Source organism: Pseudomonas lactucae (assembly GCF_036688725.1).
In the GTDB taxonomy this organism is placed as follows: Bacteria; Pseudomonadota; Gammaproteobacteria; order Pseudomonadales; family Pseudomonadaceae; genus Aquipseudomonas; species Aquipseudomonas lactucae.
In genome coordinates this window covers 1-89,464 of the sequence record NZ_JAQQPT010000030.1, presented here as the reverse complement: position 1 = coordinate 89,464, position 89,464 = coordinate 1, and the positions used below count along the sequence as shown (strand labels likewise).

Genomic DNA, 89,464 nt, shown 5'->3' with positions numbered 1-89,464 from the left:
GAAGCAGTTGAACACCTGGGTCAGTTTTCAGTCGGCGGAACAGCCTTTACTGGGTCAGTTTTCGGTCAGCGGCAACACTACCGCGACCACTTAATCTTCAAGGCACCATCGGCAAACCAGCGATACGCCAGGTTCAAACAGGCTTCTTCGCACAACCGCCGCTCGGAGCGAATGCCGTAGCAATAACCCACGATCAGCATGCGGATCATCAGCTCAGGATCATCGACGGACGTCCAATCGGGCTATAGAAGTCGGCGAGGTAATTCCGAAAGTCGCTCAGATCGAGACACGAATAAATGCTGCGCAGAAAATGATTGGTTGGGGTGTGATCTTCAAGGTTGAACGAGTAAAACAAGCGCCCCTGCCCACTCGATAACTGTGCCACGCTGTCTGGTCCCCCCGCCGACCAATGCTGAGATTCTGCCGAAGGTCAGAAAGGGGATCTACTTTTTCAACAGACTCGGCCAGTTTCTGCCAGTCACCACCTTCAGCCTCTTATTAAGCGTAACTCATAGATGAGAACCAAGGGCGTAAAATCGATTACAAGCGACGGGCCAGAGCATGGCTATCTCGTGAGGTATTCCAATCAAAATATAAAAATAAATTTAATGATAATAATCAATAAGATAGAACATCAATTCAGATTACCCTGGCACTTAAGCGCCGCAGTGGTCGCCCTTACCTTGTATCGGCCCGCGTAGTGCTTCAGCAGATCGATTGAAAATGGCTGCCCATCAAATATTCGTCAAACGTCATCGAGCGGCATAAGTGTTGATGAGGCAACTGATCAACCTCCATTTGTTTTTTGCGCTCCGCCGCCTCTAGCGTCTCTTTCGAAAAGTGCGTTGCATCAGGTAGTGCCCGAACTTGTGTGGCAGCGTGAACCTAATACGTTCCGGCGATGCCAGTCTGTCGTTGTAAGCAATCATCCATTAGGTGCCAGCATCATCGCAGGCGAGTGGATCCTCGAACCTGGAATGGCGTAGCCTTTGATCTGGGTACGTGAAGAGGATTGTGGAAATGCCGCGGTTCAAGTCCCGGAGCACTAACCAATGAGTAAACCAAACACAGATACGAAATAGATCCACACGATGGCTGGAGTTTGGATAACAGGGAGTATCTGGTGTTTTGCCCATAGCTTGCAATAGACAACGATTTTGTCAGCAAAAGCATGTAAAATTGTTCAATATTAGCTAATATCATATCACTCGTGAATTCTATAAAAAATTTCCAGAATGCGTCACGCAATATGCGAAAACATATTCAATGAGCTGACGTCAGGATGCGTAAGATTCTAATGGGTGGGGAATGTATGGATCAGATCAATTTCGGTATTGAATAGATCTTTATCCAGCTCCACCAGTGCGTCTATGCACTTTGCCAGGGTCGCTCTAAAGTCCATTTCTGCTTTTGAGCATGGAATGGTTTTCCATTCGGTAGCTCTCATGTCGTCTGCAATTTGAGTCAACGTTAAATTTGTCGTATGTATAACTGATGTTAAAGTTATCTTCACTATCTCCTTTAAACTTGCCAGCGCATCAATAAGTACCCTCAACTCACTGTGCACGAGTGCAGACGGGGATATTGTTGTATCGATAATCATACCTTCGGAGATTTTCGAAACCTTTATACCCATCTCTTGGAATGTATTTTCTAGTGAGCGGACAGAGAGTATTATTGAATCCACCTGCACGCTTAGTTTGACAGTCATATCCTCATACTCAAATGCAGCTTTAATGTAAAATACTTCTAAGTTTGTCAATTTTGGCCTCCGCCTGCTTGAGTTATATGTCGTGACGATATGCTATCACTCAACATAAATCCATACCGCCCAAAATATTTCTGCGTTTTAATTTATAATTGCGTTTTTTTATTAATGGTGATTTTGCTTATTGTTCGGATCGCTACATTCGACCACTTGCTTTAATAAATCTGTAATGAGCTTTGAGTACGATGCCCTACTTTGAGTTAAGGGTGGGATAAGGTGATGTTCTTTACCTCATAACTAAAAACTTCATACGATTCGCGTTTCGGATGTGCTAGCAAAGCAAGGATAAATTTTTTTGCTAAAGATTAGGTTGTCAAAAAAATGGCAATAAATTCTGCTCTACTTTCGCTGCTTTTGAGTGCCGAGATACGTGCGGAGACTGCTCTTCCCTTACCTCCGCTCAGCTGGAAGGTGCAAACACTCTGAATGGCACAACGGGATCGATTTCCTACCGTTACAAACCTATCAGCAAAGCTTACAAGTCACGATAGATTTCAATAACGGTGCGACTGCTGCGCGCTTTGATCAGATAGTCTTTGACGCTAGTAATTATGTATATGGAAGATTTGGATCCACTATCGATGTTAAGTTGCTAGAAATCTTTAAAAACACTTTAGCGCCTTCGCCGCTTTTGAGTTCACTGAAGTTCATCGACTTTTATGGCAATCAGAGAGTGGGCGCGGATAGCTCAAGGCTCAAGTTATATTTTGGTAAGATTACTGTAAGCGTCCGGCAAAGTCACCTACCCGATCCCAGCAATAAGGGCGATGTTCTCCACTTAAAAATACGTGGACACCATCACCCTTATCGTCAGGATTGCCATGCGCCAAAGAACCTCTTATCCCAAACCCCTCAAAGCCCAGGTCGTTCAGGAATGCCTACAGCCTGGCGTATCGTTGGCCAGCGTCGCTCTGCGCCACGGCATCAATGCCAATCTGGTGCGAAAGTGGATACCTATTTATCAAAATCTTCAGGCGCCGGCCTTGCCCGCCTTCGTTCCGATGAAACTTGAGTCCGTAGCCCGGCCAGATCAACCACGACCGATAAGCCTCGAAATCCCTCTCGGGCAGCAGACCATCATCGTGAAATGGCCCTCGGCAGATCCTGACGGCTGCGCCCGATTTATCCGTGGGCTGGCCCGGTGATCCGTATCGACGCCATCTGGCTCGCCACCGAGCCCTTGGACATGCGCGCGGGCACAGAGTCCGCGCTGGCCAGAGTGATCGCGGTGTTCGGTGCGGCGAAGCCGCACACTGCTTATCTTTTCGCCAATCGCCGCGCCAACCGAATAAAAGTCCTGGTGCATGACGGTGTCGGTGTCTGGCTCGCAGCACGGCGGCTCAATCAGGGGAAATTTCACTGGCCGGGTATTCGCCATGGCCTGGAAGTTGAACTTGATAACGAACAACTTCAAACCTTGGTATTGGGTCTGCCTTGGCAGCGTTTCGGCGCTGGCGGCGTCATCACCGTGCTTTAAAAAGCGGTAAATAGCGTCTAGGCCTGCAGTCGCCAGCGACCTGCTTTGGTAAAATCCAATGCATGACTTCCTTGCCCAACCTCGACCAAATGACTCCCGACCAACTGCGTGCGTTAGCGGCGCAGTTGATGTCGAAGGTCGACACCATGGGCAGAAAGATCCATCGCGATCAGACCATCATCGAGCAACTGACCCACGAGATCGCTATCCTCAAGCGGCACCGGTTTGCCAAGCGCAGCGAGCAGATCAGCCCGGAGCAAGGCAACTTGCTCGACGATCTGCTCAGCATCGACCTTGAGGCTATCGACGCCGAGTTGAGTGCGCTCCAGCCGGAGCCGGCTCCAGAGAAGACACGTCAGCAGCCCAAGCGAGCACCGTTGCCACCGCAGTTTCCCCGCACCGTGATCCGCCACGAACCGGAAAACACCGAGTGCTCTTGCGGCTGCCAACTTGAGCGCATCGGCGAGGACGTCAGCGAAAAGCTGGATTACACGCCGGGCGTGTTCACCGTCGAGCAGCATGTGCGTGGAAAGTGGGCCTGTCGTCAGTGCGAAACCCTAATCCAGGCGCCGGTACCGGCCCAGGTGATCGACAAGGGCATACCTACCGCAGGCCTCCTCGCTCACGTGATGGTGGCGAAGTTTGCTGACCACTTGCCGCTATACCGACAGGAAAGAATCTTCGGCCGCGCCGGTTTGGCGATTCCGCGCTCCACGCTGGCTCAATGGGTGGGGCAAACTGGCGTGCAGCTCCAGCCTTTGGTTGATGCCCTGCGAGAGGTCGTCCTGGCTCAGCGGGTTGTGCATGCTGATGAGACGCCGGTGCAGATGCTTGCACCCGGGCAGAAGAAAACTCACCGTGCGTATGTCTGGGCTTACTGCACTACGCCGTTCTCGGCACTTAAAGCAGTGGTCTACGACTTCAGCCCAAGCCGCGCCGGTGAGCATGCCCGCAACTTTCTCGGTTCCTGGAACGGCAAGCTGGTGTGCGACGACTTCGCGGGCTACAAAGCCGGGTTCGAAAAAGGCATGACCGAAATCGGCTGCATGGCTCACGCTCGCCGCAAGTTTTTCGATCTGCATGTGGCGAATAAAAGCCAATTAGCCGAACAGGCACTGCACTCGATTGGCGGCTTGTATGAGGTTGAGCGTCAGACGCGCGACATGAGTGATGAAGATCGATGGCGCATACGGCAAGAAAAAGCGGCGCCGTTGGCGAATGTACTGCACGACTGGATGTTGACCCAGCGCGATCTTGTGCCCAACGGATCAGCGACGGCCAAAGCCTTGGATTACAGCCTGAAACGCTGGGTAGCGCTGACGCGCTACCTGGAAGATGGGGCTGTGCCCATAGACAACAATGCGGTCGAGAATCAGATCCGACCGTGGGCACTTGGCCGTTCCAATTGGCTGTTTGCCGGGTCGCTTCGCAGCGGTAAACGAGCAGCAGCGATCATGAGTTTGATCCAGTCGGCACGCATGAATGGGCATGACCCGTATGCCTATCTCAAAGATGTACTGACGCGACTGCCGACGCAGCGTGCCAGTGAGATCGAGCAGTTGCTTCCACATCAGTGGATGCCTGCCTGATCTGTGCAAGGTGTATTCCCCGCTCGCTTACACCTATCGGACATCACTCAGATCATAACGGTAGAGAGTTTCACGTCGAACCCGATAAAAATCATTGAAAGGAACTACAGAATAGTCGATGGCAAGCCTGTGCAAGTCCCTAGCTAAACTTATGTTTCAGAGCGGCGCCGTGTAAATAAAGAGCGTAAATAGGCTACGTAAAGAAATAAAGAAGCGAAGCCAAATTAATGGTTTCGCTTCTAATGTTTACGATTCTGAAAAGCTGCGGTTCAGAACGGTATGTCATCGTCGAAGGTGACTGTAACTTTCGGGAGAGGCAAAGCGCTCTTTGGTAATGGTAGATTCGTAACAATGAAAAGATTGAGTATGTCGTCTCTGTCCATAAACATGATCTGAGAGCGCTTCGTGGCATCTAGCTTGTTGCCTATCCAGTTTCTTGCCTGTTTTGTTATCTCGCCGCCCGCGACGATGAATGCGTGGTCAACCAAGACTCGTCGATTCAGTTCCGAATCGAAAATCTCGTGGCCAAGCATCATGTTCACCTGATTGTGAATCTCGGCGACATTCGATGAACCAGGTCTTCCTGCGCCCGCTGAATCTAGCTTACCCTTTTTTGCTTGGATACCGAAGTAGAGGACATGGAGAGTCGGCAGGGTGTATTTCATCCACACGTCCTTGCCATATTCCAACGCCTTATCTTTGTGACCCGTTACGGTTACGCGATGAAACCCAAGCTGACGGAATAACGGCAGCAGCACCTCCTCGATCAGCTCATCTTCAGAACACTTGTCGAGGTATGTGGTGAGTAGCTCTCGGCGTTCCATCTCCGCTGGTGTAAGCGGCCGATGCGGGTTCGCCATCTGCGCAATGGTGTTAGTGGCATTGTGGCGCAACTGGCCGAGGCCGTGCTCGTCGAAGAACGCTTCCCAACCTTCTCGCACCAGAACAGCGTTAAGCGCGGCAAGCGCTCTGCTCCTGTCCGGATCTCCCTCCTGCGCGTCGCCCTTGTCGAGAGTTGCACGGATGATCCGAATGAAAGCATCAGGTGGAACCGAAGGACTGGCATGCGGGAGAGCCAACACCTCCTCCAGTCTGCTTGCAACCCATGCCCAGCGGGTTGAACCGTCGTGGGTGTAATCTAAGTCACAATCTTGAAAGAACATCAGTGATGTAACTGCTTGAACGATACCGAAAGTGCTCAGAGTCGCCACAAACAATGTGGGCGAGTTCTCTTAGATTCCTGCTCTTCCATTTCATTTGCGTTCCTAGATTAGGCGGAGTGAGGCTGAAGCACAGCAGACATAAGACAGTCAGCGGATAATGATCGCCAGATGTGGGTAGATAGCTGCCGCTGACAATATAGGGTCGTCAGCTTTTTCAGTGATCGATTGAGCATAGCTTCCCATCGGCCCCTCGCTTTGCTGGCACGAAAGGCTCCCCAGCATGGCCGTTATCGCAATTTCTAAGGCGCCACACCGTCTAGTGTAGTGCTTCTACCAACCTTCTCCGTGTGGACTCAGACGCGACTCCGGTTAAGGAGTCAGGACCACGCGCAGATCGGGTACCCGATACGATTCAGCCGTTTTGTGACTGACCGCTTATGGCCGTTTTCTGCCCGTCGCAGACCGAGGTCAGCCGGGGGAGGGCTGGTGTTCCGTTATGCCTTGAAATTTTGGATTGACCGTTAGCTTTGAAGCCTGCGAACGGCTACGGTAATCGAGGTTAAGACCCTCACTTCACACGAACTGATCGGCCGGGCGGGCCGCAGGGATGAAATGCGCTTTAATCGGACGTTAGCGTGCCCGCTTACATCGATTTGACCGAGATAACTTCCACAAATCTGAATTTTTTCTTGGCTAACTTTGTAGCTTCTTGCTCTGCAACTAGAGAACTGAGCGTATCGGCTTCATATACGATCTCGTGCATCTTGCCTTCGAATTCATTCCCCACCCTAAGTGTGACTTTCAATCTGGGAGTAAAGGATTTTGAAAGTTTCTTTTTCTTCACTACCTTTGTCTGCTCCGCGATCACGATTTCCGGTGCAGTGTCTTGCTCATGGGTGTCGACTACTGATGCAGGCGCCTCTGGCGCACCGAATAGCGCCCTACGCATTTCTTCTTCCGTCAGTTCTGTAGTCATAACATTTCTCGAGAGGGGGTCGTGTATAGAGTTTTCGATTCTATCACTGCGGACAGCGTCGGAAATAAGAAGGCTTGACGTGGTATCTGACTTGCCGTAGCCACTAAATCCGAACGTGCGTGAGTTTCTGCTCAGAGCGCTTGTTCGAATGCAGCCTTATTGACACTCATGCTTGTGTTGTCGCCGCTTCACATTTACCCTTTGCTCCGTCGTGGTCAATCCCGCGACCGGGTGTCGCAACCTGAATCGAAACCAAGGCGCGGTATGTGCCATATCGCACAGTCAGCACTTCAAGTGCTAGCTGCTGCTCTTCTATGGCGCACCGTGCAGGGCAGGCTTCGGCCTGGCCGGGTTCCTTGGTTTCCGGTTTGCGACCCCTGTACGGTGTGCCACCCATTCGTGTCGCAACGGCGGATGGCATTCCTTAATCAAACCAAGGAGATAAGGAAAATGGCATGTCCCCCTTTTAAGCTCGCGCGCCACCCCGGCCAAATGGTTCAGGCTGCAAACTATCTCGGAGGATTCCGTGATGTTTGATCTTTCGCTACTCATCGGACTCCCCAAACCCAACAGCATCGATACTTCAGTGCTTACCCCTGAAGATGCAGCGATTAAACTGCGACAGGCCGCCACGCTTCGGCTTAATGGCGCCCAGAGTGTTCTGCTTCATTTTCCGCAAGAGGTTGAGCTGGCAGTAGAGCTGTTGGATGACGCCGCGGTGTTGTACGACAGGGCGTTTCGGAATTTAACTGGCATCCCAGCTCAAAGCGTCCATCAACAGATCCATGAATATGTCTCTGTCCCGTCAGTTGAAGGGGCTCCCGCGATCCAAACTCCGTGGGGCGATGAGTTCGCTCCGGTAATCAAGGAGGGCGTTCGTTGCGCAGAGACTTGGCTTGAGGGCTCATCATTACCGTTATGGTGGGCGCTGTCTCAGAACCGAAAACGTCATCGTCCAGGTGATCCACAGGAGGCATTTGAAGCAGGTTTTTTGCTGCGGTTGCAGCAGACGCTGATCATGCGACGTGAGGCCGTCACTTCCCAATCAACCCGCTTCGAGCCTGAGTTTGTAATTGACGTTTGAGATTTGCTTTTCCCGCCAAACCCTCCGATCAAGCGATCTGTGATCGCGCCGATCGGAGGGTTCACTCGCTTTTTCTCGAAGCCGCCGCGTTCACCCTCCATGCTCAAATTTAATTCACACAACGCCTACTTTCACCATCAGTATTTCCCCACGATTTCCATCGAGCGCAGCGCCATTTCAGTGTGTGTGCGAATCTTTTCGTTGGGCATTGATGTAGGTGGGGCGACAGCGGCGACGCCGGCGACAACCCACGTAGAACGTGGCCTGGAGCATGGCGACAAAAGTGGCGACAGTCGCCACTTTCTGAGCACTTCGGCAGTGACGCTTGACCGCCTTTTCGAGTGGGTATAAAAATTGGCGCACGGATCGCTGTCGTTGACAGCACCTGCCCAGGTAGCCAGAACCTTCAAGGCTACGCCACTTGTGTGGTGGTTCTTCCCGAAGTGCGAATAGCGTCCGGCGGCTCGCACGGTCACTCCCCAGGAGTGATGGATGCCTACTCGACTGATCTACCCATTGCGGCAGACGATGGACCTTCCTCGCTGCATTGCAGCAATCTCACCTCTCGGCACATGTCGCTGCGCCAGACCGCGCCCGTCTCTTTCTACCGGAAAGAGACGGGCGCTCGTACCACTGCTGCAAGCCAGGTCGCACATGGCATTGCCGCAACTCTCCTCGTGACAATCGGCCTGACAAATCCGATTCGTCGCCATCCGCAACGACACAGGCGCCGGTGCCGCAGCCGATGGAAAGATTGCACCTGACTGACAGTCAGGCATGCCCCAGGTGTCGATGTTGTTGCCTTCTCCCGCTCAGGATCTCCAGGTGTCGAACTCGTCAGTCGGCACAGCCTCCACCCGCCCGCATCTTCGGATGCGTCTAAGGAGGTCAGATTCATGGGTTCATGCCCTTGCTCCCGGTCGTAAGGAGCCGTTCGTTCCACGTCAGTGAACACCTCACAGGCTGCAGGGGCCTTGATCCCTGAAAACACTCAACAGCCGTGGCGGGACTATGTGAGGACAACCAGTAATGATCGAGGAGAGGGGCCATGCAGCAGTTAGATCCGAAGCTTGAACTACCACGACCGCCTCGACCGCTGATTGAGTCGAATCCAGTGGCCCAGCCTTATCCGGTACAGGCACTGGGTGGGATTCTTGGGCCTGCGGTGCAGCGCATGGCCGAGGTCATCGGCGTGCCCCAGGCGCTGGCCGCGCAATCGGTGTTGGCCGCCTCGGCTCTGGCGACTCAAGGTCATGCGGGTTTGCAACTCGACGGGAGAAATTATCCCCTTTCGCTGTACCTGATCACGGTGGCCGCGTCCGGTGATCGCAAAACGGCGGCAGATCGATGTGCCTTGCTGCCAGCACGGCTATGGGAGCGTGAACAGTGGCAGCGCTACCGCGAACAACTTGCCCGCTACCGTGCCGCACAGCGACAAGCGCAGCGTATCAACCCTGCCGATCCCGCCCCCACAAGCAGCGTACCGCTCGAAGCGGAGCCTTCGGCCCCTCGGTTGATCACCACAGACCCGACGATCGAGGCCCTGGTCAAGGGGCTCTGCCATGACTTGCCGAGCATGGGGCTGTTCTGTGACGAAGGAGGACAGTTTCTCGGCAGCAGCACCATGAGTCGGGATAACCGTTTGAAAGCGGTCACGACCTTGTCGTCACTCTGGGACGGTAGCCCGATTGATCGTGCTCGCTCCATGGTCGGTGAAAGCTTGCGAGCTTATGACCGACGCCTGAGCCTGCACCTAATGCTGCAACCGTATTTAGTCATGCAGTTACTCAGTGATCCGTTGCTTCAGGGGCAAGGCATTCTCGGTCGCTGCCTTATGACCTGGCCCACGAGTCTTGCTGGACAACGTAGCTACCAGGCTGTCGACTTATCCAAAGACGCTGCCCTAAAGCGCTATCACCACCGCCTTTCGGCGCTGTTTCATCAGCCTTGGTCATTGTCTCCTGATGGTGCTCTACAGCTATCACTGCTGACGCTCAGTCCATTGGCCCGACGTCGCTGGATTGATCTGCATGATGCTATCGAAGCCCAATTGGGTGAGTTTGGGGAACTGGCTAGCGTGCGGCCCAGCGGATCGAAGGCCGCCGACAACCTGCTGCGCATCGCCGGCATCCTGGCAATGGTGGAGGAGAGCAGTGTCGTGGAAGTCGAGCATATCCAACGGGCCTCGGCCTTAGTCGGCTACTACCTCACCGAGATCCAGCGCCTGACCGAGCAGGAGCCGGTGTGCCGAGTAAAGGAAGAGGCTGATCGGCTGCTGCGCTGGCTGCAGGTCAAGGATTGGAAGCGCTTCAGTATTCGAGACCTGAACCGCAACGGTCCTCGCTTCGCCCGTAAGAGCAGTCGTCACACCGCCAAGCTGCTGGTCGAGTTACTTGATCATCAGTGGCTGATCACCGACGGCCACACCTTCGAGGTGCGCCATGTTCAATCTTGATGAAGCGCTGCGCAACCACTTGGCTACGCGCCAACAAAAGGAGCCGAAAGCGCGGTTTGTCGCCGCGAGTGTCGCCACCCTGTCGCCACGCTCAAAGCCAGGCAGGACAAGGGGTGTCGCCGCTGTCGCCGGTGTCGCCACCACCAGTAAAACTATAACCTCGACGACAGCCATTATTCAGTGGTTGAAAGAGGAGGGCGCGCATCTCTACGTCACTGACAGCATGCTGTGTTTTCGCCCGAATGATTGGGCTCAACTCGCCATCGTGAGCGCACACTGGCGAGCCCTTTTGCATGATCTCGCGACAGTCGATCAGGAACAGAAAAATGGCTCGGGTCGGTAAGCGAGCGGGGCGCAATTTCGGCTTCGGTCGCCAGCTCAGCTATGCCGGACCGCAAGCCCTGAAAGATCTGTTTGGCGACGGTCATTTCGCTACCGTCAAAGCCCATAGTGATCGTTGGCAGGCCTTCGTGAATTGGTGTCGATCCGAGGATGGGCCGAGGCTGAATGACGCGCGACAGATCGACCGCGAGATCCTCATGCGGTATGCCGTCCACGTGCGGGAGCAGGTTGATCAGGGCAACGTCGGCATTGCCACCGCGCAGAACCGACTGTCCAGCGTGAACCGAACGATGGCCGCGCTGCGCGGTGATCAGTACGTCAAAATCCCCAGTCCGAGCAAGGCGCTGGGCTTGCAGCGCTCAAGCGTGCGTAGTGAGGCTCCGCAAGGCCAAGACCGTGCGCAGGTTAAGTTGATCGCACGGGCGCTGTCAGATCGTCAGCAATCGAGGGTGAGTGCCATTGTGCTCCTAGCCCGGGAGACAGGCATGCGCCTGCGCGAAGCGATCTTGGCGGACTTGCCACGACTGCAAGGAGAGGCTCAGCGACTGGGAAAGATCAATATCCAGGACGGCACTAAGGGCGGCCGATCCGGCGCGTCCGCACCACGTTGGATTACTATCACGGATCAAATCCGTGTCGCCTTGGATAGGGCCTGGGAGGCTTCGCCCAGCGGCAGTCGGAACCTGTTGGCTCCCAACGAGAGCTACAAAGAGTTTATGCAATCAGTTGTGCGACCGGCACGGGACCTCCTGCATGAACATGGATTGAAAGGCTTTCATGAGCTGCGGGCGGCTTACGCCTGTGAGCGTTATGAGCAACTGACTGGCTTGAATACACCCGTCAATGGCGGTCGTGGTCATCGAGAGAGTCGAGAGCTCGATCAACGTGCACGCGAGCAGATCAGTCATGAGTTGGGACATAACCGCATCGATGTGGTGAGTGCCTACATCGGAGGCCGGCGATGACGGCCGAGTTCGACATAGCGTTGTTCCTGCACCCCGTGCTCAAAGGTGCACATGCCACGCAGCAGCGGCACATCAGGCAAGCAGAAAGGATGCACGAGGTGATTCGTGAACGCTGGGGTTGCGCGACTCCCTGGTCCTGGAGAAAAAAGCACGTGAGATGGTTTTTGGAGCACTATTTGCGATGCTCAGCTCCAGCTACCATCTACTACTACGAGTTAACAGCAGGGTTGATCCGCCGTAGAAAGGCAAAAATCGTGGTTGCCTGATAGACCTTTAAGCGTGAGCCCCTGAGTATGGGAATGCGGAGCCTTCCCATACTCAGGGGCTTGGCTTAAAGAAAGCGCTGGCAAGCTCCACTACACGGATGGCATGAACTGTCGCCGTGATGTCAGCGTATCGGCACCACCTTGCGGTCCCTGGTTTGATTGATGGCCGACGCTGACAGGCTGCCGGTAGCCGCTTTCTGGATATGTTCACTCCACCAGGCCATCATCGGGCGCCGACGCTCGATGTAATCCGCCCGGTTGTAGGCGCTCCGAACTTCGTCCTTGTCGACATGCGCCAGCGCGACTTCGATCAGTTCCGGATCCCATCCATGCTCGTTCAGGATTGTGCTGGCCATGGAGCGCATGCCGTGGCTGACCAAGCGGTCCTGGAAGCCCATCCGTTTCAACGCCATGTTGGCTGTTTGGCTATTCGCGTGGGTGCGCGGGTTTCTATCTGACGGGAACACATATTCCCTGTGGCCGCTATGGGGCTTAAGCGTATCCAATAACGAGAGTGCATGTTCGGTCAGCGGTATTGTGTGCGGACGACGCTTTTTCATTCGCTCCGGAGGGATGGTCCAAATGCGTTTGTCGAAGTCGATGTCTGCCCATCGGGTTGTCGCCGCTTCGACAGGGCGGGTCATAGTGTGTAGCTGCCATTCGATCAGGCAGCGTGTGGTCCGTTTGATGCTGGCGTTCGCGATTTCCATCATGAGCTCCGGAAGCTCGTCAGGTGGTAGCGCGGCCATATTCTCTTTCTTAGGTTTCTTGAACACCGCTCGAATGCCACTGAGAGGGTTGGCAAAGATCATTCCGGAGTTGACCCCGTAGGTCATGATTTCGTTAAGGCGCTGACTCACTCGCTTAACCGTCTCGAGGCTGCCCTTGGCCTCAATCGGCCGAAGGAGCTTGATGACCATCGGGGCATTCACTTCTGATAACGGCGTTGATTTCATGCTCGGAAATACATGCAGCGTGAGTGAGCGCCAGATGTCTTCGGCATACGCTGGGGTGACGGAATCTTTCTTCAATTCGAACCACGCGGTGGCTACGTTCTCGAACGTATGTTCCGTTTCCGCTCGTTTGGCTTCCTGCAGTTCATTACGCTGAGCTTTGGGGTCGATGCCCTGTGCAAGCAGCTCTCTTGCCTCAACGGTTTTCTTCCTGGCTTGCGCAAGAGAAACCTCGGGATAGGAGCCGAGAGCCATGTTGATTCGGTTCTTGGTTACTGGATGCCGGTAGTTGAAATTCCACTGCATCGAGCGATTGACCCTGACTCGCAGCTGGAGCCCGTCGCCATCCGTGAGGACGTAATCCTTGTCTTTCGGTTTGACCGCCTTGAGCTGGCGGTCGGAGAGGCGGGTGGTTTGAGCGCACATGAGAAGTACTCCATGACACCTTTTGGTATTCCCAAGATTAGCGCCGGGGAGTCGGGAATACCATTGGGAATACCAAATCGCCTGGAACTCTAAAAACCTAGAAAGCCCCCAATAGCCCTGAAAGCCCCGTATTTACTGGGTTTCAGGCACAAAAAAAGACGTCCGTGGACGTCTTTAGATGATCAAATGGTGGAGCCGGGGGGATTTGAACCCCCGTCCGCCAGTACTCCGCTGTCGGTACTACATGCTTAGCCGTTTCTATTAAGTTAACCCTCAGCGACCCGAAGGGCAGGGTGCTTTGGGCGAGTTGTGTAAGTTTTAGCCGCTTCGTCCACAACGTACTGCACGGCGATTCTGTTCTATATGACAATCACTTTGGGTTTACAGACATCCCCTGGTGATTGCTGGACCCGAAGGTACCAGAAGCTCAGGTCTAAGGCTGCTTACGCAGCGATAGCGAATTCCTGGCCGTAGTTTTCGTCATTGGCAACTATAAGTAGTTGCAACAGTGGATTTACGAGTTCTGTTACCAACTCGGCATGCACCTAAAGTTTCGCGACCGGCGTCGAATCCTAAACGGCCCCGTGCTTGTAACTCGTTGTTTCTTAGTGAGTGACAAGCCTGTGCAGTGTACGCCAAATGCTCACGGAAGGCCAACCCGTAGGTTGGCCCTGGCGTTTACTGGCCGCCTTTCTCGTTGTTCTGCAGGTCTTGCAGGGCCTTGGAGGTGATCTCGATGCACTTCTTGTCATCACCGGCGGCGTGGGCGGCCTTGGCCTGGGAGACTGCGGTGTCGATTTCGCCGCTTTTGCCACTGGTGTCGGTCGCGAGCAGTGCCTTGCCGTTGTTGATTTTGTCCAGGTTGATCTGGCACAGGTCTTTGTCGCCGGCCGCGAAAGCGGGGGAGGCCAACATCGCAGCGGTAATGAACAAGCCAGCAAAAGTGGAACGCTTCATAAGAATGTCTCCTTGCGAAAAAGGGCTCGACGTTGCTGGCGGTCATAAAGTTTGCCAGCGACATCACTGCTGAGCCCCGTTCGCCGGGGCCTATGCAAGTGACTGCGTTGGCGCGCAGGGGTTCTGTTTTTTTCCGGATTAATGGATGCGAGGCTGGGTGACGCGGTCCACGAGGTATACCAGGCCGTGATAATCAATGCCGCCATGCTGGCTCAGGCCTATTTCGCAGGTGCGGCTGGTCGAGATGCCTTCGCTGCAATATTGCACCGCATCCTTGAGGGAGCGCAGTGCGTGGGCGTTGAGTTGCGGCGTGGTAAAGCCTTTGTCGCCGGCAAACCCGCAGCAGTGGATGCCTTCCGGGATGACCACGGTTTTAGCGCAGCGTCGAGCCAGGTCGATCAATGCCTGGCTTTCGCCCAGGTGTTGGGTGCTGCAGGTGACGTGTACCGCGATCGGCGCTTCTTGAGGTGTGAAATCAAGACGGTCCATCAGGTGTGTGCGGATAAAGCGTACCGGGTCGTAGAGGTCCAGGCGCGTGTCGCCGAGGTCTTGCGCCAGGCGCAAGGTGCACGGGCTGGTGTCGCAATAGATGGGGTCCAGGCCGCCGCGGCTGGCGTGGAGCAGGGCGCCGATCAGTTCCTGGCGTTTGTGCTCAGCCTGTTCGGCGTAGCCCTTGGAAGCAAAAGGTTGGCCGCAACATAGGCTGTCCTGGTTGTCTGGAACGACAACCTGGTAACCGGCTTTTTCCAGCAGGCCGCGGGTTTTGTCGTACAGCGACATTTGCTCTTTATCACTGGCGGCCGGGCCCATTGCCCGCGACACACAGGCTGCCAGGTAAACCACTCGCGGACGTTCGTCGGTCATCGGCGGGCTGAAGCGGATGGCTTTTTCCGGTTGTGGCATGGCGTTGGTCCACTGCGGGATTTGTCCTTTGGACAGTCTGCTCACGGTGGCCGACAGCTTCGTCAGGCGAGGGGCGCCCAGCAGCATGCGCGCACCGTTGGCGACATGCAGGGTAAAGCGCGCACCTTGCAGGGCGGTGGCGAAATGGGTGGCGAGCCAATCGGCGGTTTTCGTACGGTTGGCGTCACGACTGCGTAGCTTTTTCACCAGGTCGCCGGTGTTGATGCCTACAGGACAGCGTTGGGCGCACAGACCGGTGGCCGCGCAGGTGTCGATGCCTTGATAGTGATAGGCCGCTTCCAGGTCCGTGGTGTCGACGCCCGCGCGTTTTTTCGCCTGGATATCGCGCCAGATCACGATGCGCTGGCGCGGGCTCAGGGTCAGTCCCTTGGACGGGCACACGGGCTCGCAGAAGCCGCACTCAATGCACTTATCCACCAGCTCATCGGCGGCAGGCAGTGGCTTGAGGTGCTTGAGGTGGATCTGCGGGTCTTCGCTGAGCACCACATCCGGATTGAGAATGCCGTTGGGGTCGAGCAGGCGCTTGAGCTGCCACATCAATTGGTAGGCATCGCTGCCCCACTCCAATTCCACGAAGGGCGCCATATTGCGGCCGGTGCCGTGTTCGGCTTTCAGTGAACCGCCGAACTCCACCGCCACCAGTTGCGCCACGTCGTCCATGAACGCCTGATAGCGTGCGACCTCCTGCGCGCTATTGAAGCCTTGGGTGAACACAAAGTGCAGATTGCCTTCCAGGGCGTGTCCGAAAAGGATGGCTTCGTCGTAGTGATGTTTGTCGAACAGTTCGATCAGGCGGTTCACGCCGATTGCCAGTTGCTCGACCGGGAAGGTCACGTCTTCGATGATCACCGTGGTACCGGTTTTGCGCACGGCGCCGACGGCGGGAAAGGTGTCTTTGCGAATTGCCCACAGCCGCGCGTTTTCTATCGGGTCTTCGGTGAAGTCGACCTGTTTTTCAACCGGGAAAGCGGCCAGGGACGCCATGATCAGCGCCAGTTGTTCATGCAGTAACGAGGGCGACGCAGCGCGGGATTCGATCAGTAATGCGCAGGCATTTTCCGACAGTTGCTGTACGAAAGCGGGCATGCCGGGTTTGTTCTGCACTGAGCGCATGCTGCGTCGATCCAGCAACTCCACGGCCGATACTGGCTGGGTTTTCAGCACCGTGACCGCGTTGCAGCAGGTCTCGACGTCCGGGAACACGATCAGCGCCGACGCTTTGTTTGGGTGATCGACCACCGTGTTGTAAGTGACTGCGCTGATGAATCCCAAGGTGCCTTCGGAGCCCACCAGCAGATGACTGAGGATATCCAGCGGTTCATCAAAATCCACCAAGGCATTGAGTGACAGGCCGGTGGTATTTTTCAGGCGGTATTTGTGGCGTATTTTCGCAGCCAGCTCGGCGTTTGCCCGCGTCTCGCGACCCAATGTCGCCAGGCGCTCAAGCAGTACGCCATGCTGCTCACGAAAGGCCCTGACGCTGGCCGCATCTTCGGTGTCCAGGCGGCTGCCGTCGGCCAGCACCAGACGAATGCCCGCCAGGGTGTGATAGGTGTTTTGCGCAGTACCGCAGCACATCCCGCTGGCATTGTTGGCGACAATACCGCCTATTTTGCAGGCATTGATCGATGCCGGGTCCGGTCCGATCTTGCGGCCGAACGGTGCCAGCCATGCGTTGGCCTGCGCGCCGATGACGCCTGGTTGCAGGCGGATCTGCGTGCCTTTCCCGCGAATTTCGCGGCCGTTCCAGTTATCCCCCAGCACGATCAGCACCGAGTCGCTGATCGCCTGTCCGGACAGGCTGGTGCCGGCCGCGCGAAAGGTCACCGGCACGTGGTCACGTTGGGCCAGTTGCAACAGTGCGACCACTTCGTCTTCCGACTCTACGCGGATAACCAGCTGTGGGATCAGTCGGTAAAAACTGGCGTCAGTGCCGAATGCGAGCGTGGAAAGCGGATCATCGAAGCGTCGATTGGTCGGGATCAGCTGTGCGACGTCAGTCAGGAAAGCGGCAGGCAGGCTCATGGGTCCTCCAGAAATAGCTGACGCCGGAATAAGGGTCCGGCGTCGGTTCTTACCCTATTACGTGCGGGGCTCAGTGCACCAGCATGCCGGTAAACCAGTAGGCCTGGGCCAGGGTGATCAGCCCAACAATGGTGGCAAAAAACAGGCTGTGCTTGAGGGTGAAGCGGAACAGGTCGGATTCCTTGCCCACCAAACCGGTGGCGGCGCAGGCCACGGCGATCGATTGCGGTGAGATCATCTTGCCGGTCACGCCGCCGCTGGTGTTGGCGGCCACCAGCAGGGTGTCGTTGACGCCGATCTGGTGTGCCGTGGTGGCTTGCAGCGAGCTGAACAGGGCGTTGGACGAAGTGTCGGAGCCTGTCAGGAAAACCCCCAGCCAACCAAGGAATGGCGAGAAGAACGGGAATGCCGCACCGGTGCCGGCCAATACCAACGCCATGGTCGAGGACATGCCGGAGTAGTTGGTGACAAAGGCGAATGCCAGCACCATGCCGATGGATAGGATCGGCCAGCGCAGCTCGTAAAGGGTCTCTTTAAAAGTGGTAAGACCAGTTTTTACGTTGATCTTCAGTACCAGCATCGAAATCACGGCAGAGAAGAAAATCGCGGTGCCGGTCGCTGAAATCGGGTCCAGCTTGAACACTGCCGGAATGGCGGTCGGGTTGGTGACGATGGGTGCGACCTTGACCACCAGTTGGTCCAGGTGCGGGATCGCGAAATTAAACACCCAGCTGTACATCGAACCGCCCGCGGCAAACATGGCCTTGAACGGTTTGAGTGTCCAAATGGTGACCAGTACGGTGAGGATCAGGAACGGCGACCAGGCTTTGAAAATCTGCCCCAGGCTGTAAGGCGATGCAACGGTGCTGCGTGGCAAGCCGAAGCCGCCGGCGCTGGCGGTGATCGCTACGCCGGAGGTGGCGCCGGCAATCTGTGCGCCGGCGGTGCGCTTGGGTTGCCAGACTTTCAGGAACAGGGTCAGGGAAATCAGGCTGGCCAGGGCCGAGGTGATGTCCGGCAGTTCCGGGCCGATGAAGTTGGATGTGAAGTACTGGGTGACGGCAAAGCTCAAGCCGGCCACCAGTGCTGCCGGCCAGGTTTCGCGCACGCCGCGCAGGCCGTCCATCATGAATACCAGCCAAAACGGTACGAACAGCGACAGCAGGGGCAGTTGACGGCCAGTCATGGCGCCGATCTTGAACGCATCGATGCCGGTCACCTGGCCTGCAACGATGATCGGGATGCCCAGGGCGCCGAAGGCAACGGGTGCGGTGTTGGCGATCAGGCACAGGCCGGCGGCATACAGTGGGTTGAAACCCAGGCCTACCAGCAGGGCGGCGGTGATCGCTACGGGGGCGCCGAAACCGGCGGCACCTTCAAGGAATGCACCGAAGCAGAAGCCGATCAGCAGCACTTGCAGGCGTTGGTCGTCAGTGATCGACAAAACCGAGCTGCGAATGATTTCGAACTGGCCGCTCTTGACGGTGAGTTTGTAGAGGAACACCGCCGCGACGATGATCCACGCGATGGGCCACAGGCCATAGGCAAAGCCGTAAGCCGCGGCGGCGAACGCCATGTCCACCGGCATCTGGAACGCAAAGATCGCCACCAGGATCGACAGCGCCAGCGTGATGCTGCCGGCCACATGACCTTTGAGGCGAAACACGGCCAGGGCCAGGAAGAAGAACACGATCGGAATGACGGCGGCCAGTGCGGAAAGGCCGAGGCTGCCGAGTGGGCTGTAAAGCTGTTGCCAGGTTTGCATATGGGGTGGCCCCTGATTGTTGTTGTTTGGTCAGCTTGGTTAATTGGTAATACCAATTTACAATCGCTGTGGGCTAGGTTAAAAGCCTTCTGGGGATGTGTCAATTTGCCGCCTGCGAAACTTTGGTCGTAACCCGGTGGCCGAAGGCATCTGATCGGGTAAAGCGAAGGCGTTCTGATAGGTGCTGTAAGGGCGGCGATAGGCCAGAATAGAGGCCCGGCGCGTGGTCGGGATGCGGGAGGGTGAGTGATGGGGTTTGATCTGGTGCGTCAGCGCCGTTTGTCTGACGATATTGTCGAGCAGCTTGAGGGCATGATCCTTGAGGGCACGCTGAAGTCGGGCGAGCGATTGCCGGCAGAGCGTGCGTTGGCTGAGCGGTTTGGCGTGTCGCGTCCGTCGTTGCGCGAGGCGATCCAGAAGTTGGCGGCCAAAGGGCTGCTGGTGAGTCGTCAAGGCGGTGGCAATTATGTTGCAGAGTCTTTGGGCTCGACGTTCAGCGATCCGCTGCTGCACCTGTTGGAAAACAATCCCGAGGCGCAGCGTGATCTGCTGGAGTTTCGGCAAACTCTTGAAGCGTCCTGCGCTTATTACGCAGCCTTGCGTGCGACCGAGGTCGATCGCGAGCGGCTGACCGCTGCGTTTGATGCGCTGCAGGATTGCTACACCCGCGTCGATGAGGTGAGCCGAGCGGAAGAGGGCGCGGCGGATGCGAGGTTTCACCTGGCCATTGCTGAAGCCAGTCATAACGCAGTGTTGCTGCACACCATTCGCGGCTTGTTCGACCTGCTCAAGCGTAACGTGGTGACCAACATTGGTGGCATGTACCAGCAACGTACGGAAACCCGCGACATGCTGATCAGTCAGCATCGGGATTTGTACCTGGCAATTATCGAGGGGCGGGCCGAGCAGGCGCGGGAGGTCTCAACACGTCACCTGGAATATGTGCAGGAAGTGTTGGAGGAAGTGCGTCAGGAGGTTCAGCGTGTGGCGCGTGCGGAGCGGCGCAAAGGGATGTAGCCGGGGAAGATTCCGAGGCTACACCGTTACAAGTACTACTCTTCCTTGCCTTTGTTGCGCACCGCGCGATGCAGTTCGCGGTTGGAATCACGCTCGCGCTCGGTATCACGCTTGTCGTATTCCTTCTTGCCCTTGCCCAGCGCAATCTCGCATTTAACCAGGTGCTTGCTCCAATACCAGGACAGGCAGATGCAGGCATAGCCCTTCTGCTGTACGGCGGCGGCGAGCTTTTCCAGTTCGCGTGCGTTGAGCAACAACTTGCGCGTGCGTACCGGGTCGGCAATTACGTGTGTGCTCGCGGTGGTCAGCGGGGTGATATGACTGCCGAGCAGCCATGCCTCGCCATCCTTGAGCAGCACGTAGCTGTCGACCAGTTGCAGCTTGCTGGCGCGCAGACTTTTTACTTCCCAGCCGGCCAGGACCAGACCAGCCTCGAACCGATGTTCGATGAAGTAATCGTGTCGCGCTTTTTTATTTTGCGCGATGGTCCCTGTGGGGTGTTTCTTTTGTTTAGCCATAGGGGCGGCATTATAGGGAGTTGCGAGCGAGTCGGCTACGGTCAACCTGCGTGCTTGAGCGTGTTGGACGAATCCCGGACAATGCGGGCAGTTCTTTGGTTTTTTTCTCTCGCGAATCGGTCTGTTCTTTCGCGATGTTTGCTGCTCAGCTGTGGAAATAACGCACACATGACGACGCATATTCAACGTTCGGCCCTGCTGCCTTATCCGGCGCAGGCGCTCTATGACCTGGTCAACGACGTGGCGCGTTACCCGGAATTCCTGCCGTGGTGTTCCACGGCTGAAGTGCTGGAGAGCGGTGATGAGCACATGCGTGCCCGTGTCGGCGTGGCCAAGGGCGGGCTCAGCCAGCATTTTGTAACGCGAAATGTGCTGATCCCCGGCAAGTCCATTGAAATGAATCTGGAAGAAGGGCCGTTTACCGAACTGCACGGTGTTTGGGCATTCAAGGCACTGACCGACAAGGCCTGCAAAATCAGCCTGGACCTGTCATTCGATTACGCAGGGCCGATTGTTCGGGCGACGTTGGGGCCCTTGTTCAATCAGGCGGCCAATACGCTGGTGGATGCGTTTTGTCAGCGGGCCAAGCAACTGCATGGTTGAGATTGAGGTGGTGTATGCGGCCGAGGATCGTCAGGTTTTACTGGCGGTGATGGTGGCGCAAGGGACTAGCCTGCGGATGGCGGTGCAGGCGTCGGGGATAGCCGAGCACTTCCCTGGGGTGGATCTGGCTGATTGCCCTTTGGGTATATTTGGCAAGGTGGTCGCGGACGCCGAGGTGCGTGCCGTGCAGGCAGGTGACCGTATCGAGATTTACCGGCCTCTGTTGGCCGATCCTAAAGAGGTGCGCCGACTGCGCGCGGCCAAGGCGGCCCTGGCCAAGCAACAGAATTCCTAGGCCAGCCAAAGGGCAGGCAACAAAAAGCCCGGCGTGCCGGGCTTTTTGTTGAGCGCCGCAAGTTTACTGCGGGCTGGTGTCCAGAGGCTGTGGCGTCGGGACGGGAACTGTTTCTACGCCGTCGACGTCTTTCTGGATCTTGTCCAGCAATGAGCCTGGCTTGGCCGGCACTTCAGACTTCGGCTTCTCGCTTTCCTGCGCTGGCGCAGTCACGTTGGTGCCGTTGTCCTTGCCGAGCAGGGCGTCATCACGGCTTACGCCAGGCATGAAGTCACCCGACAGGCTGACCAGCTGGTCATTGCCATTGAAGATGACGCTGACGCGTTCCTGCTGGCGCTCACCGCCGCCAGGCTGGAGGCTGTAGAGATAATCCCAACGATCGGCATGGAAAGTGTCGGTCAGCAGGGGGTTACCCATGATAAACCGTACTTGCCGTCGGGTCATTCCCGGGCGTAACTGGTCTATCATGTCCTGCGTGACGACATTGCCCTGCTGGATGTCGATTTTGTAAACCCCGGGGAATGAACAACCGGCGAGTGCGAGCAGTCCCACAAAGGTGAAACTGGTTAGCAAGAGCTTGGTGTTTTGCATCGGTGGGCGACTTCCACTATCTTGGCTGGGACAACGTAAACGCCGATCATACCCGTATTAAGAGAAGCTGCGAAGCAGCATCCGCGAGAAAGCTAACCATGGTTGAAAATAGCGAGCTACGCAAAGCCGGTCTCAAAGTGACTCTGCCACGAGTCAAGATTCTACAAATGCTCGATTCTGCTGAGCAGCGCCATATGAGTGCCGAGGATGTTTACAAGGCGCTGATGGAGTCTAACGAGGACGTCGGCCTGGCCACGGTTTACCGTGTGCTGACCCAGTTTGAAGCCGCAGGGCTGGTGGTTCGTCATAATTTCGACGGCGGTCATGCAGTGTTCGAATTAGCCGACGGTGGTCATCACGATCACATGGTTGACCTGGATACCAATGAGGTTATCGAGTTCACCAGCCCGGCAATCGAAAAGCTCCAGCACGAAATTGCCGAGGAGCATGGTTTCGATCTGATCGACCACAATCTCGTGTTGTACATCCGTAAGAAAAAGTAAAAAAACGCAGATTTGCGCTGCGAAACGATCGAAGGCGACCTCAGGGTCGCCTTCGTGCTTTCTAGCTAATGGGGAAAACTCGATTCAGGCCTTGGCAGCGACAACCATTTTCTTTGCGTGGGCCAAAGACTCCTTGGTTAAGTCAATGCCACCGAGCATGCGCGCCACTTCTTCCACGCGTTCCGACTTGTTCAGCTTGGATACCGCAGTGTGTGTTGCATCACTGCCTCTGACTTTATGTACAAACAAGTGTTGGTGCCCTTGGGCCGCCACTTGTGGCAGGTGAGTGACCGTGAGGACCTGGCCTCGGTCCCCCAGGCGGCGCAGTAGCTGGCCAACGATCTCTGCGGTCGGCCCGCCGATGCCGACGTCCACCTCGTCGAAGACCAGTGTCGGCACGCGGGAGGTTTGCGCGGTAATCACCTGGATTGCCAGGCTGATCCGCGACAGTTCGCCGCCGGACGCCACTTTAGCCAATGCCTTGAGCGGTTGCCCAGGGTTGGCGCTGACCAGTAGCTCGACCTGTTCCAGGCCGTGGGGCTGCAATTCATTGCTGGTGTTGGCGCGCAATTCAATGGTGAAGCGTCCACCCGGCATGCCCAGGCGTTGAATTTCCAGCTCAACGGCATTGGCCAGGCCAGTGGCGGCCTGTTGGCGCAAGTCGCTTAGCTCGCGGGCCTTCTCTTGATAGTGGCGGGCAAACGAGGCGAGTTCGTCGCCCAATCGCTCAATGGATTCGTCGTTGGCGTTCAGTGTCTCGATTTCATCCAGCAGTTTTTGCTGCATTGTTGCCACTTCGGTGGGCTGGATTCGATGTTTGCGCGCCAAGGTGTAGATGGTGTCCAGGCGCTCCTCGATTTCCTGCAGGCGTGCCGGGTCGGCATCGAAGTGGTCCAGGAAACGGTTCAGCTCACCGACGGCCTCCTCAACCTGAATCTGTGCGCTGGTCAGCAGCGTGGTGGCTTCACTCAGGGAGCCGGAGGCGTTGTTCACGCTGGACAGGCGATTGAGGCTGGCGGTGAGGGCGTTGAGCACATTACCGGAGTCGCTCTCGCTGCATTGTTCGACGACCTGGCGGCAGATGCCTAGGAGCGTCTCGGCATTGGTCAGGTTCTTGTGTTCCTGCTCGAGCTGCTCCAGCTCGGTTTCGCCCAGGCCCAGGCTTTCGAGCTCCTCAAGTTGATAGCTGAGCAGTTGATGACGAGCGCGCTGCTCATCGCCGGAATTGGAGAGGCGCTCCAGCTCCTGACGCGTCTGGCGCCAGCGCTGGGCGGCAAGTTGTACCTGGCGCGCCAGGTCGGTGGCGCCGGCGTATTCATCGAGCAGGCGGCGATGGGTATCGGTTTTGAGCAGCGACTGGTGCTCGTGTTGGCTGTGGATGTCGATCAGCAGTTCGCCTAATGCCTTCAGGTCGCCAAGGGGGCAGGGCGTGCCGTTTATATAGCCGCGGGAGCGTCCTTCGGCGGTGATCACCCGGCGCAGGATGCATGGCCCTTCATGATTGAGGTCGCGCTCGGCCAGCCAGGTTTCAGCCTCGGGAATGTCGGCCAGGTCGAACGTCGCCAGGATATCGGCTTTGTCTGCGCCGGGGCGTACCACGCCGCTGTCGGCGCGATCACCGAGCGTCAGGCCCAGGGCATCGAGCATGATCGATTTGCCGGCGCCGGTTTCGCCTGTGATTACGCTCATCCCGCGATCCAGTTCAAGATCCAGATGTTCAACGATGGCGTAATTATGTACGGACAGGTGCACGAGCATGACGGACGCTCCCAGGCTTTAGGTCTGGTTATTTATACAGTTTTTTGTTCGAGACTGACAATCCTGATGCTTAGCTCGATTTGCTTGTATCGGCGCTTTTTTTAGCGCTACGAGGAATGAATCGGTAGGAATTGATCAGCGTCAATGGAAGACTTTTGGACACACTCGTGCCCTTGAACCTGAAAATTGTGGCCCCATATACCGGATCAGAAGCGCGAGTTGAGTTCGCGCATGATTTTGAAAGGAGAAATCTATGGCTGACGAACAGACTCAGGATACGCAAACTCCAGAAGCCAATCAGGCTGCTGGCGATGAACTGGCGACTCGTGTGCAAGTGCTCGAAGAGCAGTTGGCCGCTGCGCAGGATCAATCTTTGCGTGTTGCTGCCGATCTGCAGAACGTCCGCCGCCGTGCCGAGCAGGATGTGGAGAAAGCTCACAAATTCGCGTTGGAAAAATTCGCCAATGACTTGCTGCCGATCATCGACAGCCTGGAGCGTGGCCTTGAATTGTCTAACCCGGACGACGAAAACATCCGTCCGATGCGCGAAGGTATCGAGCTGACGCTGAAAATGTTCCAGGACACCCTGAAGCGTTACCAGCTCGAAGCGATCGATCCGCAAGGTGGCGAACCATTCAATGCCGAGCATCACCAGGCGATGGCCATGCAGGAAAGCCATGACCTGGAGCCTAACAGCGTATTGAAAGTATTCCAGAAAGGTTATCTGCTGCACGGCCGCCTGTTGCGTCCGGCAATGGTGGTAGTGAGCAAGGCGCCTGCGCCTGTTGCACCTTCTATTGATGAGCAGGCTTGAAATCCGCCGCAAGGCCCCCATTTATAAGTCAAGCGTTTAAGTGCTACCGCAGTTAGCCACCACTGCTGCGGCAACCAAATTCAAGTTTCGGGAGAGTAAATCATGGGCAAAATTATCGGTATCGACCTGGGGACCACCAACTCGTGCGTCTCGGTCATGGAAAACGGCAAGGCTAAAGTTATCGAAAACGCTGAAGGCGCGCGTACCACGCCGTCGATCATTGCGTACGCCAACGATGGCGAAATCCTGGTTGGCCAGTCGGCCAAGCGCCAGGCAGTGACTAACCCACATAACACCCTGTACGCGGTAAAGCGCCTGATCGGTCGTAAGTTCGACGAAGAAGTCGTGCAGAAAGACATCAAGATGGTGCCGTACAAAATCGCCAAGGCTGACAACGGTGACGCCTGGGTTGAAGTAAACGGCAACAAGATGTCCGCGCCTCAGATCTCGGCTGAAGTCTTGAAGAAGATGAAGAAGACTGCCGAAGATTACCTGGGCGAAACGGTCACCGAGGCGGTGATCACCGTTCCGGCTTACTTCAACGACAGCCAGCGCCAGGCGACCAAAGACGCCGGCCGCATCGCGGGTCTGGACGTAAAACGTATCATCAACGAACCTACCGCGGCCGCACTGGCTTACGGTATGGACAAGGCCAAGGGCGATCACACTGTAATCGTTTATGACCTGGGTGGCGGTACCTTCGACGTTTCCGTGATCGAGATCGCTGAAGTCGACGGCGAGCACCAGTTCGAAGTGTTGGCCACCAACGGTGACACCTTCCTGGGTGGTGAAGACTTCGATATTCGTCTGATCGACTACCTCGTCGACGAATTCAAGAAAGAAAGCGGCATGAACCTCAAGGGTGACCCGCTGGCGATGCAGCGCCTGAAGGAAGCCGCTGAGAAAGCCAAGATCGAACTGTCGTCGAGCATGTCGACCGACGTGAACCTGCCGTACATCACTGCAGACGCTACCGGTCCTAAGCACTTGAACGTGAAGATTTCTCGCGCCAAGCTCGAAGCGCTGGTTGAAGACCTGGTTCAGCGCACCATCGAGCCTTGCCGCATTGCACTGAAAGACGCCGGCATCGACGTTGGCTCGATCAACGATGTGATCTTGGTCGGCGGCCAGACCCGTATGCCGTTGGTACAGCAGAAAGTCACCGAGTTCTTCGGTAAAGAAGCTCGTAAAGACGTGAACCCGGACGAAGCGGTTGCAATGGGTGCTGCCATCCAGGGCGCGGTATTGGCCGGTGACGTGAAAGACGTGCTGCTGCTGGACGTCAGCCCGCTGACCCTGGGTATCGAAACCATGGGCGGCGTGATGACCGCGCTGATCGAGAAAAACACCACGATTCCTACCAAGAAATCCCAAGTGTTCTCGACGGCCGACGACAACCAGGGCGCTGTGACCATTCACGTGCTGCAAGGCGAGCGTAAGCAAGCCGCGCAGAACAAGTCCCTGGGCAAGTTCGACCTGGCTGAGATCCCGCCAGCACCACGTGGCGTGCCGCAAATCGAAGTGACCTTCGACATCGATGCCAACGGCATCCTGCACGTCGGCGCGAAAGACAAGGCGACTGGTAAAGAGCAGAAGATCACCATCAAGGCCAACTCCGGTCTGTCTGATGAAGAAATTCAACAGATGATTCGTGATGCTGAAGCCAACGCTGATGCGGATGCCAAGTTTGCAGAACTGGCCGGTGCACGTAACCAGGGTGATGCGTTGGTTCACTCCACACGCAAAATGGTCGCGGATGCAGGCGATAAAGTGACCGCTGAAGAGAAGACCGCGATCGAAGCTGCCGTGGTTGCCCTGGAAGCTGCTGTCAAAGGCGACGACAAGGCTGCCATCGAAGCCAGGATCGAAGAGCTGTCGAAAGTCTCCGCACCGGTTGCTCAAAAAATGTACGCCGAGCAAGGCCAGCCGGCTGACGGTGCTGCGCAACAGGCAGAGCCTGAAGCCAAGCACGATGATGTTGTCGATGCCGAGTTCGAAGAAGTCAAAGACAACAAGTAAGTTGGTCGTCCGGTTGACCGCTCACAAGCGGTGACTGGTAGGATGTCGCCGCGCGGGAGCTTGCTCCCGCGTTGGTGTGTCTGGGGTACGCGAATTTTTACAGCATGCTACCGCGTTCGGGTGCTGGCGGTGTGATCGGAAATGCTCCTGCTTTTCGAGCAATAAATACCGCGTTTTTGGCCGGGTTCCTGGCTAAAAAGTAGTGATGACCAGGATCGTTGAATTGACGTGAGTTGGGTCCGGGCCTGTATTGGGGCTCAACGAGTTTGGCGAGGCTCAGGAGGGTCTGGCTGAACGTCCTTAAGAGTGCAAAGACTTATGGCAAAGCGTGACTATTACGAAGTGTTGGGTGTGGAGCGCGGCTCCAGCGAGGCGGACCTGAAAAAGGCTTACCGTCGCCTGGCGATGAAGCACCACCCGGACCGTAATCCGGACAGCAAAGAATCCGAAGAGATGTTCAAGGAGGCCAACGAGGCCTACGAATGCCTGTCTGATCCCAATAAGCGCGCGGCTTACGACCAGTATGGTCATGCTGGTGTCGACCCAAGCATGGGCGGCGGCGGTGCCGGCTTTGGTGGTCAGAATTTCTCCGATATTTTCGGCGATGTATTCAGCGATTTCTTCGGCGGTGGCCGTGGTGGTCAGCGTGGTGGTGCCCAGCGTGGCAGTGACTTGCGCTACACCCTGGAGCTGAACCTGGAAGAGGCCGTGCGCGGCACCAGCGTCAATATCCGTGTGCCGACGCTGGTCAATTGCAAGCCGTGCGACGGTTCGGGTGCCAAGAAAGGCTCCTCGCCGATTACCTGCCCGACCTGTGGTGGTATCGGCCAGGTGCGTATGCAGCAGGGCTTTTTCTCGGTGCAGCAGACCTGCCCGCGTTGCCATGGCCAGGGCAAGATCATTTCCGACCCGTGCGACGCCTGCCACGGCGAGGGTCGCGTGGAAGAGTACAAGACCTTGTCGGTCAAAGTGCCGGCCGGTGTGGACACCGGTGACCGCATTCGCCTGTCGGGCGAAGGCGAGGCGGGAACGCAGGGTGGTCCGACTGGCGACTTGTACGTGGTGATCAATGTGCGTGAGCACTCGATCTTCCAGCGTGATGGCAAGCATTTGTTCTGTGAAGTGCCGATCAGTTTTGTTGACGCTGCCTTGGGCGGCGAGCTGGAGATTCCGACGCTTGATGGGCGTGTGAAGCTCAAGATTCCTGAAGGCACGCAGACCGGCAAGCAGTTCCGTATTCGCGGCAAGGGTGTTGCGCCGGTGCGCGGTGGTGGCGCCGGGGACCTGATGTGCCGTGTGGCGGTGGAAACGCCGGTCAACCTGAATCGCCGTCAGCGTGAATTGCTTGAAGAGTTCCGCAGCTCGCTGGAGGGGGACGAATCCCACTCTCCGAAGACCACTGGCTTCTTCGATGGCGTGAAGCGCTTCTTCGGCGATCTGTAAGGAAGTGAATATGCGACGTATAGCCGTAATGGGCGCTGCAGGGCGCATGGGCAAGACGCTGGTCGAGGCGGTGCAGCAACGCTCGCCTGCTTCGGGGCTGACCGCGGCGATCGTTCGCCCCGGCAGCACCTTGATCGGTGCGGACGCCGGTGAATTGGCCTCGTTGGGGCGTATCGGCGTTTCGCTGTCCGGCAATCTGGAGCAGGTGGCTGACGAGTTCGACGTATTGATCGACTTCACGCTGCCGGAAGTGATGCTGAAAAACCTGGCGTTTTGCCGCAAGGCAGGCAAGGCCATGGTGATCGGTACGACAGGGCTGACGGCCGAGCAGAAGCAGGTCTTGGTGGAGGCGGGCAAGGATATCCCCGTGGTTTTCGCCGCCAACTTCAGTGTCGGTGTGAATCTGTCGCTCAAGTTGCTGGATATGGCTGCTCGTGTATTGGGTGATGAGGCGGATATCGAGATTATCGAAACCCATCATCGCCACAAGATCGACGCGCCCTCCGGTACGGCGCTGCGCATGGGTGAGGCTATTGCGGATGCGCTGGGTCGCGACCTGTCGAAGGTGGCCGTGTACGGCCGTGAGGGTCACACCGGTGCGCGTGCACGTGACACCATTGGCTTTGCGACCGTGCGCGGCGGCGATGTCGTCGGTGATCACACCGTGTTGTTTGCTACCGAGGGTGAGCGCCTGGAAATCACGCACAAGGCGTCCAGTCGCATGACATTCGCCAAAGGTGCGGTGCGTGCCGCGCTGTGGCTGGAAGGTCGTGAGCCGGGCCTGTACGACATGCGTGATGTGCTGGACCTGCACTAATCAGTAGCTAAACCGGGGCCTCGGGATTATCCTTAGGCCCCGTTTTTACCCGCTAAGCGACGTCCTGTCGCATTCTCCTGCCTTTAAGGCTTATTAGCGGTGGACCCAAAAAGCCTTTTTCTGTAAGCTACAGCTTTAGTGTGTCCACTAAAAGCGCGCAGAATAATTCAGTGAAGAAGCGGGGTGACGTGTCCATACGTCACTCCGCTTTTTTGCAACCTGCGATCGCCCTTTCAGGCTTTATTTACGGGAGGTCTTCTTGACTAAGCCAGCCATACTCGCCCTTGCTGATGGCAGCATTTTTCGCGGCGAAGCCATTGGAGCCGACGGTCAAACCGTTGGAGAGGTGGTGTTCAACACCGCCATGACCGGCTATCAGGAAATCCTTACCGATCCTTCCTACGCCCAACAGATCGTTACCCTGACCTATCCGCACATTGGCAACACCGGCACTACACCGGAAGACGTCGAGTCTGATCGTGTCTGGTCGGCCGGTCTGGTGATTCGTGACCTACCACTGGTTGCAAGCAACTGGCGTAACACGATGTCGCTGTCCGATTACCTGAAAGCCAACAACGTCGTGGCGATCGCCGGTATCGATACGCGCCGCCTCACGCGCATCCTGCGTGAAAAAGGTTCGCAGAACGGCTGCATCATGGTGGGTGACGCTATCTCCGAAGAGGCGGCGATTGCCGCAGCGCAAGGCTTCCCAGGCCTGAAGGGCATGGACCTGGCGAAAGTCGTCAGCACCAAGGAGCAGTACGAGTGGCGCTCCACTGTCTGGGACTTGAAGACTGACAGCCACGCGACCATCGAGTCCGCGGACCTGCCTTACCACGTGGTCGCTTATGACTATGGTGTGAAGTACAACATCCTGCGCATGTTGGTCGAGCGCGGCTGCCGCGTTACCGTGGTGCCGGCGCAAACCCCGGCCAGCGATGTGCTGGCCATGCAACCGGACGGTGTGTTCCTGTCCAACGGCCCGGGTGATCCGGAGCCATGCGACTACGCCATCCAGGCCATCAAGGACGTATTGGACACCGAAATTCCGGTATTCGGTATCTGCCTCGGTCACCAGCTGCTGGCCCTGGCCTCCGGCGCCAAGACCCTGAAAATGGGCCATGGCCACCACGGTGCCAACCACCCGGTGCAGGACCTGGACACAGGCGTCGTGATGATCACCAGCCAGAACCACGGTTTTGCGGTGGATGAAGCGACTTTGCCGGGTAACGTCCGCGCCATTCACAAGTCGCTGTTCGACGGCTCCCTGCAAGGCATCGAGCGCACCGACAAGAGCGCGTTCAGCTTCCAGGGCCACCCTGAAGCGAGCCCGGGCCCGAACGACGTAGCGCCGCTGTTCGACCGTTTCATCAATGAGATGGCCAAGCGACGCTGACTGAGCGGCTTGCGGGCGGCCCCGAACTCCGGTGGCTCCCGCGGGCTCTTCAAAGATTGTTCAAGACGGCTTGCCGACTGACCTGCGGATTTGAGTGACAAACCCATGCCAAAACGTACAGACATAAAAAGCATCCTGATTCTCGGCGCTGGCCCGATCGTGATCGGCCAGGCCTGCGAGTTCGACTACTCCGGCGCCCAGGCCTGTAAAGCCCTGCGCGAAGAGGGCTATCGCGTCATCCTGGTAAACTCCAACCCAGCCACCATCATGACCGACCCGGCCATGGCGGACGCGACCTACATCGAGCCGATCAAGTGGCAGACCGTTGCCAAGATCATCGAGAAAGAACGTCCGGACGCGTTGCTGCCCACAATGGGTGGCCAGACTGCTCTGAACTGCGCCCTGGACCTGGAGCGCGAAGGCGTACTGGAAAAGTTCGGCGTAGAGATGATCGGTGCCAACGCCGACACCATCGACAAGGCTGAAGACCGTTCGCGTTTCGACAAGGCTATGAAGTCCATCGGCCTGGCGTGCCCGCGTTCCGGTATCGCCCACAGCATGGAAGAAGCCAACGCGGTTCTTGAGACCCTGGGCTTTCCGTGCATCATCCGTCCGTCCTTCACCATGGGCGGCACCGGTGGCGGCATCGCGTATAACCGTGAAGAGTTCGAAGAAATCTGCGCCCGTGGTCTGGACCTGTCGCCGACCAAAGAGCTGCTGATCGACGAATCCCTGATCGGCTGGAAAGAATACGAGATGGAGGTTGTTCGCGATAAGAACGACAACTGCATCATCGTCTGCTCCATCGAAAACTTCGACCCTATGGGCGTGCACACCGGTGACTCGATCACTGTTGCCCCGGCACAGACCCTGACCGACAAGGAATACCAGATCCTGCGTAACGCCTCCCTGGCGGTGCTGCGTGAGATCGGTGTGGAAACCGGCGGTTCCAACGTTCAGTTCGGCATCTGCCCGGACACCGGCCGCATGGTCGTGATCGAGATGAACCCGCGTGTTTCCCGTTCTTCGGCGCTGGCCTCGAAAGCCACCGGCTTCCCGATCGCCAAGGTCGCGGCCAAGCTGGCTGTGGGCTACACCCTGGACGAGCTGTCGAACGACATCACCGGCGGCAAGACCCCGGCGTCCTTCGAACCGTCCATCGATTACGTTGTGACCAAGCTGCCACGCTTTGCTTTCGAGAAGTTCGCCAAGGCTGACGCGCGCCTGACCACCCAGATGAAATCGGTGGGTGAGGTCATGGCCATCGGCCGGACCTTCCAGGAATCCCTGCAGAAAGCCCTGCGCGGCCTGGAAGTGGGCGTTTGCGGCCTGGATGAGAAGCTCGACCTGAGCAATCCGGAAAGCATGAGCATCCTCAAGCGCGAGCTGACCGTGCCGGGCGCCGAGCGCATCTGGTACGTGGCTGACGCCTTCCGTGCCGGCATGACTGTCGAAGACATCTTCGGCATGAACATGATCGACCCGTGGTTCCTCGTGCAGATCGAAGACCTGATCAAGGAAGAAGAGAAGGTCAAGACCCTGGGTCTGGCCAGCATCGACCGCGACATGATGTTCCGTCTCAAGCGCAAGGGCTTCTCCGATCAGCGCCTGGCCAAGCTGCTGGGTGTGACCGAGAAAAACCTGCGTACCCATCGCCACAAGCTGGAGATCTTCCCGGTCTACAAGCGCGTTGATACCTGCGCGGCCGAGTTCTCCACCGATACCGCCTACCTGTACTCCACCTATGAGGAAGAGTGCGAAGCCGCGCCATCGGGTCGCGACAAGATCATGATCCTGGGTGGCGGTCCAAACCGCATTGGCCAAGGTATCGAGTTCGACTACTGCTGCGTACACGCCGCGCTCGCCCTGCGCGAAGACGGCTACGAAACCATCATGGTCAACTGCAACCCAGAAACGGTTTCCACTGATTACGACACCTCCGATCGCTTGTACTTCGAGCCGGTCACCCTGGAAGACGTGCTGGAAATCGTGCGCGTCGAGAAGCCAAAAGGCGTGATTGTGCAGTACGGCGGCCAAACCCCGCTGAAACTGGCGCGCGCTCTGGAAGCCGCCGGTGTGCCGATCATCGGTACCAGCCCGGATGCTATCGACCGTGCCGAAGACCGTGAGCGCTTCCAGCAAATGGTCGAGCGCCTGAACCTGCGTCAGCCGCCTAACGCCACCGTGCGCAGCGAAGACGAAGCCATCCGTGCAGCCAGCAAGATTGGCTACCCGCTGGTGGTGCGTCCGTCCTACGTGCTGGGCGGTCGTGCGATGGAAATCGTCTACGAAGAAGAAGAGCTCAAGCGTTACCTGCGTGATGCGGTGAAAGTGTCCAACGATAGCCCCGTGCTACTGGATCACTTCCTCAACTGCGCCATCGAAATGGACGTGGATGCAGTTTGCGACGGTACTGACGTGGTGATCGGCGCGATCATGCAGCACATCGAACAGGCGGGTGTTCACTCCGGTGACTCCGCTTGCTCGCTGCCGCCGTACTCGCTGCCGCTGCACATCCAGGATGAGATGCGCGAACAGGTCAAGAAAATGGCCCTGGAACTGGGCGTTGTCGGCCTGATGAACGTCCAGTTGGCGCTGCAAGGCGAAGACATCTACGTCATCGAAGTCAACCCGCGCGCTTCGCGTACCGTACCGTTTGTTTCCAAGTGCATCGGTGTCTCCCTGGCCATGATCGCTGCTCGCGTGATGGCTGGTAAGACCTTGAAGGAAATCGGCTTCACCAAGGAAATCATTCCGAACTTCTACAGCGTGAAAGAGGCGGTGTTCCCATTCGCCAAATTCCCTGGTGTGGACCCTATCCTGGGCCCGGAGATGAAGTCCACGGGTGAAGTGATGGGCGTCGGCGATACCTTTGGCGAGGCGTTCGCCAAGGCCCAGATGGGCGCCAGCGAAGTGCTGCCGACCGGTGGTACCGCGTTTATCAGCGTGCGTGATGACGATAAGCCACTGGTTGCAGGCGTGGCGCGTGATCTGATCAACTTGGGTTTCGAAATCGTGGCCACTGCCGGGACCGCCAAGCTGATCGAAGCGGCCGGCCTGAAAGTGCGTCGCGTAAACAAGGTAACGGAAGGTCGTCCGCACGTGGTCGACATGATCAAGAATGACGAAGTCACCTTGATCATCAACACCACCGAAGGTCGCCAGTCGATCGCGGACTCCTACTCCATTCGTCGTAATGCCTTGCAGCACAAGATTTACTGCACCACCACCATTGCTGCTGGCGAAGCTATCTGCGAAGCGCTCAAGTTCGGTCCGGAAAAGACCGTGCGTCGCTTGCAGGATCTACACGCAGGATTGAAGGCATGACCAAATACCCAATGACCGTCCAGGGCTTCAAGGCCCTGGAAGAGGAGCACGCCCATCTGACCAAGGTCGTACGTCCAAAGCTGAGCCAGGACATCGGTACGGCCCGCGAGCTGGGCGATTTGAAGGAAAACGCCGAATACCACGCTGCTCGCGAGCAGCAAGGTATGGTTGAGGCGCGCATCCGTGACATCGAAGGCCGCCTGCAGAATTCGGTGGTGATCGACGTGACGACCATTCCTCACACCGGTAAAGTGATTTTCGGTACGACTGTGGAAATCGCCAACGTCGAAACTGACGAAAGCGTGGTCTATCACATCGTTGGCGAAGACGAAGCTGACTTCAAGCTCGGCAAGATATCTGTGGGATCGCCGCTGGCCCGTGCCTTGATTGCCAAGGAAGAGGGAGATGTGGTGGCTGTCAAAACGCCAGGCGGCGTGATCGAGTACGAGATTGTCGAAGTTCGTCACGTCTGAAAGGCGGCGCCCGCTTCGTGCGGGCGCCATGCTTTGGCAGCTCTCCCAGATGCTTTGGGTGGGCGGCTTGTGGTTATTGCACATGGGTGTGCTTCCGGCGCTGGGCCTGATTGGCCTGGCGCCATTGCTCATCGATGAGCTGGACGGATTGCTGAGTGCATTGCTGGTGGGTTTTTCAGCAGCGTGCGTGACAATCCAGGCCGTGGTGCTGGTCAAGGCCGAGGGTTTGGGGAGTTTGTGGCGGGATATTCGCGGCCAACTGCTGTTGATGGCGCTGTATGCGTGCGCAATGTTTGGCGTCGTGCATGTCTGGCTGCCGGAAGCGTTGCGCTGGCAGTTATTCAGCTATCTTGTGCTAGGGTTCTCTGGTCTGGTGCTGGTCATGCAGCCTGCGCCGGGATGGAGTGGCGGGGCGCGCGAAGCACGCCCGTGACCCTTTTCATCATTTGAAGCGATGAACGTTCGACAATTGCTTGTTGACGCTGAAGTTCTTGCGATACAGCAGCGCCATCTTGCCGATGACCTGAACCAGGTCCGCCTTGCCCACCTTGCACAGTTCTGCAACGGCGGCCAGGCGTGCTTCGCGATCAAGGATATTGACCTTGATCTTGATCAGTTCATGATCATTGAGTGCGCGTTCAAATTCGGCTAACACACCTTCAGTCAAACCGTTGTCTGCCACAATCAGAACTGGTTTCAGATGGTGGCCAATGGATTTGTACTGTTTCTTCTGCTCTTGAGTGAGCGGCATAATCTGACCCCTGCGTCTGATCTTGTAAAAAGCGGCGGCCAGTTTACCCGAGCGAGTCCGGGACCGCCCAGTTAATCACGACCCGTTTTATTTTCGAGGTGGCCCGTGGCCCGTTCCAAAACCAGCCTTAAGTGGCTACAAGAGCATTTCAACGATCCTTACGTCAAAAAGGCGCAGAAGGACGGTTACCGTTCCCGGGCCAGTTACAAGCTGCTGGAGCTCCAGGACAAGGACAAATTGTTTCGCCCCGGTATGAGCGTGATCGACCTGGGCGCCGCCCCGGGTGGCTGGTCCCAGGTGGCCAGTCGTCTGATTGGCGGGCAAGGCCGGTTGATTGCTTCGGACATCCTTGAGATGGACAGCATCCCGGATGTGACCTTTGTGCACGGCGACTTTACCCAGGACGCGGTACTGGCGCAGATCCTGGAAGCCGTCGGAAATTCACAGGTAGACCTTGTGATTTCCGACATGGCCCCCAATATGAGTGGATTACCGGCTGTTGATATGCCGCGCGCGATGTTCCTCTGCGAGTTGGCGTTGGATCTGGCGGGTCGGGTATTGCGTCCGGGTGGTGATTTCCTGGTCAAGGTCTTCCAGGGTGAAGGCTTTGACGAGTATCACAAGAACATCCGCAAGCTGTTCGACAAGGTGCAGATGCGTAAACCTGACTCTTCGCGGGACCGGTCGCGTGAGCAGTATCTGTTGGCTCGGGGGTTCCGTGGCATCGAAGGCGCCGCCAGTGATGAGCGTCTTTGAAGGTTTGAGGTGAGTCGATAGGTTTTTTTATATCGCTTTCGTCACGAAGCTTTACGAATATTGTGTAGTCAAAGTTTCACAAAGGGTTACAGACGGCGCCTGCCAGTGTTGTAGGTAATGTAGTAAGTTAGGCCGGTGAATATCATGCGAAGCGCGCGCCACTAGCGGAGCTTGCTTCAGAGGGTAGTTAATTGAACGATATGGCAAAGAATCTGATCCTGTGGTTGATCATCGCGGCAGTCCTGGTGACGGTGATGAACAACTTCTCCAGCCCTAACGAGCCGCAGACCCTCAACTATTCCGACTTCATCCAGCAAGTTAAGGATGGCAAGGTCGAGCGCGTAGCGGTTGATGGCTATGTGATTACCGGCAAGCGCGTTGACGGCGATAGCTTCAAGACCATTCGTCCGGCTATTCAGGACAATGGCCTGATCGGCGACCTGGTGGATAACAAGGTCGTTGTGGAAGGCAAGCAGCCTGAGCAGCAAAGTATCTGGACCCAGCTTCTGGTGGCCAGCTTCCCGATCCTGGTGATCATTGCCGTGTTCATGTTCTTCATGCGCCAGATGCAGGGCGGTGCGGGAGGCAAGGGCGGGCCGATGAGCTTCGGCAAGAGCAAGGCTCGCCTGCTCTCCGAAGATCAGGTGAAGACGACCCTGGCGGATGTCGCCGGTTGCGACGAAGCCAAGGAAGAAGTGGGTGAACTGGTCGAGTTTCTGCGCGATCCGGGCAAGTTCCAGCGCCTGGGCGGTCGCATTCCTCGCGGCGTACTGATGGTCGGCCCGCCGGGTACCGGTAAAACCTTGCTGGCCAAGGCGATCGCTGGTGAGGCCAAGGTGCCGTTCTTCACCATTTCCGGTTCTGACTTCGTCGAGATGTTCGTCGGCGTCGGTGCCAGCCGTGTTCGCGATATGTTCGAGCAAGCCAAGAAGCACGCGCCGTGCATCATCTTCATCGACGAAATCGACGCCGTCGGTCGCCATCGTGGCGCCGGTATGGGTGGCGGTCACGATGAGCGTGAGCAGACCCTCAACCAATTGCTGGTGGAAATGGATGGTTTCGAGATGAATGACGGCATCATCGTCATCGCCGCAACCAACCGTCCGGATGTATTGGACCCTGCGCTGCTGCGTCCAGGTCGCTTCGACCGCCAGGTGGTAGTGGGCCTGCCGGACATACGCGGTCGCGAACAGATCCTCAAGGTACACATGCGCAAAGTACCAATGGGCGACGACGTGGCTCCGGCTGTGATTGCTCGTGGTACCCCGGGTTTCTCCGGTGCCGACCTGGCCAACCTGGTGAACGAGGCTTCGTTGTTTGCAGCCCGTACCGGCAAGCGCATTGTTGAAATGAAGGAATTCGAGCTGGCCAAGGACAAGATCATGATGGGCGCTGAGCGCAAATCCATGGTCATGTCCGAGAAAGAGAAGCAGAACACCGCTTATCACGAAGCCGGCCACGCCATTGTCGGTCGCGTTGTGCCTGAGCACGATCCGGTCTATAAGGTGTCGATCATTCCGCGTGGTCGGGCCCTGGGTGTGACCATGTTCCTGCCTGAAGAGGACCGTTACAGCCTCTCCAAGCGCGCATTGATCAGCCAGATCTGCTCGCTGTACGGTGGTCGAATTGCAGAAGAAATGACCCTGGGCTTCGACGGTGTCACCACGGGCGCTTCCAACGACATCATGCGTGCCAGCCAGATCGCACGAAATATGGTGACCAAGTGGGGACTCTCGGAAAAACTCGGTCCGTTGATGTATGCCGAAGAAGAGGGTGAAGTATTCCTGGGGCGTGGCGGTGGCGGTCAAAATGCGAGTTTCTCCGGTGAGACAGCCAAGCTGATCGACTCCGAAGTGCGCAGTATCATTGATCAGTGCTATGGCACGGCCAAACAGATCCTGACCGATAACCGCGACAAGCTGGATGCAATGGCTGACGCGCTGATGAAATACGAAACCATTGATGCCGACCAGATTGACGACATCATGGCAGGGCGCGAGCCGCGTGAGCCTCGCGATTGGGAAGGCGGTTCGGGCACCTCTGGCACGCCGCCAGTCATTCAGAGCGAACGCCCTGAAACCCCGATCGGCGGCCCTGCAGCTGACCACTAAGGTTTGAAATGACTTCAGTGTTGACCTCCACCCGGTTGCCTTGCGGCAACCGGGTTCTTGATTTGGCCCATACGCATGTCATGGGCATTCTTAACGTAACCCCCGACTCCTTTTCCGACGGTGGCCGCTTCAGTCAGCGGGATGCCGCGCTGCGTCATGCCGAGGCCATGGTTATGGCCGGCGCGACCTTGATTGATATCGGGGGCGAGTCGACTCGGCCGGGTGCTCGTGTTGTGTCTCCGCTTGAGGAATTGGAGCGGGTGGCACCGGTCGTTGAGCGTATTGCTCGAGAGCTGGATGTGATCATCTCGGTTGATACCTCGACACCTGCCGTGATGCGCGAAGCTGCGCGCCTGGGAGCTGGGCTGATCAACGATGTGCGCTCCCTTCGACGAGAGGGAGCCCTGGATGCGGCGGCGGCCACTGGGCTGCCGGTGTGCCTCATGCATATGCTGGGTGAGCCCGGCAACATGCAGGACAGCCCCCACTATGATGACTTGGTCGGCGAGGTGAGTGATTTTCTCTCTGGTCGCATTGCTGCATGTGCAGCGGTGGGTATTGCGCCGGAAAAAATCATCCTTGATCCGGGGTTTGGTTTCGCCAAGACCCTGCAGCACAATTTAAGCCTGTTCAAGCACATGGAATCCTTGCATACCCTTGGTCGGCCCTTGTTGGTCGGTGTTTCGCGCAAGAGCATGATAGGACTGGCCTTGAACCGCCCGGTGGGTGAGCGGCTGTATGGCGGACTCGCACTCGCCGCTCTTGCGGTGACCAAGGGCGCGCGTATTCTGCGGGTGCATGATGTAGCCGAGACGGTGGATGTAGTACGCATGATTGCCGCAGTAGAATCAGCCGAATAAGAATGATGGAGCACCTATGACTAAAAAGTATTTTGGTACCGACGGCATTCGTGGTCGGGTCGGCGAATATCCCATTACTCCTGATTTCATGCTCAAGCTGGGTTGGGCGGCAGGTATGGCGTTCCGCAGCATGGGCGCCTGCCGCATCCTGGTGGGTAAGGACACGCGAATTTCGGGTTATATGTTTGAATCTGCGCTTGAGGCGGGTTTGTCTGCCGCCGGTGCTGACGTCATGCTGCTGGGGCCGATGCCGACGCCCGCAATCGCTTACCTGACGCGTACCTTTCACGCTGAAGCCGGTATCGTGATCAGTGCCTCGCACAATCCTCATGATGACAACGGCATCAAGTTCTTCTCGGGTCAGGGTACCAAGCTGCCCGATGAGATCGAGCTGATGATCGAAGAACTGCTGGATGCGCCGATGACGGTGGTTGAGTCCAGCAAGCTGGGCAAGGTATCGCGTATCAATGATGCGTCGGGTCGCTACATCGAGTTCTGCAAGAGCAGTGTGCCGAGCAGCACCAGCTTTGCCGGGCTCAAGTTGGTGGTCGACTGTGCGCATGGCGCGACCTACAAGGTCGCGCCGAGCGTATTCAAGGAGTTGGGCGCTCAAGTCACGGTGCTGTCGGCTCAACCTAATGGGTTGAACATCAACGAAAACTGCGGCTCCACCCATATGGAACAATTGCAGGCCGCTGTTCTGGCTGAGCATGCGGATCTGGGGATTGCATTCGACGGCGACGGTGATCGGGTCCTGATGGTGGATCACACGGGTGCGATTGTGGATGGCGACGATCTGCTTTTCATCATCGCGCGCGACATGCATGAGCGTAATAAGCTGCAGGGCGGCGTTGTCGGCACCCTGATGAGCAATCTGGGCCTGGAACTGGCCTTGGCGGACCTGGGGATTCCCTTCGTGCGTGCCAATGTCGGTGATCGCTATGTCATCACTGAGTTGCTTGAGCGCAACTGGCTGGTGGGCGGCGAGAACTCCGGCCATGTGGTCTGCTTCCAGCACACCACGACAGGTGATGCGATCATTGCCGCGCTGCAGGTGCTCATGGCCCTGCGTCGCCGCAATGAAAGCCTTGCCCAGGCGCGTCAGGCGTTGCGCAAGTGCCCGCAGGTGCTGCTGAACGTGCATTTTGGTGGCGGCGAAAACCCGATCGATCACCCGGCTGTCAAGGAGGCGTGCGAGCGTGTGACCCTGGCAATGGCGGGGCGTGGTCGGGTATTGCTGCGCAAGTCCGGTACAGAGCCTTTGGTACGTGTCATGGTCGAAGGTGACGACGAAATACAGGTTCGCGGCCATGCCGAAGACCTGGCAAAACTAGTAACTGAAGTTTGCGCCTGAATTCGGCTTGCCAGTAATGATGTGGTTGGGTAACATCTGCGCCCACTTTGACCGACGGGGTACAGCATGCGTCGCACTATGGTAGCTGGTAACTGGAAGATGCACGGTACCCGCGCCAGTGTCGCTGAGCTGATCAATGGCCTTCGTCACTTGGCCTTGCCTAGCGGTGTTGATGTTGCGGTTTTCCCGCCTTGCTTGCATATCACCCAAGTGGTTGATGGCTTGAAAGGCAAGTCGATTCAGGTCGGCGCGCAGAATTCCGCAGTGGAAGCCATGCAAGGTGCTTTGACCGGTGAGATTTCGCCGAGTCAGTTGGTTGATGCGGGTTGTTCCTATGTGCTTGTCGGGCACTCCGAGCGCCGTCAGATGATGGGTGAGCGGGATGGGACGCTCAATCGCAAGTTCGCAGCCGCACAGGCCAGTGGCTTGATTCCCGTGTTGTGCATAGGGGAAACCCTGGAGCAGCGCGAGTCGGGCAAGACTATTGAAGTTGTCTCGCGTCAGCTGGGCAGCATCATTGAAGAGCTGGGTGTTGGTGCGTTTGCAAAGGCAGTGATTGCTTACGAGCCGGTCTGGGCCATTGGTACCGGGCTGACTGCTACACCGCAACAGGCGCAGGATGTGCATGCAGCCATCCGTGCCCAGTTGGCGGCAGAGAATTCTGAAGTCGCACAAGGTGTGCGTCTTCTATACGGCGGCAGCGTGAAGGCGGCCAATGCGGTCGAACTGTTCGGCATGCCGGATATCGATGGGGGGCTCATTGGTGGAGCTTCCCTGAATGCAGATGAGTTCGGTGCGATCTGTCGCGCCGCGGGAAACTGAAAAAATGCTGGAAACAGTCGTAGTCGTTTTTCATCTGTTGGCTGCCCTGGGCGTAGTTGCCCTGGTTTTGTTGCAACAGGGCAAAGGTGCGGATGCTGGTGCGTCTTTCGGTGCAGGTGCTTCAAATACTGTGTTCGGAAGCCAAGGTTCCTCTACCTTTCTTAGTAAGTTTACTGCTATACTTGCCGCCGGTTTCTTCATAACCAGCTTGGGGTTAGGTTACTTTGCTAAAGAGAAAGCTCATGTGCTGACTCAAGTAGGTTTGCCAAACCCAGCAGTGTTGGAAGTACCAAAAGCAAAACCGGCTTCTGATGATGTCCCGGTGCTTCAAGAGCAAAAGTCGGCTACTCCAGCGACTGACGTACCTCCAGCTCAAGAGCAGAAGTAAGAAGGGTTGTAAGCGCTGTATTGCCGAGGTGGTGGAATTGGTAGACACGCAACCTTGAGGTGGTTGTGCCCATAGGGTGTAGGGGTTCGAGTCCCCTTCTCGGTACCAATTATCAGGAGAGCCCGCTGTTGCGGGCTTTCTTGTAGGTGGAAGGTTACATTGACCCTGCAAGGGATCGGTCGTATACTTCCGCCCCAGCTTTGTCGCGGGGTGGAGCAGTCTGGTAGCTCGTCGGGCTCATAACCCGAAGGTCGTCGGTTCAAATCCGGCCCCCGCAACCAGTTTTAGCGGAGCCCCTTTTAAGGGGCTTTTTGTTAGCTGGACACTTTCAACGCCGCTGTTCGACGGCGTTTCAAGGATGGGCGTTTCGCCCATTTTTTTATTTTGCACAGCATGCACATACATGCACGAGGGGGTTCAGGTGTCGAGCAAGCTAGAAGAGTTGCAGGCCTTGCTGGCCCCGGTGGTCGTGGCCCTAGGCTATGAATGCTGGGGTATTGAGTTTTCGGCTCAAGGTCGCCACTCAATGTTGCGCGTTTATATCGATAAAGAGGGCGGTGTGCTGGTGGACGATTGTGCCATTGTCAGCCGTCAAATCAGCGGCGTGCTGGATGTTGAAGATCCGATCTCCGTTGAATACACCCTCGAAGTTTCCTCGCCAGGCATGGAACGCCCACTGTTCACTATTGAGCAGTTTGCAAAATTTGCCGGTGAACAAGTGAAGATCAAGCTGCGTTCCCCGTTCGAAGGGCGACGCAACTTTCAGGGCCTTCTGCGCGGTGTAGAAGAACAGGACGTCGTGGTGCAGGTAGAAGACCATGAGTTCCTGTTGCCGATCGATATGATCGACAAGGCCAACATTATTCCCAGTTTTGACTGAGACGCGGATCCCGCGGATCCAATGGCTTGCGAAAGGCGAGGCGTACGATGAGCAAAGAAGTACTGCTGGTTGTTGAGTCGGTATCCAATGAAAAGGGTGTACCGGCAAGCGTGATTTTTGAAGCGTTGGAGCTGGCCCTGGCCACTGCCACCAAGAAACGTTTTGAAGACGAAGTAGATCTGCGTGTGGAAATCAATCGCCACACCGGTGCCTACGAGACTTTCCGTCGCTGGACGGTGGTCGAAGAGGACGATCTTGATGATCCGGCTATCGAAACCTGGCCAAGCAAGGTTGCGCAAACGCATCCTGGCGCCCAGGTAGGTGATGTCGTCGAAGAAAAGATCGAGTCGATCGAGTTCGGCCGTATTGCTGCACAGACCGCCAAGCAGGTCATCGTGCAGAAGGTTCGCGAAGCCGAGCGCGCTCAAGTTGTTGACGCTTATCGTGAGCGCCTGGGCGAAATCATCTCCGGCACCGTGAAAAAAGTGACCCGCGACAATGTGATCGTCGACCTGGGCAACAACGCTGAAGCGTTGCTGGCCCGCGAAGACATCATCTCTCGCGAAACCTTCCGTGTCGGCGTGCGTCTGCGTGCGCTGCTCAAGGAAATCCGCACCGAGAACCGCGGCCCTCAGTTGATTCTGTCGCGTACCGCGCCGGAAATGCTGATCGAGCTGTTCCGTATCGAAGTGCCGGAAATCGCCGAAGGCCTGATCGAAGTGATGGCTGCGTCCCGCGACCCGGGTTCGCGCGCCAAGATCGCGGTCCGTTCCAAGGACAAACGCATCGACCCGCAAGGCGCTTGCATTGGTATGCGCGGTTCGCGCGTCCAGGCAGTGTCGGGCGAATTGGGCGGTGAGCGTGTGGACATCGTCCTGTGGGACGATAACCCGGCGCAGTTCGTGATCAACGCCATGTCGCCAGCTGAAGTGGCGGCAATTATCGTTGACGAAGATGCCCATGCAATGGACATCGCCGTTGGCGCAGACAATCTGGCTCAGGCCATCGGTCGTGGTGGTCAGAACGTGCGTCTGGCCAGCCAGTTGACCGGTTGGACCCTGAACGTGATGACCGAATCGGACATCCAGGCTAAGCAGCAAGCTGAAACCGGTGACATTCTGCGCAACTTTATCGAAGAGCTTGAAGTCGATGAAGAACTGGCGCAGGTGCTGGTGGACGAAGGCTTCACCAGCCTGGAAGAGATTGCCTACGTACCGGTGGAGGAGATGCTCAACATCGACGGCTTTGACGAGGATATCGTCAACGAGCTTCGCGCTCGGGCCAAGGATCGTTTGTTGACCAAAGCCATCGCTACTGAGGAAAAGCTGGCAGACGCCCATCCGGCCGAAGACCTGCTCTCGCTTGAGGGTATGGACAAGGATTTGGCGATGGAACTGGCGGTGCGCGGCGTAATTACCCGCGAAGACCTGGCCGAGCAGTCTATTGACGATCTGCTCGACATCGACGGCATTGACGATGATCGTGCCGGCAAGTTGATCATGGCCGCCCGAGCCCATTGGTTCGAGTAATTAGGCGCGGCCTGAGGAGAGAAGTGCATGACGCAAGTCACGGTGAAACAACTGGCCGATGAGGTCAAAACACCGGTAGAGCGCCTGTTGCAGCAGATGCGTGAGGCAGGTCTGCCGCACACCGCCGCCGATGAAGGTGTGAGCGATAGTGAGAAACAGTCTTTACTGACTCACTTGAAGAGCAGCCACAAGGCGAAAGTGGAAGAACCGCGCAAGATTACATTGCAGCGCAAAACCACCAGCACCCTGCGTGTTGCTGGTAGCAAGAGCATCAGCGTTGAAGTACGCAAGAAGAAAGTCTTCGTACAGCGCAGCCCGGAAGAAATCGAAGCCGAGCGCAAACGCGAACTGGAAGAGCGTCGCGCAGTAGAAAATGCTGCTCGTCAGAAGGCTGAAGAAGAAGCCAAGCGTCGCGCCGAAGAAGAAGCGCGTCGCCAGCCTGCTGCTGCGCAACCTGCTGCCACTGAAGCGGTCGCCGCTCCTGTAGAAGCAGTGCGCGAGACCGCTCCGGTTGCCGCCGCACCAGCGCCCGCCGCTGATGCGCGCAAACGCGAAGAGCCTCGTCGTCCGGACAAACCACGTGCCGACGATAACAATCGTCGTGGCGGTGGTGGCGATGGCGAGCGCAAAAACGCTCCGCATCGTGCTTCGGTCAAAGAGAAGGCGCCTGCGCCACGCGTTGCCCCACGGACTACCGACGAAGAAAGCGATGGCTTCCGTCGTGGTGGTCGCGGCAAGGCCAAGCTGAAAAAGCGCAACGCCCACGGTTTCCAGAGCCCAACCGGCCCTGTCGTGCGTGATGTCCAGATCGGCGAGACCATCACCGTTGGCGACCTCGCCAATCAGATGTCGGTCAAGGCTGCTGAAATCATCAAGTTCATGTTCAAACTGGGTACTCCAGCGACCATCAACCAAGTGCTTGATCAGGAAACTGCTCAGCTCGTGGCTGAAGAATTGGGCCACAAAGTGACCCTGGTCAGCGACACGGCCCTGGAAGACTCCCTGGCCGAGTCCCTGAAGTTTGAAGGTGAGACGTTCTCCCGTGCGCCAGTTGTGACTGTAATGGGTCACGTTGACCATGGTAAGACATCGCTGCTCGACTACATCCGTCGTGCCAAGGTAGCTGCAGGCGAAGCCGGCGGCATCACCCAGCACATCGGTGCTTACCACGTTGAAACCGAGCGCGGCATGGTCACCTTCCTCGACACTCCGGGTCACGCCGCGTTTACCGCGATGCGTGCCCGTGGTGCCAAGGCGACTGATATCGTGATCCTGGTCGTTGCAGCGGACGACGGCGTGATGCCGCAGACCATTGAAGCTGTCCAGCACGCCAAGGCTGCCGGCGTTCCACTGGTTGTTGCAGTGAACAAGATCGACAAGCCGGGCGCGGACCTGGATCGCATTCGTAGCGAACTGTCGGTTCACGGCGTGACTTCCGAAGAGTGGGGCGGTGATACGCCGTTCGTTTCGGTTTCGGCGAAAGTCGGTACTGGCGTAGACGAACTGCTCGAAGCGGTCCTGCTGCAAGCTGAAGTCCTTGAGCTCAAAGCAACCCCATCGGCGCCAGGTCGCGGTGTTGTGGTTGAATCGCGTCTCGACAAAGGCCGTGGCCCGGTTGCAACCGTACTGGTTCAAGACGGTACCCTGCGCCAAGGCGACATGGTGCTGGTCGGTTCGAACTATGGCCGTGTACGTGCCATGCTCGATGAGAACGGCAAGCCAATCAAGGAAGCCGGTCCTTCCATCCCTGTCGAGATCCTCGGCCTGGACGGTACCCCGGACGCTGGCGACGAGATGAGCGTGGTTGCGGACGAGAAGAAAGCCCGTGAAGTGGCTCTGTTCCGTCAAGGCAAGTTCCGCGAAGTCAAACTGGCTCGTGCCCACGCCGGTAAGCTGGAAAACATCTTCGAAAACATGGGCCAGGCAGAGAAGAAGACGCTCAACATCGTCCTCAAATCTGACGTCCGTGGTTCTCTCGAAGCGTTGAACGGCGCCTTGAACGGCCTGGGTAACGACGAAGTGCAAGTGCGAGTCGTGGGTGGCGGTGTCGGTGGTATCACCGAATCCGATGCCAACCTGGCGCTGGCTTCCAACGCTGTACTGTTCGGCTTCAACGTGCGTGCCGATGCTGGCGCTCGCAAGATCGTCGAGCAGGAAGGCCTGGACATGCGTTACTACAACGTCATCTACGACATCATCGAAGACGTCAAGAAAGCCCTCACCGGCATGCTTGGCAGCGACGTTCGGGAAAATATCCTGGGTGTTGCCGAGGTACGTGACGTGTTCCGTTCGCCGAAATTCGGCGCGATCGCCGGTTGCATGGTTATCGAAGGTGTTGTGCACCGTAACCGTCCAATCCGTGTACTGCGTGAAGACATCGTTATCTTTGAAGGCGAGCTGGAATCCCTGCGCCGCTTCAAGGATGACGCTTCCGAAGTGCGTGCCGGCATGGAATGCGGTATCGGCGTCAAGAGCTACAACGACGTCAAAGCTGGCGACAAGATCGAAGTCTACGAGAAGGTTCAGGTTGCTCGCAGCCTCTGACTCGCGCACTTCAGGAGCCACGCAGTGTGTGGGCATGCACATGCCCCGCGCCGCGTAAGGACTCTAAACGCAACGCCCGGTCTGGCTTTTGTCAGGCCGGGCGTTTGCCGCTTTCAGACCCCACGGGTTTCACCGTGTGGCAGTAACAGGTAACAAGACATGGCAAAAGAATACAGCCGTACCCAGCGTATCGGCGATCAGATGCAGCGCGAGCTGGCCCAACTGATCCGTCGCGAAGTCAAAGATCCGCGCGTCGGCCTGGTTACCATCACCGCTGTTGAAGTGAGCCGTGACGTAGGTCACGCCAAGATCTTCATCACCGTGATGGGCCAGGACAACAGCGAAGAAATCGCGCAGAGCATCAAGGTGCTCAACTCGGCCGCAGGCTTCCTGCGCATGCAGTTGGCCCGTGAAATGAAGCTGCGCAGCGTGCCTCAGTTGCATTTCCACTACGACGAAAGCGTCGTGCGTGGCGCGCATCTGTCAGCGCTGATCGAGCGCGCGGTGGCTGAAGACAGTCAGCACCCGTCCACACCTGAAGACGCCAAGGAGTAAGCGGTGGCTCAGGTCAAACGTATCCGTCGCAACGTCAGCGGCATCATTCTGCTCGACAAACCCATTGGTTTTACCTCCAATGCCGCCTTGCAGAAGGTCCGCTGGCTGCTCAATGCCGAGAAGGCCGGGCACACCGGCAGCCTCGACCCCCTGGCCACCGGCGTGTTGCCGTTGTGTTTCGGCGAGGCCACCAAGTTCTCGCAATACCTGCTCGATTCCGACAAGGGTTACGAAACGCTGATGCAACTGGGCAAGACCACCACCACGGCAGACGCCGAAGGTGATGTTTTGCAGGTTCGCGACGTGACCGTTGGTCGTGCTGATATCGAGGCGGCTTTACCCGCTTTTCGTGGGCAAATCAGTCAGATACCGCCGATGTACTCGGCGCTCAAGCGTGATGGACAGCCTCTTTACAAGCTGGCACGTGCAGGCGAAGTGGTGGAGCGTGAACCGCGTTCTGTTACTATTGCCCGGCTGGAATTGCTCGCCTGTGAGGGTGACACTGCCCGATTGGCGGTGGACTGCAGCAAAGGCACTTATATCCGTACCCTGGTGGAGGATATTGGTGAGCAACTTGGCTGCGGCGCATACGTTGCCGAACTGCGACGTACACAAGCGGGCCCTTTCACCCTGGCCCAGACGGTCACGCTGGAAGAGTTGGAAGCGGTACACGCCGAAGGCGGCAACGAAGCGGTTGATCGCTTCCTGATGCCTTCGGATAGCGGTTTGCTTGATTGGCCATTGCTGCACTTCTCGGAGCACAGCGCGTTCTACTGGCTCAACGGCCAGCCGGTACGCGCCCCGGATGCCCCGAAGTTCGGCATGGTGCGAGTACAGGATCATAACGGTCGCTTTATCGGTATCGGTGAAGTGAGCGAAGACGGGCGCATCGCGCCGCGTCGACTGATTCGGTCAGAATGACCGAACGAGTGTGGCTGTTAACAGGCATGGTCAACACTCATTTTTAGATACAGGGATTTGTCCCTGGCCTGTTGAAACTGTCCTTTGGGTGGTTTCCTGAAAAAAGGATTGCCTCATGGCTCTCGACGTTCAAGAAAAAGCACAAATCGTAGCTGACTATCAGCAAGCTGTTGGTGACACTGGTTCGCCAGAAGTGCAAGTTGCACTGCTGACCCACAACATCAACAAGCTGCAAGGTCACTTCAAGGCCAACGGTAAAGACCACCACTCCCGTCGTGGTCTGATCCGCATGGTAAACCAGCGCCGTAAGCTGCTGGACTACCTGAAAGGCAAGGATCTGGGTCGTTATCAGGCTCTGATCGGTCGCCTGGGTCTGCGTCGCTAATCAGCGATTGCGCTAGAGGTTGGTTGTCTGCCGTGTGTCATCGGGATTCCCGTTGGCCCATGGCAGGCTCCCAGCCTCAAGTTTTATCTGGATACACGTTTTACCCTGGACAAGGGTTGGGCCGATTCCCGACATTGCCCAAGAATTTCGCAAGAAGACAAGTTCCCCAAGAGCCACAAAGAAGGTAGGACACCGTGAACCCGGTTATCAAAAAATTCCAGTTCGGTCAGTCGACCGTTACCCTCGAGACAGGCCGTATCGCCCGTCAAGCCTCCGGCGCAGTGCTGGTTACCGTTGATGACGACGTGACCGTATTGGTGACCGTTGTTGGCGCCAAGACCGCTGATCCGAGCAAGGGCTTCTTCCCTCTGTCCGTTCACTACCAGGAAAAGACTTACGCTGCCGGTAAGATCCCTGGCGGTTTCTTCAAGCGTGAAGGCCGTCCTTCCGAGAAAGAAACCCTGACTTCCCGACTGATCGACCGTCCGATCCGTCCGCTGTTCCCAGAAGGCTTCATGAACGAAGTGCAGGTCGTCTGCACCGTCGTTTCCACCAGCAAGAAGACCGATCCGGACATCGCTGCGATGATCGGTACGTCGGCGGCCCTGGCCATCTCCGGCATTCCTTTCGATGGCCCGATCGGCGCCGCCCGCGTAGCTTTCCACGAAAGCACCGGCTACCTGCTGAACCCGACTTACGAGCAACTGAAAGCGTCGAGCCTGGACATGGTCGTTGCCGGTACCTCGGAAGCCGTACTGATGGTTGAATCGGAAGCCAAAGAGCTGACCGAAGATCAGATGCTGGGCGCGGTACTGTTTGCTCACGACGAGTTCCAGTCCGTGATCAACGCGGTTAAAGAACTGGCTGCCGAAGCTGCCAAGCCAACCTGGGCCTGGGCTCCACAAGCCGAAGCGACTGAACTGCTGGGTGCTATCCGCTCCGAGTTCGGCGCTGCTATCTCCGATGCCTACACCATCACCGTCAAGGCCGACCGCTACGCTCGCCTGGGCGAGTTGAAAGAGCAGGTTGTAGCCAAGCTGTCCGGTGAAGAAGGCCAGCCTTGCGCCAGCGACGTCAAAGCTGCATTCGGTGAAATCGAATACCGCACCGTTCGCGAAAACATCGTTAACGGCAAGCCACGTATCGATGGTCGCGACACCCGCACCGTGCGTCCGCTGAACATCGAAGTCGGTGTTCTGCCCAAGACTCACGGTTCGGCCCTGTTCACCCGCGGTGAAACCCAGGCGCTGGTCGTTGCGACGCTGGGTACTGCTCGCGACGCACAGCTGCTGGACACCCTGGAAGGCGAGAAAAAAGACCCCTTCATGCTGCACTACAACTTCCCTCCGTTCTCGGTGGGCGAGTGTGGTCGCATGGGCGGTGCCGGTCGCCGCGAAATCGGTCACGGCCGTCTGGCCCGCCGTTCGGTTCAGGCCATGCTGCCTGCTGCTGACGTGTTCCCGTACACTATCCGTGTTGTGTCGGAAATCACCGAGTCCAACGGCTCCAGCTCCATGGCTTCCGTTTGCGGTGCTTCCCTGGCCCTGATGGACGCCGGTGTGCCGATGAAGGCACCGGTTGCCGGTATCGCCATGGGTCTGGTTAAAGAAGGCGAGAAGTTCGCCATCCTGACCGACATCCTGGGTGACGAAGACCACCTGGGCGACATGGACTTCAAAGTAGCCGGTACCGCTAAAGGTGTTACCGCGCTGCAGATGGACATCAAGATCAAAGGCATCACCGAAGAAATCATGGAGATCGCCCTGGGCCAAGCCCTGGAAGCGCGCCTGAACATCCTCGGCCAGATGAACCAGATCATTGGTCAGTCGCGTACCGAGCTGTCGGAAAATGCTCCGACCATGATCGCGATGAAAATCGACACCGACAAAATCCGTGATGTCATCGGTAAAGGCGGCGCGACCATTCGTGCGATCTGTGAAGAGACCAAGGCTTCGATCGACATCGAAGACGACGGCTCGATCAAGATCTTCGGCGAAACCAAGGAAGCAGCTGAAGCAGCACGTCAGCGCGTTCTGGGTATTACCGCTGAAGCCGAGATCGGCAAGATCTACGTCGGTAAGGTTGAGCGCATCGTCGACTTCGGCGCATTCGTCAACATCCTGCCAGGCAAGGACGGTCTGGTGCACATCTCGATGCTGAGCGACGCTCGTGTTGAGAAAGTGACCGACATTCTGAAAGAAGGTCAGGAAGTGGAAGTGCTGGTACTGGACGTGGATAACCGCGGCCGTATCAAGCTGTCCATCAAGGACGTAGCAGCAGCCAAGGCTTCGGGCGTTTAATCACCCCGGCCTTACGCTGAAAAAGAGGACTCTTCGGAGTCCTTTTTTTATGGGCGCGGGAAAGTCCCTAAAAATCAGTCGCTTAAATAGACGCGAAAAACCGCAACTTGCATGCAGGCACGACCGGCTTCATGCAAGTTGCACGATTCCAAAAAACTGCCTAATTTATAACTTGTTGTTTTTTATAGGTTTTGTTTGTATTCGAGAGTTGGCACACCGCCTGCAATAACCCTGTTAACGCTGCAGCATCAAGGTTCACACGCCGCAGACTTTTAATAAAACAGGAGTTACTCGTATGAAGAAGTTCGCTCTCGCTACCGCCACTGCTACTGCCCTGACCCTGGCCATGGCTAACGCTGCCTTTGCCCAGCCTACCCAAGCGCCAATGACCCTGGCTGCTGGTGAAATGACCAAGGCCAAAGAGTCCACTTCCGATACCTGGATCACCACCAAAGTCAAAGCTGACCTGCTGACTGAAAAAGGCATCCCTGGTTCGGACATCAAGGTTGAGACCAACAAAGGTGTGGTTTCCCTGTCTTCGGACGTAGCTATCTCGGACTCGCAGAAAGCGACTGCTGTAGCCATCACCAAGAAAATCAAAGGTGTGACCGCGGTATCCGCTGATGGCCTGCTGGCTGGCGGCGCTACTAAAGCTGACGGTATCGACAAAACCAAAAGCGCCGCTCATGACGCTAAAGAAACCACCAGCGACACTTGGATCACTACCAAAGTGAAAGCTGACCTGGTGACCGAGAAGGGCATTCCTGGCACTGACATCAAGGTCGAAACCAACAAAGGTGTGGTGTCCCTTTCGTCCGCTACTGCTGTGACTGAATCGCAGAAAGCCACTGCTGTTGCGATCACCAAGAAAATCAAAGGCGTCAAGGCTGTATCGGCTGATGGCCTGAAAGCCGAGTAACGCTGGACAGTTCGTTTGAACAACTTAGCGGCGGCGGCGCGTGAGTCAGATATCCACTCAATGCACCTCTGAGGTTCATGCGACCGACCACACGGATGTGGTCATTACAGGCCCCGGCACTTGTGCCGGGGCCTGTTCTATTGTGGGCGGTTATTCGGCATCCAGATGCATCGGCGTCACCACCCGGCCATCTTTCTCAGCCTGGCCCAGGTTGGCATCGATGAAGTACACCCTGTCATCTTCCAGCTGCCCCTTGTCTACCAGGTAATCCTTGATCGTGCTGGCACGGTCCTGGCCGAGTTTGCGCAGCAGCACGTCGTTGTTGCTCCAGAACGCGATCACGCCGTTACGCAACTTGGCGCTGCGTTCATCGCTGCTCAGGTCTTTCCATTCTGCCGGTGGCTGTTGTTTCACGCGGGTACGGTAGATGCCCTCGAGCAATGGTGCTTTTTCGCGCTCCGGAACCTCCAGCAAGGAGGCTTGGGCAGGCACCTTATCGCCACGGCGCTGCAGGATTTTGTAATAGTTGTACTGGTATTCCCGTTCCAGGCGTTGGGCGGCCAGGAATGGGCCGTCGCTGCTGGCGGCCGCCGTCCCTTCAATTTCCAGGCGCAGGGCAGGGCGTTCTTTCAGCGCCTTGGCCAGGGTGTTCAGTGCGCCCTCGGCGTCTTTATCCAGTTCACTGGAACCTGCGGCAAACGACACATTGCCCAGGTCTTGCGCGCCGCCTCCGGTGACCAGCCCGCCAATGAACTTGAACGGTGCGGTGGCCGCGCGGACCACCAGGTTACGCAGGGTCTGCCATACAATCGGCATCACGCTGAATTGCGGGTTGTTCAGGTCGCCGGTGACCGGCAGTTCGATGGAAATCTTGCCGTCGCTGTCTTTGAGCAGGGCAACGGCCAGACGAATCGGCAAATCCACGGCATCGGCGCTGTCGACTTTCTCACCCAGTTGCAGTTGCTCGACCACCACTTTGTTTTCGGCCTTCAACTGCCCCTTGGTGATCACGTAGTGCAAGTCCAGGTTGAGCCGGCCCTTGCGGATACGGAACCCGGCGAACTTACCCGAGTAAGGGGTCAGGGTGGTCAGTTCGACCCGTTTGAAGCTGGTTGCGATGTCCAGGGCTGCCATCGGATCGAATGGGTTTACGCTGCCCTTGATAGTGACTGGCGCGTAGCGGTCCACCTTGCCTTTGATATCCACGCTTGCAGGTTTGGCCTGGCGGCTGTCAATCGTGCCGATCTGCCCGTTGAGCTGCTGAATCGCGGTGGCGAAGTTGGGGGTAAGGCTGAAGTCGGCGAAGTTGGCCGAGCCGTCATTGATTGCGATCTGCCCGATAAGAATGCCCAGCGGTTTTTCTTTGCTTGCGGTCTTTTGCGCCGGTGACTTGGCGCCACTGTCGGCCGGCTGCGGTATCAGCAAATCGTCGACGTTGGTGGTGCGGTCATCGTTGATCATGAAACGCGCATAAGGCTGCAGCAGGCTGACTTTGGCGATCGACAGGCTGTCGCCGTGCTGGTAGTTCAGCCCTTCTATCATCAGGCGCTGCCATTTGACGAAGTCGCGGGTCTTGAGGGTGTCGAGAGTATGCAGTTGGTCGACTTGTGCGCGGCCGGTGATCTGCAATGCCAACGGCTCGGTACTTTTGAGGTTCACATCGAGGTCGCTGCCGAGCATGCCGCTGCGCAGTTCCAGGCGGATAAACGGGCTGATGTAGGACTGGGCGACCCGCAGGTCGATGTCCTTGGTGTTCACTTTCAGCCTGGCGCTGACGGGGTTGAGGTTGACCTCGCCAGCAGCCTGGATCTTGCCCTGCTTGCCCAGGCCGCTGTCGACCTTGAGTGTAAAGGGGCTTGCGTTGAGGCTGTCGAAGTTCTGCACATCGACGTTCAGCGGGCCCAGTTCCAGCGCGACGGCCGGTTTGGCCTGACGGTCAGCCAGGTGAACCTGATAGTTGCGCAGTTGCACATCCTTGAGCAGTACCTGCCAGGGTTTGCTGGGCGCTGCGGGTGCAGGCTTGGGGGAGTCGGCGGTTGCCGGTGCGGTCGCCGGCGCCTTGCTCGGTTTGCTCGGTTGGCCGGCGAACAGTTTCTGCCAGTCCAATTGCCCATCGGCTTCACGGGCGGCCCAGGTTTCCAGCTTGTTGCTGCGGATTTTGCCGACCACCACGTGCTGCTTGGCCAGGTCTACCGTGGTCTCGCTGACATCCAGACGCTCCAGGCGCACCAACGGACGCCCGTCCGGCGCCTTGATGGCAAATGGCGCGATGCTGGCGGCGGTGTTGGTCAGGTTCAGTTCGGTTTCCTTGGCCAGGCTGAAGGTGTAATCGGTGCTGAAATTGAGCACGCCGTCTTCGAGCACCAAGGGCAGTGCGTCACGCACATAGGGCCACCAGGCTTTCATCTTGCCGTCGGTGACTTTCAGGGTGCCTTTTGAGGTGATGGGTATCAGGCTGAAATTGCCTTTCCAGTCAATCTGCCCACCTTCGGGGCCGGCTGCGACCAGGGTCATGTCGGCATTGTCCTCAGGCAGGGTGCTGAGGTTTTTCAGTTCAAAGTCGAGAGTGTCGTAGAGAAACTCGATGGGCTCGCTGGGACGCAAATCTTGAAAGTGGACGTAGCCGCCCGCCAGCTTGATGTTGTCGATGCGCAACGGGAACGGTTTGGCCTCCGGGTCTGCCGGAGTGGGTTCACTCGGCGGCAGTTTGAACAACTGCGCAAGGTTCAGTTGGCCTGATTTGTCGAACAGCAGTTCGGTCTTGGGCTGGTCCAGTTGTACATCGGCCAGGTGCAATGCGCGGGTCCACAGGCTGTCGATCTGCAGGTTGGCGTAGAGGCGCTCGAAACCCACCTGTTCCTTGCCAGGGTCGCCGATCTTCAAGCCCCATGCTGTCACTTCCAGGCTGAACGGGTTGAGTTCGATGCGCTCGATCCGTGCCGGCACCGTGGCGTAATGGGCCAACTGTTGGTTGGCGATACGAAGGGCAATGCCCGGCAGAATCAAGAAGCCCAGCAAGCTGTACAGGGCAAGGGCGGTCAACAGGGCGCCAACGGCGCGGATCAATCCTTTGGGCATGGGGCGGCGCCATCTATGTCGAACAGGAGTGCCTTGGAGTATGGCACGGGTTTTCGGTTCCGAAGAGCAGGGGCTTTCGGAAGTTACTTACAGTTGGAGTATCAACGTCTTCAACGGCGGCTGTTGATCCTGGGACGGGAAATCCGCGCCGGGTGTCATGATTTTCCAGTCGCGTACCGGGCGTTCGGCTTTTTCCGCACAGCGCAGCACCTGTTCGCGCCAATCTTCCATGCTGACCTTTGCCAGGTTGTTACAGCAGATCAGCACGCCATTGTCGGCCGTGGCGAGGAGCGCGGGCTTGAGCAGGCTCTGGTAGTCGCGCAGCAAGTCGACGGTGCCGAATGCGCTCTTGGCCCACGCCGGTGGGTCGAGCAATACCAGGTCGTATTGACGCTGCTCCAGGCGTGGATAGCTCGGCAATTTTTGCCCGCGGCGCTGGGTGATCGGCAGGCCGGCCAATTGGCGAATGGCCGGAAAATAGTCGGACTGAACGAACTGCATGGTGGGAAACGATGGATTGAGCAGGCCGTTCTCGCGACCGACCGCCAGGTTGCCCTCGGCAAAATCCAGGTTACACACCTCACGTGCGCCACCGGCGGCGGCGCTCAGGCCCACGCCACAGGTATAGGCGAACAGGTTAAGTACGCTTTTGCCGGCGCTGTGATCCTTGACCCAGCCGCGGGTATTGCGCAGGTCCAGAAACAGCAGCGGGTCTTGCCCGGCATGCCGCCCGCGCACACGGTAGTTCAGACCCCATTCGTGACCGATCAGATCTTCCAGCGCAGCCGGTTCGGCGCGGTATATCGAATCTTCGCGGTCGATGCGCGAGTTGCCGCGGGAGCGGTCGTTGTACACCAGCAGCAGCTCCAGGCCCATGTACTGATTGATCAGTTGATGCAGGTCCAGCAGATCGGCGGTTTCCAGCGACTGGTGGAAGCTTTGCACCAACAACTGCGGGCCGTAACGGTCGATGGTCAGGCCGCCGGCGCCTTCCTGGCTGCCGTGGAACAACCGGTAGCAGTCGGTGCCTTGGGCGTGCAGTTCGTTGATCAGGTCTTGGCGTTGATCGAGGGCGGCGCGCAGCGCCTGATTCAGGGAAGACATGGAGCGCGCCTTGCTGGGTAAGTGAGAGCAATAAGGCCGCGGAGTTTAACAGCTATGGGGGCGCTGCCTATATCAACCCCATCCGCCGGTGCGCGCGTTGTACCGAGCCGTTGCGCATCGCCCAGCGCAGGAGCGGCGCACTGCGCCTGACCCCGGCGCGGATCACTTGGCGTTGCAGCGGGCTTTGGTGTTGCTCAAGCATCGCGCTGGCCCAGTCCGGCAGCAGGTCGATCCCGGCTTGCATCATCAGCGCGCCAAAGGGCTTGGCCAAGGTGCTGGGGGAGGGCGCATTGAGCAGCAGCCGAAGTACTTCGCGGCTGCGCTCGTCGCACAGCAATTGCGGGCGGATGCGCGCCAGGTAATCAGAAATTTCCTGCCGTGAACGTGGCACATGCCGCGCGCCCAAGCGTTCTGCCACCACGGCGATTTCGCTGTAGTAACGGTCCTGGTCGTGACCAGAGAGGCGCGGGTTGCGATAGCGCAGGTGAGCGGCGAGAAAGTTGCTCACCTCCGCCACATGCACCCAGGTCAACAGCTCGGGATCGCTGGCCGCATACGGCCGTCCGTCAGGCGCGTGGCCGACCACCTGCAGGTGAATGGTGCGCACTTTTTCGATCAGCCAGTCGGCATCTTTGCGCGAGCCGAAGGTGGTGCCGGAAATGAATTGCGAGGTGCGGCGCAGGCGCCCGAGCATGTCCTGGCGAAAATTCGAGTGGTCCCACACGCCTGCCAGGGCCAGTGGGTGCAAGGCTTGCAGCATCAAGGCGCTGATACCTCCGATGAGCATGCTGCTGAAGTCGCCATGGACCTGCCAACTGACCGAATCCGGTCCGAACAGGCCTGGGTCGCCCTTGGGGTTTTCCAGGTCCAGTTGGCCCAGCGACAAACCGGTAAGGCTCATCAACTGGGTTTCGATACGGCTGCGGATAAATTCCATGGCGACTCGGGGGTTCCTAGCGGTTCAGGCGTTTTTCGATCAGGCCGTCCACCACGCTGGGGTCGGCCAGGGTCGAGGTGTCGCCGAGGCTGTCCAGTTCGTTGCAGGCGATCTTGCGCAAAATCCTGCGCATGATTTTGCCGGAGCGGGTTTTCGGCAGGGCCGGTGCCCATTGGATCAGTTCCGGCTTGGCAAAGCTGCCAATTTCCTTGCTGACCAACTCCAACAGGTGTTTTTTCAGTTCATCGCTGGGCTCCACGCCGTTCATCGGCGTGACAAAGGCGTAGATGCCCTGGCCTTTGACATCGTGCGGGTAGCCCACCACTGCGGCCTCGGCGACCAGATCATGCAGGACCAATGCGCTTTCCACCTCGGCGGTGCCGATGCGGTGGCCGGACACGTTGATCACATCATCGATGCGCCCGGTGATCCAGTAGTCGCCGTCCTCGTCGCGGCGGGCGCCGTCACCGGTGAAGTAGTAGCCAGGGTAGGGTTTGAAATAGGTGTCGATCATGCGCTGCGGATCACCGTAGACACTGCGGATCTGCCCCGGCCAGCTTGATTTAATGGCGAGTACGCCGCTGCCGGCGCCAGTGATGACTTTGCCTTGCTCGTCGAGCAGCACCGGCTGCACGCCAAACATCGGTTGGGTGGCGCAACCCGGTTTTATCCGCTGGGCGCTGACCAGGGGGCTGAGCATGATGCCGCCGGTTTCGGTCTGCCACCAGGTATCCACAATCGGACAGCGCTGCTCGCCTACGGCGTTGAAATACCAGTCCCAGGCTTCCGGGTTGATCGGTTCGCCCACACTGCCTAAGAGCCTCAGGCTCGCGCGGGAGGTGTTCTGCAACGGGCCATGGCCCTCGCGCATCAAGGCGCGCAAGGCGGTTGGCGCGGTGTAGAAGATATTCACCTGATGCTTGTCGATCACCTGCCAGAAACGTGAGCTGTCGGGGTAGCTCGGCACACCTTCGAACATCAACGACGTCGCGCCATTGGCCAGCGGGCCGTAGACGATATAGCTGTGGCCGGTGACCCAGCCCACATCGGCGGTGCACCAGAACACTTCGCCATCACGGTAATCGAGCACGTACTTGAAGGTCATCGCCGCCTGCAGCAGATAGCCGCCGGTGGTGTGCAGCACGCCCTTGGGTTTACCGGTGCTGCCCGAGGTGTACAGAATGAACAGCGGGTCTTCGGCGTCCATCGGCTCGGGCGGGCAGTCGTCGCTGGCGGCGTTCAGGGCTTGCTGGTAGTGGAGGTCGCGACCTTCGCTCCAGTCCACGGCCGCACCGGTACGCTCCACGACCAGCACGGTGCTGACACTCGGACAACTGGCCAAGGCCTTGTCGACGTTCTTTTTCAAGGCCACTGGCTTGCCACCACGTACGCCTTCATCGGCGGTAATCACGGTGCGGCAATCGGCATCCAGTATGCGGTCGCGCAGGGCATCCGGCGAAAAGCCCCCGAACACCACCGAATGCACCGCGCCAATTCGCGTGCAGGCGAGCATGGCGTAGGCCGCTTCCGGGATCATCGGCATGTAGATGCAGACGCGGTCGCCCTTCTTCACGCCACGGCTTTTCAGCACATTGGCCAGACGACAGACGTTCTGGTGCAGTTGGCGGTAGGTGATGGTGGAGGATTTTGTCGGATCATCGCCCTCCCAGATGAAGGCCGGCTGATCGGCGCGTTGCGCCAGGTGACGGTCGATGCAGTTATAGCTGACGTTCAGTTGGCCGCCGGCAAACCATTGGGCGGCGCCGGTGTTGATATCCGAGCGATGCACGGTATGCCAGGGTGTGATCCAGTCGAGAAAGCCCTTGGCCTGTTCGGCCCAGAACGTATCGGGTTGCTCAATGGATTGACGATAGAGGCGCTGGTAGTCCTCTTGACTGAGTTGCGCAGCCCTGCGGACGGCATCGGCGGTAGGAAACGTGCTGATATCGAACATGAGCGTTCCTTATTCTTGTTTTTGCGACAAGTGATAAAGATGCACCCTGTGGAAGGAGGGTTCAAGACCAACGTCCAAACGGACGTTGGCCTTGCGTTACCGGTATCAGCCGCGGTGACGACCGCGGAAGTAGTTGATCAGGCCCTGGGTCGAAGCGTCTTCGGCCAGGGTTTCTTCAGCGCCGGTCAGGCGGTTGTACACGCCCTTGCCCAGCTCCTTGCCCAGCTCCACGCCCCATTGGTCGAAAGCGTTGATGCCCCAGATCACGCTCTGCACGAACACTTTGTGCTCATACATCGCCACCAGCGCGCCCAGGCGACGCGGGCTGATGCGCTCCACTACCAGAGTATTGCTTGGACGGTTGCCCGGGATCACTTTGTGCGGGGCCAGCTTCTGCACGTCTTCTTCAGCGATGCCCTTGTCGCGCAGTTCGGCTTCGGCTTCGCTGCGGGTCTTGCCGAGCATCAGCGCCTGGCTCTGGGACAGGCAGTTGGCGTACAGCCACTGATGGTGGTCGGACACGGGGTTGAAGCTGACGATCGGCACGATGAAGTCAGCCGGGATCAGCTGGGTGCCCTGGTGCAGCAACTGGTGGTAGGCGTGCTGACCGTTGCAGCCCACGCCCCCCCAGATCACCGGGCCGGTGTCGGTGGATACGGGCTTGCCGTCCTGGCGCACGCTCTTGCCGTTGGATTCCATATCCAACTGTTGCAAGTGCTTGGTGATGTTACGCAGGTAGTGGTCGTACGGCAGGATCGCGTGGCTCTGCGCACCCCAGAAGTTGCCGTACCACACGCCCAGCAGGCCCAGCAGCACCGGCATGTTCTGCTCGAACGGCGCGTTCTGGAAATGCTGGTCCATGGTATAGGCACCGGACAGCAGTTCCTTGAAGTTGGACATGCCGATAGCCAGCGCGATAGGTAAGCCGATGGCAGACCACAGCGAGTAACGGCCGCCGACCCAGTCCCACATCGGGAAGATGTTTTCTTCGCGGATACCGAACGCCACGGCCGCCGCATTGTTGCTCGATACGGCGATGAAGTGGCGGTACAGCTCGGCTTCCGAGCCACCCTGGGCCAGGTACCAGGCGCGTGCGGCCTGGGCGTTCTTCAGGGTTTCCAGGGTGTTGAAGGATTTCGACGAGACGATAAACAGCGTGGTCTCGGCGCGCAGCTTCATGGTCAGCTCGTGGAACTCGCTGCCATCGATATTCGCCAGGTAGTGGCAGCGCACGCCTTTATGGGCGTAGGACAACAGCGCTTCGGAGACCAGCTCCGGGCCGAGGAACGAGCCACCGATGCCGATGTTCACCACGTCGGTGATTGGCTTCTCGGTGTAACCACGCCACAGGCCGTCGTGGATGCGGCCGACCAGGTCAGTGATCTGGTTCAGCACCTTGTGAACGTCCGGCATGATGTTCACGCCGTTCACCGATAGCTTGTCGCCCACCGGGCGGCGCAAGGCGGTGTGCAGGGCAGGGCGGCCTTCGGACGAGTTGACCGGCTCGCCGGCGTACAGCGAGTCGATCGCGTCTTTGAGACCCACTTCCTTGGCCAAGCCCACCAGCAGGTCGCGGGTTTCGCCGGTGATGAGGTTTTTCGAGTAATCGAGGAAAAGTCCGCAGCTGCTCAAGGTGAACTGGGAAAAGCGCTGGGGATCGGCATTGAACGCGTCGCGCATGCTGAAATCCTGCATGGCTTGGCGGTGTTGGTTAAGCGCTTGCCAGGCAGGCAGAGCGGTAACGTCATGAGGGGTGCGGTAGTACGCCATCGCTGCGGGTTTCCTTTTATTACGGGGACTGCCTTTAGGACACTTCAAATCCCGGAACATCCAGTCTTATATCAAGGATTGGGTTCCAGACAGCGCTAACCTTAGCGCCGGGCGATTACATTAAACCTAGCGTGTCGATATGTCTTGGCTTTGTCTGCGTTGTGGCCGGTACTTTTTTATACCGGCACAGCGTGAAGGGCAACAGGCGGGCTGTTCAGCGGGGGTTATTCGAGGTTCAGGTGCAGGTTGTCGATGAGGCGAGTGGCGCCCAGATACGCCGCGACCAGAATCACGATGTCCCGATCTTCGGCCGTGGCCGGCTGCAGGTGCACGCCTTGGCGGACTTCAAGGTAGTCCATGCGCAAACCGGCGGCTTCGATCTGGCGGATCTGTTCGGCACGCAGCTTGGCAAAATCGCGGTCACCGTCTTTGATCGCAGTCGCCATCTGGCTGAGCGCGCGGTACAGCACCGGCGCGATGGCGCGTTGCTCCTCGGTGAGGTAGCCGTTGCGCGATGACAGCGCGAGGCCATCCGCGGCACGCACGGTGGGCTCGCCGATGATCTGGATCGGCATGTTGAGGTCGTGGACCATGGCGCGGATCACCGCCAGTTGCTGGTAGTCCTTCTGGCCAAAAACGGCCATGTCCGGCTGGACCATGTTGAACAGCTTGCTGACCACCGTGGCCACGCCTTCGAAGTGACCGGGACGGCTGGCGCCGCACAAGCCTTCGGACAGGTGCGGGACGCTGACGCGGGTCTGGCCGGTCATGCCGCCGGGGTACATCTCCTCGACGGTGGGGGCGAATAACAGGTTACAGCCGGCCTGCAGGAGTTTTTCCTGATCGGCGGCCAAGGTGCGGGGGTATTTGTCCAGGTCTTCGCCCGCGCCGAATTGCAGCGGGTTGACGAAGATGCTGGCCACGACGAAGTCCGCCTGTTGTGCGGCCTTGGTCACCAGCGTGGCGTGGCCGCTGTGCAGGTTACCCATGGTGGGCACGAAGCCGATGCGTTTGCCGGCCTTGCGGGCATGGGCGACGGCCGAGCGTAGTTCGCGTACGGTTTTTACAGTGTTCATGCAGAGAATCCGTGTTCGACACCTGGGAAAGTAACGGCTTTGACTTCGCTGACATAAGCGCCCAGGGCGGCATGAATGCTGTCCTGGCCAGCCATGAAGTTCTTCACGAACTTGGGCACGCGGCCGGTGATCGAAAGGCCGAGCATGTCGTGCAATACCAGCACCTGGCCATCGGTGTCCGCGCCTGCGCCGATACCGATCACTGGCACTTTTACGGCCTGGGTGATTTCGGCAGCCAGTTCGCTGGGCACGCATTCAAGCAGGATCATCGCCACGCCCGCTTGCTCCAGGGCAATGGCATCGGCGCGCATCTGGCGCGCCTGGGCTTCATTGCGACCTTGCACCTTGTAACCGCCGAGGATGTTCACCGACTGGGGCGTAAGGCCCATGTGCGCGCATACCGGCACGCCGCGTTCCGCCAGCAGGCGGATCGATTCGGCGAGCCATACCGCCCCTTCCACTTTGATCATGTGCGCGCCGGCCTGCATCAGTTTTCCGGCGTTCAGGAAGGTCTGTTCGAGCGTGGCATAACCCATGAACGGCAGGTCGGCGATGATGAAGGCGCCCTCGTTACCGCGCTTGACGCTGGCGGTGTGGTAGGCGAGTTCATCCGTGGTCACGGGCAGGGTGCTGTCATTCCCTTGAAGAACCATGCCCAGGGAGTCGCCCACCAACAACACTTCGACCCCGGCCTGGCAGCAGGCGTGGGCGAAGGTGGCGTCGTAGCAGGTCAGCATGGTGATTTTTTCACCTTTGAGCTTGAGGCTCTGCAAGGTGGTCAGGGTAATGTCTGGCATGAAAAGGGTCCTCATTCAGGCGCTTGGAAACAGCGAGAAACGCGCGTGAGTCTTTGTTTATACAGGCGCACTGTCTTGAAAGCAGTGCTTATAAGGCCTGATTGCGCCCTTTAGCGCCGGTTGGCGGCAGCGGGACGCCTATAGTCGTGAGGAGGACACGGGAAGTCAATTGGATGTGTTACCGCATTGTTACGATGACGGTGTTACCGCTGTTACTGATGCGATTCAGCAACGGGGAGCCGTTCCAGGCCGACAAACGGGCAGGCTTCAAGCAGGGCACTGAGGCGGTTGCCGTCCGGCAGTTGCAATGCCGCAGGCGCCAGTTCGGCCAGCGGATACAGCACGAACGCACGCAGGTGCATCTGATAGTGGGGAACCTTCAGGCGCGGTTCATCGATCAGGTGATCGCCAAATAGCAGGATATCCAGGTCAAGCGTGCGTGGGCCCCAACGTTCCAGGCGTTCGCGGCCTTGGTCGTTTTCGATCGCCTGCAGCGCGTCCAGCAGTGCTAGGGGCGCAAGGCTGCTGTCCAGGGCGGCAACCGCGTTGGTGTAGCGCGGTTGGCCCGGGAGCAGGGAGTCACTTTGGTAAAAAGCGGACACGCCAGCGAGGGTCGTGCCGGGCAATTGCGCCAGCGCTTGGAGAGCGCTGCGCAATTGTTGCTCCGGGGCGGCCAGATTGCTGCCCATGCCAATGTAGATACGTTCCACGTTTATTCGCCTGCGGCGCCCGAGGCATCGGCTGAGCTGCGTTTGCGCTTGGTGCCACTGCGGCGACGTTTTTTCGGCCCTTCGCCGGTTCCTTCACCCTTGCTGCCCAGCTCACGAATCATCTCGCGACGTCCGCTGTCATTGGCGTCCTGGTAATCAGTCCACCATTCGCCCAGGCCGTCGGTCTGCTCGCCGGCGCTTTCGCGCAGCAGCAGGAAGTCGTAGCCGGCACGGAAGCGTGGGTTGTCCAGCAGCAGGTCGGCGCGCTTGCCGCTGCGGCGCGGCAGGCGTTCCTGCATGTCCCAGATCTCGCGGATCGGCATGGTGAAGCGCTTGGGTATCGCAATGCGCTGGCACTGTTCGGCGATCAGCTCGTGAGCGGCTTCCTGCATGGCCGGGATCGGCGGCATGCCACGGTCCTGCAAACGCAGTACACGTTTGGGCAGGGCGGGCCACAACAGCGCGGCAAACAGGAACGCCGGAGTCACCGGTTTATTCTGCTTGATGCGCAAATCGGTGTTGATCAATGCCTCGCTGATCAACGTATGGGTATAGGTCGGGTTGTGTTCCAGTGCTTCGGCGCTGGCCGGGAACAACGGGTCGAACAACTGCAGGTCGACGAGCATCTCGAAGGTATCGGCGGCGTAGCCCGAGAGGAACAGCTTGAGCACTTCCTCGAACAGGCGCGCCGAAGGAATTTCGCGCAGCATCGGCGCCAGTTCGCGAATCGGCGCAGCGGTGTGTTTCTCGATACCGAAGTTCAGCTTGGCGGCGAAACGCACGGCCCGCAGCATGCGTACCGGGTCTTCCTGGTAACGCTGCGTCGGGTCGCCGATCAGGCGGATCAGGTTGTTGCGGATGTCGTGCACGCCGTTGGCGTAATCGAGGATGCGCTCGCTGACCGGGTCGTAATACAGGGCGTTAATGGTGAAGTCACGGCGCTGCGCGTCTTCTTCCAGGGTGCCATAGACGTTGTCGCGCAGGATGCGTCCGCTTTCGTTGCGGGAAGACTGATTAGTGTCTTCCTCTTCATCGTTTTGCGGATGGCCGGCGCGGAACGTTGCGACTTCGATGATTTCGCGACCGAAGTGGATGTGCACCAGCTTGAAGCGCCGGCCGATGATGCGCGCATTGCGAAACTCGGCGCGCACCTGCTCGGGCGTGGCACTGGTGGCGACGTCGAAATCCTTGGGGGTGATATTGAGCAACATGTCGCGTACGCAACCGCCTACCAGATAGGCCTGGTAACCGGCGTTCTGCAAACGCTCGACGATATTCACGGCATAACGGCTGAATTGAGCGCGTTGCAGCGAATGCTGGCTGCTGTTGAGCACTTCAGGCGTGCTGCGTTTGTGTTGCGTACGACGCAAGGGCGAACGGAATGACTGGAACAACTTCTTCAGCATGGGATGCACTGTTTGAAGGAATGTTCGGCCATAACGAAGAATGACCGCATGATGGGCCGGGATTCTAGCATTTAGTCGGGGGATGGTGTAGGAACAAGCTGCAGGCTTTGCGCCATAAGCTTTTGAGCAGCAAATCCTGTGAGGATCTATCGGAAACTACAAGGGGAGCCGAAGCTCCCCCAGAAGTAGTTGCGTGCTCTATTTTTATTATTGGTTTCGGGCTTCTTGTTTTTGTTGATCGCCCTCGCCATGAGCTTTGACCTTCATGGCACTCTCAATCGAGAGTCAAGAGCAAACGGATTGCTTTGGTCGCTGTGTTGCTGATCTACGATCCAACCAGTTCAGGCTCTGCCTTAGGGCAGTTTTTGTTGTTCTCGGCCTGGTTGCGGGGCAAGCCCCAAATGCAACGCCTCTCCAAAAGAATCAGTTAGCTGCGCCTCCGCCGTGTTGTTTTTGTTATGCGTGAGTCGATTCGTCTTATTTTTATTGTCTTGTACAAAGCTTGTTATTGTTTTTGTACTAAGCATATAGCAGGGTGCGTGCCAACTTTTGTGCCACCCAATAAAACCGGGGGGTTGAGGCGGATTCGGCTTTTTGACGGGCGAAAAAAAGCCGGGGGTTCGTTACCGTAAGCCCCGGCTTTTGTTACGCAAAAAATCAGCGGTAACAGTTTTTTCACATCTGTGGGTGTTACCTGTGGGCGCGCGCCTCAGCTTTAGCTGGCCACACCGGTCTTGCGCCGTGGGATACCCAGGCGCTGACGGCGCTCCCACAGGCATTTACGGCTCACGCCCAGTTTGCGCGCCAGTTCGGTTTCGGTCATATGGTCCTGATGCTCCAGGACAAAATGCTGGAAGTAGTCTTCCAGTGACAGATCCTCGGTCGGCTCATGGCTGGTATTGCTACCGCCCTGTTGCGGGGCCAGGCCGATGAAATCGTCGTCCTCCAGGTCACTGAGTTCGATATCGATACCCAGCAGCTCGGCGGAAATCTCCGGGCTCTCGGACAGGATCACCGCGCGCTCGACCGCATTCTCCAGCTCCCGCACGTTACCCGGCCACGAGTAATGTCGGATTGCCTGCTCGGCGTCCGGGGCGAATTTCAGGTCGGTACGGTTGATACGTGCGCTCTGGCGCAGCAGGAACGCTTGGGCGATCTCGTTGACGTCGGCGCCACGCTCACGCAGGGCCGGCAGCTTGAGGGCGATCACGTGCAGGCGGTAATACAAGTCTTCACGGAACTGGCCGATCTTGGCCAGGCTCTTTAGGTCGCGGTGGGTGGCCGCGATCAGGCGAACATCGACCTTCTGCGATTGCACCGAGCCCACGCGGCGAATCTCGCCTTCCTGCAACACGCGCAGCAATCGCGCCTGCGCTTCCAGCGGTAGCTCGCCGATTTCGTCGAGGAACAATGTGCCGCCGTCCGCCGCCTCCACCAGGCCCGCACGCCCGGCGCTGGCGCCGGTAAACGCGCCTTTCTCGTGGCCGAACAGTTCGGACTCGATCAGGGATTCGGGAATCGCTGCACAGTTCACCGAGATCATCGGTGCCTTGGCGCGCTTGGACAGATTATGCAGCGCGCGCGCCACCAGTTCCTTGCCGGTGCCGGATTCACCCTGGATCAGCACATTGGAATCGGTTGGCGCCACTTTGCGGATCTTGCCGTACAGGTCCTGCATCGGCGGGCAGGAGCCGATGATGCCAATCTCGCCATTGCTGTTGTCGACGCCCGGCTTGTCGGCGGCGCTGGCGGTTTTACCGGCGGGACGTTGTTCGGCCGGTGCGCTGCTGGCCGACTGACGGTCGCGCAGGATGCGCGCCACGGCCTGAAGCATCTCGTCGTGGTCGAACGGTTTGGCGATGTAGTCCACCGCGCCCATCTTCATGGAGTCCACCGCCGAGCGCAGGCTGGCGTAGCTGGTCATGATCAGCACCGGCGTGCCCTGGCCAAGCTTGATCAACTCGGTGCCAGGCGCACCGGGCAGGCGCAGGTCACTGACAATCAGGTCGAACGTGGGAATGCTGAAACGCTCTTGTGCTTCCTGCACCGAGCCGGCTTCGCTGACCTGGTACTGGTTACGTTCAAGCAGGCGACGCAAGGCAGAGCGGATAATGGTTTCGTCTTCGACGATCAAAATGTGCGGCATTGATTCAATTCTCTCGACGGTCTCAGTTCACAGCGGACGTCGCTTCGACATGACGCGGCAAGGTCACCCGAATACGGGTGCCGCGTTGGCTTTCGGTGTCAGCCGGGCTGTCGATGGTGATTTGTCCATAATGCTCTTCAACGATGGAATAGACCAGTGCAAGGCCCAGACCGGTACCTTCGCCTGGGTCCTTGGTGGTGAAGAAAGGTTCGAACAGTCGGTCCATGATGTTCTGTGGAATACCGCTACCTTCATCTTCGACGATCAGATCGACCGTATGCTCGAAACCCTCGGTCTTGACACGTACCGCGCCACCGGCCGGCGTGGCGTCGCGGGCATTGGAAAGCAGGTTGATCAGCACTTGGGCAAGGCGTTGCGAATCACCGTCGACCCAATGGTCGGGGTCGCACAGGTTAAAGAACTGTACTTCGAAATTACGTCGGTTCAAGGCCAGCAGCCCAATGGCATCCTGCGCCACTTCGGCCAGGCACACCGCCTCATCGAGATTTTGATGGGCGCCGGCGTGGGCAAAACTCATCAGCGACTGCACGATCCGCGACACGCGCTTGGTCTGTTCGAGGATCTGCCCGCTGATTTCGATGATTTCACCGTCTTCTTCGCGCTCCTCGCGCAGGTTTTGCGCCAGGCAGGCAATGCCGGTAATCGGGTTGCCGATCTCGTGGGCCACGCCCGCCGCCAGGCGCCCGATACTGGCCAGGCGCTCTGAGTGCACCAGTTTGTCTTCGAGCATCTGGGTTTCGGTCAGGTCTTCGACCAGTAACACCAGGCCGCTGTTACCGGGGGCCAGGGGTTCGTCGATCGCGGCTTTGTGCAGGTTGAGCCAGCGGGTCTGGCCGTCGAGGGCCAGGTGCTGCTTGTGCAGATGTTCGTCGGGCAGGTTGATGAAGCCTTGCAACAATTCTTTCCAGGGCTCGCCCAAGGTATTCAGGCGCGACCCCACCACCCGCTGCGCGGCGATGCCGGTGAGTTCTTCCATGGCCTTGTTCCACATCAGGATCTCCTGATCCTTGGCCAGGGAGCACACCCCCATCGGCAATTCCTGCAGCGTCTGGCGATGGTAGCGGCGCAGGGCGTCGAGTTCGGCGGCAAGCCCGGTGAGGCGCGAGTGGTAGTCCTCCAGCCGGCTCTCGATGAAGTGGATGTCTTCGGTCACGTAGTTTTCGCCGCCGGCCTTGTAGGGCAGGAAGGTTTCCACCATGTCCTGGGACACGCTGGGGCCCATCAAACCGGACAGGTTGGCTTCGATGCGGTCACGCAGGCGGCGCAGTGCGTAAGGACGGCGCTCGTCAAAGGGCAGGTACAGATCGCGCAGCGCTTGTTCGACTTCCTTTTGCGCGGCCTTGGCGCCCAGCGGCTTGGCCAGTTGCGTGGCGAACTCCTGGGGTGAGGCGGCATGCAGTTCACGGCGTTGCGGACGGCGTACGTTATCCACGGCGCAGGCTTCGGCGGCGCTGGTTTCCTCGGGGCTGGCGTTGGTGAACAACGAAATCAGGGTGAACATCAGTACGTTGGCGGCCAGCGAGGCAATCGCGGCCATGTGCCAACTGGTGTCGTCCAGCACATAAATCATGTTCAGCAGTGGGATGTAGAAGCCCTGCAGGTTACCGACCAGCGGTAGCAGCATGGTCACGACCCACACCAGGATCCCCGCCAGCAACCCGGCGATGAAACCCCGACGATTGGCGGTCGGCCAGTACAGCACCGACAACACCCCCGGCAGGAACTGCAAGGTGGCGACAAACGCGACGATGCCAAGGTTGGCCAGGTCTTGTCCGGCACCCAGCAGCAGGTAGAAGCCATAGCCGGCCATGATGATCGCGACGATCAGCGCACGGCGCGTCCATTTCAACCAGCGGTAGATATTGCCTTCGGCCGGGGGCTGGTACAGCGGCAGCACCAGGTGGTTGAGCGCCATGCCCGACAGCGCCAGGGTGGTGACGATGATCAGTCCGCTGGCTGCCGATAAGCCGCCGACATACGCCAGCAGCGCCAGGGCCGGGCTATTGGCGGCAATGCCGATACCGAGGGTGAAGTATTCGGGGTTGGTGGTGGCACCCAGTTTCAGGCCGGCCCACAGGATCAGCGGCACCGCCAGGCTCATCAGCAGCAGGAACAGCGGCAAGCCCCAGCTGGCGCTGACCAGCGCGCGCGGGTTGAGGTTTTCGGTAAACGTCATGTGATACATGTGCGGCATCACGATTGCCGAGGCGAAGAACACCAGCAGCAGGGTGCGCCACGGGCCTTCCTGCAAGGGCGTATGCAAGGCGGCGAGGGCCGTCTGGTTTTGCAGCAGCCACAGTTCCAGCTGTTGCGGGCCGTCGAACACGCCGTACAGCGCATACAGGCCGACGCCACCAATGGCGATCAGCTTGATCACTGACTCAAAGGCAATCGCAAACACCAGGCCTTCGTGCTTCTCGCGGGTGGCGATATGGCGCGAGCCGAAGAAAATTGTGAATAAGGTGATCAGCGCACAGAAGGCCAGGGCGACGCGGTGCTGCACCGGCTCGCGGGTAAGAATGCTGATCGAGTCGGCCACGGCCTGGATTTGCAGGGCCAGCAAGGGCAGCACGCCAATCAGCATGAATACGGTGGTCAGCGCCCCGGCCCAGGTACTGCGAAAGCGGAACGCGAACAGGTCCGCCAGGGATGACAATTGGTAGGTACGGGTGATTTTCAGGATCGGGTACAGCAACACCGGTGCCAGTAAAAAAGCGCCGGACACGCCGAGGTAGCTGGACAGGAAACCGTAGCCGTACTGATAGGCCAGGCCCACCGTGCCATAGAAGGCCCAGGCACTGGCGTACACGCCGAGGGACAAGGTGTAGGTCAACGGATGGCGAATGATCGCCCGCGGAATCATTCCGCGCTCACTGATCCAGGCCACCCCGAACAACGCAGCCAGGTAGGCGGCGCTGATCAGCAGCATCTGGGTGAGGCTAAAGCTCATCGGCATCTTTTTGGCTCTGCAGGATGAAAGTCACGACGATCAGGATCAGCCACAGCAGATAGGGGCGATACCAGGCGCCCGTGGCGTCGATCCACCAATCCATGATGGCGGGGGAAAACAGGTAGATCCCGACGACCAGCAGCAGGACCAATCGATAGATGTACATGTTGGCCTCTGATTAAAAAACTGCGGCGATGGTAACGGATGCCCGGCAAGCTGCAAGCGCCTTCAGCTCAATTGCGCTTCGGCCAGTGTGAGTGTGCGCGGTATCTGCGCGGCATCCCAGTGACGGATGCCCCAATCCAGCAGTTCCCGCGGGCTGGCGTGAAGCAGCTCGGTGCCGGGCTGCTGGCCGAGGGCGCGCAGTGCTCTGACCAGCAGCGGCGTGGCCTGCTCCGGCATCAGCGGCGGCGAACGGTAGGATTTGCCCAACTTGTTACCGTCCGGCTGGACGATCAACGGTACATGCAAGTAGCGCGGTTGGCGCAGGCCCAGCAGTTCTTGCAGATACAACTGGCGTGGGGTGGAGTCGAGCAGGTCGGCGCCGCGCACGATATCGGTAACACCTTGCCAGGCATCGTCGAGTACCACGGCCAACTGGTAGGCGTAGAGCCCGTCGCGGCGACGGATGATGAAATCGCCGGCGTCACGCCCCAGGTGCTGTCGGAATACGCCCTGTACGGGGTCGGTAAAGTGGTATTCGAGTTCTGGTACGCGTAACCGGATGGCGGCATCCTGCTGATCGTGACCGGCATTGCGGCACAAGCCCGGGTAGATGCCGTGGTAAGGCTCCAGCTGTTTGCGTGAACAGGTGCAGGCGTAGGCCAGGCCATGGTTGAACAGGCCGTTCAACACATTGGCGTAGGCATCATGCCGCTCACTTTGTCGGACCACTTCCCCGTCCCATTCGAAGCCATAGCTTTCCAAGGCATGAAGGATCGCCGCCTGGGCGCCGGGCTCTTCACGGGGAGGGTCGAGATCTTCCATGCGCATCAGCCAGCGGCCGTTGTTGGCGCGGGCGTCAAGGTAGGAGGCGAGGGCGGCAACCAGCGAGCCGAAGTGCAAGTGGCCGCTGGGCGTGGGGGCGAAACGTCCGATATAGGTAGAGGCTGTCATGGGCCGGATACTACTGGAAAATCGCTGAACGCCAGAAACAAAAATGGAGCGTTCGCACGCTCCATTCGTTCAGCCCGGCGGGATTATTTGCCGACCTGTTTTTCCTTGATTTCGGCCAAGGTCTTGCAGTCTACGCACAGGTCCGCGGTCGGGCGGGCTTCCAGACGGCGGATACCGATCTCGACGCCGCAGGATTCGCACCAGCCGTATTCTTCGTCCTTGATCAGTTGCAGGGTCTTGTCGATCTTCTTGATCAGCTTGCGCTCGCGATCACGGGCGCGCAGTTCGAGAGCGAACTCTTCTTCCTGGCTGGCACGGTCGGCCGGATCCGGGAAGTTGGCGGCTTCGTCCTTCATATGGTCAACGGTGCGGTCAACTTCCTGCATCAAGTCCTGTTTCCACTTGTTCAGGATCTTGGTGAAATGCGCGCGCATGGGCTCGCCCATGTACTCCTCACCTTTCGTTTCTACGTAAGGTTCGAAGCCGCTGATGTTTTGCTTGTCTTGGGTGGACATGAATAGACCGCCTCTCACTCTTCTAATCCATTGCGCAGGATTGCAACGTCACCGACACCTGCCGGCCCTGCGGCTGCAAGCGGGCGAACTTACCAGATAGATTCGGGGTGCGCCACTCCCGGTTGTCGAGCCTGTCGCGTCGGGGTTGCAAACTGCAGCAGCCCGTCGTGACTGGGTATGTCGCGTCTCGAATGTTGATTTTAGTCGTTTTGTCGGTGCTTGCCCGGACCGCAAAGCCGGCCGGGTAGGCAATAGAGCATGTTTTACCGCGCGGGTTCGGTAGAATCCTGATTTTGTTCTTACCGTTAAGGAAGGCCAATGGCTCAGCCCTACAGTGCGCGCAGTCGCGCCATCGAACCTTTTCATGTCATGGCGTTGCTGGCGCGGGCCAATGAGCTGCAGGCTGCGGGCCATGATGTGATCCATCTGGAAATCGGCGAGCCGGATTTTACCACCGCCGAACCGATCATCCAGGCCGGCCAGGCGGCGCTGGCCAATGGCAAGACCCGCTACACCGCGGCCCGTGGAGTGCCGGAGTTGCGCGAAGCGATCAGCGGTCTCTACGAGCAGCGCTACGGTTTGAACATCGATCCCGAGCGAATCCTGATCACCCCCGGCGGCTCCGGCGCCCTGCTATTGGCCAGCAGCCTGTTGGTGGACCCCGGCAAGCACTGGCTGCTGGCAGACCCGGGCTACCCGTGTAACCGGCACTTTTTGCGATTGGTGGAAGGTGCCGCCCAACTGGTGCCGGTGGGCCCCGAGGTGCGTTACCAACTGACTGCCGATCTGGTCGCCAAGCACTGGGACCAGGACAGCGTGGGCGCGCTGGTGGCCTCTCCGGCCAACCCTACCGGGACAATCCTCACGCGCGATGAGTTGGCGCAGCTGTCGAGTGCACTCAAGGCGCGCAATGGGCATCTGGTGGTGGACGAAATCTACCACGGCCTCACTTACGGCACCGACGCGGCCAGCGTGTTGGAAGTGGACGATGAAGCCTTCGTCTTGAGCAGTTTTTCCAAGTATTTCGGCATGACCGGCTGGCGCCTGGGGTGGCTGGTGGCGCCACCGGCAGCCGTCAGCGAGCTGGAGAAGCTGGCGCAGAACCTCTACATCAGCGCACCCAGCATGGCCCAGTATGCGGCGCTGGCGTGTTTCACCCCGCAGACCTTGAGCATTCTGGAGGAGCGCCGCGCCGAATTTGGCCGTCGTCGTGATTTCTTGCTGCCGGCTCTGCGCGAACTGGGCTTCGGCATCGCCGTTGAGCCCGAAGGCGCTTTCTATTTGTACGCTGATATCAGCGCATTCGGCGGTGATGCCTTCGCGTTCTGCAGGCACTTCCTGGAAACACAGCATGTGGCCTTCACCCCCGGGCTGGATTTTGGCCGCTATCAAGCCGGGCATCATGTGCGTTTTGCCTACACCCAAAACCTGGATCGACTACAGGAGGCGGTGGAACGTATCGCCCGTGGCTTGCGGAGCTGGCAAGGCTGATGCACTTTTATCCTCCCCTCGAAGAAGGCCGGTTGATCCGCCGTTACAAGCGTTTTCTGACCGATATCGAAACCGTTACCGGCGAGTTGCTGACCATACACTGCCCCAATACCGGCTCGATGCTCAATTGCATGGTGGAAGGCGGGCAGGTGTGGTTCAGCCGTTCCAGCGACCCCAAGCGCAAGTTGCCCGGTACCTGGGAAATCGCCGAAACGCCCCAGGGCCGGCTGGCGTGCGTCAACACGGCACGCGCCAACCAGCTGGTTGAAGAAGCCTTACGCGCCGGCGTCATTACTGAGCTCAATGGTTTCACTGCGTTGAAGCGAGAGGTGCCTTACGGCCAGGAAAAAAGTCGGATCGATTTTCGCCTGGAATACCCGGACGGTGCGGCGTATGTCGAAGTCAAAAGCGTCACCCTGGGTTTTGACGGTTCCAGTGTTGCCGCTTTCCCCGATGCGGTGACCCAGCGTGGCGCCAAGCATTTGCGGGAGTTGGCGCATCTGGCGCGTGACGGCGTGCGAGCGGTGCAACTGTATTGCGTCAATCTGTCGGGAATTGATGCAGTGCGCCCGGCAGTGGAGATCGACGCCGCCTACGCCGCCGCCCTGCGCGAGGCCAAGGCTGCTGGTGTGCAAGTGCTGGCGTATGGCGCACGCGTAACGTCGGACGAGATTTGCATCGACCGTCGATTGGACGTGCGGCTCGACTAGATCGCCACCCACAGGCCCTGTTCATCTTCGCGGCCGGGCAGGGCAACGAGGCTCTGACCGGCGCACGGGCCTGCGATGCATTCGCCGCTTTCGATCAGGAACAGCGCACCATGCGTGGCACACTGGATCAGGCTGGCGCTGTCGTCGAGGAAACGATCAGGTTGCCATTCCAGCGCGATGCCGCGATGGGGACAACGGTTGATATAGAAATAGGCAACGCCGTTGCGGCGCACGGCCAACAGCTTGCAGCCGTCGATATCAAAACCACGGCTGCTGTCGGGTATGAGCTCGTCGGAAGGGCAGAGAAACTTCATTACAATCCTTAAGTGCCTTGACGTTCAAATGCAAACAATTATCAAATGCCGGCTTCGCCCGTTTGCTGACCGGGTGCTCGGTTCGATGCCTGGCAGGGTTTTTCTGTCACATCCGTGAGTGCTCAAAAGCCCATGCACCTGGAAGGAAACCCTGTTATGCGCCTGAGTACCAGCGTTATTGCGCTTGTTGTCGGACTGCTGGTCAACCCGGGGGCGCAAGCCGCCGAACTGCCACAGCGCTGGGTAAGCGCCGGTGGGGCGCTGTCGGAATGGGTCACTGAACTGGGTGGTGAGTCGAAGCTGGTGGGGGTGGACACGACCAGTCAGTACCCGGTGTCCCTCAAGGCGTTGCCGAGTATCGGGTATCAGCGGCAATTGTCGGCCGAAGGCATTCTGAGCCTGCGCCCTGAGGTACTGGTAGGCACCGAAGAAATGGGCCCCCCGCCGGTGCTGGCGCAGGTTCGCAGCGCGGGCGTGCGGGTGGAGATGTTCTCGGCGCAGCCGGATTTGCCGACGCTGAAAGGCAACCTTCAGCACTTGGGCAAGCTGCTCGGAGACGAGCCCAAGGCCAACCAATTGTTTACCGGATATGAGCAGGCGCTTGCTGAACAACAGCGCTGGGTCGCCAAGGCCCAATCCACGCAAAAAGCTCCGGGTGTGCTGCTGTTGATCGGCCACGCCGGCGGCAAACCGTTGATTGCCGGTAAGGACACGGCTGGCGACTGGGTACTGCGGCAGGCGGGCGGGCATAACCTGGCGACACACACGGGCTACAAACCGTTCTCCGTGGAGTCGCTGGCCGGCCTGAGCCCGGATGTGCTGGTGTTCGCCGACCGTGCGCTCACAGGCGATGCCGCGCGCGCGGCGTTGTTCAAGGAAAACCCGATCCTCGCGTCGACGCCGGCGGCCAGAAGCGGGCGGGTATTCGAGCTGGACCCGACCCTGTTGGTGGGAGGCTTGGGGCCGCGCCTGCCGCAGAGCCTTGTAACGTTATCCGCCGGTTTTTATCCGGCCCAGGCTAAGCCTGCCCCATGACCACTCTGGTTAAACCGAAGACGCTGTTTATCGGGCTGGCACTGTTGTGCGTGCTGGCTACATGGCTCTCGTTGGCGTTGGGCCCCGTGAGCCTGCCATTGCTTGATACGCTGAAGGCGGGCTTGCGTTTGCTGGGCGTGCCCATCGAGGCGCAGGGGCTGGAACAGGCTGAACTGATCCTGGGGCAAATTCGTTTGCCGCGTACGTTGCTCGGCTTGGCGGTGGGTGGCGTGCTGGCGCTGTCGGGCGTGGCCATGCAGGGATTGTTTCGCAATCCGCTGGCAGACCCTGGGTTGGTGGGGGTGTCCAGTGGCGCTGCTTTGGGGGCTGCCATTGCCATCGTTGGCGGTTCGTTTTTCGGTGGATTGCCGGAGGCATTCGGGCCGTATCTGCTGTCGATCTGCGCATTTCTCGGTGGTCTGGGCGTCACGGCGCTGGTCTATCGCCTGGGGCGGCATAACGGCCAGACGAATGTGGCGACGATGTTGCTCGCCGGCATCGCGCTCACCGCGCTGGCTGGCTCCGCGGTGGGACTGTTTACCTACCTGGCCGACGACGCCACGCTGCGGACCTTGACGTTCTGGAACCTGGGCAGCCTCAACGGCGCGAGTTATTCGCGGTTGTGGCCGCTGCTGCTGGTGAGTGCGGGGGTGGCGCTGTGGTTGCCGCGCCGGGCCAAGGCGTTGAATGCACTGTTGCTCGGCGAGTCCGAGGCCTGTCACCTGGGGATCGATGTCGAAGGGCTCAAGCGCGAACTGGTGTTTTGCACCGCGCTGGGTGTGGGCGCTGCGGTGGCGGCGGCGGGCATGATTGGTTTCGTCGGGCTGGTGGTGCCGCATTTGGTGCGACTGCTGGCTGGGCCCGATCATCGCGTGCTGTTGCCGGCATCGGTGCTGGCGGGCGCGAGCCTTCTGCTGTTTGCCGATCTGGTTGCACGCCTGGCCTTGGCGCCGGCGGAATTACCGATCGGTATCGTCACCGCCTTTATTGGCGCGCCGTTTTTTCTTTACCTGTTGTTGCGAGGGCGAGCCTGATGCTGAGCGTGCAAGCGTTACAGATTCGCCGCAGTCACAAGACGGTCTTGGCGGATGTCACCCTTGACCTGCTGCCGGGAGAAGTGCTCGGTGTGCTCGGGCCCAATGGCGCAGGCAAAAGTACGTTGCTGGGTGCGTTATGCGGTGAGTTGCCTCCTGATGAAGGCTCGGTGCGTCTGGATAAGCGCGCGCTGAAAGACTGGAGCGGATCGCAGCGCGCACAGCGACTGGCGGTGTTGCCGCAAACCTCGACGCTGGACTTCGGGTTTCGTGTCGACGAGGTGGTCGGGATGGGCCGCCTGCCTCACCGAACCGGGCAAGTGCGCGATGACGAGATTATACAGGCAGCCCTGCAGGCGGCGGATGTGGCGCACTTGAGTGGCCGCAGTTATCTCGCGTTGTCCGGCGGTGAGCGCCAGCGCGTGCACCTGGCGCGGGTGCTGGCGCAGCTATGGCCGGGCGAAGCGGGGCAAACGCTGCTGTTGGATGAGCCGACGTCGATGCTGGATCCTTTGCATCAACATACGACCTTGCAGGCAATCCGCACCTTTGCCGATCGGGGGGCGGCGGTGCTGGTGATCCTGCATGACCTGAACCTGGCGGCGCGTTACTGTGATCGTATCCTGCTGCTGGCGGGTGGGCGCCCGCATGCCCTGGACACGCCGGCACAGGTGCTGCGGCCCGAGCCGCTCAAGGCGGTGTTTGGTCTGGATGTGTTGGTGCAGTCACATCCGGAACGTGGTCATCCGTTGATCATCGCGCGCTGAGCACAGGTTTTTTTTGCAGGCAAAAAAAGACCCGGCAAGAGCCGGGTCAAATAACCGTGATTAGCCTGATGAGGAGATAATCTGAGAGTCCGAACCAATGGTCTTCCAGTTATCGGCTGATCTCGCGACCAGTTGTGATAATCATAACGATTCTCATTTGTGAGTCAATCTTTGGTTTGAATGGATCGGGTTTTTTCTCAAACGTTCGTTTGAAAGTCCCATGAACATTGAGTCTGCAGGCTCAGCTAATTTTTCTGGCGCGCCGAAATGGCGTCCAGTTGGCGGTTCAGCGCCTCTTTGCGTTCTGCAGGAATGTCGTTCCAATGCACGTCCATCAATGCCCCTTCGATTGCATACAACAGCACTTTCGAGGCTCGGAACCCACGACTCCTTACGGCTCGATAGGCATCGACCGCTCCCAACCGACGCAAATCGGACGCACTGTGGATGCCCACCGCGTGCAGCCACTGTGCCGACGTCTTGCCGAGGTTTTTCAGGTGTTGCAGCTCATCGTTCATCAAGCCTCCTTGCAACGGCCGAATGGTGCGGTGGGTATCGTGACCAGCAGACCTGAACAGGAGTGTAGCGCTCAGTAGGAAAAGTGTAGTTCTTTGCTCGGAAACGGTTCAAAAGCTTATAAGAATGGCGCGAAAATTTTGACGTGCGCACGCGCGTGCCCAGGCATGCCTGGCGAGGCCTGGGGATGGAGCGTAGGGGTTACTTGGTGCGGTAGCGCAGGCGAGTCCCGAAATTGACCGACATTAGGATCTCATCGGCAGTCAATTCAGCCGGGAAATAGGTGCCGGAAATCTGTGCATGGGCCAGACTGGCGCCTTCCAGCGAGCAGTCGCGCAAATCCAGTCCGCGCAAATCGGCGGAACGGAAATAGGCATCCGTGAAATCCACGCCTGTGGCATTCAATTCGCGCAGGTCCAGCCCGCGAAAATCGCCACCGCGCATGTCGATGGTGACGTCGTTCGGGCGCTCCTTGTTGAAGCCTCGGATATCGTCTTTGTGCAGGAGCGAGTAGAGCGGGGTATCAAGAAGCTTGGGGTGACTCATGATGACGAACTCCTGTTGGATTTATGACGCCATTATAGTGCCACTATTGCTGGGTCGTGCGCCCAGTAGACGACACGACCAAGAAATTTTTCTTACAGGCCCGGCATGCGTTGGCGAATTTGCGCGACCAATGCATCGAGGGTACCGCTCTGATTGGTTTCGACGCGTTTGCTCAGTAGCAGTTCTTCGGCCGTCAGGGGGTCGCGATTGGCATGCTGTTCTTCGATAACGCTCAAGGTGGCGTCAGACGGATCGTTTTTATCCGCCTGACGTTGCGCCAGCCAACTGGTAATCACGGCGTGTGGCGCATTGCAATCGAGGATCAGGAAGGGCGCACCGGTGGCCTCGGCCACTTTGGCTGCGGCGTCGCGCTGTGCATGTTTGAGGAACGTGGCATCCAGTACCACCGGGTAGCCGGCGCGCAGCACGGTGTCGGCAATTTCGTTCAGGCGTGCGTAGGTGCGTGCGCTGGCATCGGCGGCATAGATGCCGGCTTGCGGTGTATTTTCCACCTGCTGCTCACCGAACAGGCGCTTGCGCTCCACATCTGAGCGTAGGCGCACGGCACCCAGTGCTTCTACCAGACGCATGGCGACGTGGCTTTTGCCCACAGCCGAAACCCCGTGGGTTATCGCCAGGAAGCGCGACGGGATGGTGCTATAGCTTTCCGCCAGGTTGGCGTAGTTGCGGTACTGGCGCAGCGTCGTGGCGCGTTGCACCGGGCTGGCTTCGCTCGGCATGCTGAACAGCGCGACCTTGGCACGCACGAGCGCACGGTAGGCTTTATAGAAGTTCAGCAGTTCAAGGCCCTGATAATCACCGGTCAGCTCCAGGTACTGACTGATGAAGCGACGAGCCAGGGACTTGAGGCCGCGGTCTTCCAGGTCCATGGCCAGGAAGCCGGTATCGGCATACACGTCGGTGAAGCGGAAAGGTTCGTTGAACTCGATGCAGTCGAAGATCACCACCTGGCCGTCAATCAACGTGGCGTTACCGAGGTGGATATCACCGTGGCACTCGCGGGTGAAACCGTCGATCTTGCGCTTTGCCAGCAACGGTTTAAGGCGTTCGAAGCTGCTCTCGGCCCAGGCTTGCAAGGCTTCCAGTTGCGCCAGGTCGGCCTTGTCGCTGAGGAACGGGCGGATCTGGTCGAAGTTCTGCCTTACCGGCGCCATCACTTCGCCCGGGGTGCCGGCGGGATGCTCCTGCGGGACTTTCGGCGCAGTGAGGTGGAAGTGCGCGATTTGCTTGGCCATCTCGTCAATGTGCGCACTGGTCAGTTCGCCATTGGCTTGCAAGGTACTGAGCAGTTGGCTTTGCGGGAACTGACGCATCTTCAGTGCGTACTCGATAACCGGCCCTTGGCCTCCCAGTTGAGGCGCTTCGGCCGTGCCGGTGATCGGCAATACTTCCAGATACAAATCCTGGGTCAGGCGCTGGTTGAGGCGCAGCTCTTCGTGACAGAAGTGACCGCGTTTTTCCAGATCAGTGAAGTCCAGGAAACCGAAGTTCATCGGTTTCTTCAGCTTATAGGCATACGGACCGGTCAGGACCACCCAGGAAATATGGGTTTCGATGACTTGGAACGCTTCAACCGGATGAGGATATAAAGCCGGGTTTTGCAGGGCTGCGATCAGGGACTGGCTCACGGGCGATCCTTCAGAGTCTGGGGAAAATCATGGCGGGCATTATGGCCGCTATGGCCGGTCGTGCAAACCGCTGTCCGGCTCATGTTGATCATCAATAAAGTGCGTATAATCCGCCGCCATGACTCGAACCCGATCTCCCCGCTCCCGTAAAAAACCTCCCTCCAGTGGCCTGCGTCCGTGGCTTGGCTGGGCGCTTAAGCTCGGCCTCGTGGGCCTTGTGTTGCTCGCAGGCTTTGCGGTGTACCTCGACGCCGTAGTCCAGGAAAAATTCTCCGGCAAGCGCTGGACCATTCCGGCCAAGGTGTATGCACGCCCGCTGGAGTTGTTCACCGGCCAGAAGCTGAGCAAGGATGATTTTCTCACCGAACTCGACGCCTTGGGCTACCGCCGCGAAGCCGTGAGCAATGGCCCGGGTGCGGCGGCGGTCAGCGGTAATACCGTCGACCTGAACACGCGTGGCTTCCAGTTTTATGAAGGCCTGGAAAAAGCCCAGCCGGTACGCGTGCGCTTTTCCGGTGATTATGTGGCCGAACTGTCGTCCCTCAACGGCTCGAAGCTGCCGGTGGTGCGCCTCGAACCGCTGATGATCGGCGGTATTTATCCGAAAAACCTTGAAGATCGCATCCTGATCAAGCTCGATCAGGTGCCGCCGTACCTGCTGGAAACCCTGGTTGCGGTGGAAGACCGGGATTTCTACAGCCATTGGGGCGTCTCGCCGAAGTCGATTGCCCGCGCCATTTGGGTGAACACCTCAGGCGGCAAGATGACTCAGGGCGGCAGTACGCTGACCCAGCAGTTGGTGAAGAACTTCTACCTGACCAATGAGCGCAGCCTGACCCGCAAGCTCACCGAAGCCATGATGGCCATGTTGCTGGAGTTGCACTACAGCAAACAGGAGATCCTCGAGGCGTACCTCAATGAGGTATTTGTCGGCCAGGATGGCCAGCGTGCGGTGCACGGTTTCGGCCTGGCCAGCCAGTTTTTCTTCGGTCAGCCGCTGTCTGAATTGAAGCTGCATCAGGTTGCCTTGCTGGTGGGCATGGTCAAGGGGCCTTCCTACTACAATCCGCGTCGCAACCCTGAGCGTGCGCTGGAGCGCCGCAACCTGGTGCTCGATGTGCTGGAGCAGCAGGGCGTTGCCACGGCTGAACAGGTCGCAGCAGCGAAGAAAATGCCGCTGGGCGTGACCACGCGCGGCAAGTTGGCGGACAGTTCCTTCCCTGGCTTTATCGATCTGGTGAAGCGCCAGTTGCGTGAAGACTATCGCGACGAAGACTTGACCGAAGAGGGTCTGCGGATATTCACCAGCTTCGACCCGATCCTGCAGATGAAGGCAGAGGCTTCAGTCAACGACACCTTCAAGCGCCTGACCGGCCGCAAAGGTTCGGACGAAGTGGAAGCGGCGATGGTGGTGACCAACCCGGAGACCGGTGAAGTCCAGGCCATGATCGGCAGTCGCCAGGCGAGCTTCGCCGGTTTCAACCGTGCACTGGATGCGGTGCGGCCGATTGGCTCGCTGGTCAAGCCTGCGGTTTACCTGACGGCTCTCGAGAAACCGAGCAAATACACGCTCACCAGTTGGCTGTCGGACGACCCGCTGTCGGTCAAGGGTGGTGATGGCCAGGTGTGGACGCCACAGAACTTCGATCGTCGCTCCCATGGCACGGTGTTCCTGTACCAAGGCCTGGCGCATTCGTACAACATTTCCACCTCGCGACTGGGGTTGGAAGTGGGCGTGCCGAATGTGCTCAAGACGCTGGCGCGACTGGGTATCACCCGTGAGTTCCCGGCTTTCCCGTCAATCCTGTTGGGCGCCGGTGCAATGACGCCGATGGAAGTCGCGACCATGTACCAGACCCTCGCCAACGGTGGTTTCAACACACCGATGCGTGGGATCCGGAGTGTGCTGACGGCCGAGGGTGAGCCGCTTAAACGCTACCCTTTCCAGATTCAACAGCGTTTCGATGCGGGCTCCATCTACCTGATCCAGAACGCCATGCAGCGCGTGATGCGCGAAGGTACTGGCAGCTCTGTCTATAAAGTGCTGCCTTCCAACCTGACGTTGGCGGGCAAGACCGGTACCAGTAACGACTCACGTGACAGCTGGTTCGCCGGTTTCGGTCAGGACGTGCTGGCGGTGGTGTGGCTGGGCCGTGATGACAATGGCAAGACGCCGTTTACCGGCGCTACCGGTGCGCTGCAGGTCTGGACCAGTTTCATGCGCAAGGCCGATCCGTTGCCGTTGAACATGCCGCAGCCGGACAATATCGTGCAGGCCTGGATCGACCCGCACACCGGTCAAGGCTCCGATGCCAACTGTCCGGGCGCGGTACAGATGCCGTATATTCGCGGCAGCGAACCACCACCCGGTGCTGCGTGCGGGGGCGGTGCCCCGGCTGACGCGGAATCGGTGATGGATTGGGTCAAGGGCTGGATGAATTAAGCAAAGAGGGTTTCAAGTGAACAAGTGGTGTATTCCAGCGATTACAGCTCTGGCTTTGCTCAGCGGTTGCTCCAGCGTGCAGCGCGGCTCCATTCCCGTGGTGGATTCGAGCACGGCCGTTTCCAATAGCGATCGGATTTCGGCCAATGGCGGTTTCCGCCAGACCGTGACCAATCGTCCGGCGCAGGCCAAGCCTCAGGCCATGCCGCAGGATTCGGGCGTGGTGGTGATGGTGCCGGGCGCTGGCGCTGCTACGTCGGCACCGATCAGTGCTGAGCCATGGACGCCGGGGCCGAGCAGCTCCGGGCCAATCGACGCGACACCGATTCAGACGGCACCGGTCAATCAGGGCAGCTACAGCATGCCGTCGACGCCCAGCGGCATTCCATCGGCATCCAGCGCCGGAGGCCTGTCGGCTGACGAACAACTGGACGGTCCGGTACTGGCCTTGCTCACCACCGCTCAGCAACAACAGGCGGGAGGTGATTTGAACGGCGCCTCCTCAAGTCTTGAGCGTGCGCAGCGTGTTGCGCCGCGTGAGCCGCAGGTGCTGTATCGCCTGGCCCAGGTTCGCATGGCCCAAGGGGACGCGCCGCAGGCCGAGCAGTTTGCCCGTCGTGGCCTTTCACTGGCCAACGGCCGCCCCGACCTGCAAGCCAGCCTGTGGGCATTGATCGGTGATGCGCGCGCCGCCCAGGGCGATGCAGCCGGCGCCGCCCAGGCTCGTCAAAAAGCCAAGGTCAACCTCTGATGGATGCACGGTTGCCCGCGATAGCCGAACAGTTATTGCTGATCGAGCGCGAGTTGCGCGTGCAGGGCTGGTGGGACGAAGTGTCCCCCAGCGCCGAGGCGCTCAGCAGCGTCGAACCGTTTTCGGTGGACACCCTGGACTTTCACCAGTGGCTGCAATGGATTTTCCTGGCACGCATGAAGCAGATCCTCGAGCAGGACCTGCCGTTGCCCAATGTCTCGGGCATCCTCGAAATGGCGGAGATGGTCTACGCCGACCGACCACATGAGAGCCTTGGCTTGCGCAATGCGCTGAAAAAGTTCGATCAACTGATCGTCGGCGCTCGTTAATTGCCTGACTGCCGGTTTTTCCGGCAGTCTTGCGCACATTTCTACCGCTTGACGACATTCAGGCGAGTTTTATCCCTCCTCAAAGCCCTTTCTTCTACGTTCTCATGCGCTTAGTTGGAAAAAAGCGCAATTATTGCTTGACTTGAACGGCCTGAAACAGAAGAATCCAAAGTCCGCTGTATCGGGACTGCCAGAAGCAGGCCCGCTCAGCAGATCATGAGGCGCATATCCGCGCCGACCTGTTACACCCGCAACGCGTTACCTCGCGCTGGGTGGGAAAAGCCCGCAACACTTGGGACGATCCCAATACTTGCTCAGTCAGTGCTGACGTAGTCGGCGACCACCGTCGCTCATGCTCTGTTGAGAAGTAAACCTATTAAGACCCGTCGGTTTTCAACGGACGGTATTCTGGCGTTTTAGAGGTGAACAACGTGGAGCTTTTATCTGGCGGTGAGATGCTCGTCCGCTTTTTGCGTGACGAAGGCGTCGATTATATCTACGGGTACCCAGGTGGTGCTCTGCTGCATGTTTACGACGCACTGTTCAAGGAGCCGGCTGTTACCCACATCCTGGTTCGCCACGAACAGGCCGCGACCCATATGGCTGACGGCTACGCCCGTGCCACCGGTAAAGCCGGCGTGGTACTGGTCACCTCCGGCCCAGGCGCAACCAATGCCATTACCGGCATCGCGACTGCGTATATGGACTCCATCCCGATGGTAATCATCTCTGGCCAGGTGCCTAGCACCATGGTCGGTACCGATGCATTCCAGGAAACCGACATGATCGGTATCTCCCGGCCGATCGTGAAACACAGCTTCATGATCAAGCACGCCTCGGAAATCCCGGAAGTCATGAAAAAGGCGTTCTACCTCGCACAGTCCGGTCGCCCGGGCCCTGTGGTGGTCGATATCCCGAAAGACATGACCAACCCGGCTGAAAAATTCGAATACGTCTTCCCTAAGAAGGCCAAGCTGCGCTCCTACAGCCCGGCTGTCCGTGGGCACTCGGGGCAAATTCGCAAGGCGGCGGAAATGCTTCTGGCAGCCAAGCGTCCAGTGCTGTACTCGGGCGGTGGCGTGATCCTGGGCGGTGGTTCCGCGCCGCTGACCGAACTGGCCAAGCTGCTCAACCTGCCGGTAACGAATACCCTGATGGGCCTCGGCGCATTCCCAGGTACGGACCGCCAGTTCGTCGGCATGCTCGGCATGCACGGCAGCTACACCGCCAACCTGGCCATGCACCACGCCGACGTGATCCTGGCCGTGGGCGCGCGGTTTGATGACCGTGTGATCAACGGCGCGAGCAAGTTCTGCCCGAATGCCAAGATCATCCACATCGACATCGACCCGGCGTCTATCTCCAAGACCATCAAGGCCGACGTGCCGATCGTGGGGCCAGTGGAAAGCGTATTGACCGAAATGGTCGCCGCGCTCAAGGACATCGGCGAAACGCCGAACAAGGAATCCGTTGCCAGCTGGTGGAAGCAGATCGACGAATGGCGCGGTGACCGTGGCCTGTTCCCTTACGACAAGGGCGACGGCAGCATCATCAAGCCGCAAACCGTAATCGAGACCCTGTGCGAAGTGACCAAGGGCGACGCCTTTGTGACCTCCGATGTGGGCCAGCACCAGATGTTCGCCGCCCAGTACTACAAGTTCGATAAGCCTAACCGCTGGATCAACTCCGGCGGCCTGGGCACGATGGGCTTTGGTTTCCCTGCGGCCATGGGTGTGAAACTGAGTTTCCCGGACGCCGACGTTGCGTGCGTTACCGGTGAAGGCAGTATCCAGATGAACATTCAGGAACTGTCGACGTGCTTGCAATACGGTCTTCCGGTGAAGATCGTCTGCTTGAACAACGGCGTGCTGGGCATGGTTCGTCAATGGCAGGACATGAGCTACGGTAGCCGTCACTCTCATTCCTATATGGAATCGTTGCCAGATTTCATCAAGTTGGTTGAAGCCTATGGCCATGTCGGCATTCGCATCACCGATCTGAAAGATCTCAAGCCGAAGATGGAAGAGGCGTTCGCCATGAAGGACCGCCTGGTGTTCATCGATATCAAGGTGGATACCAGCGAGCACGTCTACCCGATGCAGATCAAAGACGGCTCTATGCGCGACATGTGGCTGAACAAGACGGAGCGTACTTAATCATGCGGCACATTATCTCCCTGCTTCTGGAGAACGAACCCGGCGCTCTGTCTCGTGTTGTCGGCCTGTTTTCGCAACGCAACTACAACATCGAAAGCCTGACCGTGGCCCCGACCGAAGACCCGACCCTGTCGCGCCTGACGTTGACCACTGTGGGTCACGATGAGGTGATCGAGCAGATTACCAAGAACCTCAACAAGCTGATCGAAGTGGTCAAGCTGGTCGACCTGTCGGAAAGCGCTCACATCGAGCGCGAGCTGATGCTGGTCAAGGTCAAGGCCACGGGTGCCCAGCGTGCCGAGATCAAACGCACCACCGACATCTATCGCGGGCAGATCGTCGATGTGAGCGCCAGCGTTTATACCGTGCAACTGACCGGTACGAGCGACAAGCTGGACAGCTTCATCCAGTCGATCGGGACGGCCTCGATTCTGGAAACCGTACGCAGTGGTGTCACCGGCATTGCCCGTGGCGACAAAGTACTCAGCATCTAACCCAAATTAGTGAATGGCCTGATGGCCTGGATATATAGAGGAACCTCATGAAAGTTTATTACGATAAAGATTGTGACCTGTCGATCATCCAGGGCAAGAAAGTCGCCATCATCGGCTACGGTTCCCAGGGGCATGCGCAAGCGTGCAACCTGAAAGACTCCGGCGTTGACGTGACTGTTGGTCTGCGCAAAGGCTCGGCCACCGTTGCCAAGGCTGAAGCCCATGGCCTGAAAGTGACCGACGTGGCGTCCGCGGTTGCGGCTGCCGACCTGGTCATGATCCTGACCCCGGACGAGTTCCAGTCCGCGCTGTACAAGAACGAAATCGAGCCGAACATCAAGAAGGGCGCCACCCTGGCCTTCTCCCACGGCTTCGCGATTCACTACAACCAGGTTGTGCCACGCGCTGACCTGGACGTGATCATGATCGCGCCAAAAGCGCCGGGTCACACCGTGCGTTCCGAGTTCGTCAAAGGCGGCGGTATCCCTGACCTGATCGCGATCTACCAGGACGCTTCGGGCAACGCCAAGAACGTAGCCCTGTCTTACGCCGCCGGCGTGGGTGGCGGTCGTACCGGCATCATCGAAACCACCTTCAAGGACGAGACCGAAACCGACCTGTTCGGCGAGCAAGCCGTTCTGTGTGGCGGTACCGTTGAACTGGTCAAAGCCGGTTTCGAAACCCTGGTTGAAGCCGGCTACGCGCCGGAAATGGCCTACTTCGAGTGCCTGCACGAACTGAAGCTGATCGTTGACCTCATGTACGAAGGCGGTATCGCCAACATGAACTACTCGATCTCCAACAACGCCGAATACGGCGAGTACGTGACCGGCCCGGAAGTGATCAACGCCGAGTCCCGTCAGGCCATGCGCAACGCCCTGAAACGTATTCAGGACGGCGAATACGCCAAAATGTTCATCAGCGAAGGCGCTACCGGCTACCCTTCGATGACCGCCAAGCGTCGTAACAACGCCGCTCACGGTATCGAAGTGATCGGCGAGCAACTGCGCTCCATGATGCCGTGGATCGGTGCCAACAAGATCGTCGACAAAGCCAAAAACTAAGTCGTACGCATCAACAGAAAACGCGGCTTAGGCCGCGTTTTTTCGTTTGCAGGGCGGGTTCTGGTATAAAGCTGCATCGTTTGCGGGCGAACGCGCACCGCATGTATTTGTCGAATTTTTTCAAACCGTTGCAAGGTAAAGTCCATGAGCGAACGTCCCGAAGAGCCAAACCAGGCTTCTGACGCCGAAAGCCTGCTGCCGATCGATGAACATGTCGAAGAAGGGCATGACGCGGAAGGCCGCAAGGTCCGGCATCGTGGCATCTATCTTTTGCCCAACCTGTTCACCACGGCGAACCTGTTTGCCGGGTTCTATTCCATCATCAACTCCATGAGTGCCCAGAGCGCGCTCGCGGCGGGTGATGCGGCGAGTGCCAGCAAGTATTTCGGCTTTGCCGCCATCGCCATCTTCGTGGCCATGGTGCTTGATGGCCTGGATGGTCGTGTGGCGCGCATGACCAATACCCAAAGTGCTTTCGGTGCCGAGTACGACTCGCTGTCGGACATGGTGGCGTTTGGTGTTGCACCCGCATTGCTGGCGTTTGCCTGGGCATTGGGTGATATGGGCAAGGTGGGTTGGATGGTTGCCTTCATCTATGTGGCGGGTGCTGCCTTGCGCCTGGCGCGCTTCAACACCCAGGTGGGCACTGCCGACAAGCGTTACTTCATCGGCTTGGCCAGCCCCGCGGCTGCGGGAGTGGTGGCGGGTATTGTCTGGGCATTCAGTGACTACGGCATCCAGGGGTCGAAAATGTCGTTCCTGGTGGCCTTGATGGTGGCGGCGGCTGGCATGCTGATGGTCAGCAACATCAAGTACAACAGCTTCAAGGAGCTCGACCTCAAGGGGCGGGTGCCGTTCGTGGCGATCCTGGTGGTGGTGTTGGTGTTCGCCGTGGTGTTCAGTGATCCGCCGCGGATTCTGCTGCTGGCATTCCTTGTCTATGCCGCTTCCGGGCCGATTCAATATTTGCTGCATCTGCGCCGGGACAAAACATTGCCTTAATGTAATTTCCCCCATACTCCGCAGTCTATTGGTGCATCAGTTCTCCAATGCTGCGGAGTTGCCATGTTAATCAAATTGCCTAAAGCGTCCGATTGCCACGAATCGGATGTCACACCTGAATCCTTCTATCTTTCTCGCCGCAGCTTGCTCGGCGGTGCGCTTGCCGGTATCGCTGCCAGCAGCTTGCCGCGCTGGGCCAGTGCGGACGAGGCTGCGCGTTATGCTGATGTTGAGCCGGGCAAGGCGCCGAATTGGTTTGCCGAGAAACTGCCCACAACGAAATGGCAGGCGGTAACGGTCAAGGATGAGGCGATCACGCCGTTCAAGGATGCCACTCACTACAATAACTTCTATGAGTTCGGCACCGACAAGGGCGACCCGGCGAAAAATGCGGGCTCACTCAAGACAGAACCCTGGAGTGTGGTGATTGATGGAGAGGTCGCAAAGCCTGGGCGTTATGCCTTGGAAGACTTCATGAAACCCTATCAGTTGGAAGAGCGGATCTACCGGTTGCGTTGTGTCGAGGCCTGGTCAATGGTTATCCCGTGGATGGGCTTTCCGATCTCCGCCTTGCTCAAGCAGGTCGAACCGACCTCCAAGGCCAAGTACATCCGTTTTGAAACGCTTCAGGATCCCAAGAGCATGCCGGGACAGCGTTCGAGTTTTGGCTTGATCGACTGGCCTTATGTAGAAGGGTTGCGTCTGGATGAAGCGATGAACCCACTGGCGATTCTGGCGGTTGGCATGTATGGGCGGGAGTTGCCCAATCAGAACGGCGCGCCGTTGCGGCTGGTCGTGCCGTGGAAGTATGGGTTCAAGAGCGTAAAGTCCATCGTGCGGATCAGTCTTGTCAGCGATCAGCCTAAAACCACATGGCAGAGCATTGCGGCGGATGAATACGGGTTTTATGCGAACGTGAACCCTACGGTCGATCACCCACGCTGGACCCAGGCGCGGGAACGTCGTTTACCGAGCGGCCTGTTCAGCCCCAATGTACGCGAGACGCAGATGTTCAACGGCTACTCGGATGAGGTTGCCTCTCTCTATACCGGTCTCGATCTGCGGAAGAATTATTGATGCGTTACCCCATCTGGCGCATGGGTGTCTTTATCGCCGCCGCTCTGTGGCCGTTGTTGTGGCTATATGAAGCATGGAGTTTCGCCTTGGGACCTGACCCCGGCAAAGTGCTGGTTGATCGATTGGGCTTAGGCACGTTGATTCTGTTGCTGATCACCTTGTGTATGACGCCGCTGCAGAAGTTGAGTGGCTGGGCGGGGTGGATCGCAGTGCGCCGACAGCTTGGCTTGTGGTGCTTTGCCTATGTGGTGCTGCACCTGGCAGCCTATTGCGTATTCGTCCTGGGGCTTGATTGGTCGCAGTTGGGCGTGGAACTGCGTAAGCGGCCCTACATTATTGTGGGCGCATTGGGTTTCTTGTCGTTATGGCTATTGGCCGTCACGTCTAACCGTTATAGCCAGCGACGGCTGGGCAGCCGATGGAAGAAGTTGCATCGCCTGGTCTATGTGATTCTGGGGCTTGGGTTGCTGCACATGTTGTGGATTGTGCGGGCTGATCTGAAGGAGTGGGCTATCTATGCTTCTATAGGTGCGCTGCTGCTGGTGCTGCGTATACCGTTCGTGACGCGGCGAATTCCTCGTCTTATTGCGAAAAAAGCGCCTTCTGCAACAAAAGCGTAATTAACCCTTGACCACAGATTCAGGGAGCCTATAATTCGCCCCACTTCCGGCGCAGTCGAAACGGAAAACTCCTTGGTAAACAATGAGTTAAGTAGTTTTCGA

General features: G+C 58.3%; 77 protein-coding genes, 2 tRNA genes, 1 other RNA gene and 1 pseudogene. 50 read left to right on the top strand and 31 right to left on the bottom strand.

What is annotated here, in order from left to right; all coding sequences use genetic code 11:
• Nucleotides 1-113: 113 nt before the first annotated feature.
• Together V6M90_RS27520 and V6M90_RS27515 are read right to left on the bottom strand one after the other, a co-directional pair.
• A pseudogene (locus V6M90_RS27520) lies at nucleotides 114-385 on the bottom strand (transposase); the annotation flags it as partial.
• Between the two features lie 909 nt (nucleotides 386-1,294).
• The gene (locus tag V6M90_RS27515; protein ID WP_332847443.1) at nucleotides 1,295-1,762 is read right to left on the bottom strand and encodes a hypothetical protein; all 468 of its coding nucleotides are present in this window, start codon (nucleotides 1,760-1,762) and stop codon (nucleotides 1,295-1,297) included.
• 794 nt (nucleotides 1,763-2,556) lie between these two features.
• On the opposite strand from V6M90_RS27515, the gene tnpA reads away from it, so the two are divergent.
• The 3 genes from tnpA (at nucleotide 2,557) to tnpC (ending at nucleotide 4,834) form a co-directional block, all read left to right on the top strand.
• On the top strand, nucleotides 2,557-2,913 hold the full coding sequence (tnpA, locus tag V6M90_RS27510; protein ID WP_332847442.1) for an IS66-like element accessory protein TnpA: 357 nt from the start codon (nucleotides 2,557-2,559) through the stop codon (nucleotides 2,911-2,913).
• A complete protein-coding gene (gene tnpB / locus V6M90_RS27505; RefSeq protein ID WP_332847441.1) occupies nucleotides 2,910-3,245 on the top strand; it encodes an IS66 family insertion sequence element accessory protein TnpB in 336 nt (111 codons plus the stop codon). Before tnpA ends, tnpB begins: the two co-directional genes overlap by 4 nt.
• 62 nt (nucleotides 3,246-3,307) lie before the next feature.
• The gene (tnpC, locus tag V6M90_RS27500; protein WP_332847440.1) at nucleotides 3,308-4,834 is read left to right on the top strand and encodes an IS66 family transposase; all 1,527 of its coding nucleotides are present in this window, start codon (nucleotides 3,308-3,310) and stop codon (nucleotides 4,832-4,834) included.
• A gap of 269 nt (nucleotides 4,835-5,103) precedes the next feature.
• On the opposite strand, the gene V6M90_RS27495 is transcribed toward tnpC, so the two are convergent.
• Together V6M90_RS27495 and V6M90_RS27490 are read right to left on the bottom strand one after the other, a co-directional pair.
• On the bottom strand, nucleotides 5,104-5,997 hold the full coding sequence (locus V6M90_RS27495) for a hypothetical protein (RefSeq protein WP_332847439.1): 894 nt from the start codon (nucleotides 5,995-5,997) through the stop codon (nucleotides 5,104-5,106).
• Between the two features lie 643 nt (nucleotides 5,998-6,640).
• Nucleotides 6,641-6,973, bottom strand: a complete 333-nt coding sequence (locus V6M90_RS27490; RefSeq protein WP_027605342.1) for a hypothetical protein — start codon at nucleotides 6,971-6,973, stop codon at nucleotides 6,641-6,643.
• A gap of 529 nt (nucleotides 6,974-7,502) precedes the next feature.
• Between V6M90_RS27490 and V6M90_RS27485 the strand changes: the two genes are divergently transcribed.
• From V6M90_RS27485 to V6M90_RS27465, 5 genes are all read left to right on the top strand, one after another.
• Nucleotides 7,503-8,057 carry a LasR-specific antiactivator QslA gene (locus V6M90_RS27485; RefSeq protein WP_332847438.1) on the top strand — a complete coding sequence of 185 codons (555 nt, stop codon included), beginning with the start codon at nucleotides 7,503-7,505 and terminating at the stop codon, nucleotides 8,055-8,057.
• A 1,048-nt stretch (nucleotides 8,058-9,105) separates the two neighbouring features.
• The gene (locus tag V6M90_RS27480) at nucleotides 9,106-10,512 is read left to right on the top strand and encodes a YfjI family protein (protein ID WP_332847437.1); all 1,407 of its coding nucleotides are present in this window, start codon (nucleotides 9,106-9,108) and stop codon (nucleotides 10,510-10,512) included.
• Complete coding sequence (locus V6M90_RS27475; protein WP_332847436.1) at nucleotides 10,499-10,855, top strand: hypothetical protein; 357 nt, start codon at nucleotides 10,499-10,501, stop codon at nucleotides 10,853-10,855. The genes V6M90_RS27480 and V6M90_RS27475 overlap by 14 nt, the downstream gene beginning before the upstream one ends.
• The gene (locus V6M90_RS27470; protein WP_027605346.1) at nucleotides 10,839-11,819 is read left to right on the top strand and encodes an integrase domain-containing protein; all 981 of its coding nucleotides are present in this window, start codon (nucleotides 10,839-10,841) and stop codon (nucleotides 11,817-11,819) included. The genes V6M90_RS27475 and V6M90_RS27470 overlap by 17 nt, the downstream gene beginning before the upstream one ends.
• Entirely contained in the window at nucleotides 11,816-12,085 is a 270-nt protein-coding gene (locus V6M90_RS27465; protein ID WP_027605347.1) for a hypothetical protein, read from the top strand. The genes V6M90_RS27470 and V6M90_RS27465 overlap by 4 nt, the downstream gene beginning before the upstream one ends.
• 122 nt (nucleotides 12,086-12,207) lie before the next feature.
• On the opposite strand, the gene V6M90_RS27460 is transcribed toward V6M90_RS27465, so the two are convergent.
• From V6M90_RS27460 to V6M90_RS27440, 5 genes are all read right to left on the bottom strand, one after another.
• Entirely contained in the window at nucleotides 12,208-13,464 is a 1,257-nt protein-coding gene (locus V6M90_RS27460; RefSeq protein WP_027605348.1) for an integrase domain-containing protein, read from the bottom strand.
• Nucleotides 13,465-13,651: 187 nt separating this feature from the next.
• Nucleotides 13,652-14,048, bottom strand: a transfer-messenger RNA (tmRNA) gene (ssrA, locus tag V6M90_RS27455).
• A 94-nt stretch (nucleotides 14,049-14,142) separates the two neighbouring features.
• Nucleotides 14,143-14,421 (bottom strand): hypothetical protein, encoded by a 279-nt coding sequence (locus V6M90_RS27450; protein ID WP_003176165.1) that lies wholly within the window; start codon nucleotides 14,419-14,421, stop codon nucleotides 14,143-14,145.
• Nucleotides 14,422-14,559: 138 nt separating this feature from the next.
• Nucleotides 14,560-17,370, bottom strand: a complete 2,811-nt coding sequence (locus tag V6M90_RS27445) for an FAD-binding and (Fe-S)-binding domain-containing protein (protein ID WP_332847435.1) — start codon at nucleotides 17,368-17,370, stop codon at nucleotides 14,560-14,562.
• A gap of 70 nt (nucleotides 17,371-17,440) precedes the next feature.
• Nucleotides 17,441-19,135, bottom strand: a complete 1,695-nt coding sequence (locus tag V6M90_RS27440) for a lactate permease LctP family transporter (protein WP_003176163.1) — start codon at nucleotides 19,133-19,135, stop codon at nucleotides 17,441-17,443.
• A 249-nt stretch (nucleotides 19,136-19,384) separates the two neighbouring features.
• On the opposite strand from V6M90_RS27440, the gene V6M90_RS27435 reads away from it, so the two are divergent.
• A complete protein-coding gene (locus V6M90_RS27435) occupies nucleotides 19,385-20,152 on the top strand; it encodes an FCD domain-containing protein (RefSeq protein WP_003176161.1) in 768 nt (255 codons plus the stop codon).
• Nucleotides 20,153-20,187: 35 nt separating this feature from the next.
• Here V6M90_RS27435 and smpB read toward each other — a convergent pair whose 3' ends face one another.
• Nucleotides 20,188-20,670: an SsrA-binding protein SmpB gene (gene smpB / locus V6M90_RS27430; RefSeq protein WP_003176160.1), complete on the bottom strand. Its 483-nt coding sequence runs from the start codon at nucleotides 20,668-20,670 to the stop codon at nucleotides 20,188-20,190.
• Nucleotides 20,671-20,838: 168 nt separating this feature from the next.
• Here smpB and V6M90_RS27425 point away from each other — a divergent pair, with 168 nt between their 5' ends.
• The gene (locus V6M90_RS27425) at nucleotides 20,839-21,273 is read left to right on the top strand and encodes a type II toxin-antitoxin system RatA family toxin (RefSeq protein ID WP_042945295.1); all 435 of its coding nucleotides are present in this window, start codon (nucleotides 20,839-20,841) and stop codon (nucleotides 21,271-21,273) included.
• Nucleotides 21,266-21,568, top strand: coding sequence for an RnfH family protein (locus V6M90_RS27420; protein ID WP_003176158.1), 303 nt, complete (start codon nucleotides 21,266-21,268; stop codon nucleotides 21,566-21,568). Before V6M90_RS27425 ends, V6M90_RS27420 begins: the two co-directional genes overlap by 8 nt.
• 63 nt (nucleotides 21,569-21,631) lie before the next feature.
• Here the strand turns inward: V6M90_RS27420 and V6M90_RS27415 are convergent, their stop codons facing one another.
• Nucleotides 21,632-22,159 carry an outer membrane protein assembly factor BamE gene (locus V6M90_RS27415; RefSeq protein WP_003176157.1) on the bottom strand — a complete coding sequence of 176 codons (528 nt, stop codon included), beginning with the start codon at nucleotides 22,157-22,159 and terminating at the stop codon, nucleotides 21,632-21,634.
• Nucleotides 22,160-22,257: 98 nt separating this feature from the next.
• On the opposite strand from V6M90_RS27415, the gene fur reads away from it, so the two are divergent.
• The gene (gene fur / locus V6M90_RS27410; protein ID WP_003176156.1) at nucleotides 22,258-22,662 is read left to right on the top strand and encodes a ferric iron uptake transcriptional regulator; all 405 of its coding nucleotides are present in this window, start codon (nucleotides 22,258-22,260) and stop codon (nucleotides 22,660-22,662) included.
• An 84-nt stretch (nucleotides 22,663-22,746) separates the two neighbouring features.
• Here fur and recN read toward each other — a convergent pair whose 3' ends face one another.
• Nucleotides 22,747-24,420: a DNA repair protein RecN gene (recN, locus tag V6M90_RS27405; RefSeq protein WP_078826067.1), complete on the bottom strand. Its 1,674-nt coding sequence runs from the start codon at nucleotides 24,418-24,420 to the stop codon at nucleotides 22,747-22,749.
• A 253-nt stretch (nucleotides 24,421-24,673) separates the two neighbouring features.
• Here recN and grpE point away from each other — a divergent pair, with 253 nt between their 5' ends.
• The 8 genes from grpE (at nucleotide 24,674) to V6M90_RS27365 (ending at nucleotide 35,142) form a co-directional block, all read left to right on the top strand.
• A complete protein-coding gene (gene grpE / locus V6M90_RS27400; protein WP_078734695.1) occupies nucleotides 24,674-25,234 on the top strand; it encodes a nucleotide exchange factor GrpE in 561 nt (186 codons plus the stop codon).
• 102 nt (nucleotides 25,235-25,336) lie between these two features.
• Nucleotides 25,337-27,253, top strand: a complete 1,917-nt coding sequence (gene dnaK / locus V6M90_RS27395; protein ID WP_332847434.1) for a molecular chaperone DnaK — start codon at nucleotides 25,337-25,339, stop codon at nucleotides 27,251-27,253.
• 318 nt (nucleotides 27,254-27,571) lie between these two features.
• Nucleotides 27,572-28,696, top strand: a complete 1,125-nt coding sequence (gene dnaJ / locus V6M90_RS27390) for a molecular chaperone DnaJ (RefSeq protein ID WP_078826065.1) — start codon at nucleotides 27,572-27,574, stop codon at nucleotides 28,694-28,696.
• Nucleotides 28,697-28,706: 10 nt separating this feature from the next.
• A complete protein-coding gene (gene dapB, locus V6M90_RS27385) occupies nucleotides 28,707-29,513 on the top strand; it encodes a 4-hydroxy-tetrahydrodipicolinate reductase (protein WP_003176151.1) in 807 nt (268 codons plus the stop codon).
• Between the two features lie 259 nt (nucleotides 29,514-29,772).
• Nucleotides 29,773-30,909, top strand: a complete 1,137-nt coding sequence (carA, locus tag V6M90_RS27380) for a glutamine-hydrolyzing carbamoyl-phosphate synthase small subunit (protein WP_003176150.1) — start codon at nucleotides 29,773-29,775, stop codon at nucleotides 30,907-30,909.
• A gap of 105 nt (nucleotides 30,910-31,014) precedes the next feature.
• The gene (gene carB / locus V6M90_RS27375) at nucleotides 31,015-34,236 is read left to right on the top strand and encodes a carbamoyl-phosphate synthase large subunit (protein WP_003176149.1); all 3,222 of its coding nucleotides are present in this window, start codon (nucleotides 31,015-31,017) and stop codon (nucleotides 34,234-34,236) included.
• Entirely contained in the window at nucleotides 34,233-34,709 is a 477-nt protein-coding gene (gene greA / locus V6M90_RS27370; RefSeq protein ID WP_003176148.1) for a transcription elongation factor GreA, read from the top strand. The genes carB and greA overlap by 4 nt, the downstream gene beginning before the upstream one ends.
• A 28-nt stretch (nucleotides 34,710-34,737) precedes the next feature.
• Nucleotides 34,738-35,142, top strand: coding sequence for a hypothetical protein (locus V6M90_RS27365; protein WP_042945291.1), 405 nt, complete (start codon nucleotides 34,738-34,740; stop codon nucleotides 35,140-35,142).
• A gap of 9 nt (nucleotides 35,143-35,151) precedes the next feature.
• Here V6M90_RS27365 and V6M90_RS27360 read toward each other — a convergent pair whose 3' ends face one another.
• Nucleotides 35,152-35,460 carry a YhbY family RNA-binding protein gene (locus V6M90_RS27360; RefSeq protein WP_003176146.1) on the bottom strand — a complete coding sequence of 103 codons (309 nt, stop codon included), beginning with the start codon at nucleotides 35,458-35,460 and terminating at the stop codon, nucleotides 35,152-35,154.
• A 105-nt stretch (nucleotides 35,461-35,565) separates the two neighbouring features.
• Between V6M90_RS27360 and rlmE the strand changes: the two genes are divergently transcribed.
• From rlmE to V6M90_RS27280, 16 genes are all read left to right on the top strand, one after another.
• Entirely contained in the window at nucleotides 35,566-36,216 is a 651-nt protein-coding gene (gene rlmE, locus V6M90_RS27355; protein ID WP_003176145.1) for a 23S rRNA (uridine(2552)-2'-O)-methyltransferase RlmE, read from the top strand.
• 200 nt (nucleotides 36,217-36,416) lie between these two features.
• The gene (gene ftsH, locus V6M90_RS27350; protein ID WP_078734690.1) at nucleotides 36,417-38,327 is read left to right on the top strand and encodes an ATP-dependent zinc metalloprotease FtsH; all 1,911 of its coding nucleotides are present in this window, start codon (nucleotides 36,417-36,419) and stop codon (nucleotides 38,325-38,327) included.
• Between the two features lie 8 nt (nucleotides 38,328-38,335).
• The gene (gene folP / locus V6M90_RS27345) at nucleotides 38,336-39,187 is read left to right on the top strand and encodes a dihydropteroate synthase (protein WP_003176143.1); all 852 of its coding nucleotides are present in this window, start codon (nucleotides 38,336-38,338) and stop codon (nucleotides 39,185-39,187) included.
• A 16-nt stretch (nucleotides 39,188-39,203) separates the two neighbouring features.
• Nucleotides 39,204-40,541: a phosphoglucosamine mutase gene (glmM, locus tag V6M90_RS27340; protein ID WP_332847433.1), complete on the top strand. Its 1,338-nt coding sequence runs from the start codon at nucleotides 39,204-39,206 to the stop codon at nucleotides 40,539-40,541.
• Between the two features lie 66 nt (nucleotides 40,542-40,607).
• Complete coding sequence (tpiA, locus tag V6M90_RS27335) at nucleotides 40,608-41,363, top strand: triose-phosphate isomerase (RefSeq protein WP_003176141.1); 756 nt, start codon at nucleotides 40,608-40,610, stop codon at nucleotides 41,361-41,363.
• Nucleotides 41,364-41,367: 4 nt separating this feature from the next.
• Nucleotides 41,368-41,751: a preprotein translocase subunit SecG gene (secG, locus tag V6M90_RS27330; protein ID WP_010206600.1), complete on the top strand. Its 384-nt coding sequence runs from the start codon at nucleotides 41,368-41,370 to the stop codon at nucleotides 41,749-41,751.
• A gap of 22 nt (nucleotides 41,752-41,773) precedes the next feature.
• A tRNA-Leu gene (locus V6M90_RS27325) sits at nucleotides 41,774-41,859 on the top strand.
• 96 nt (nucleotides 41,860-41,955) lie between these two features.
• A tRNA-Met gene (locus V6M90_RS27320) sits at nucleotides 41,956-42,032 on the top strand.
• Nucleotides 42,033-42,172: 140 nt separating this feature from the next.
• Complete coding sequence (gene rimP, locus V6M90_RS27315) at nucleotides 42,173-42,631, top strand: ribosome maturation factor RimP (RefSeq protein WP_038843818.1); 459 nt, start codon at nucleotides 42,173-42,175, stop codon at nucleotides 42,629-42,631.
• A 47-nt stretch (nucleotides 42,632-42,678) separates the two neighbouring features.
• Complete coding sequence (nusA, locus tag V6M90_RS27310) at nucleotides 42,679-44,160, top strand: transcription termination factor NusA (RefSeq protein ID WP_003176139.1); 1,482 nt, start codon at nucleotides 42,679-42,681, stop codon at nucleotides 44,158-44,160.
• Nucleotides 44,161-44,187: 27 nt separating this feature from the next.
• Nucleotides 44,188-46,704, top strand: a complete 2,517-nt coding sequence (gene infB, locus V6M90_RS27305) for a translation initiation factor IF-2 (protein ID WP_003176138.1) — start codon at nucleotides 44,188-44,190, stop codon at nucleotides 46,702-46,704.
• A 159-nt stretch (nucleotides 46,705-46,863) separates the two neighbouring features.
• On the top strand, nucleotides 46,864-47,259 hold the full coding sequence (gene rbfA / locus V6M90_RS27300) for a 30S ribosome-binding factor RbfA (protein ID WP_003176137.1): 396 nt from the start codon (nucleotides 46,864-46,866) through the stop codon (nucleotides 47,257-47,259).
• Between the two features lie 3 nt (nucleotides 47,260-47,262).
• Entirely contained in the window at nucleotides 47,263-48,180 is a 918-nt protein-coding gene (truB, locus tag V6M90_RS27295; RefSeq protein ID WP_003176136.1) for a tRNA pseudouridine(55) synthase TruB, read from the top strand.
• Nucleotides 48,181-48,295: 115 nt separating this feature from the next.
• Nucleotides 48,296-48,565 carry a 30S ribosomal protein S15 gene (gene rpsO / locus V6M90_RS27290; protein ID WP_003176135.1) on the top strand — a complete coding sequence of 90 codons (270 nt, stop codon included), beginning with the start codon at nucleotides 48,296-48,298 and terminating at the stop codon, nucleotides 48,563-48,565.
• A 194-nt stretch (nucleotides 48,566-48,759) separates the two neighbouring features.
• Nucleotides 48,760-50,865: a polyribonucleotide nucleotidyltransferase gene (gene pnp, locus V6M90_RS27285; protein ID WP_141063491.1), complete on the top strand. Its 2,106-nt coding sequence runs from the start codon at nucleotides 48,760-48,762 to the stop codon at nucleotides 50,863-50,865.
• A gap of 295 nt (nucleotides 50,866-51,160) precedes the next feature.
• Nucleotides 51,161-51,784 carry a BON domain-containing protein gene (locus tag V6M90_RS27280; RefSeq protein ID WP_003176132.1) on the top strand — a complete coding sequence of 208 codons (624 nt, stop codon included), beginning with the start codon at nucleotides 51,161-51,163 and terminating at the stop codon, nucleotides 51,782-51,784.
• 150 nt (nucleotides 51,785-51,934) lie between these two features.
• On the opposite strand, the gene V6M90_RS27275 is transcribed toward V6M90_RS27280, so the two are convergent.
• The 14 genes from V6M90_RS27275 to dksA form a co-directional block, all read right to left on the bottom strand.
• Nucleotides 51,935-54,862: a DUF748 domain-containing protein gene (locus tag V6M90_RS27275; RefSeq protein WP_332847432.1), complete on the bottom strand. Its 2,928-nt coding sequence runs from the start codon at nucleotides 54,860-54,862 to the stop codon at nucleotides 51,935-51,937.
• 87 nt (nucleotides 54,863-54,949) lie between these two features.
• Nucleotides 54,950-55,966, bottom strand: a complete 1,017-nt coding sequence (locus V6M90_RS27270) for a class I SAM-dependent rRNA methyltransferase (protein WP_332847431.1) — start codon at nucleotides 55,964-55,966, stop codon at nucleotides 54,950-54,952.
• Between the two features lie 67 nt (nucleotides 55,967-56,033).
• Nucleotides 56,034-56,903 carry an oxygenase MpaB family protein gene (locus V6M90_RS27265; RefSeq protein ID WP_003176128.1) on the bottom strand — a complete coding sequence of 290 codons (870 nt, stop codon included), beginning with the start codon at nucleotides 56,901-56,903 and terminating at the stop codon, nucleotides 56,034-56,036.
• Between the two features lie 16 nt (nucleotides 56,904-56,919).
• The gene (gene acs, locus V6M90_RS27260) at nucleotides 56,920-58,857 is read right to left on the bottom strand and encodes an acetate--CoA ligase (protein WP_305427807.1); all 1,938 of its coding nucleotides are present in this window, start codon (nucleotides 58,855-58,857) and stop codon (nucleotides 56,920-56,922) included.
• Between the two features lie 105 nt (nucleotides 58,858-58,962).
• The gene (gene pgi / locus V6M90_RS27255) at nucleotides 58,963-60,627 is read right to left on the bottom strand and encodes a glucose-6-phosphate isomerase (RefSeq protein WP_003176125.1); all 1,665 of its coding nucleotides are present in this window, start codon (nucleotides 60,625-60,627) and stop codon (nucleotides 58,963-58,965) included.
• 224 nt (nucleotides 60,628-60,851) lie between these two features.
• Entirely contained in the window at nucleotides 60,852-61,703 is an 852-nt protein-coding gene (panC, locus tag V6M90_RS27250; protein ID WP_141063494.1) for a pantoate--beta-alanine ligase, read from the bottom strand.
• The gene (gene panB, locus V6M90_RS27245) at nucleotides 61,700-62,500 is read right to left on the bottom strand and encodes a 3-methyl-2-oxobutanoate hydroxymethyltransferase (RefSeq protein ID WP_003176123.1); all 801 of its coding nucleotides are present in this window, start codon (nucleotides 62,498-62,500) and stop codon (nucleotides 61,700-61,702) included. Before panB ends, panC begins: the two co-directional genes overlap by 4 nt.
• 212 nt (nucleotides 62,501-62,712) lie before the next feature.
• Nucleotides 62,713-63,210 carry a 2-amino-4-hydroxy-6-hydroxymethyldihydropteridine diphosphokinase gene (gene folK / locus V6M90_RS27240; protein ID WP_003176122.1) on the bottom strand — a complete coding sequence of 166 codons (498 nt, stop codon included), beginning with the start codon at nucleotides 63,208-63,210 and terminating at the stop codon, nucleotides 62,713-62,715.
• A 2-nt stretch (nucleotides 63,211-63,212) separates the two neighbouring features.
• Entirely contained in the window at nucleotides 63,213-64,616 is a 1,404-nt protein-coding gene (locus V6M90_RS27235) for a polynucleotide adenylyltransferase PcnB (RefSeq protein WP_003176121.1), read from the bottom strand.
• Nucleotides 64,617-65,331: 715 nt separating this feature from the next.
• The gene (locus V6M90_RS27230) at nucleotides 65,332-66,762 is read right to left on the bottom strand and encodes a sigma-54-dependent transcriptional regulator (protein ID WP_332847430.1); all 1,431 of its coding nucleotides are present in this window, start codon (nucleotides 66,760-66,762) and stop codon (nucleotides 65,332-65,334) included.
• Nucleotides 66,763-66,784: 22 nt separating this feature from the next.
• A complete protein-coding gene (locus V6M90_RS27225) occupies nucleotides 66,785-69,739 on the bottom strand; it encodes a sensor histidine kinase (RefSeq protein WP_176156673.1) in 2,955 nt (984 codons plus the stop codon).
• Entirely contained in the window at nucleotides 69,723-69,899 is a 177-nt protein-coding gene (locus V6M90_RS27220) for a hypothetical protein (RefSeq protein WP_003176118.1), read from the bottom strand. Before V6M90_RS27220 ends, V6M90_RS27225 begins: the two co-directional genes overlap by 17 nt.
• Before the next feature lie 62 nt (nucleotides 69,900-69,961).
• Complete coding sequence (gene gluQRS / locus V6M90_RS27215) at nucleotides 69,962-70,849, bottom strand: tRNA glutamyl-Q(34) synthetase GluQRS (RefSeq protein ID WP_332847429.1); 888 nt, start codon at nucleotides 70,847-70,849, stop codon at nucleotides 69,962-69,964.
• An 83-nt stretch (nucleotides 70,850-70,932) separates the two neighbouring features.
• Nucleotides 70,933-71,364: an RNA polymerase-binding protein DksA gene (gene dksA / locus V6M90_RS27210; RefSeq protein WP_003176116.1), complete on the bottom strand. Its 432-nt coding sequence runs from the start codon at nucleotides 71,362-71,364 to the stop codon at nucleotides 70,933-70,935.
• 318 nt (nucleotides 71,365-71,682) lie between these two features.
• Here dksA and V6M90_RS27205 point away from each other — a divergent pair, with 318 nt between their 5' ends.
• Together V6M90_RS27205 and sfsA are read left to right on the top strand one after the other, a co-directional pair.
• Complete coding sequence (locus V6M90_RS27205) at nucleotides 71,683-72,855, top strand: pyridoxal phosphate-dependent aminotransferase (protein ID WP_305427805.1); 1,173 nt, start codon at nucleotides 71,683-71,685, stop codon at nucleotides 72,853-72,855.
• Nucleotides 72,855-73,565, top strand: coding sequence for a DNA/RNA nuclease SfsA (gene sfsA / locus V6M90_RS27200; protein WP_003176114.1), 711 nt, complete (start codon nucleotides 72,855-72,857; stop codon nucleotides 73,563-73,565). The genes V6M90_RS27205 and sfsA overlap by 1 nt, the downstream gene beginning before the upstream one ends.
• On the opposite strand, the gene V6M90_RS27195 is transcribed toward sfsA, so the two are convergent.
• Nucleotides 73,562-73,879: a Rieske (2Fe-2S) protein gene (locus tag V6M90_RS27195; protein WP_003176113.1), complete on the bottom strand. Its 318-nt coding sequence runs from the start codon at nucleotides 73,877-73,879 to the stop codon at nucleotides 73,562-73,564. The two genes, sfsA and V6M90_RS27195, sit on opposite strands and share 4 nt — an antisense overlap.
• Before the next feature lie 156 nt (nucleotides 73,880-74,035).
• On the opposite strand from V6M90_RS27195, the gene V6M90_RS27190 reads away from it, so the two are divergent.
• The 3 genes from V6M90_RS27190 to V6M90_RS27180 are packed head-to-tail and all read left to right on the top strand — an operon-like array spanning nucleotide 74,036 to nucleotide 76,715.
• The gene (locus V6M90_RS27190; protein WP_332847428.1) at nucleotides 74,036-74,914 is read left to right on the top strand and encodes a heme/hemin ABC transporter substrate-binding protein; all 879 of its coding nucleotides are present in this window, start codon (nucleotides 74,036-74,038) and stop codon (nucleotides 74,912-74,914) included.
• Between the two features lie 50 nt (nucleotides 74,915-74,964).
• Entirely contained in the window at nucleotides 74,965-75,948 is a 984-nt protein-coding gene (locus V6M90_RS27185; protein WP_181408590.1) for a FecCD family ABC transporter permease, read from the top strand.
• Nucleotides 75,948-76,715, top strand: a complete 768-nt coding sequence (locus tag V6M90_RS27180) for a heme ABC transporter ATP-binding protein (protein WP_003176110.1) — start codon at nucleotides 75,948-75,950, stop codon at nucleotides 76,713-76,715. Before V6M90_RS27185 ends, V6M90_RS27180 begins: the two co-directional genes overlap by 1 nt.
• A 245-nt stretch (nucleotides 76,716-76,960) precedes the next feature.
• Here the strand turns inward: V6M90_RS27180 and V6M90_RS27175 are convergent, their stop codons facing one another.
• From V6M90_RS27175 to V6M90_RS27165, 3 genes are all read right to left on the bottom strand, one after another.
• Nucleotides 76,961-77,233 carry a TfoX/Sxy family protein gene (locus tag V6M90_RS27175; protein WP_003176109.1) on the bottom strand — a complete coding sequence of 91 codons (273 nt, stop codon included), beginning with the start codon at nucleotides 77,231-77,233 and terminating at the stop codon, nucleotides 76,961-76,963.
• Nucleotides 77,234-77,432: 199 nt separating this feature from the next.
• Nucleotides 77,433-77,777, bottom strand: a complete 345-nt coding sequence (locus tag V6M90_RS27170) for a pentapeptide repeat-containing protein (protein ID WP_003176108.1) — start codon at nucleotides 77,775-77,777, stop codon at nucleotides 77,433-77,435.
• A gap of 92 nt (nucleotides 77,778-77,869) precedes the next feature.
• The gene (locus tag V6M90_RS27165) at nucleotides 77,870-79,426 is read right to left on the bottom strand and encodes a bifunctional aminoglycoside phosphotransferase/ATP-binding protein (RefSeq protein WP_141063497.1); all 1,557 of its coding nucleotides are present in this window, start codon (nucleotides 79,424-79,426) and stop codon (nucleotides 77,870-77,872) included.
• 118 nt (nucleotides 79,427-79,544) lie between these two features.
• On the opposite strand from V6M90_RS27165, the gene mrcB reads away from it, so the two are divergent.
• The 9 genes from mrcB to msrQ all read left to right on the top strand — a co-directional run bounded on the left by mrcB (nucleotide 79,545) and on the right by msrQ (nucleotide 89,362).
• The gene (mrcB, locus tag V6M90_RS27160; RefSeq protein ID WP_332847427.1) at nucleotides 79,545-81,869 is read left to right on the top strand and encodes a penicillin-binding protein 1B; all 2,325 of its coding nucleotides are present in this window, start codon (nucleotides 79,545-79,547) and stop codon (nucleotides 81,867-81,869) included.
• Between the two features lie 16 nt (nucleotides 81,870-81,885).
• The gene (locus tag V6M90_RS27155; RefSeq protein WP_003176105.1) at nucleotides 81,886-82,620 is read left to right on the top strand and encodes a tetratricopeptide repeat protein; all 735 of its coding nucleotides are present in this window, start codon (nucleotides 81,886-81,888) and stop codon (nucleotides 82,618-82,620) included.
• Entirely contained in the window at nucleotides 82,620-82,949 is a 330-nt protein-coding gene (locus tag V6M90_RS27150; protein WP_003176104.1) for a YqcC family protein, read from the top strand. Before V6M90_RS27155 ends, V6M90_RS27150 begins: the two co-directional genes overlap by 1 nt.
• A gap of 431 nt (nucleotides 82,950-83,380) precedes the next feature.
• Nucleotides 83,381-85,105: an acetolactate synthase 3 large subunit gene (locus V6M90_RS27145; RefSeq protein WP_003176103.1), complete on the top strand. Its 1,725-nt coding sequence runs from the start codon at nucleotides 83,381-83,383 to the stop codon at nucleotides 85,103-85,105.
• Between the two features lie 2 nt (nucleotides 85,106-85,107).
• Nucleotides 85,108-85,599: an acetolactate synthase small subunit gene (gene ilvN / locus V6M90_RS27140; RefSeq protein ID WP_003176102.1), complete on the top strand. Its 492-nt coding sequence runs from the start codon at nucleotides 85,108-85,110 to the stop codon at nucleotides 85,597-85,599.
• Nucleotides 85,600-85,646: 47 nt separating this feature from the next.
• A complete protein-coding gene (gene ilvC / locus V6M90_RS27135) occupies nucleotides 85,647-86,663 on the top strand; it encodes a ketol-acid reductoisomerase (RefSeq protein WP_003176099.1) in 1,017 nt (338 codons plus the stop codon).
• A gap of 144 nt (nucleotides 86,664-86,807) precedes the next feature.
• Entirely contained in the window at nucleotides 86,808-87,665 is an 858-nt protein-coding gene (gene pssA / locus V6M90_RS27130) for a CDP-diacylglycerol--serine O-phosphatidyltransferase (RefSeq protein ID WP_003176097.1), read from the top strand.
• A gap of 63 nt (nucleotides 87,666-87,728) precedes the next feature.
• Nucleotides 87,729-88,742, top strand: a complete 1,014-nt coding sequence (gene msrP / locus V6M90_RS27125) for a protein-methionine-sulfoxide reductase catalytic subunit MsrP (RefSeq protein WP_003176096.1) — start codon at nucleotides 87,729-87,731, stop codon at nucleotides 88,740-88,742.
• The gene (gene msrQ / locus V6M90_RS27120) at nucleotides 88,742-89,362 is read left to right on the top strand and encodes a protein-methionine-sulfoxide reductase heme-binding subunit MsrQ (RefSeq protein ID WP_332847426.1); all 621 of its coding nucleotides are present in this window, start codon (nucleotides 88,742-88,744) and stop codon (nucleotides 89,360-89,362) included. Before msrP ends, msrQ begins: the two co-directional genes overlap by 1 nt.
• Nucleotides 89,363-89,464: the final 102 nt, after the last annotated feature.

Bases quoted from the DNA above. Each gene is read 5' to 3' on its own strand.
- V6M90_RS27220 (WP_003176118.1), bottom strand. From the start codon at position 69,899: ATGTACATCTATCGATTGGTCCTGCTGCTGGTCGTCGGGATCTACCTG.
- msrQ (WP_332847426.1), top strand. From the start codon at position 88,742: ATGCGTTACCCCATCTGGCGCATGGGTGTCTTTATCGCCGCCGCTCTG.
- secG (WP_010206600.1), top strand. From the start codon at position 41,368: ATGCTGGAAACAGTCGTAGTCGTTTTTCATCTGTTGGCTGCCCTGGGC.
- V6M90_RS27475 (WP_332847436.1), top strand. From the start codon at position 10,499: ATGTTCAATCTTGATGAAGCGCTGCGCAACCACTTGGCTACGCGCCAA.
- sfsA (WP_003176114.1), top strand. From the start codon at position 72,855: ATGCACTTTTATCCTCCCCTCGAAGAAGGCCGGTTGATCCGCCGTTAC.
- V6M90_RS27280 (WP_003176132.1), top strand. From the start codon at position 51,161: ATGAAGAAGTTCGCTCTCGCTACCGCCACTGCTACTGCCCTGACCCTG.
- V6M90_RS27415 (WP_003176157.1), bottom strand. From the start codon at position 22,159: ATGCAAAACACCAAGCTCTTGCTAACCAGTTTCACCTTTGTGGGACTG.
- V6M90_RS27230 (WP_332847430.1), bottom strand. From the start codon at position 66,762: ATGCCGCACATTTTGATCGTCGAAGACGAAACCATTATCCGCTCTGCC.
- dnaK (WP_332847434.1), top strand. From the start codon at position 25,337: ATGGGCAAAATTATCGGTATCGACCTGGGGACCACCAACTCGTGCGTC.
- acs (WP_305427807.1), bottom strand. From the start codon at position 58,857: ATGTTCGATATCAGCACGTTTCCTACCGCCGATGCCGTCCGCAGGGCT.
- panC (WP_141063494.1), bottom strand. From the start codon at position 61,703: ATGAACACTGTAAAAACCGTACGCGAACTACGCTCGGCCGTCGCCCAT.
- V6M90_RS27265 (WP_003176128.1), bottom strand. From the start codon at position 56,903: ATGGAATTTATCCGCAGCCGTATCGAAACCCAGTTGATGAGCCTTACC.
- carB (WP_003176149.1), top strand. From the start codon at position 31,015: ATGCCAAAACGTACAGACATAAAAAGCATCCTGATTCTCGGCGCTGGC.
- rbfA (WP_003176137.1), top strand. From the start codon at position 46,864: ATGGCAAAAGAATACAGCCGTACCCAGCGTATCGGCGATCAGATGCAG.
- V6M90_RS27450 (WP_003176165.1), bottom strand. From the start codon at position 14,421: ATGAAGCGTTCCACTTTTGCTGGCTTGTTCATTACCGCTGCGATGTTG.
- rpsO (WP_003176135.1), top strand. From the start codon at position 48,296: ATGGCTCTCGACGTTCAAGAAAAAGCACAAATCGTAGCTGACTATCAG.
- V6M90_RS27465 (WP_027605347.1), top strand. From the start codon at position 11,816: ATGACGGCCGAGTTCGACATAGCGTTGTTCCTGCACCCCGTGCTCAAA.
- V6M90_RS27180 (WP_003176110.1), top strand. From the start codon at position 75,948: ATGCTGAGCGTGCAAGCGTTACAGATTCGCCGCAGTCACAAGACGGTC.
- V6M90_RS27195 (WP_003176113.1), bottom strand. From the start codon at position 73,879: ATGAAGTTTCTCTGCCCTTCCGACGAGCTCATACCCGACAGCAGCCGT.
- V6M90_RS27490 (WP_027605342.1), bottom strand. From the start codon at position 6,973: ATGACTACAGAACTGACGGAAGAAGAAATGCGTAGGGCGCTATTCGGT.
- dksA (WP_003176116.1), bottom strand. From the start codon at position 71,364: ATGTCCACCCAAGACAAGCAAAACATCAGCGGCTTCGAACCTTACGTA.
- V6M90_RS27275 (WP_332847432.1), bottom strand. From the start codon at position 54,862: ATGCCCAAAGGATTGATCCGCGCCGTTGGCGCCCTGTTGACCGCCCTT.
- V6M90_RS27205 (WP_305427805.1), top strand. From the start codon at position 71,683: ATGGCTCAGCCCTACAGTGCGCGCAGTCGCGCCATCGAACCTTTTCAT.
- msrP (WP_003176096.1), top strand. From the start codon at position 87,729: ATGTTAATCAAATTGCCTAAAGCGTCCGATTGCCACGAATCGGATGTC.
- V6M90_RS27175 (WP_003176109.1), bottom strand. From the start codon at position 77,233: ATGAACGATGAGCTGCAACACCTGAAAAACCTCGGCAAGACGTCGGCA.
- recN (WP_078826067.1), bottom strand. From the start codon at position 24,420: ATGCTCGTGCACCTGTCCGTACATAATTACGCCATCGTTGAACATCTG.
- dapB (WP_003176151.1), top strand. From the start codon at position 28,707: ATGCGACGTATAGCCGTAATGGGCGCTGCAGGGCGCATGGGCAAGACG.
- grpE (WP_078734695.1), top strand. From the start codon at position 24,674: ATGGCTGACGAACAGACTCAGGATACGCAAACTCCAGAAGCCAATCAG.
- V6M90_RS27495 (WP_332847439.1), bottom strand. From the start codon at position 5,997: ATGTTCTTTCAAGATTGTGACTTAGATTACACCCACGACGGTTCAACC.
- mrcB (WP_332847427.1), top strand. From the start codon at position 79,545: ATGACTCGAACCCGATCTCCCCGCTCCCGTAAAAAACCTCCCTCCAGT.
- tpiA (WP_003176141.1), top strand. From the start codon at position 40,608: ATGCGTCGCACTATGGTAGCTGGTAACTGGAAGATGCACGGTACCCGC.
- V6M90_RS27470 (WP_027605346.1), top strand. From the start codon at position 10,839: ATGGCTCGGGTCGGTAAGCGAGCGGGGCGCAATTTCGGCTTCGGTCGC.
- ilvN (WP_003176102.1), top strand. From the start codon at position 85,108: ATGCGGCACATTATCTCCCTGCTTCTGGAGAACGAACCCGGCGCTCTG.
- panB (WP_003176123.1), bottom strand. From the start codon at position 62,500: ATGCCAGACATTACCCTGACCACCTTGCAGAGCCTCAAGCTCAAAGGT.
- V6M90_RS27190 (WP_332847428.1), top strand. From the start codon at position 74,036: ATGCGCCTGAGTACCAGCGTTATTGCGCTTGTTGTCGGACTGCTGGTC.
- V6M90_RS27440 (WP_003176163.1), bottom strand. From the start codon at position 19,135: ATGCAAACCTGGCAACAGCTTTACAGCCCACTCGGCAGCCTCGGCCTT.
- gluQRS (WP_332847429.1), bottom strand. From the start codon at position 70,849: ATGACAGCCTCTACCTATATCGGACGTTTCGCCCCCACGCCCAGCGGC.
- infB (WP_003176138.1), top strand. From the start codon at position 44,188: ATGACGCAAGTCACGGTGAAACAACTGGCCGATGAGGTCAAAACACCG.
- V6M90_RS27425 (WP_042945295.1), top strand. From the start codon at position 20,839: ATGACGACGCATATTCAACGTTCGGCCCTGCTGCCTTATCCGGCGCAG.
- pssA (WP_003176097.1), top strand. From the start codon at position 86,808: ATGAGCGAACGTCCCGAAGAGCCAAACCAGGCTTCTGACGCCGAAAGC.
- tnpC (WP_332847440.1), top strand. From the start codon at position 3,308: ATGACTTCCTTGCCCAACCTCGACCAAATGACTCCCGACCAACTGCGT.
- V6M90_RS27150 (WP_003176104.1), top strand. From the start codon at position 82,620: ATGGATGCACGGTTGCCCGCGATAGCCGAACAGTTATTGCTGATCGAG.
- V6M90_RS27360 (WP_003176146.1), bottom strand. From the start codon at position 35,460: ATGCCGCTCACTCAAGAGCAGAAGAAACAGTACAAATCCATTGGCCAC.
- V6M90_RS27435 (WP_003176161.1), top strand. From the start codon at position 19,385: ATGGGGTTTGATCTGGTGCGTCAGCGCCGTTTGTCTGACGATATTGTC.
- V6M90_RS27460 (WP_027605348.1), bottom strand. From the start codon at position 13,464: ATGTGCGCTCAAACCACCCGCCTCTCCGACCGCCAGCTCAAGGCGGTC.
- V6M90_RS27365 (WP_042945291.1), top strand. From the start codon at position 34,738: ATGCTTTGGCAGCTCTCCCAGATGCTTTGGGTGGGCGGCTTGTGGTTA.
- folP (WP_003176143.1), top strand. From the start codon at position 38,336: ATGACTTCAGTGTTGACCTCCACCCGGTTGCCTTGCGGCAACCGGGTT.
- greA (WP_003176148.1), top strand. From the start codon at position 34,233: ATGACCAAATACCCAATGACCGTCCAGGGCTTCAAGGCCCTGGAAGAG.
- glmM (WP_332847433.1), top strand. From the start codon at position 39,204: ATGACTAAAAAGTATTTTGGTACCGACGGCATTCGTGGTCGGGTCGGC.
- V6M90_RS27170 (WP_003176108.1), bottom strand. From the start codon at position 77,777: ATGAGTCACCCCAAGCTTCTTGATACCCCGCTCTACTCGCTCCTGCAC.
- dnaJ (WP_078826065.1), top strand. From the start codon at position 27,572: ATGGCAAAGCGTGACTATTACGAAGTGTTGGGTGTGGAGCGCGGCTCC.
- V6M90_RS27485 (WP_332847438.1), top strand. From the start codon at position 7,503: ATGTTTGATCTTTCGCTACTCATCGGACTCCCCAAACCCAACAGCATC.
- fur (WP_003176156.1), top strand. From the start codon at position 22,258: ATGGTTGAAAATAGCGAGCTACGCAAAGCCGGTCTCAAAGTGACTCTG.
- V6M90_RS27420 (WP_003176158.1), top strand. From the start codon at position 21,266: ATGGTTGAGATTGAGGTGGTGTATGCGGCCGAGGATCGTCAGGTTTTA.
- nusA (WP_003176139.1), top strand. From the start codon at position 42,679: ATGAGCAAAGAAGTACTGCTGGTTGTTGAGTCGGTATCCAATGAAAAG.
- V6M90_RS27235 (WP_003176121.1), bottom strand. From the start codon at position 64,616: ATGCTGAAGAAGTTGTTCCAGTCATTCCGTTCGCCCTTGCGTCGTACG.
- V6M90_RS27270 (WP_332847431.1), bottom strand. From the start codon at position 55,966: ATGTCTTCCCTGAATCAGGCGCTGCGCGCCGCCCTCGATCAACGCCAA.
- V6M90_RS27445 (WP_332847435.1), bottom strand. From the start codon at position 17,370: ATGAGCCTGCCTGCCGCTTTCCTGACTGACGTCGCACAGCTGATCCCG.
- smpB (WP_003176160.1), bottom strand. From the start codon at position 20,670: ATGGCTAAACAAAAGAAACACCCCACAGGGACCATCGCGCAAAATAAA.
- V6M90_RS27480 (WP_332847437.1), top strand. From the start codon at position 9,106: ATGCAGCAGTTAGATCCGAAGCTTGAACTACCACGACCGCCTCGACCG.
- ftsH (WP_078734690.1), top strand. From the start codon at position 36,417: ATGGCAAAGAATCTGATCCTGTGGTTGATCATCGCGGCAGTCCTGGTG.
- pgi (WP_003176125.1), bottom strand. From the start codon at position 60,627: ATGGCGTACTACCGCACCCCTCATGACGTTACCGCTCTGCCTGCCTGG.
- V6M90_RS27225 (WP_176156673.1), bottom strand. From the start codon at position 69,739: ATGCCGATGAGCTTTAGCCTCACCCAGATGCTGCTGATCAGCGCCGCC.
- ilvC (WP_003176099.1), top strand. From the start codon at position 85,647: ATGAAAGTTTATTACGATAAAGATTGTGACCTGTCGATCATCCAGGGC.